This window comes from Tsukamurella sp. 1534, from assembly GCF_000312385.1.
Classification (GTDB): Bacteria; Actinomycetota; Actinomycetes; order Mycobacteriales; family Mycobacteriaceae; genus Tsukamurella.
The window spans coordinates 871,015-952,908 of sequence record NZ_HE997626.1 but is presented as its reverse complement, the minus strand read 5'-3'; the positions used below and the strand labels follow the sequence as shown (position 1 = coordinate 952,908).

Annotated in this window: 75 protein-coding genes and 1 tRNA gene; 41 read left to right on the top strand and 35 right to left on the bottom strand. The window is 71.8% G+C overall.

What is annotated here, in order from left to right; translation table 11 throughout:
- Positions 1-148: 148 nt before the first annotated feature.
- The 3 genes from BN39_RS04810 to BN39_RS04800 all read left to right on the top strand — a co-directional run bounded on the left by BN39_RS04810 (position 149) and on the right by BN39_RS04800 (position 2,680).
- Positions 149-361 carry a hypothetical protein gene (locus BN39_RS04810; RefSeq protein ID WP_019201227.1) on the top strand — a complete coding sequence of 71 codons (213 nt, stop codon included), beginning with the start codon at positions 149-151 and terminating at the stop codon, positions 359-361.
- Complete coding sequence (locus tag BN39_RS22055) at positions 351-680, top strand: DUF6802 family protein (RefSeq protein ID WP_019201226.1); 330 nt, start codon at positions 351-353, stop codon at positions 678-680. Before BN39_RS04810 ends, BN39_RS22055 begins: the two co-directional genes overlap by 11 nt.
- 155 nt (positions 681-835) lie before the next feature.
- A complete protein-coding gene (locus BN39_RS04800) occupies positions 836-2,680 on the top strand; it encodes a phosphoenolpyruvate carboxykinase (GTP) (protein ID WP_019201225.1) in 1,845 nt (614 codons plus the stop codon).
- A 69-nt stretch (positions 2,681-2,749) separates the two neighbouring features.
- Here the strand turns inward: BN39_RS04800 and BN39_RS04795 are convergent, their stop codons facing one another.
- Complete coding sequence (locus BN39_RS04795) at positions 2,750-3,571, bottom strand: alpha/beta fold hydrolase (protein WP_040765879.1); 822 nt, start codon at positions 3,569-3,571, stop codon at positions 2,750-2,752.
- A 367-nt stretch (positions 3,572-3,938) separates the two neighbouring features.
- Here BN39_RS04795 and BN39_RS04790 point away from each other — a divergent pair, with 367 nt between their 5' ends.
- Together BN39_RS04790 and BN39_RS04785 are read left to right on the top strand one after the other, a co-directional pair.
- The gene (locus BN39_RS04790) at positions 3,939-4,574 is read left to right on the top strand and encodes a transglycosylase family protein (protein ID WP_019201223.1); all 636 of its coding nucleotides are present in this window, start codon (positions 3,939-3,941) and stop codon (positions 4,572-4,574) included.
- 717 nt (positions 4,575-5,291) lie between these two features.
- The gene (locus BN39_RS04785; protein WP_051158826.1) at positions 5,292-6,254 is read left to right on the top strand and encodes a hypothetical protein; all 963 of its coding nucleotides are present in this window, start codon (positions 5,292-5,294) and stop codon (positions 6,252-6,254) included.
- Between the two features lie 22 nt (positions 6,255-6,276).
- Here BN39_RS04785 and BN39_RS04780 read toward each other — a convergent pair whose 3' ends face one another.
- Positions 6,277-7,428, bottom strand: coding sequence for an FAD-dependent monooxygenase (locus BN39_RS04780; RefSeq protein ID WP_019201222.1), 1,152 nt, complete (start codon positions 7,426-7,428; stop codon positions 6,277-6,279).
- Positions 7,429-7,584: 156 nt separating this feature from the next.
- On the opposite strand from BN39_RS04780, the gene BN39_RS04775 reads away from it, so the two are divergent.
- Positions 7,585-8,115, top strand: a complete 531-nt coding sequence (locus tag BN39_RS04775; RefSeq protein ID WP_019201221.1) for a MaoC family dehydratase N-terminal domain-containing protein — start codon at positions 7,585-7,587, stop codon at positions 8,113-8,115.
- Between the two features lie 5 nt (positions 8,116-8,120).
- Here BN39_RS04775 and eccA read toward each other — a convergent pair whose 3' ends face one another.
- Together eccA and BN39_RS04765 are read right to left on the bottom strand one after the other, a co-directional pair.
- Positions 8,121-9,812: a type VII secretion AAA-ATPase EccA gene (gene eccA / locus BN39_RS04770; protein ID WP_040765876.1), complete on the bottom strand. Its 1,692-nt coding sequence runs from the start codon at positions 9,810-9,812 to the stop codon at positions 8,121-8,123.
- A 58-nt stretch (positions 9,813-9,870) separates the two neighbouring features.
- Positions 9,871-10,362: a hypothetical protein gene (locus tag BN39_RS04765; RefSeq protein ID WP_148281414.1), complete on the bottom strand. Its 492-nt coding sequence runs from the start codon at positions 10,360-10,362 to the stop codon at positions 9,871-9,873.
- 125 nt (positions 10,363-10,487) lie between these two features.
- Here BN39_RS04765 and BN39_RS04760 point away from each other — a divergent pair, with 125 nt between their 5' ends.
- The 4 genes from BN39_RS04760 (at position 10,488) to BN39_RS04745 (ending at position 15,845) form a co-directional block, all read left to right on the top strand.
- A complete protein-coding gene (locus tag BN39_RS04760; RefSeq protein ID WP_019201218.1) occupies positions 10,488-11,240 on the top strand; it encodes an ABC transporter ATP-binding protein in 753 nt (250 codons plus the stop codon).
- A 3-nt stretch (positions 11,241-11,243) separates the two neighbouring features.
- Entirely contained in the window at positions 11,244-13,817 is a 2,574-nt protein-coding gene (locus BN39_RS04755; protein WP_237741622.1) for an ABC transporter permease, read from the top strand.
- A 97-nt stretch (positions 13,818-13,914) separates the two neighbouring features.
- Complete coding sequence (locus tag BN39_RS04750; RefSeq protein ID WP_019201216.1) at positions 13,915-14,961, top strand: NAD(P)/FAD-dependent oxidoreductase; 1,047 nt, start codon at positions 13,915-13,917, stop codon at positions 14,959-14,961.
- Positions 14,958-15,845 carry an RNA polymerase sigma-70 factor gene (locus BN39_RS04745; protein ID WP_371190615.1) on the top strand — a complete coding sequence of 296 codons (888 nt, stop codon included), beginning with the start codon at positions 14,958-14,960 and terminating at the stop codon, positions 15,843-15,845. Before BN39_RS04750 ends, BN39_RS04745 begins: the two co-directional genes overlap by 4 nt.
- Positions 15,846-16,215: 370 nt before the next feature.
- Here BN39_RS04745 and BN39_RS04740 read toward each other — a convergent pair whose 3' ends face one another.
- Positions 16,216-16,959 (bottom strand): bifunctional 2-polyprenyl-6-hydroxyphenol methylase/3-demethylubiquinol 3-O-methyltransferase UbiG, encoded by a 744-nt coding sequence (locus BN39_RS04740; RefSeq protein WP_040766587.1) that lies wholly within the window; start codon positions 16,957-16,959, stop codon positions 16,216-16,218.
- A gap of 34 nt (positions 16,960-16,993) precedes the next feature.
- On the opposite strand from BN39_RS04740, the gene BN39_RS04735 reads away from it, so the two are divergent.
- The 6 genes from BN39_RS04735 to BN39_RS04710 all read left to right on the top strand — a co-directional run bounded on the left by BN39_RS04735 (position 16,994) and on the right by BN39_RS04710 (position 23,319).
- Complete coding sequence (locus tag BN39_RS04735) at positions 16,994-18,148, top strand: glycosyltransferase family 4 protein (protein ID WP_019201213.1); 1,155 nt, start codon at positions 16,994-16,996, stop codon at positions 18,146-18,148.
- An 85-nt stretch (positions 18,149-18,233) separates the two neighbouring features.
- Entirely contained in the window at positions 18,234-18,437 is a 204-nt protein-coding gene (locus BN39_RS04730) for a hypothetical protein (RefSeq protein WP_019201212.1), read from the top strand.
- A 4-nt stretch (positions 18,438-18,441) separates the two neighbouring features.
- Entirely contained in the window at positions 18,442-20,112 is a 1,671-nt protein-coding gene (locus BN39_RS04725; protein WP_019201211.1) for an FAD-dependent oxidoreductase, read from the top strand.
- The gene (locus BN39_RS04720; RefSeq protein WP_019201210.1) at positions 20,109-21,575 is read left to right on the top strand and encodes an ATP-binding protein; all 1,467 of its coding nucleotides are present in this window, start codon (positions 20,109-20,111) and stop codon (positions 21,573-21,575) included. Before BN39_RS04725 ends, BN39_RS04720 begins: the two co-directional genes overlap by 4 nt.
- 35 nt (positions 21,576-21,610) lie before the next feature.
- Positions 21,611-22,696, top strand: coding sequence for an S-(hydroxymethyl)mycothiol dehydrogenase (locus BN39_RS04715; protein ID WP_019201209.1), 1,086 nt, complete (start codon positions 21,611-21,613; stop codon positions 22,694-22,696).
- A complete protein-coding gene (locus tag BN39_RS04710; RefSeq protein WP_019201208.1) occupies positions 22,693-23,319 on the top strand; it encodes an MBL fold metallo-hydrolase in 627 nt (208 codons plus the stop codon). Before BN39_RS04715 ends, BN39_RS04710 begins: the two co-directional genes overlap by 4 nt.
- Before the next feature lie 27 nt (positions 23,320-23,346).
- On the opposite strand, the gene BN39_RS04705 is transcribed toward BN39_RS04710, so the two are convergent.
- Entirely contained in the window at positions 23,347-24,762 is a 1,416-nt protein-coding gene (locus tag BN39_RS04705) for a condensation domain-containing protein (protein WP_019201207.1), read from the bottom strand.
- Between the two features lie 192 nt (positions 24,763-24,954).
- Here BN39_RS04705 and BN39_RS04700 point away from each other — a divergent pair, with 192 nt between their 5' ends.
- The 3 genes from BN39_RS04700 (at position 24,955) to BN39_RS04690 (ending at position 28,454) form a co-directional block, all read left to right on the top strand.
- Positions 24,955-25,659 carry a hypothetical protein gene (locus BN39_RS04700; RefSeq protein WP_148281413.1) on the top strand — a complete coding sequence of 235 codons (705 nt, stop codon included), beginning with the start codon at positions 24,955-24,957 and terminating at the stop codon, positions 25,657-25,659.
- 105 nt (positions 25,660-25,764) lie between these two features.
- Positions 25,765-27,738 (top strand): DUF222 domain-containing protein, encoded by a 1,974-nt coding sequence (locus BN39_RS04695; protein ID WP_019201205.1) that lies wholly within the window; start codon positions 25,765-25,767, stop codon positions 27,736-27,738.
- Between the two features lie 38 nt (positions 27,739-27,776).
- Positions 27,777-28,454 carry a hypothetical protein gene (locus tag BN39_RS04690; protein WP_148281412.1) on the top strand — a complete coding sequence of 226 codons (678 nt, stop codon included), beginning with the start codon at positions 27,777-27,779 and terminating at the stop codon, positions 28,452-28,454.
- A gap of 17 nt (positions 28,455-28,471) precedes the next feature.
- Here the strand turns inward: BN39_RS04690 and BN39_RS04685 are convergent, their stop codons facing one another.
- The gene (locus BN39_RS04685) at positions 28,472-30,160 is read right to left on the bottom strand and encodes a hypothetical protein (RefSeq protein ID WP_040765873.1); all 1,689 of its coding nucleotides are present in this window, start codon (positions 30,158-30,160) and stop codon (positions 28,472-28,474) included.
- 474 nt (positions 30,161-30,634) lie between these two features.
- Here BN39_RS04685 and BN39_RS23825 point away from each other — a divergent pair, with 474 nt between their 5' ends.
- Positions 30,635-31,399 carry a hypothetical protein gene (locus tag BN39_RS23825; RefSeq protein WP_019201201.1) on the top strand — a complete coding sequence of 255 codons (765 nt, stop codon included), beginning with the start codon at positions 30,635-30,637 and terminating at the stop codon, positions 31,397-31,399.
- Here BN39_RS23825 and BN39_RS04675 read toward each other — a convergent pair.
- Positions 31,320-32,663 (bottom strand): DUF3068 domain-containing protein, encoded by a 1,344-nt coding sequence (locus BN39_RS04675; RefSeq protein WP_019201200.1) that lies wholly within the window; start codon positions 32,661-32,663, stop codon positions 31,320-31,322. The genes BN39_RS23825 and BN39_RS04675 overlap by 80 nt on opposite strands.
- A gap of 154 nt (positions 32,664-32,817) precedes the next feature.
- On the opposite strand from BN39_RS04675, the gene BN39_RS04670 reads away from it, so the two are divergent.
- Positions 32,818-34,068 (top strand): acyltransferase, encoded by a 1,251-nt coding sequence (locus BN39_RS04670; RefSeq protein WP_051158824.1) that lies wholly within the window; start codon positions 32,818-32,820, stop codon positions 34,066-34,068.
- Positions 34,069-34,074: 6 nt separating this feature from the next.
- On the opposite strand, the gene BN39_RS04665 is transcribed toward BN39_RS04670, so the two are convergent.
- The 4 genes from BN39_RS04665 to BN39_RS04650 all read right to left on the bottom strand — a co-directional run bounded on the left by BN39_RS04665 (position 34,075) and on the right by BN39_RS04650 (position 40,021).
- A complete protein-coding gene (locus tag BN39_RS04665) occupies positions 34,075-38,343 on the bottom strand; it encodes an alpha-(1->3)-arabinofuranosyltransferase family protein (protein ID WP_019201198.1) in 4,269 nt (1,422 codons plus the stop codon).
- Positions 38,330-38,530, bottom strand: a complete 201-nt coding sequence (locus tag BN39_RS04660) for a DUF2613 family protein (protein WP_019201197.1) — start codon at positions 38,528-38,530, stop codon at positions 38,330-38,332. The genes BN39_RS04665 and BN39_RS04660 overlap by 14 nt, the downstream gene beginning before the upstream one ends.
- Positions 38,531-38,605: 75 nt before the next feature.
- On the bottom strand, positions 38,606-39,100 hold the full coding sequence (locus tag BN39_RS04655; RefSeq protein WP_040765871.1) for a universal stress protein: 495 nt from the start codon (positions 39,098-39,100) through the stop codon (positions 38,606-38,608).
- A gap of 177 nt (positions 39,101-39,277) precedes the next feature.
- Positions 39,278-40,021, bottom strand: coding sequence for an SDR family oxidoreductase (locus BN39_RS04650; RefSeq protein WP_019201195.1), 744 nt, complete (start codon positions 40,019-40,021; stop codon positions 39,278-39,280).
- A 138-nt stretch (positions 40,022-40,159) separates the two neighbouring features.
- Between BN39_RS04650 and BN39_RS04645 the strand changes: the two genes are divergently transcribed.
- Together BN39_RS04645 and BN39_RS04640 are read left to right on the top strand one after the other, a co-directional pair.
- Positions 40,160-41,332: a glycoside hydrolase family 3 N-terminal domain-containing protein gene (locus tag BN39_RS04645; RefSeq protein WP_019201194.1), complete on the top strand. Its 1,173-nt coding sequence runs from the start codon at positions 40,160-40,162 to the stop codon at positions 41,330-41,332.
- A gap of 79 nt (positions 41,333-41,411) precedes the next feature.
- Positions 41,412-42,008, top strand: a complete 597-nt coding sequence (locus tag BN39_RS04640; protein WP_040766583.1) for a TetR/AcrR family transcriptional regulator — start codon at positions 41,412-41,414, stop codon at positions 42,006-42,008.
- 138 nt (positions 42,009-42,146) lie between these two features.
- Here the strand turns inward: BN39_RS04640 and BN39_RS04635 are convergent, their stop codons facing one another.
- Both BN39_RS04635 and BN39_RS04630 read right to left on the bottom strand, forming a co-directional pair.
- Positions 42,147-43,031, bottom strand: a complete 885-nt coding sequence (locus tag BN39_RS04635) for a MaoC/PaaZ C-terminal domain-containing protein (protein WP_019201192.1) — start codon at positions 43,029-43,031, stop codon at positions 42,147-42,149.
- Between the two features lies 1 nt (position 43,032).
- Positions 43,033-44,391 carry a 3-oxoacyl-ACP reductase gene (locus BN39_RS04630; protein ID WP_019201191.1) on the bottom strand — a complete coding sequence of 453 codons (1,359 nt, stop codon included), beginning with the start codon at positions 44,389-44,391 and terminating at the stop codon, positions 43,033-43,035.
- Positions 44,392-44,495: 104 nt separating this feature from the next.
- On the opposite strand from BN39_RS04630, the gene BN39_RS04625 reads away from it, so the two are divergent.
- From BN39_RS04625 to BN39_RS04615, 3 genes are all read left to right on the top strand, one after another.
- Positions 44,496-45,779, top strand: coding sequence for an acetyl-CoA C-acetyltransferase (locus BN39_RS04625; protein ID WP_019201190.1), 1,284 nt, complete (start codon positions 44,496-44,498; stop codon positions 45,777-45,779).
- Positions 45,780-45,877: 98 nt separating this feature from the next.
- The gene (locus BN39_RS04620; RefSeq protein WP_019201189.1) at positions 45,878-46,306 is read left to right on the top strand and encodes a CoA-binding protein; all 429 of its coding nucleotides are present in this window, start codon (positions 45,878-45,880) and stop codon (positions 46,304-46,306) included.
- The gene (locus BN39_RS04615; RefSeq protein ID WP_019201188.1) at positions 46,303-46,803 is read left to right on the top strand and encodes a hypothetical protein; all 501 of its coding nucleotides are present in this window, start codon (positions 46,303-46,305) and stop codon (positions 46,801-46,803) included. The genes BN39_RS04620 and BN39_RS04615 overlap by 4 nt, the downstream gene beginning before the upstream one ends.
- Here the strand turns inward: BN39_RS04615 and BN39_RS04610 are convergent.
- The 8 genes from BN39_RS04610 to BN39_RS04575 all read right to left on the bottom strand — a co-directional run bounded on the left by BN39_RS04610 (position 46,772) and on the right by BN39_RS04575 (position 55,740).
- A complete protein-coding gene (locus tag BN39_RS04610) occupies positions 46,772-47,917 on the bottom strand; it encodes an acyltransferase (RefSeq protein ID WP_019201187.1) in 1,146 nt (381 codons plus the stop codon). The two genes, BN39_RS04615 and BN39_RS04610, sit on opposite strands and share 32 nt — an antisense overlap.
- Positions 47,878-49,836, bottom strand: coding sequence for a YhgE/Pip domain-containing protein (locus tag BN39_RS04605; protein WP_040766578.1), 1,959 nt, complete (start codon positions 49,834-49,836; stop codon positions 47,878-47,880). The genes BN39_RS04610 and BN39_RS04605 overlap by 40 nt, the downstream gene beginning before the upstream one ends.
- A 35-nt stretch (positions 49,837-49,871) precedes the next feature.
- The gene (locus BN39_RS04600) at positions 49,872-50,540 is read right to left on the bottom strand and encodes a hypothetical protein (protein WP_019201185.1); all 669 of its coding nucleotides are present in this window, start codon (positions 50,538-50,540) and stop codon (positions 49,872-49,874) included.
- A gap of 171 nt (positions 50,541-50,711) precedes the next feature.
- A complete protein-coding gene (locus BN39_RS04595; protein ID WP_019201184.1) occupies positions 50,712-52,544 on the bottom strand; it encodes an acyl-CoA dehydrogenase in 1,833 nt (610 codons plus the stop codon).
- 150 nt (positions 52,545-52,694) lie between these two features.
- Positions 52,695-53,381, bottom strand: coding sequence for a bifunctional 2-polyprenyl-6-hydroxyphenol methylase/3-demethylubiquinol 3-O-methyltransferase UbiG (locus BN39_RS04590; protein WP_019201183.1), 687 nt, complete (start codon positions 53,379-53,381; stop codon positions 52,695-52,697).
- Entirely contained in the window at positions 53,378-54,148 is a 771-nt protein-coding gene (locus tag BN39_RS04585; protein ID WP_019201182.1) for a deoxyribonuclease IV, read from the bottom strand. The genes BN39_RS04590 and BN39_RS04585 overlap by 4 nt, the downstream gene beginning before the upstream one ends.
- A 39-nt stretch (positions 54,149-54,187) precedes the next feature.
- On the bottom strand, positions 54,188-55,048 hold the full coding sequence (locus BN39_RS04580; protein ID WP_019201181.1) for a S1 family peptidase: 861 nt from the start codon (positions 55,046-55,048) through the stop codon (positions 54,188-54,190).
- 146 nt (positions 55,049-55,194) lie between these two features.
- Positions 55,195-55,740 carry a TetR family transcriptional regulator gene (locus tag BN39_RS04575; RefSeq protein ID WP_019201180.1) on the bottom strand — a complete coding sequence of 182 codons (546 nt, stop codon included), beginning with the start codon at positions 55,738-55,740 and terminating at the stop codon, positions 55,195-55,197.
- A 105-nt stretch (positions 55,741-55,845) separates the two neighbouring features.
- Between BN39_RS04575 and BN39_RS04570 the strand changes: the two genes are divergently transcribed.
- The 3 genes from BN39_RS04570 (at position 55,846) to BN39_RS22050 (ending at position 58,304) form a co-directional block, all read left to right on the top strand.
- A complete protein-coding gene (locus BN39_RS04570) occupies positions 55,846-56,622 on the top strand; it encodes an SDR family oxidoreductase (protein WP_019201179.1) in 777 nt (258 codons plus the stop codon).
- Positions 56,615-57,016: a heme-binding protein gene (locus BN39_RS04565; RefSeq protein ID WP_019201178.1), complete on the top strand. Its 402-nt coding sequence runs from the start codon at positions 56,615-56,617 to the stop codon at positions 57,014-57,016. Before BN39_RS04570 ends, BN39_RS04565 begins: the two co-directional genes overlap by 8 nt.
- A 118-nt stretch (positions 57,017-57,134) precedes the next feature.
- Positions 57,135-58,304, top strand: coding sequence for an alpha/beta hydrolase (locus BN39_RS22050; RefSeq protein ID WP_148281411.1), 1,170 nt, complete (start codon positions 57,135-57,137; stop codon positions 58,302-58,304).
- A 189-nt stretch (positions 58,305-58,493) separates the two neighbouring features.
- On the opposite strand, the gene BN39_RS04555 is transcribed toward BN39_RS22050, so the two are convergent.
- A complete protein-coding gene (locus BN39_RS04555) occupies positions 58,494-60,047 on the bottom strand; it encodes an MFS transporter (protein WP_019201175.1) in 1,554 nt (517 codons plus the stop codon).
- Between the two features lie 121 nt (positions 60,048-60,168).
- Between BN39_RS04555 and BN39_RS04550 the strand changes: the two genes are divergently transcribed.
- On the top strand, positions 60,169-60,708 hold the full coding sequence (locus tag BN39_RS04550) for a TetR/AcrR family transcriptional regulator (protein WP_019201174.1): 540 nt from the start codon (positions 60,169-60,171) through the stop codon (positions 60,706-60,708).
- Positions 60,709-60,721: 13 nt separating this feature from the next.
- On the opposite strand, the gene BN39_RS04545 is transcribed toward BN39_RS04550, so the two are convergent.
- Positions 60,722-62,164, bottom strand: coding sequence for a sodium:alanine symporter family protein (locus tag BN39_RS04545; RefSeq protein WP_019201173.1), 1,443 nt, complete (start codon positions 62,162-62,164; stop codon positions 60,722-60,724).
- Between the two features lie 175 nt (positions 62,165-62,339).
- Here BN39_RS04545 and BN39_RS04540 point away from each other — a divergent pair, with 175 nt between their 5' ends.
- Complete coding sequence (locus BN39_RS04540; protein WP_019201172.1) at positions 62,340-63,110, top strand: SDR family oxidoreductase; 771 nt, start codon at positions 62,340-62,342, stop codon at positions 63,108-63,110.
- Between the two features lie 42 nt (positions 63,111-63,152).
- Positions 63,153-64,793, top strand: a complete 1,641-nt coding sequence (locus BN39_RS04535) for a long-chain fatty acid--CoA ligase (protein ID WP_019201171.1) — start codon at positions 63,153-63,155, stop codon at positions 64,791-64,793.
- On the opposite strand, the gene BN39_RS04530 is transcribed toward BN39_RS04535, so the two are convergent.
- Positions 64,790-66,001, bottom strand: a complete 1,212-nt coding sequence (locus BN39_RS04530) for an MFS transporter (protein WP_159103222.1) — start codon at positions 65,999-66,001, stop codon at positions 64,790-64,792. The genes BN39_RS04535 and BN39_RS04530 overlap by 4 nt on opposite strands.
- A gap of 130 nt (positions 66,002-66,131) precedes the next feature.
- On the opposite strand from BN39_RS04530, the gene BN39_RS04525 reads away from it, so the two are divergent.
- Positions 66,132-66,683, top strand: coding sequence for a helix-turn-helix domain-containing protein (locus BN39_RS04525; protein ID WP_019201169.1), 552 nt, complete (start codon positions 66,132-66,134; stop codon positions 66,681-66,683).
- 117 nt (positions 66,684-66,800) lie between these two features.
- Positions 66,801-68,351 (top strand): molybdopterin-dependent oxidoreductase, encoded by a 1,551-nt coding sequence (locus BN39_RS04520; RefSeq protein WP_019201168.1) that lies wholly within the window; start codon positions 66,801-66,803, stop codon positions 68,349-68,351.
- On the opposite strand, the gene glsA is transcribed toward BN39_RS04520, so the two are convergent.
- A complete protein-coding gene (gene glsA, locus BN39_RS04515; RefSeq protein ID WP_081586039.1) occupies positions 68,344-69,621 on the bottom strand; it encodes a glutaminase A in 1,278 nt (425 codons plus the stop codon). The genes BN39_RS04520 and glsA overlap by 8 nt on opposite strands.
- Before the next feature lie 148 nt (positions 69,622-69,769).
- Between glsA and BN39_RS04510 the strand changes: the two genes are divergently transcribed.
- Complete coding sequence (locus BN39_RS04510) at positions 69,770-71,155, top strand: aspartate aminotransferase family protein (RefSeq protein ID WP_019201166.1); 1,386 nt, start codon at positions 69,770-69,772, stop codon at positions 71,153-71,155.
- A 23-nt stretch (positions 71,156-71,178) separates the two neighbouring features.
- Positions 71,179-71,670, top strand: coding sequence for an SRPBCC family protein (locus BN39_RS04505; protein ID WP_019201165.1), 492 nt, complete (start codon positions 71,179-71,181; stop codon positions 71,668-71,670).
- Between the two features lie 12 nt (positions 71,671-71,682).
- Here the strand turns inward: BN39_RS04505 and BN39_RS04500 are convergent, their stop codons facing one another.
- Both BN39_RS04500 and BN39_RS04495 read right to left on the bottom strand, forming a co-directional pair.
- Entirely contained in the window at positions 71,683-72,456 is a 774-nt protein-coding gene (locus tag BN39_RS04500; protein WP_019201164.1) for an S-methyl-5'-thioadenosine phosphorylase, read from the bottom strand.
- Positions 72,453-72,764 (bottom strand): hypothetical protein, encoded by a 312-nt coding sequence (locus BN39_RS04495; protein ID WP_019201163.1) that lies wholly within the window; start codon positions 72,762-72,764, stop codon positions 72,453-72,455. The genes BN39_RS04500 and BN39_RS04495 overlap by 4 nt, the downstream gene beginning before the upstream one ends.
- Before the next feature lie 59 nt (positions 72,765-72,823).
- Between BN39_RS04495 and BN39_RS04490 the strand changes: the two genes are divergently transcribed.
- From BN39_RS04490 to BN39_RS04480, 3 genes are all read left to right on the top strand, one after another.
- Positions 72,824-73,243 (top strand): PLD nuclease N-terminal domain-containing protein, encoded by a 420-nt coding sequence (locus BN39_RS04490; RefSeq protein WP_371190614.1) that lies wholly within the window; start codon positions 72,824-72,826, stop codon positions 73,241-73,243.
- A 25-nt stretch (positions 73,244-73,268) separates the two neighbouring features.
- Complete coding sequence (locus BN39_RS04485; RefSeq protein WP_019201161.1) at positions 73,269-74,264, top strand: hypothetical protein; 996 nt, start codon at positions 73,269-73,271, stop codon at positions 74,262-74,264.
- A gap of 72 nt (positions 74,265-74,336) precedes the next feature.
- Positions 74,337-74,594 carry a hypothetical protein gene (locus BN39_RS04480; RefSeq protein WP_019201160.1) on the top strand — a complete coding sequence of 86 codons (258 nt, stop codon included), beginning with the start codon at positions 74,337-74,339 and terminating at the stop codon, positions 74,592-74,594.
- A 64-nt stretch (positions 74,595-74,658) separates the two neighbouring features.
- On the opposite strand, the gene BN39_RS04475 is transcribed toward BN39_RS04480, so the two are convergent.
- Positions 74,659-74,732: transfer RNA gene (locus tag BN39_RS04475), tRNA-Gly, on the bottom strand.
- 137 nt (positions 74,733-74,869) lie between these two features.
- Positions 74,870-75,469 carry a hypothetical protein gene (locus BN39_RS22045; RefSeq protein ID WP_019201159.1) on the bottom strand — a complete coding sequence of 200 codons (600 nt, stop codon included), beginning with the start codon at positions 75,467-75,469 and terminating at the stop codon, positions 74,870-74,872.
- A gap of 80 nt (positions 75,470-75,549) precedes the next feature.
- Between BN39_RS22045 and dcd the strand changes: the two genes are divergently transcribed.
- Positions 75,550-76,119: a dCTP deaminase gene (gene dcd / locus BN39_RS04465; RefSeq protein ID WP_019201158.1), complete on the top strand. Its 570-nt coding sequence runs from the start codon at positions 75,550-75,552 to the stop codon at positions 76,117-76,119.
- Here dcd and BN39_RS04460 read toward each other — a convergent pair.
- The 3 genes from BN39_RS04460 to BN39_RS04450 are packed head-to-tail and all read right to left on the bottom strand — an operon-like array spanning position 76,100 to position 80,336.
- A complete protein-coding gene (locus BN39_RS04460; protein WP_019201157.1) occupies positions 76,100-78,004 on the bottom strand; it encodes a YibE/F family protein in 1,905 nt (634 codons plus the stop codon). The genes dcd and BN39_RS04460 overlap by 20 nt on opposite strands.
- 9 nt (positions 78,005-78,013) lie before the next feature.
- Positions 78,014-79,270 carry a pyridoxal phosphate-dependent aminotransferase gene (locus BN39_RS04455; protein ID WP_040765865.1) on the bottom strand — a complete coding sequence of 419 codons (1,257 nt, stop codon included), beginning with the start codon at positions 79,268-79,270 and terminating at the stop codon, positions 78,014-78,016.
- A 49-nt stretch (positions 79,271-79,319) separates the two neighbouring features.
- The gene (locus tag BN39_RS04450; RefSeq protein ID WP_019201155.1) at positions 79,320-80,336 is read right to left on the bottom strand and encodes a hypothetical protein; all 1,017 of its coding nucleotides are present in this window, start codon (positions 80,334-80,336) and stop codon (positions 79,320-79,322) included.
- A 108-nt stretch (positions 80,337-80,444) separates the two neighbouring features.
- Here BN39_RS04450 and BN39_RS04445 point away from each other — a divergent pair, with 108 nt between their 5' ends.
- The gene (locus BN39_RS04445) at positions 80,445-81,020 is read left to right on the top strand and encodes a TetR family transcriptional regulator (RefSeq protein ID WP_040765864.1); all 576 of its coding nucleotides are present in this window, start codon (positions 80,445-80,447) and stop codon (positions 81,018-81,020) included.
- Between the two features lie 5 nt (positions 81,021-81,025).
- Here the strand turns inward: BN39_RS04445 and BN39_RS04440 are convergent, their stop codons facing one another.
- The gene (locus BN39_RS04440) at positions 81,026-81,622 is read right to left on the bottom strand and encodes a hypothetical protein (protein ID WP_040765863.1); all 597 of its coding nucleotides are present in this window, start codon (positions 81,620-81,622) and stop codon (positions 81,026-81,028) included.
- Positions 81,623-81,667: 45 nt separating this feature from the next.
- Positions 81,668-81,894 (bottom strand): hypothetical protein (locus BN39_RS23385; protein ID WP_040765862.1); only part of this gene is annotated, 227 nt, incomplete at its 5' end.

The following is an 81,894-nucleotide window of genomic DNA, read 5'->3' as shown; positions in this document are numbered from 1 at the left end:
CGCCGCGGTGCTGGTTCTCGGCGCGTCCGCGGGGCTGGGCATCGGCCGGGCGGTCGCGGCGCCGCTGGAGGCGCTCGGCACGCTGCGCTGGCTGGCGCTGCCGATCAGCCTGGCGGTGGGGCTGGCCGCGGCGTTGTAGCTGCTCCGGGTGCGCCGGCGCAGTACCGAGCGGGCGCGGATCGGGGCGTGGGCGGATTCCGCGGCCGCGGCGCACCGGCAGCGGGTGGAGTTCGAGCTCGCGGCCGGGCTGGTCGCCGCGGAGTCCGATGCCGCGCTGCGGCTCGCCCGCGGCCCGGAACCCGGGGGAACCGATCGGGGCGCCGGTGCGTCCAATGAGTATGGAGCCGGGGATGGGACCTGATTTCGGCCTGTTCGGGGCCGACGCCTTCGGCCCCGACCTGTTCGACGGTGCCGTCCCCGCGGAGGCACCGTCGCCGGGCGGCCTGTGGGTGAGCGCGGAGGGCGGGTGGTTCGACGTGCACGCGCTCGACACCGACGGGGACGGCCTCGCCGACACCGGCACCCTCTCGGGGCCCGGCGGCACCGCCGTGTTCACGGACCTGGATGCGGACGGCGTCGCCGACGTGTACCACCGCATCAAGCCCGACGGGACGTTCGAGACCTGGCGGTTCGACGGGGGCGAGTGGCGGCCGCTCGACCGGGGGCCGCTGGGCGGGTGAACCGGCAGGTCGCGGAAATGGTTGCGCCCGCCGCGCGGGGGAGCGCTCCGCGGGCGAGTGTGATGTGAGATGTCGCACGTCACCCCCGGTTCTGTGGCCTCGCGTGATGTGTGACACTGGCATCAGTACTGAACGAGATCTCGGGAGACGAACACATGACCTCTGCAACCATTCCGGGCCTGGACGGGGATGCGATCCCCACGAAGCACGAGAAGCTGGTCGAATGGGTGCGCGAGGTCGCCGAGCTCACGCAGCCCGATCGCGTCGTGTGGGCGGACGGCTCGGATGAGGAGTGGGACCGGCTGACGGCGGAGATGGTCGCCGCGGGCACCTTCACCAAGCTCAACGACAAGAAGAAGCCGAACTCGTTCCTCGCGCTGTCGGATCCGGCGGACGTGGCGCGCGTGGAGTCGCGCACCTACATCTGTTCGGAGACCAAGGACGCCGCCGGCCCGACCAACAACTGGGTGCGCCCCGCCGAGATGCGGGCCACCATGACCGATCTGTACCGCGGCTCGATGCAGGGCCGCACCATGTACGTCGTCCCGTTCTGCATGGGCCCGCTGGGCGCCGACGATCCGAAGCTGGGCGTGGAGATCTCCGACAGCCCGTACGTGGTCGTCTCGATGAAGATCATGACCCGCATGGGCAGCGCCGTCCTGGAGAAGCTGGGCGACGACGGCTTCTTCGTCAAGGGCCTGCACTCCGTGGGCAAGCCCCTCGCACCGGGCGAGGCCGACGTGCCGTGGCCGTGCAGCGAGACCAAGTACATCACCCACTTCCCGGAGACCCGCGAGATCTGGTCCTACGGATCGGGGTACGGCGGCAACGCCCTGCTGGGCAAGAAGTGCTACGCGCTGCGCATCGCGTCGGCCATGGCGCACGACGAGGGCTGGCTCGCCGAGCACATGCTGATCCTCAAGTTGATCAGCCCGGAGGACAAGGTCTACTACATCGCCGCCGCGTTCCCGAGCGCCTGCGGCAAGACGAACCTCGCGATGATCCAGCCCACCCTGCCGGGCTGGCGCGCCGAGACCGTGGGCGACGACATCGCCTGGATGCGCTTCGGCGCCGACGGCCGGCTGTACGCCGTGAACCCGGAGTTCGGCTTCTTCGGCGTGGCCCCGGGCACGTCGATGGATTCCAACCCGAACGCGATGAAGACCATCGACCAGGGCAACACCATCTTCACCAACGTCGCCAGGACCGACGACGGTGACGTGTGGTGGGAGGGCATGTCGGCCGCGCCGCAGCACCTCACCGACTGGAAGGGCCAGGACTGGGAGAGCTCGGCCGCCGAGGGTGAGGACGGCGTCGTCACCGTTGCGGCGCACCCGAACTCGCGCTACACCACCCCGATGTCGCAGTGCCCGTCGATCGCCCCCGAGTGGGACGACCCGCAGGGCGTGCCGATCTCGGCGATCCTGTTCGGCGGCCGCCGCAAGACCACGGTGCCGCTGGTGACGCAGGCCCGCGACTGGAAGCACGGCGTGTTCATGGGCGCCACCGTCGGCTCCGAGCAGACCGCGGCCGCCGAGGGCAAGGTGGGCACCGTGCGCCGCGACCCGATGGCGATGCTGCCGTTCCTCGGTTACAACGTGGGCGACTACTTCGAGCACTGGCTCGACATCGGCAAGAACGCCGACTCGTCGAAGCTGCCGGACGTGTTCTACGTCAACTGGTTCCGCCGCGGCACCGATAAGCGGTTCCTGTGGCCCGGGTTCGGCGAGAACAGCCGCGTGCTGAAGTGGATCGTCGACCGCATCGAGGGCCGGGCGGCCGGCAAGGAGACGCCGGTCGGCATCGTCGCCACCCCGGAGGAGCTGGACCTCACCGGCCTGGACACCCCGGTCGAGGACGTGGCCGAGGCGCTCGCGGTGAACGTCGACGAGTGGCGCGACGAGATCCCGTCGATCGAGGAGTGGTTCGAGTTCGTCGGCGACCGCCTGCCCACGGGCGTCAAGGACGAGTTCGACGCGCTCAAGCAGCGCCTGGGATAGCCTCCCGCGTAGACGCTTCCGAGGGCCCCGCACCGATCGCCGGTGCGGGGCCCTCGCGCGTCGCGGGCGTCAGTCGCGGAAGAACTCCAGCAGGTCGGGATCGATGACCGCGCCCTTGATGATCGGCATGCCGTGCGGGAAGCCGGGATAGATCTTCAGGGTGGCGTCCGGCAGCAGAGCGGCTGCCCGCTCGGCGGTGATCCTGGCCGGCGCCACCTGGTCGGCGCCGCCGTGCAGCACCAGCGCGGGCACGTCGATCGCGGGCAGGTCCGCGGTGAAATCGGTCTTCGAGAACGCGACGATGCAGTCGTGGTGCGCCTTGACCGAGCCCATCATGGCCTGGCGCCAGTGGTTGTCGAGCACGGGATGGGAGGGCATGACGCCGGGGAGGTCGTAGCCGTAGAACGGGATCGCCGCATGGCGGTAGGCGGTCGCGCGGTTCTCGGCGACCTGCTGCTGGAACAGGTCGTACATCGCCACCGGCTGCCCGTGGGGGTTGTTCTCCGAGCGGGTGAGCCCCGGGGTGACGGCGCTGAGCAGCACTGCCTTCGAGGCGCGCGCGGTGCCGTGCCGGGACAGGTACCGGGCCACCTCGCCGCCGCCCGTGGAGTGCCCCACGTGGATCGCGTCCCGCAGGTCGAGGTGGCGGACCAGGGCGGCGAGATCGTCTGCGTAGTGGTCCATGTCGTGCCCGTCGGCGACCTGTTCGGAGCGGCCGTGGCCGCGCCGGTCGTGCGCGATCACGCGGTAGCCGTGGGCGAGGAAGTACATCATCTGGGGATCCCAGGCGTCGGCGGACAGCGGCCAGCCGTGGCTGAACACGATCGGCTGCCCGGTTCCCCAGTCCTTGTAGAAGATGTCGACGCCGTCGTCGGTGGTCACGTGGGGCACGGCGGTTCTCCGATCGGTCCGGGGTTCGCGGAGTTGCGAACTGCAAAAGCTTAGAGCGCCCGACGGTCCGCCGCCCGGGCTTCCGCGCCGGCCGGCTGCCCGACGGTGATCGCCGGATTTCGCGTTGCTGATGCACATCGGCGACGATGCGGGGCGCGAGCGGGACGTGACCTTCACCGAACCTTCACACGCGCCGGAAGGTGCGTTGACCTGCACGTATCTGCCGCGCGAGGAGGCCGGCCGCCGTGTCACGGTTGCAACACGATTCGGTCACGGCTAGTTTGCAGTGACAACCGTGAATCGCCGCCTGGAGCCGCTCGGGCGCGTCGTTGCCCGCCGGGAGGCGGGAGTCGAAGGGAGCCGCGCAATGCCGGGACGCCACCGCAAGCAGTCGAACACCCGCCTCTCCGCCGCCAAGGTCACCGCAGCGGGTGCGCTTCTCGGCGGTGCCGGGATGGCGCTCGCGGCGCCCTCGGCGAACGCCGCCACCGACGCGCAGTGGGAGCAGGTCGCCGCGTGTGAATCCAGCGGCGTCTGGTCCCTCAACACCGGTAACGGTTATCACGGCGGTCTCCAGTTCAGCCCGTCCACGTGGAACGCGTACGGCGGCCGGCAGTACGCCCCCGTCGCGCATCAGGCCACGAAGGCGCAGCAGATCGCGATCGCCGAGAAGGTGTTGGCGGGCCAGGGCAAGGGTGCCTGGTCCTCCTGCGGCAAGAACCTCGGAGCGCCCACCCCGCGCACCGCCCCGAAGACGCCCGCGCCCACGCCGAAGGTGAGCAAGCCGGCGCCGAAGCCCGCGCCGAAGCAGACGCCGAAGGTCACGAAGCCCGGGCCGAAGGTGACGAAGCCCGCGCCGAAGCCCGCGCCGAAGGTGACCGAGCCGGGCGGGGCCGCGTCGTCGTTCGCGCAGCAGATCATCGACCAGTCCCAGGCGGGCGGGCAGCAGCTCGATCCGGCGGTGCTGTCCGCGATGCAGCGCGCCGTCGACGCCGGTTACTGACCGGCTGCGGGCCGACGGTCCGACTCGCCCCTCCCGGATGTCCGTCGGCCGCACAGCCTTCCACAGGCATCCGGGCGTATCCGGCGCGCGATTCGCGGATGCGGGCCCCGACGGCCGCGCAACGCGCATAGGCCGCTTCTGCCGATGGCAAATGTCCGACCTGTGACGTTCGGCCCCGCGGGTCGGCGACGGATCACTTAGGCCATCCTCATTCTCTGACGTCGTTCGCATATCCGTTTCCTTGAATCACAGCACTCTCTCGCGCCACTGTTTCAACTTGATAACGACCGCGGTAACGGCGGAGCAAAAGGGTTTTCCCGTCGCATTCGCGCGGATAGTGTCGTTTGTGCGTACCGGAATCGACGGCAGGCGAAGGGGGCCCGCGAACCACCTCCAGTATTCTTTGCGGTTGTACATAGGATCATCCTGCTTTCAGGGTTAGCAGGGTTTTGACGTGCGATGATGGTCGCCCACAGGCGATATCACGTGCGTGATCGAGGGTGTCTGACGCCGCGGTGGGATCGCCGCGGGTCGAGAAATCTCTGCTGGCGAGCGTCGTGGGGCGTATTCGCCGACCCGATCATGAATGCATCTCTCGGAATTGTTCGCGCATTGGCGTGATGTTCCGAGTGGGATTCCGTGTGCCTTCTTCGCGCTTTTCCGAACGCGACAATGAATTCAATCTCGTACACGATAAATTAATCGAAGGGGATTCTCATGGCTTACACGGGGAAGCACCGCCGGGCCACCGCGGCCGCAGTCTCGCGCGTCAAGGTTTCGGTGGCCGCGACGGCGGCGCTCGCGGCGGGGTCGATGTGGTTCGCCGGTGCGGCGAATGCGGGCGGCGATCCGAGCGGGAACACCGCGGGGCCGGGCGTCGGCGCGGGCCAGGCGACGGGCGGCAAGACGACGGGCGGCGCGGGAGCACAGGGCGGCGCGGGAGCACAGGGCGGCGCGGGAACACAGGGCGCGGGCGGCGCTGGTGCGAACGGCGCTGGCGGTGCGGGAGCACAGGGCGCTGGCGGTGCGGGAGCGCAGGGCGCGGGCGGCGCTGGTGCGAACGGCGCCGGCGGTGCGGGCGGCAGTGGGTCCGGTGGCGCGGGTGCGCAGGGCGCGGGCGGCTCGGGAGCTCAGGCGGGCGGCGCCGCATCGCGATCCACGTCGGCCGCGGGCGTCGGCTCGCTGGACTCGGACGCGGTCGCGGACGCGGAGGCTGCCTCGGGCGCCTCCGCGAGCAACGGCGGGCAGGTGACATCGCGCAGCGCCGGGACGGGCGCAGGCGCGGCCGGGTCCGGTGCCCAGGGGGCCGCTGCCCAGGGTTCCGGTGCGCAGGGGTATGCGGCCCAGGGCTCGGGCGCCGGGGGCGGTGCCGCGCAATCCGCCTCGGGGGCGACGGAATCCGCGTCGGGCTCGGGCGGCGGGGCGTCGGTGAGCTCGCCGCGCTCGGCGGGCGCCCGGATCGACGGCGGCCAGTCCGTGGCGTCGGGCGGGGCATCGTCCTCAGGCGGGGCATCGTCCTCCGGCGGGGCGTCGTCGGGCGGAGCCGCATCCTCGGGTGGTTCGGTGACCTCGTCGGAGAGCGCGGGATCCGCCTCGGCGGGAGCGGGATCCGGCGCCGCGGAGAAGGGCGGCTCGCACGGGCTCGTCGGCGGCCTCCTCGACGTGCTGCCGATCCTCTGACGTATCGCGGGTCGCCGCCGGATCAGTTCGGCGGCGACCAGCGCAGCACGGAGCGGAACCCGCGGTCGACGATCGGGTCGGGGAGGAGGCGCATCGCCTTCTCCCGGGCCGCGGCTGCCAGCGGGTTGTCCCACTGCATCGCCGCGCCCAGGAGATGCGCCTGGCGGGCGATCCGTTGGGTGCGGTTGCGGCGGGCCTTGTCGTAGTTGCTCAGCTGCCCCGGCACCGTCCCCGGATCGGGGTCGCCGACCAGCGGACGCAGCAGGGCGACGAGGACCGCGGCATCCTCTAGCGCCAGGTTCGCGCCCTGCCCCAGAGTGGGCGGCATCGCGTGCGCGGCGTCGCCGACGAGCGTCGCGGTCCCGCGGGAGTACGTCCGCAGCGGGTGCGCGAGGCGTTCGATCGGCTGATAGCCGATGCGCCGCGGGTCGGTGCTCGCGATGAGCTCGGGGATCGGCGCGTGCCAGTCGCCGTAGCGTTCCGCGAGCTCGCCGGGCTCGGGCCCCTCGTCGCTCGCCGACGGGCGCACCGCGAACCAGTAGGCCCTGCCGTCGCGCAGCGGCATGTAGCCGAAACGTTCGCCCCGCCCGAAGGTCTCGCCACCGTCGGGCAGCACGACCGGCCCGTCGGTGATGCCCCGCCACGCGCCGTACCCGCAGTACGCGGGGCCCGGGTCGCCGGCGTGGCTGCCGCGGACCCGGCTGCGGATGCCGTCGGCGCCCACCACGACGTGCGCGTCCTCGAGCAGCCCGCTGGGGCCCAGGTCGAGGGTGCCGCGGGCGAGGCCCTCCACCCGGATGCCCGGCCGCACCGTGTCCGGTGCGAGCGTTTCGAGGAGGGCTCGGTGCAGTTCGGTGCGGTCGATCACCCTGAGCTCGGCGACGGTGGGCGGCGAGAACACCGCGAGGTGGGCGCCGTCCGGCCGCATGATCCCGACGGGGCCCGTCGGCGGACCGTCGGCCGCGACGGTCCGCACCCGCTCCTCCAGACCCAGCGAGCGCAGCGCCGCGAAACCGTTGCCGAACAGGGAGAGTCCGGAGCCGCGGGGCAGGAACCGGGCGGCCTGCTCGAGGACGATGACCTCGGCGCCGGCGCGCTGCAACCCGGACGCGACGGCGAGGCCGCCGATGCCCGCGCCCACCACCGCGACCCGGAGGGAGTTCGTGCGCCACATGGTTCCGACCGTAATCGCGGCGGCCCCGCCTGTCACCGGTCCGGGGGCGTCCTCGGTCGGCGGGTGGGCACGTTTTGATATCGCACCGCCGGGTCGGTTATTCTGGACCGTCGTCGCTCTTGAGTAGAACAGGGCGCATCATCGAGGAGAACGCCCGTGGCCCTGGCCGACGAGTGGGACATCTGGTTTCCCGACGCGTACGAAATCGGTTCGGAGTCGGTGCGATCCTTCGCCCGGGCCACGCGGTCCTGGCACGTGCCGTACGCCGCCAGCCGCGTGATCCCCGCCGACACCGCGGTCCCCGCGACCCTGCTCGGCGCGCCCCTGCTGCAGGCGGCCTCGGCGCTGGTGGGCAAGGCTCTCCCCGGGTGCAACCTGTCGGCGATCCTGCACGCCGGGCAGTCCTACACCTACCTGCGGCCGCTGCACATCGGAGAGGTGTTGTCGGTCGGCGCGCGCCTCTCGTCGCACATCGTCAAGGCCGATACCGACCTGATCACGGTGGCGAGCACGGTGTACGTCGGGAGCGAGCCCGTCCTCGGCGCGGAGACCCTCATCGTGCACAGCCAGCGGGAGACGGGGATCGACCTCGAGGCCGCGGACCGGCTGGCGGACGAGCTGATGATGACGGGCACGGGCCCGTCGAGCAGCGACGCCTACGCCGCGAACGTCGCGGGCTCGATCTAGCCGGTTCACCCCTCGCCGGTCAGTACGGCGAGGGCGCGAGCCATATCGGCGGCCTCGATCCGCATGAGCACGGCCTCGTCCACGCCGGCCAGGTCCACCCCGGATTCGGCGAGCCGCACCTCCCGCTCCTCCTCCGCCGCCTCGATCACGTTGCGCACGAACCGGCCGTTGCCCAGCCGGTCCAGCCGGTCGGCGATGCCCGCGCAGCACGCCTCGAGGACGGCGGCCGCCTCGCCGGTGAGCACCGCGTCGCGCGAGCGGGCCATGGCGGCGCCGATCTCCGCGAGCTCCCCGGGGGAGTACCCCGGGAACCGGATGCGGCGCCCGAATCGGGAGGCCAGGCCGTCGTTGGCGGCGAGGAAACGGTCGATCTCGCCGTCGTAGCCCGCGATGATCACCACCAGCCGGTGCCGGTCGTTCTCCATCCGCGCCAGCAGCGTGTCCACGGCCTCCCGGCCGAACGCGTCGCCGCCCGAGAGCCCCTCCTGCACAAGGGTGTACGCCTCGTCGATGAACAGCACCCCGTCGAGCGCGGAGTCGATCACCTCGCTCGTCTTCAGGGCGGTGGCGCCCAGGTACTGGCCCACCAGGTCGCGCCGCGAGCACTCGACCACCGTGTCGGTCCGCAGCAGCCCGAGGCCGCGGTACATCCGCGCGACGATCCGCGCCACCGTCGTCTTGCCGGTGCCGGGCGGACCCGTGAAGGCGAGGTGCAGCGACCGGTCGCCGCCGGCCAGGCCGCGTTCGGCGCGCACCTTGGCCAGTTGCATGGTGGTCCGCAGCCGGGCCACCTGGTCCTTGACCTCGCGCAGCCCCACCTGGCGCTCCAGCTCGGCCGCGGCGTCGGCGAGCAGCGCCTCGCCGTCCTCCGCCGCGGGTTCCGGCCCGGCGGGCGCGTCGGGAGGGGCGAGCACGAGGCGGTGGTTCGGGTCCCGCAGGGCCGCATCGGCCGGCGGGTACGACGGTGCCGCCCGCTCCAGCAGGTCCCGCGCGGCCGGTTCGTCGCCCTGTTCGCGCAGCACCAGCGCGTGGCAGTACCGGGCCGCGGCCGCGGCGCCGGGTACCGGCCCCTCGGCGGCGTCGGCCAGCAGTCGCGCCGCCTCCGCGAACCGGCCCAGTTGCGCGGCGGCGGATCCCGCGAGCGTGCGGCCCGCGGCGGCGAGCACCGCGTCCTCCCAGTCCGCGACGCCCCGCAGGGCGGTCAGGACGTCCGGCCACTGTCGGGCGACGGTGTGCAGCACCGCGCGCTGATACCGCTCCACCGGGCACTGCGGGGCCGCGTCGAGCGCGCGCTCGGCGTCCTCGAAGGCCGACGGTCCGCCGTCGGCGAGCAGTCGCGCCGCGTACGCGACGTGGGCGGTGGCGGCGTCGCGGAGCGGATGGTCCACGTACATGCCGGTCGCGAAGGACCCGGCCAGGGTGCCGGGCGGCAGGCCCGCGCCGCGCGCGGCGGCGCCGATGCCGTCCGCGGTGCGGTGCAGGGCGGCGAGCACCTCCGCGGAGGGTTCACCCGCGGCGGCGCGCCCCAGCCAGGCGTCGGCCATCGACGGATCGGCGGTGGTCGCGGCCTCGAACGCGCGGCGCGCCAGCGCGGGATCGCGCGGGCCCGCCTCGAACTCGCCCACCTGGATGCCGAGCGCGGCGATGCCCGCTCGGAACGCCCGCACCGCGGACGCGGAACTGACAGCAGAAGTCATGACTACCCCCGGAGCCGGTTCCCCCGAACCGGCGAATCCGCCTCACCGTAGCGGTTCGTCAGCGCGCGAGGAGGGCGATCTCGCCGATCTCCTTGAGGTCGGGGCCGTACTCGTCCGAGCTCCACATCCGGATCCGCCAGGTGTCCGCGCCGTCGCCCGCGTGCCGCGCCGCGGCCTCCACCTCGTACCAGCCGCGGGCCACGGGGAACTCCACCACGTCGCCGGGGCCGCCGGGCTCCTCGGTCGACGGGGAGAACCACTCGATGCTGCCGGAGGTGTCCACGCACAGCTGGGTCCGGAGCACGGTGTCCCAGTCCCCGTCCGCCGGCGGCTCGTCGTCCCAGTGCTCGATCTCGACCGGCATCGACGCCTGGCTGCGCGACGGGGAGGCGAACCCGGCGGTCGCCTTGTTGGTGGCGGCGCCGTGCACGGTGACGGCGGCCAGCAGGTCGTCCGGCACCCGGTGCCCGAAGCAGCTGGCGAAGAACTTGCCGTCGCGCAGGTGCAGGACGCCGGACAACTGCATCAGGATGCGGGGTTCGAGGCGCATCCCGCCATTGTCCACCACGCCCGCGCGGCGCGCCCGGCCCGCCGCGCCGGTGTCCGCCGACCGGGCCACGGCGGGTGGGGGATCACCCCGATGCCGTGCGCCGGGGATTCTGGCAAGCTCGTTGCATGTCCGAATACTTCGAGGCCGTGGCGGCCCGCGCCGTGGACCTGACCAAGGTCTACGGCGAGGGCGAGAACGTGGTGCACGCTCTCGCCGGCGTCACGATCGACTTCCGCGCGGGGGAGTTCACCGCGATCATGGGCCCGTCGGGCTCCGGCAAGTCCACCCTGATGCACTGCCTCGCCGGTCTCGACGCCGCGACGGGCGGATCGGTCCAGGTGGGCGGCACGGAGCTGACCTCGCTCAGCGACAAGCAGATGACGGAGCTGCGACGCGACCGCATCGGCTTCGTGTTCCAGGCGTTCAACCTGGTGCCCACGCTCACCGCGCTGGAGAACATCACGCTGCCGCTCGACATCGCGGGCCGCAAGCCCGACGAGCAGTGGATGAACGCCGTGATCGACCGGCTCGGCCTGCGGCAGCGCCTCGACCACCGGCCCACCGAGCTGTCGGGCGGCCAGCAGCAGCGCGTCGCGTGCGCCCGCGCGCTCGTGGGCAGGCCGGAGATCGTGTTCGGCGACGAGCCCACGGGGAACCTGGATTCCCGGTCCGGCGCGGAGGTGCTCTCCATCCTCCGGGCCGCGGTGGACGACTACCGGCAGACCGTGGTGATCGTGACCCACGATCCGCGGGCGGCCTCGTACGCGGACCGGGTGGTGTTCCTCGCCGACGGCCGGATCGTCGACGAGATGCGCGGCCCCACCGCGGAACTGGTGGCGGAGAAGCTGATCCACCTCGACGAGTTGGTGGCGAGGTAGCCGGTGGCGTCCCCGATGCGGCGCGTCGCGCTGCGGAACCTCATGGCCCACAAGGGCCGCCTGTTCCTCACCGTCCTCTCGGTGCTGCTGGGCACCTCGTTCATCGCCGGGTCGATGGTGTTCACCGGCACCCTGTCGAAGGCCTTCGACGGCATCTCGGACCGGATCGCGGTGGGCGTCGATGCGCGCGTCGCGCCGGAGAACGCCCAGGGGCAGGGCGGATTCGGCCCGTCGGGGCCGGGGGTGCCGCTGAGCGTCGTCGACCGGGTCGCGGCGGTCCCCGGGGTCCGCGTGGCCCAACCCGCGATCACCGGCACCATCGCGCTGCGCGACGGCGAGGGGAACGTGGTGTCGCCGTCCGGCGCGCCGCAGATCGGCGGCGCCTACCTGCCGCCGGGGGAGAACCTCGATCCGGCGGGGTTGACGATCACCTCGGGCCGCGCACCGTCGGGCCCGAAGGAGATGGTGCTCAACGAGACCGCGGCCGACAGGCTCGACCTGAGGACCGGCGCGAGGACCACCGTGGTGACCCCGCACTCGCCCGGCCCGATCGAGGTGACGGTGGTGGGCGTCTACACCACGTCCGTGGACTCGGGCGGGTACATCGGCGCGCTGTTCGCGAAGGACGAGGCGCAGTCGCTGTTCGGCGACGGCGCGACCACCCCGAACATCGACGTGGCCGCCGCCGACGGCACCACTCCGGCGCAGCTGCGCGAGGCCCTCGCCGCGGCCCTGCCCGACCTGGACGTCAAGACCGGCGACGAGGTGCGGCAGGAGTTCGAGGACACGATCAACCAGGGCCTGAGCTTCCTCAACTACTTCCTCGTGGCATTCGGCCTGATCGGCCTCCTCGTGGGCGTGTTCATCATCTACAACACCTTCTCGATGCTCGTCGCCCAACGGCTCAAGGAGCTCGCCCTGCTGCGCGCGATCGGCGCGGGCCGCGGGCAGGTGCGCAACTCGGTCGTGTTGGAGGCGCTCATCGTCGGGATCCTCGGCAGCGCGGCCGGACTCGCGGTGGGCGTGGCCCTGGCGGTCGGCCTGCAGGCGGCGGTCAAGGCCGCCGGCGCGGGATTCCCCGACACGGGCCTCGTGGTGTCGCCGTCGGTGATCGTCACCGTGATGCTGGTCGGCACCGTGGTCACGGTGGTCTCCGCGCTCATCCCCGCCGTGCGCGCCTCGAAGGTGCCGCCGGTGGCCGCGATGCGCGCGCAGGACGGTGGATCCGCCACGTCGGTGCTCGTCCGCGGCGCGATCGGCGCCGGCCTGTTCCTCGGTTCGCTGGCCCTGCTGTTCGTTTCCACCACCGAATCCGGTTCCGGCGCGGCGATCCTCGTGGGCGTCGCCGGGTTCGGGCTCGTGCTCGCGGTGGTGATCGGCGGGCCCGCGCTGGTGGCGCCGGTGCTCGGCGGCGTGGGCCGGGTGCTCGCGGTTCCGTTCGGGCCGGCGGGCCGGCTGGGGCGGACCAACGTGATGCGGAACCCCCAGCGCACCACCGCGACCGCGTTCGCGCTCGTGATCGGCGTGGCCCTGGTGGGCGTGATCGGCACGCTGGGCGCCTCCATGCAGAAGTCGATCGACGCGCAGGTGGACAGCGGTATCCGGTCCGAGCTGGTGCTGCAGGCTCCGCAGTTCGGGATGCCGCCGGCGGCGCTGGACGCGATCAAGGACGTGCAGGGCATCGGCAGCAGGACCACGTTGTACGTGGCGCCCGCGCGGATCGGCGGCGAGCGCGAGCAGTTGCTCGCGGTGGACGGTGACGTGACCTCCGTCTTCAACCTCACCCGCACCTCCGGGGACCTCGCGCTCGCGGGCCGGGGGATGCTGGTGGACGACAGGACCGCCCGCGAGCGCGGCTGGGAGGTCGGGACGCCGGTCCCGCTCGGGTCCGGGACCGGCGCGGAGACCGTGACGCCCACCGTCACCGGGATCTACAAGGCCCAGGAGGGCGCCCTCTCCGGTCCCGTGGTCACCGCGGCGGAGATGAACCAGCTGTACCCGCCGGCGCGGGGATCCTCGAGCCCGGTGGTCACCCCGCAGTCGGTGTTCATCGGTGCGGCGGACGGGACCGACGTGGACGACCTCAAGCAGCGCCTCCGGGACGCGGTCAAGCCGCTGCTGGTGGTCAACGTCGACGATCAGCAGGACCTCAAGGACCAGGCGGGCCAGGCGATCACGGCCCTCATGGGCGTGCTGTACGCGCTGCTCGGCCTGGCGGTGATCATCGCCATTCTCGGCATCGTCAACACGCTCGCGCTGTCGGTGGTGGAGCGGCGCAGGGAGATCGGCATGCTGCGCGCGATCGGCATGATCCGCTCGCAGGTGCGGCGGTCCATCTACCTCGAATCGATCCTGATCGCGGTGTTCGGCGCGGTCCTGGGGCTGTTCCTGGGCGTGCTGCTGGGCACGTCGCTGGTGAACGCGCTGCGTGACGAAGGGCTCGGTTCCGTGGTCGTGCCGTGGTCCACCGTGATCGTCATGCTCGTGGCGTCGGCGTTCGTCGGCGTCGGCGCGGCCATCCTGCCCGCGATCCGCGCCGCCCGGACGCCCCCGCTCGCCGCGATCGCCGAGGGATAGGCGGGGTAGCGGGGATCACATCCGGTGCTCTGTCACAGATCGGCGGCGGCCGGTGTCTCATGTGCGGAACACTGGAAACCGCCTTGAGGAGGCAGACATGTCGATCGTCGTCATCGGCGCGGGCTACGCGGGCACCGTCGCCGCGAACCGGCTCGCCAAGAAGGCGCCGGGAGCGCGGATCACCGTGGTCAACCCGCGCGCGGAGTTCGTCGAGCGGGTGCGGTTGCACGAGCACCTCGCGGGCAGCGGCGGCGCCGTGACGCCGCTGACGGAGATGCTGAATCCGCGGATCCGGCTCGTGGTGGGCACGGTGGACAAGATCGGCGACGGCTCCCTCCTGCTCGCCGACGGCACGACGCTGCCGTTCGAGCACCTGGTGTACGCCGCGGGCGGGGCGGTCACCGCCCCGTCGGGCACCTTCGCGGTGGGCGGGCTCGAATCCGCGGAACGGGCCCGCGCGGCGCTGGCGGACCTGCCCGACGGTGCCCGGGTCACCGTCGTCGGGGGCGGCCTGACCGGCATCGAGACCGCCGCCGAGGTCGCGGAATCGCATCCGGGGCTGCGGGTCCGGTTGCTCAGTGAGGGCGAGGTGGGTGCGTCGCTGGGGGAGGGCGCCCGCGGCCGGGTGCACCGGGAGCTGGCGCGGCTGGGTGTGGCCGTCGAGCGGGGCCGGTTCGACGGTGCCGTCGGCGACGCGGATCTCGTGCTGTGGGCGATCGCGACCCAGGTGAGCGACCTGGGTGCGCGCAGCGGCCTGGCGGTGGACGCCGACGGGCGCGTTCTCGTGGACGAGTACCTGCGCAGCGTCAGCGATCCCCGGGTGCTCGCGGTGGGAGACGGTGCCGCGGTCCCCGGCGCCAGGTTGTCCTGCCAGACGGCGCTGCCGCAGGGCGCGCACGGCGCGGACAACTTGGCCCGCATTCTGGAAGGCGCTGCGCCGAAACGGTACTCGATGGGGTACACGGGGCAGAACGTGTCCATAGGCCGTCGTTCCGCGGTGATCCAAGTGGCCCGCCGCGACGATTCGCCGACCCGGATCTGGTTCGCGGGCCGTCCGGCCGCCGCGCTCAAGGAACAGGTGTGCCGGCTGGCCCGCGGCGCCGCGCGCACCGCGACGTTCGCCTGGCTCCCCGCGCCCCGGTGACCGCCGTGCCCGAGCCGCCCACGCCCGCAGAGCTGTTCACCGACCATCGGCCGCTGCTGTTCTCGGTGGCGTACGAGATCCTGGGCAGCGTCGCGGACACCGAGGACGTGCTGCAGGAGAGCTACCTGCGGTGGTGCGAGGTGGACCTCGGCGGGGTGGACAGCCCGCGCGCCTACCTCGCCAGGATCGTGACCCGGCAGGCGCTCAACGCGTTGCGGAGCAGTTCGCGGCGTCGTGAGGAGTACGTGGGTCCGTGGCTGCCGGAGCCGCTCGAGGCACCGTCGGCCGACGCACCGGCCGAGCACGTGCTGACCGGAGAGGCGGTCACCACGGCGATGCTGCTCGTGCTGGAGTCCCTCTCGCCCACGGAGCGGGCGGTGTTCGTGCTCCGTGAGGTCTTCGACTTCGGCTACCCCGAGATCGCGGAGGCGGTGGGCAAGAGCGAGGCGACGGTGCGGCAGACGCTGCACCGCGCCCGCGGGCACGTGCGGGCGCGTCGGCCGCGGACCGTCGTCGATCCCGAGGACGCGCGGGGCGCGGCCGAACGGTTCCTGGTGGCGGCGGCGACGGGCGACGTGCAGACGCTCATGGACCTGCTGGCGCCCGATGTGGTGTACCTCGGCGACGGTGGCGGCGTGGTGTCGGCAGCGCGCCGGCCCGTGGTGGGCGCGGACCGGGTGGCGCGGATGATGGTCGGCCTGCTGCGCAAGTCGGCGGACCTGGGGGAGATGGGCGTCCGGTTCGGCGTGTTCAACGGCATGCCGTCGATGGTGGTGAGCTTCGACGGCACCGTCGACGACGTGATCAGCTTCGAGGTGGCCGGCGGCCGCGTGACGGCCGTGTACGCGGTGCGCAACCCGGAGAAGCTCCTGCATCTGGCGTAGTCCGCTCCCGCAGGTACGAGAACGTTCCCTGCACGTAGTGCAAAAGATCGGGTGTTTGACCTCCGGCGATGATTGCGGGCGTCCGCTGTGCGCCGAATGCTTGCGGTAAGCACTTGCGACTGTTCGGCGCGTAACGCGCGTTCTGCGCTGTGGTGGAAGAAGGGCGGCGTCGGCCGCGGCTCGATTAGAATGAGCTGATTCATCGGATGTGTCATCGGGAAGTCGTAGCCCGACTGGAAGAGTCGGCGGCCACGGACTCCGATCCCGCTACCGACTCGAGCCGCGGTGAGGGCGGATCGTCGGCGGCGTGATCGGGTGAAGCGGCAGGGGTCCTCCGCACCGCCCCCCATGAGGCGGAGGGCCCCTGTCGTCACGCCTTCCGGAACACCAGGACCAGGTTCGACACCAGCAGTTCGCGCACCGCGGGTACGCGCACCAACCACCACGCCCACGACGGGTGGTAGCGCGGGAACGCGGCGACGAGCTCGGCATCCTGGACGGTGCCCGCCCAGCGCAGGCCGTCCGCGGCGCCGACCTTGAACAGTGACGTGCCGTACAGGTTCTTGGGCGGGTGCCCGTGCCTTCTGGTGTACATCCGCGCGGCGCGCGCGCCGCCCAGGTAGTGGGTGAGGCCCATCTCGTGGCCCCCGAACGGGCCGTACCAGAGCGTGTAGCTGAGGATCACCATCCCGCCCGGCCGGGTGACCCGCAGCATCTCCTCGCCCATCGACCGCCAGTCCCGGACGTGTTCGGCGACGTTCGACGACAGGCAGACGTCGACGGCACCGTCGGCGATGGGGAGCGCGAGGCCCGAACCCCGGACGCCCCGCGTCGACGTGATGCCCGCGGCGTGCGCCTCGGAGGGGTCGGGCTCGACGGGCACGTACACCGCGCCGTGCTCGGCGAAGGCGTCCTCGAAGTAGCCGGGGCCGCCGCCCACGTCGAGGACGAGCGCGCCGTGGAGCGGCTCCCAGAACAGGTCGTCCGTCAGCTCGACGGTGTCCCGGGCGAGCGCGCCGTAGAACCGCTCCGGCGCGGACTGCTCGAACCGGAAATCGGACAGCAGCGAGACCGACCGGCGCAGGGTGGCGCGTCGGGCGAACTGCGAGGTCACGGGGTCCACGCCACCGGACGGTACCCTAGAGCGCGTGCGTGAAGTCCTCCTGCTCTGTTGGCGAGACACCCGCCACCCGCAGGGCGGCGGCAGTGAGCTGTACCTCGAGCGCGTCGGCCAGGAGCTGGCGCGCCGCGGCGTGCGGGTCACGCTGCGCACCGCGCACTACCCCGGGGCCGCCCGTGCCGAGGTGCGCGACGGGGTGCGGATCTCCCGCGGTGGCGGCCGGTTCACCGTGTACCCGCTGGCGCTGCTCGCGATCGTGCTCGCCCGGTTCGGCCGCGGCCCGCTGCGCGGTATCCGGCCCGACGCGGTGATCGACACGCAGAACGGCATCCCCTTCTTCGCGCGGCTCGTGAGCGGCGTGCCCGTGACCGTCCTGGTGCACCACTGCCACCGCGAGCAGTGGCCCGTGGCCGGCCGGCTCGTGGCGCGCGTGGGCTGGTTCATCGAATCGCGGCTGTCGCCGTGGCTGCACCGGGATTCGCAGTACCTCACCGTCTCGCTGCCGTCCGCTGAGGAGCTGGCGCTGCTCGGGGTGGAGCAGGAGCGGGTCGCCGTGGTGCGCAACGGAATCGACCCGGTGCTCGCCGTCGCCGAGCCCCGGTCCGCCGAGCCGCGCATGGTGGTGTTGTCGCGGTTGGTGCCGCACAAGCAGATCGAGGACGCGCTGGACGTGCTCGCCCGGCTGCGGCGCCGGGTGCCCGGCCTGCATCTCGACGTGGTCGGCAGCGGCTGGTGGGACGAGGAGCTGTACGCGCACGCCGCCCGCCTCGGCGTCCTCGACGCCGTGACCTTCCACGGCCACGTCACCGAAACCCGTAAGCATCAGGTTCTCTCGCGCGCCTGGGTGCACGTGATGCCGTCCCGCAAGGAGGGCTGGGGCATCACCGTGATCGAGGCCGCGCAGCACGGGGTGCCCACCGTGGGGTACGTATCGTCCCGCGGGCTCACGGACTCCGTGGTCGACGGTGCCACGGGCCTCCTGGTGCGCGACCTGGCCGGGATGACGGAGGCCGTCGCAGGGCTGCTGGGCGACGACCTGCTGCGGCGCGAGCTGGGGGAGAAGGCCCGCGAGCGCGCCGCCGATTTCTCCTGGGGCGCCACCGCCGACGGTGTCGGCCGGGTCCTGGAGGCCTCGGTCGCCGGCCGCCGCCTCGGCGGCCTGGTCTCGGCCGCCCGCTACTGATATCCCCGCTCGCCCCGCGAATCCCCGCCGCGGACGGAGATTCCTGCCGCGCGCGAGGCGGCGGAACGAGATCGATGCGCCGATCGTGACGCGGACGGTGCACAGCCCCGCGGGCGACCGGCTGATCCGGGTCGCGCTGCCGCGCGAGCACGAGCACGGGTGGGTCACGTGGTGGTCGGTGGAAGGCGGACCGTCGGGCACCGTCACCTACCCCGCCGCGGGGCCGGACTCCCTGGGCTCCCTGCAGCGCGCGCTCGCCGACGCGGAGCGCGCCGCCGCCGTAATCTGAGGGCGTGGCAGAAACCCCCGGGCGCCCCGCGATCCTCACCGTCGACGACGATCCCAGCGTGTCCCGTTCCGTGGCGCGCGACCTGCGGCGCCGGTACGGCTCCGAGTACCGCATCGTGCGCGCGGAGAGCGGGACCGCGGCGCTGGAGACGCTGCGCGAGCTGAAGCTCCGCGGCGAGCAGGTGGCGGTGCTGCTCGCCGACTACCGGATGCCCGAGATGAGCGGCCTCGAGTTCCTGGAGTCCGCGATGGACCTGTACCCGTCGGCGCGGCGGCTTCTGTTCACCGCGTACGCGGACACGGGCGCGGCGATCGAGGCGATCAACGTGGTGGACCTCGACTACTACCTGCTCAAGCCGTGGGATCCGCCGGAGGAGAAGCTCTACCCCGTGCTCGACGGGCAGCTGGAGGCGTGGGCGTGCACCGACCACCGGCCGATCACGGAGCTCAAGGTGGTGGGGCACCGCTGGTCGGCCCGCTCCTCGGAGGTGCGCGAGTTCCTCGCTCGTAATCAGGTCCCGTATCGCTGGTTCTCCTCGGAATCGCCGGAGGGACGACGACTCCTGTCCGCCGCCGGCGTCGACGGCCGGAACCTGCCGCTCGTCGTGGCCGGCGACGGCGACGCGTTGTGCGCACCGTCGGACGTGGAACTGGCGCAACGCGTCGGGATGTCCACGGCACCGTCGGAGGAGTTCTACGACCTGGTCGTGGTGGGCGGCGGGCCCGCCGGTCTCGGGGCCGCCGTGTACGGCGCCTCGGAGGGCCTGCGGACGGTGCTCGTGGAGCGGCACTCCACGGGCGGCCAGGCCGGGCAGAGCTCGCGGATCGAGAACTACCTGGGATTCCCCGACGGGGTCTCCGGCACCCAGCTCACCGACCGCGCGCGGCGGCAGGCGGGGAAGTTCGGGGCCGAGGTGATCACCACTTCCGACGTGGTGGAGCTCGATGTGGTCGGCTCCGGGCGCACCGTGCGGTTCGCCGACGGGACGTCCGTGGGCGCGCACACCGTGATCCTCGCGACCGGTGTGGCCTACCGGCAGCTGGACGCCCCGGGCCTGGATCGGCTGACCGGCGCCGGGGTCTACTACGGCTCCGCGCTCACCGAGGCGCCGAACTGCGCGGACCTCGACGTCTACATCGTGGGCGGCGCCAACTCCGCCGGGCAGGCGGCGGTGTACCTCGCCAGGGGCGCCCGCTCCGTGACGCTGCTCGTGCGTGGGGAATCGCTCGAGGCGTCCATGTCGTACTACCTGATCCAGCAGCTCGCGCAGATCGACAACGTGCACGTGCGCGCGCGGACCGAGGTGGTCGAGGCGCACGGCGGCGACCACCTGGAGAAGCTGACGCTCCGTGACCGCGGCACCGGCGAGGAGGAGACCGTTCCCGCCGATTACCTGTTCGTGTTCATCGGCGCGGCGCCCCGTACGGACTGGCTCGACGGGGTCGTCGTCCGGGACGCCCACGGGTTCGTCGTGACCGGGCCCGACCTCGACGGTGCGCCGCGCCGGGAATGGCCACTGGACCGTCCGCCGTTCCACCTGGAGTCGAGCGTCCCCGGTGTGTTCGTGGCCGGCGACGTGCGGTCCGAGTCCGCGAAACGCGTGGCCTCGGCCGTGGGAGAAGGAGCGATGGCCGTGATGTTCGTGCACCGGTACCTGGCGGGGCTGGACTCGTGACCGCCCCGCACGACTGCCTCAAGGACGAGCTGCGCACGCTCTTCCTGTTCGAGAAGCTGTCCGACGAGCAGTTGGAGTGGCTGTGCGAGCGCGGCCGGATCGAGGAGTACCCGGCCGGGGTCGTGTACCGGCAGGAGGACCCGGCCGAATCGCTGTTCGTACTGCTCGACGGGACCGTCGCGCTCTCGCAGCGGGTGGGCGACGCGGACGTCGAGACCAATCGCACGGATCACCGCGGCGTGTACGCCGGGGCGTGGCGGAGCTTCCTCGGCGAGGGCGTGGGCGCCACCTACAACTCGTCCATGCGCGCCGTCACCGACTGCCGGTTCTACGTGCTGCCGTCGGCGGACTTCGCGGAGCTCATGCAGACCTGGTTCCCCATGGCGGTGCACCTGCTGGAGGGCGTGTTCTACGGCGGGAAGCGCACGCAGCGGATGATCGGCGAGCGGGAGCGGCTGCTGGCCCTCGGCTCGCTCTCCGCCGGGCTTACGCACGAGCTCAACAACCCCGCCGGGGCGGCCGTCCGGGCCACCTCCGAGCTGCGCACCCGGGTGGGCGGCATGCGGCACAAGCTCGCGAAGATCGCTGCCGGCGCGTGGCACCACGACCTGCTGGTGCAGCTCATGGACCTGCAGGAGGACGCCGTCGACTCGGTGGCGAAGGCCCCGTCGCTGACCCCGCTGGAGGCCTCCGATCGCGAGGACGAGATCGCCGACTGGCTCGACGACAACGACGTGGACGGCGGCTACGAGCTGGCGCCCGCCTTCGTCGCGGCCGGGCTCGACGTGGACTGGTTCGAGGCGGTGCTGGCCCGCGTCGGCGCCGAGATGCTGCCCAAGGCGATGGCGTGGCTCTACTACACGGTGGAGACGGAGCTGCTGCTCAACGAGATCAGCGACTCCACCACGCGGATCTCCGCGCTCGTCTCCGCGGCCAAGCAGTACTCGCAGATGGATCGGGCCCCGTTCCAGACCCTCGACGTGCACGAGCTGCTCGGCAGCACGCTGGTGATGCTCAGCCAGAAGCTGGGCGACGTGACGGTCGTCAAGGAGTACGACGGGGCGCTGCCCCCGATCCGCGGGTTCGGGGCGGAGCTCAACCAGGTGTGGACCAACCTGCTCGACAACGCGCTCGGCGCCATGACCTCCGGCGGGGTCGCGTCCGGCACGCTCACGCTGCGCACCTCGCACGACGGGGAGTTCGTGCTCGTCGAGGTGGGTGACACCGGGCCCGGCATCCCCGACGGTGTCGTGGACCGGATCTTCGAGCCCTTCTTCACCACCAAGCCGGTCGGCGAGGGCACCGGCCTGGGGTTGGACATCTCCTGGCGCATCGTGGTCAACAAGCACCACGGCGACCTCTCGGTGAAGTCCGAACCGGGCGCCACGTGGTTCCGCGTGAAACTGCCCGTCGCGGGGCCCGCCCGTGAAGACGAGTCCGACGAACAGGCCGGCCCCGTGTGATAGACCGGTGGCACAACCGAGACGAGGAGTAGGTCATGCCGCAGGTCGTTCGAGGAGTCGTCGCGCGCGCGAAGGGTGAGCCGGTCGCGGTGGTGCCCATCGTGATTCCGGATCCGGGGCCGGGCGAGGTGGTCGTCGAGGTGCAGGCGTGCGGCGTGTGTCACACGGACCTGCACTACCGCGAGGGCGGCATCAACGACGAGTTCCCCTTCCTCCTCGGGCACGAGGCCGCGGGCGTCGTGGAGAGCGTCGGTGAGGGCGTGGACCACGTGCAGCCGGGCGATTTCGTGATCCTCAACTGGCGCGCGGTGTGCGGCTCGTGCCGTGCCTGCAAGCGGGGCAGGCCGCAGTACTGCTTCGACACCTTCAACGCGACGCAGAAGATGGCCCTGGAGGACGGCACCGAGCTGTCGCCGGCGCTCGGGATCGGCGCCTTCGCGGAGAAGACGCTGGTGCACCAGGGCCAGTGCACCAAGGTCGATCCCGATGCGGACCCCGCCGTCGTGGGTCTCCTGGGCTGCGGCGTCATGGCGGGCCTCGGCGCCGCGGTGAACACCGGCGGCGTCTCCCGCGGCGACACCGTGGCGGTGATCGGCTGCGGCGGCGTGGGCGATGCGGCGATCGCGGGCGCGCGGCTCGTGGGCGCGCGCACCATCATCGCCGTCGACCGTGACCCGAAGAAGCTGGAGTGGGCGCGCGATCTGGGCGCCACGCACACCGTGAACGCCGCGGAAACCGATGCGGTGGAAGCCATCCAGGAACTCACCGACGAGTTCGGTGCCGATGTGGTGATCGACGCCGTCGGCCGGCCCGAGACGTGGAAGCAGGCGTTCTACGCCCGGGACCTCGCGGGCACGGTGGTGCTCGTGGGTGTCCCGACGCCGGACATGACGCTGGACATGCCGCTCATCGACTTCTTCTCGCGCGGCGGCTCGCTGAAATCGTCGTGGTACGGGGACTGCCTGCCGGAGCGCGACTTCCCGCAGCTCGTCGACCTGTACCGGCAGGGACGGCTGCCGCTGGAGAAGTTCGTCACCGAGCGGATCGGACTCGACGAGGTGGAATCCGCGTTCGACACGATGCACCGCGGCGAGGTGCTGCGATCGGTGGTCGTCCTGTGAGCGTGCGGGTGGAGCGGGTCGTCACCTCCGGGCAGTTCACCCTGGACGGCGGCTCCTGGGACGTCGACAACAACGTCTGGATCGTGGGCGACGACACCGAGGTGATCGTCGTGGACGCCGCGCATTCCGCCGGCCCCATCGTGGATGCGGTCGACGGGCGGAAGGTCCGCGGGATCGTGTGCACGCACGGCCACAACGACCACGTGACCGTCGCGCCGGAGCTGTCGGCGCAGCTCGACGCGCCCATCCTGCTGCACCCCGGCGACGACGTGCTGTGGGAGATGACGCATCCGGGGGTGGCGCACGAGGACCTGTCCGACGGTGCGCGGATCCCGGTGGCGGGAACGGAGATCCAGGTCATCCACGCGCCGGGGCACTCACCGGGGTCGGTGTGCCTGTACCTCCCCGAGGCGGGGGAACTGTTCAGCGGCGACACGCTGTTCGCGGGCGGACCGGGCGCGACCGGACGCTCCTACAGCGACTTCTCCGTGATCATCGAGTCGATCCGGGACCGGCTGTTCGCCCTGCCTCCGGAGACGCGGGTGAACACCGGGCACGGCGACGGCACCACGCTGGGGACGGAGTCCCCGCATCTGGAGGAGTGGATCCGCCGGGGGCACTGAGGATCCCGGCTGTGCCCGGTCGTTCCGTCAGACGGACGTGAGCGCGGTGGTCCGCTGGGCGACCTCGAGGATGTTCTCGCGCAGCGCACGGAACACGGTGTCGACCGCCTCCGCGGCCTCCGGGGTATCGGGGTGCATCGCGTTGAAGTCCAGGCCGGACTCGTCGCGGTTGATCCACATGAACACCTCGCGTGACGGCGTGGCGTTCGCGAACACCGAGAAGTCGTGCTGCTTGGCCAGTTCCGCCCCGGGCACGCGGGTGACGTCGATGTAGGACAGCATCGGCGAGGCGAAGCCGTGCTCCACGTCGAAGGCGGGATCGTCGGCGAGCAGGTCGATCACGGGGAACACGGGGGTGCGGTCCAGCTGCCGGGCCACCGAGACGGCCTCGTGCGCGTTGCGCGCCACATCGTCGAAATCGCCTCGCGCGCAGAACTGTACGGGTACCAGCGTGACGTACCAGCCCACCGCCATCGCGTCGCCCGCGGCGGAGCGGTCGGCGCGGGGAATGAGCATGGTGAACAGCTCGTCGCCGGTGAGCGCGTGGTGCACCTGGCCGAGTACCGCGAGCAGGGCGCTGCTCATGTTCGCGCCCGCGCGCTTGGCCGCGGTGCCGAACCAGGCGGTGAGCTCCGGGTCGACGAACGAGGAGTGGACGGCGATCCTGCCCGGGGCGGACTCCCCGTCGGCCAGGCCGAGCGGGAGCGGGAAGCGCGGCATGCCGCCGGCGCGGACGATGGTGTCGCGCCACTGCTGCACGTCGGGATGCGTGGGAGTGAGCGTCGCCGCGAGCGTGCGCTGCTCCGCCGCGAACTCGCGGTACGGGCGGACCGGCGCCGGCGTGTACTCGGTGCCGGCCCGCACCGCGGTGTAGCGGGAGAGCAACTCGAAGAAGCTCACGGCCTGCGAGACCCCGTCGGTGTAGAGGTGGTCGGAGACGACGACCACCTCGAACTGCGGGTCCTGCGCGCCGTGGTGCGCGTGCTCGACGCCGGTGACGGCGAACGCGAACGCCGCCCAGTCCTCGAGCGGCGGAACCGTCGCCATGAGGTGGTCCTTGACGGTGGTGCCCGGATGCCCGGCGGAGGTCGCGGTCACTTCCATGCGGATCTGGTCGGGGCGCAGGGTACGGCCCGCAGGGCAGAGGTCCGCGGAAACGGGGAACGCCGTGTGGAAGATGCCGTGGGCGCGCACGAATTCGGCGAATACCCTGCCCATGGCGTCGGCGTCGAATACATCGTGAACCGTGAATGTGGTGAACACCAGGCGCCGGACGGACGCTTCACCGTCGATGCCGCTGCGCAGGTGGTCGGCCTGGATGAAGGAGGTCTCGACGCCCTGGTCAGGGGCTTTCGTCATCGCCTCCCGCGTCGTGGCGTCGGGAGCCCAGACCATCCAGTCGCCGGCGGGGCACTGCCATTGCTCCGAGAATCCCGAAATCATGGCGACAATGCTCTCGAAGTTAATAGATTAGCAAAAGGTGTGGGCGGGGTGAGAAATTCGACAATTCTTCGGGTGGTGATTTCCGCTCGGATCTGTATCATGTCCGTCGCTAATTAGTCGTCAGCACAATAAGGGTTGATGAGACTGTGTGATTGCGAAGCCGATCGGGTCTGTGCTGCCTAGGATGTCGGCGTGCGCAGAGTCGTGATCGGCCGGAGGTCCAGTCGCTGGTGGTGGGTGTGGGCCGCCGCTCTCGTGTTCCTCGCCGTCGGCAACGTGGTCGACGAGCAGTGGTCGATGCTCCTGCTGTGGCCGGCGCTCGCGTGTGTCGGTGGCATGGAATACGGACGCTCGTTGCGCGAGCGTGACGCGCTCATGATGGCCGGGATCGTGATCGCGACGGTGGCCGTCGTGTTCGGTCTCGTCCGGCAGGATTGGCCGACGGTGAGCGTCGGCGCCCTTCTGGCCGTGGGGCTCGCGGTGTTCCAGCCCGTGATCCGGCACGCCGTTCCGACGTGTCGGGTCCGCACCGAGGAGCTCGTGGGGCGGACCGTCGCCGACGTGTGGCGCCTGCTCGGTTTCGCGGACCGTCGACAGCCCCGGGCGCTCGCCGAGCCTGTACTCATCGGGCTGCCCAAGGGGGAACAGGACCTCGGGGACGCGACGCTGATCGTGACCGCGGTCGCGGTGTCCGTGACTTCGCAGGTGGGCGACGAGGTGAAGGGGGCCGTGATCACGCTGGGCGTCGCGGATTCCGACGATCCGGCCATCCCGCAGGGCGACAGCAGGGTCACCGCCGATCTGACCAAGAGTGAGATGCAGGATCGCCTGGTCGCTGAGGTCGGCGGTGGACCCGCGGACATCCGGCCCGAGCGCTTTCCGGGGTCGGCCGCTTAGGCTCGGTCGCGGCGTTTCGTGGGGGACGGAACGCTCTGTGGGGGAGAAGGATCCCGTTCGTGTTTGAGGTAGCAATACCGTCGCGATCGGAGTAGGCTCGAATGTATGAGCCAGGCAGATGATGCATTCGAACACGGGAGGGCGGTCCGTCGGCCGCTGCCTCCCGAGTTCGGGGACGTCGCAGGCCTCGACGCCGGCGCCCTGCTGGCCGACCTGCGCTCGGTGCTCGTGGAGGCGAACCGATTGGAGGCCCGCAAGAACGCAGTGCTCTCCCAACTGTTCGCGGTCCGGGACGATGCGCGACGGTGCCGGGCGGAGTCCGATCGTCGGTTCGTCGGGGATTGGGATGAGTTGGTCGCCGAGGTGGGGGCGGTGTTGCAGGTCGGGCGGGGCGGCGCCTCGGCGGCGGTGCATCGTGGTCTGGATCTGCGGGAGCGGTTGCCCCGTGTGTTCGCGGTCTGCGCCACCGGGATCGTGACGAACCAGCAGCTGTACGCGGTGCTGCGGTATGCGTCGGCGATCATCGACGACCGCGTGCTCCACGAGTTCGACGTCCGCATGGCCGCCTGGCTCTCCGGCACTCTCGCCGACCCCGATGTCGCCGTCACCGCCTCGGCGGTGGAGGAGGCCGCGAAGCAGATTCTGGTGCGGATCGACATCGACGCCGTGCCGCAGGTTCCGGAGAAGAAGCCGCGGTTCGGGATCGACATGCACGCACGGGCGGACGGCACCGTCGACGTCGAAGCGATCATCCCGAAGGCCGACGGGATCCGGTTCGCCGCCCTGCTCGCCGACATGCTGAAGACCACGTGCCGGAAGGATCCGCGGACGCTCGCGGAGCGGCAGGTCGCCGCGCATGCGGCGTTGATCGAGGGCTACGAGACTCTCGGCTGCCAGTGTTCCGACGATGCCTGCCGGTTCAAGGAACGCCGACCCCGCGCGGCGGCCGTGGCATCGGAAGTGAAAGCCCTGGCGCTGATCCTCCTCAACGAATCCGACCTCCGCACAACGGAACCCGCCGCATCCGAACCCCAGCCCGCCACCACTGCTGCGGTCGACGACGCGATCACCCTGTTCGACGAACCACCCGCCGCCGAAGACACCACGAGCGATGCGGAAGTCACGAACGACGCGGACAACGCAGACGGCGAGGGCGACGTATCCGGAACAACCGGGGGCATCGTCTCCAGCGACTCGGATGCATCTCCCGCGGCATCTCCGCCGGACTCGCCCGCAACGTCCGCGACATCTCCTTCCGACTCTCCCGCGGCGCATGAATCTCGCGGATCGACCGGTCCCGGGCTGCCTCCTGAGCCGGCATCATCGGACTCGTCGGGTGGGGCGTATGTGGTGTGCGACGAACTCGGCATCTCCGGGCCGGTCACCGCGGAGCAGGCGAACGATCTGATCGCCGACTGCGACACCACCATCCGGGCCTTCGGCAAACGGAATCCGGAGACCGGTGAAGTTCATCTCGCCGGGGCGTCCGGGTACACGCCGACGCAGTATCAACTTTTGATCATGCGGCTGACGTACCCGACGTGTGTGTTCCCCGGCTGCAGCGTGCCCTCCACCCGTTGCCAGGCCGATCACGTCGCCGAATACGACCACCGCGCCCCCGCACGCGGCGGCAAAACAACAGTCGCCGGGAAACACGGCCCCGGAAACCTGGTACCACTCTGCGGATTCCACCACCGCATCAAAACCGAAACCGGATGGCTGTCGGATCTGCTCGAGGACGGCACCGTCGAATGGCACCACCCCGCCGGCGGCATCTGGCTCACCCCACCCGGCGCCGCCCACGACATCCTCCCCGGACTCGGAAAACTCATCTGGGACACCCCTGCCCGCACCGAGACGGAAGAGGAGCCCCAGCCGCAGACCTTCGACACCCACGCCGAACTCCGCGCCCAACAACGCCGTGACGAACGGACCAAGAATCGCCGCATCCGAATTGAGAAGGTCAAGAAGCGCGCCGAAGAACGACTCCGCAAAGAACTCGAACGCCAACGCAAGCAGGCCGAGGAGCAGGGCGTCGAGTTCGTCCCTAACACCGACCCCGAACCCCCGCCGTTCTGAGTCTGGCTCGCCCGAGGTTCACTCTTTACAATCGCAGAATGACCAGAGTGGTGATGGGGCCCGGCGTCAGCCGGTGGTGGTATTTCTACGTGGTCGTCTTCGGGGTCTACGGTGCCTCGGCGATCGCCGACGCGGACGCACCGAGGGCGGTGCTGATGTTCGGCGGGCTCGTCGGTGCCGCGACCCAGGCCGTCCGATCGCTGCGGTGGATGTGGATCTGCTGGTGCGTCGCCGTCGGCGCGATGGTGGTGGCGGCGGTGATCGGGTACGCCCGGCACGAGCTGTTCTGGGCGATTCTCTCCACGGCCTTCGCGGTGCTGTGCCTCGCTCTATGGCCGTGGATCTCCCGGGAGGTGCCGACCAATCGGTTCCGAACGGAGGAACTCGTCGGTAGGACGGTGGCCGACGCGCGCCGACTGGTCGGCTTCACGAAGGGGAGGCAGCCCGGTGGGCTGGTGGAGCCCGTGCGGATCGCCGTGCCCGACGGTCCCGTGGACACCGCCGACGACTCCGGCCTCATCGTCACCGCGGTCTCCGTCGACCCGGCATCCGACACGATCCACTTCGGCGTCGCGCCCAAGGATGCCGCGCCAGACCTTTCCAGGCAGGGGCGCGCCGAACTCCAGCGCGCCCTGATCGACCGAGTCGGCGGATTCCCAGCCGACCTGCGTCCCCTCCGTTTCCCCGCGCCGGCCGCGGTGCCGAGCACCGCATGACCGGAAACGCGTGCTGATCAGGACTGCCGCGGCGTTCGGCGCTGCGCCGCGCCCGCCACAGCGGCACCGCCGAGGAGCGTGGCGAGCCACACCACGTGCGCGGCCCAGGCGCCCCCGCGCTCCGTGGAGGACGGCCCCGGCGGTGAGGTCACCGGCCCCGGCACCTCGTAGAGTCGCAGGTCAGGGGTGTCGACGGTGAGCGAGAGCCCCGGGAGGGGCACCGACGGGAAGCCGGGCTCCCCGTCGATGACGACCGCCTCGACGAGCACCCAGCGCACCCCGAGGCCCGCCAAACGGCCCGCCAGCCGGTCGCCGCCCTCGGCGAGAGCCTCCTCGGCATCCGACGCCGCCCCCGGCACCCGGTCGATCGACGCGCCGCCCACCCTCAGCTCGCCCGTCTGCAGGACCGGGGCACGCAGCATCCGCGGCGCCGGATCCAGCACGGGCGCCGGCGGGCCGTACTCGAACGAGCGGAACATGCCGGGCGGCAACACCGCCACCGCGCCCCGGTCCGCCGGGACCGCGTCCGCCACCGCTCGCCACGACGCGGGATACGTGGCCGGGGCGAGGGAACCGCCCACGCCCCAGGCCATTCCGGGCAGTACCGCGACGGGCAGGGCCACCGCCACCACCGCGCCCGCGGTCCGCGCGGCAGCGGGCACCGCAGAGACGACGGCGGCCGCGCACACCGAGTACAGCGGCACAGCGAGCGCCACCCACTTCTGCCCGTCCCGCAGCAGGCCGCTGCCCGGCACCGACTGCACCACGACCTCCATGAGCGCGCGGCCCGGCACCGTCGCCGCGAGCGCGGGCAGGACCACGGCCGCGAGTGCCAGCAGGGCCACCCGCCCCAGCGGCGCCGTCGTCAGCACCCGCCGCAGCAGCCACAGTCCGCCGGCCACCACCGCGAGGAGGAAGACGGTCCAGGCCCAGGGCGCACCGTCGGGCACCGCATGCCGGTTCCAGATGCCCCCGAGACCCAGGAGCGATCCCAGCGTGCCGAGCCCGGGCTCCGCGCGGGCGGCGAACACCGCGACGCTCGCCGGATCGGCGCGCACACCGTCGCCGGACACCAGCGACGGGTACAGCCACGGCGCCGAGGCGCACACGAACAGGACGATCAGCCACGCCCACCGGCGCGGCGCCGCCACCAGGCCCGCGACCAGCGCGAACACCGCGCCCGTCGGGGTGAGGCCGCCCGCGGCGAGGCACGCCGCGAACCCGCCGAGCTGCGCCCGACCCTGCAGCCGCAGGCCGGCGACCACGATCCAGCCGATCGCCGCATACCCCGCCAGCAGGCTCCAGTGCCCCTGCAGGAGTCGTTCCGCGACGAACGGGTTCCACAGTCCCACCGTCGCCGCCGCCAGCGCCGCGCCCGGACCCGCCGGACGGCCGACGGCCTCGAGCACCGCGAGCGCGCACCGGCCGAACCCCCAGCCCGCGGCCACCAGCGAGACGAACAGCAGCGCCGTCACCAGCACGCCGCCGTCCACCACCTGCGAACCGAGGGCCAGCAGCCAGTCCTGCGGCGTGGCGCGCGCGGCGTTCCCGCCGAGCCCCAGCGCGGCGTCGGTGACGAAGGAGCGGGGCGTCGAGACGGCGTCGCGCAACAGCAGGTACCGGCCGGACACCGCGAGCGGCCCGAGGATCACGAAGGCCAGCACAGCTGACCAGCCGGCCAGGGCCGGATCGAGCGCTCGCCTCATCGGGGCCAGCCTACTGACAGAATGGGCGGGTGAGCGGTTTGGCACTGGTGACGGTCGGCTCGATGCTGGCGAACCTGTGTTCCTACCTGGTGCACCTCCCCGCCAGCCGGTGGCTCGGGCCCGCCTCGTACGGCGAGTTCGCGGCGCTGCTGCAGCTCTCCCTCATCCTCGCGGTCCCGGCGCTGGCCCTGCAGACGGTGGTCGCCCGCCAGGTGGTCCGCGGCGCCGGCGCGGCCCAGATGCGCCGCCTGGGCCTGCGGATCGCGCTCGGCAGCGCGGTGCTCGCCGCGATCGCGGTGCCCGCCGCCGCGGCCGGCCTGCACAGCCACGTGAGCACCGCGGCCGCCGCCCTCGCCGCCGCCCCGGNGCTCGTGCTGCTCGCCGTCGAGCAGGGCCTCCTCCAGGGCGCCCGACGGTTCCGCCGTCTCGCGCTGCTGCTCGGCATCGCCGGCGTGGCCAAAACTGGCCTTCACCGTGCCCGGCCTGCTGCTGGGCCCGGGCCCCGCGCTCCTCGGCACCACCGTCGGCGCGCTGGTCGCCGCGGGCATCGGGCGTGCGCTCGCCGGCACGCCCGGCGGACACGACGCCGAGGCCGACGCCGGCGTGCGCGCGGTGCTGGGCGCCAGCTCGGTGCAGCTGGTGCTCGTCGTCTTCCAATCCCTCGACCTGCTGCTGTCGAGGCCCGTGCTGGGCGCCGCCGCGGCCGGCACCTACGCCCTCGGGGCCGTCGCCGCGAAGGTCGCGTTCTGGCTGCCGCAGGCCGTGGGCGTCGTCTTCTTCCCGCAGCTCGCGAGCCCCGACCACTCCCGGCGGGCGCTGCGCACCGTCGTTCTCCTGCTGACCGGTCTGGGCCTGGCGTGCGTGGCGGGCGCCGCCCTCTGCGCCCCGCTCGCGACGCTGCTGGCGGGCGAGGAGTACCGGCCCGTCCAGGCGTGGCTATGGCTGTTCGCGGCGCAGGGCGCCCTGCTGGCGCTGCTGCAGGGGCTGCTGCTCTACGCGATCGCCACCGAGCGCACCCGGATGGCCGTGTTCGCGTGGGGCGTCGTCGCGGTCGAGGCCGCGGTACTGCTGACCGTGCCGGACACGGCCGGAGAAATGATCACCGCCGCGGCGCTGTGTGCGGCCGCGGCGGTGATGGTGATCGGTGTGGTGACGTCCGTCAGCGCTGGTCGCGCTGGTCGCGATCCCGGAAGTCGATCGCCTCGGTCTGCGAATCGTCGGGCCGCGGCTGAGCGCTGAAGGCCTCGGTCGCGGGCTCGTCCTCACCGGACTCCGTCGGGACGGTCGGCGCATCGTCGAGCGAGCCCTCCGCCGCGTCCGACTTCCGCTTGCCCCGGCCGAAACCGGGCCCGGCCGGCACCGCGCCGCGGCTGACCAGCAGGGCGAAGACGCCCAGGCCCAGCGCGATGAGGCCCAGCAAGCCGCCCGCGATCGGGACCACGTACTTGGCGACGGCGATCTTGTTCTGCTGCGACTTCGCGTCCTCGGCCTGCGATCGGACCGTCGCGTCGTCCCACTTCTGCTGCGCGTCGAAGACGTTCAGGCGGAAGTCCCGGACCGCGCGCGGCGTGTTCGGCGCCACCTGGCCCGGCAGGCGGAACTCCTGGGAGAAGTGCTGCGACTGGTCGACGATGATGCCGCTCTTCGGGTCGACGTACAGGTCCACGTCGGTCTTGGCCCAGCGGTTCAGCGTGATGTCGTCCTTGGGGTCGACGTCGTCGATGCCCCACCAGCCGGCGGTCTTGGTCAGCACGGTGCCCAGCGTGGGGTCGTTGCCGTCGCGGATGGTCGACAGGTCGACCCAGTCGCGCTTACCGCGGAAGTGCAGCGTGTTGGTCCCGCTGACCTCCTTCTCCTCCACGAACTCCAGCGGCATGTTGCTGCGGGTGATCAGGTCGAAGAACTCGTACTTCCCCTCCTTCTCGGTGCCGGCGGGGAACCGGTACTGCAGGCCCTTGCGGTCGCCCAGCTTCACGGCCGGGGCGCTCTCGCCGGGCGAGAAGGTCGCCTCGGAGGTCTTGCCGTTGGGGGCGCCGCTCTCGCGGTCCAGCGAGACGCGGTCCACCCACGCCTGCACCAGGCCGTCGTCGCAGGGGCGCTCGTTCTTGTTGGCGCCGGTCAGCTCCGGATGCCGCGGGTCGCCCTTGGTCTTGATGGACGGGACCACCATCGACGTGCCGGACTGCACCGTCATCGAGGACTTGTCCGACGGCGCGGTGACCAGGGTGCGGGACTGCGTGGTCACCGCGACCTCGTTCACCTGCGCGCGGGGCTTGTTGAACGAGCACAGGTCCAGCTGCTTCGCCGGGAACTCTGCGTCGGCGTCCGAATCCGCGGGCTTGGCGGACTTGGCGATCGTCGTGACGTCCAGGTCGAGCGGGATCGTCTTGAGCTTGTCCGCCACGTAGATCGGACTCGCGATCGCAGAGGTGATCAGCAGGGCGCCCAGGAAGATCAGGATCGGACCGATAACGCGTGCCAGCCGGCTACGGCCTACCGCCATCGAAGTGTCTCCTCACGGTCTTGCGGAACGCATGCGGGGTCGCAAGCGCCGACGGGGCACATGGTCGCGTGCTCCCTTACAAGTACCCGAGCCTAACAGGGGCGGACGACGTGACCGGGCTCGCGCGCGGGCGCACCGGTAGATTGCGAGCAGCATGAGCACAGCCGAGACCAGCCGTTTTGACACTGCAACACCCGCGGGTGCTGCCGGCTTCGTGCCTGCTCTGGAGGGTATGCGGGCGTGCGCCGCGGTCGCGGTGATGCTCACCCACACCGCCTTTCAGACCGGTCAGGTGGGTGATTCGGTCCTCGGACGCGTGTGGGGCCGTTTCGATATGGCGGTTGCGGTTTTCTTCGGCCTGTCCGGCTTCCTGCTCTGGCGGGCGCACGCCCGGGCGGCCTGGACGGGCACACCGCGGCCCGACTCCGGCCGCTACTACCGCTCCCGGATCGTGCGGATCATGCCCGCGTACCTCGTGGTGGTGATCGTGGCGCTGGCGCTCATGCCGCGGTCCGAACCGCCCTCCGGCTCCACCTGGCTCGCGAACCTCACGCTGACGCAGGTGTTCGTGCCGCACTCACTCACCGTCGGTCTCACGCAGATGTGGAGCCTGTCGGTGGAGATGCTGTTCTACCTCGTCATGCCGATCGCCGCCCTCGCGCTGGTGCGGCTGCGCGGCGCCCGCGCCCGGTGGCGGGTGCCCACGGTGCTGCTGGTGGCCGCCGCGTCGCTGAGCTGGGCGTGGGCCGGGTCCACGATCGCGCTGCCCGAGGGCGTGAACTACCAGAACTGGCTGCCGTCCTACGTGCCGTGGTTCGTGGCCGGGATCGTGCTCGCCGAGATCGTTTTCGCCCCGGCCTCCCGGTATTCGACGGTGCGCCGCCTCGCGCGGCGGCGGATCTGCTGGCCCGCCGCGATCGTCGTGTTCGCGATGATCGCCACCCCGCTGGGCGGCCCCGTCACCCTGGACTCGCCCGCGCACTGGCAGTTCGCGGTGCGGATGGGGCTGGGCGGCGTCCTCGGCTTCCTCCTGCTGGCCCCGTTGGTCCTGGCCCCGGCCGGCGGGCCCGGCTCCCGGTTCCTGGGGTCCGGCCCGATGCAGGCCCTGGGCCGCTGGTCCTACGGCATCTTCATCTGGCACCTCGTGGTGCTCGCCGCGGTCTTCCCGCTGTTCGCGATCGTGCCGTTCCACGGGCGGATGGCCACCGTCACCGTGTTGACGTTCGTGTTCTCCGCGGCCGTGTCCGCGCTCAGCTACGCCTGGGTGGAGGAACCGGCCAGGCGGTGGCTCGCGCGCCGGGAGGCCCGACGGTCCGCCGTGGCCGCGCAGACCGACCCCGCGCGCGCAGCGTCCGCGGAGCAGGACGCCGAGGACATCGCCGAGGAGGCCGCGGCGGCGCCGTAGCGGGACTCAGCTCTCGTCGCGGCGGCGCAGGCGGGACAGCGCCCGCTGCACGAGCGGATACGCCGAGGACCACGCCATCAGGAGGACGCCGGTCAGGGCCAGGCCCTGCGGCCACGGCCCGTCGCCCACGTAGCCGGCGTCGGCGTGCCACGGCCCCGTCGCGAGCACCAGCATCGCCGCGAGCACGAAACCGGAGGCGCCGAACACCCGGATGGCGGACCGGCGTTCCGCGCCCACGTGCAGCCCGCCGATCACCGCGGTCGCGATCCCCGCGACGCCCCACAGCGCCAGCCCGGCCCAGCCGCTGAGCGCGAACGCCGCCGCGCCCAGGCCGATTCCGGCCGGCGCGCCCGGCTGCCACGCGGCCACCGGATCGGAACGGCGCGAGGGCTTCCCGGCGAACAGCGCGAGCGCCGCCAGGATCACCAGCAGCGTGAGCCCGCCGAACAGCCCGATCCGGTACGGCGCGTTGAGCGCGTACCGCAGTGTCACGGCACCCTCGGTGCCGGCGGGCAGCACCCAGCCCTGCTGCCACCCGTTCACCGTCACCGCGCGCAGCGGCTCACCGTCGGGACCCGTTGCGGCCCAGCCCTCGTTGCGGCTCTCGGGGACCACGAGGACCCGGTCCCGGTCCGTCTTCTCCACGCCGACCACGCGCCGGTCCGGCGTCCAGCTCTGCACCCGGACTGGTTCGTCCTCGGCGCGGGGCGCCGCCTCCGGGGAGTCGAGCGACACGGTCTCCACGCTGAACGCCGGGCTCGGCGTGGCGACGATCTCCTGGCGCCCCGCGGGCAGGGGCAGCGGGCCGTCGGCGCACGGCACGGCGCGCACCGGCTCGCCCTCCCGCAACTGTTGCGCGGTGGCGTCCACCCGGAACCGCACGGTCTTCCCGCCGATCGACACGGTGGGCCCCTGCTCGCAGGGCTGGGTGACGGGGCGGTCCACCGGCGCGGGCTCGGAGCCGGGCACGGGCGCACCGTCGGGCCCGAGGGCCCGCACGCCCGCGAGCCCGGGCGCCATCTTCTCGGGGAAGCCCAGGGCGTTCACGTTGAGACGGTCGTCCCAGTCGAGGAGGGAGACCGCGATGGAATCGGTGACGGCGGGCTGCAACTCGACGGTCGCCGAGTCCCCGTCGTCCTCGTCCACATCGCGCACCTGGCGGCCGGTGCCCAGGTCGACGCCGATCTTCGTCGGCCGGGCCGGCGCCTCGCCGCGGGGGAGGTTCAGCTGCAGCGATGAGACCAGTTGGGGCTTGGGCAGTCTCACCCGCAGGATGGGCTTGGGGGCGGTGGGCTCGGCGGCGGACTGCGGCGCCGTCCACACCGTGTTCGGGTCGCCGTCCACGGCCGCGTCGCTGTTGCCGCGGCCGTCCCCGACGGACGCGTCGGCGAACGCCGACGGGGCGTTCGGATCGCCGAGCAGGGTGGTGAGCGCCTGGCCCGGCCGGGCGCGCACGGTGAGGGAGGGCGTCACCGCGGGCGCTCCGGGACCGTCGACGGTGCGCCGCAGCGCCCCGGGCTCCTCCGGGCCGATCGCGATGTCGGCGCACTGCACCGGGCCGTCACGGCCGTCCCTCCCGGGCGTCACCACGCACCCCGAGCGGCCCATGCCGTCCTGGCCGAGGACCCAGCGGCCCGCCGGTCCGGTCGCGGGCAGGTCGACGCCGTGCCGCGCCGGGATCGGGGTGTTGGTGCGGGCGTCGGTGAGCCGCGCCTCGGAGATCGCGAACTGGCTGCCCCAGGACTTGTTCGCCGTCTCGACGGCCGTGATCCGCAGCCACTTCGTCTTCGCCGACGGGGCGACCAGGGTGATCGGGGTGCCCGCGCTCACCGGGTCCGAGTACACGGTGCCGGCCTCGGTGCTGATGAGCAGCCGGGTCACGGCCGGACCGAGGGCGCGCCCGACGGTGACCGTCACCGACAGGTCCTCCCGGGCCTCCGGGAGGGTGAACTGCATCCACTGCCCGATCGCCTTGTCGAGGCCCGAGGACACCCACGACGTGTTCTTGTCCCCGTCGACCGCGGCGGCCGGGCCGGCGCCGGGCAGGACCGTGCCCAGCTGCGTGGCGTCGGCGGCCGAGCTGGACGTGCTCACGGTGGCGCCGTCCCAGCGCCCGTCGACGGTGCCCGCCCCCTCGACCGGGTAGTCGGGCAGCCGATTGAGGGTGCGCCGGGGATCGCCCTCCGTGCGGATCGCCGAGCTGTGGTCGTCCACCCGGCCGTAGTCGGTCTCCCGGTTCTTCGGGGTGTCGGTGACGGTGAGCGGGCCGGGGGCCAGGCCCGCGGCGGCCGCGTCGCCCGAGAGCAGCGCCGAGCCGATCTCCCGCCGCCCCGCCGCGGCGGCGTCGGCCTGCAGGGTGAGCAGCGACTCCGGTCCGCCCGCCACCCGCGGCATCGACGCGAGGTCCGCGGTGTACGGGCCGGTGGGCACGTCGCCGGGATCCACGCGGTAGACGGTGATCGCGGGCAGCGGCGGCCGCAGGCCGGAGTCGATGGTGACGTTCTCCACGGTCGGCGGCGCCACGTCGTCGCCGAACCGCGCGACCTCGGTGATCCCGGGCGAGCCCAGCACCGCGGCGCGGGCCAGCGCGGGGCGCGCCGACCGGGAGGTGTCGGGGTCCAGATCGGCGCGGAGCACCAGGTAGCCGATGCCCTGCCGGCGCAGCGTGGGCGCCAGGCCCGCCGACGGTGTGCCGGCGCTCAGCAGACGCTGCACCGAGTCGAGGGCGCGGATCGCGCCCGGCGGGTTGAGCGGGATGGCGTCGCGCACGGCCCACGGGGTCTGCGCGAGGGGCTGGATCGGCTCGTCGCGGGTCAGGCCCCACAGCTGCGCGCCGAACGGGGCGCCGGGCACCACCAGGGCGCGATCCGCGCGAGCCTGCCCGGGGGCGGTCCCCGAGGCGTGCTCGGACAGCCACGACGCCGCCTGCCCCCAGTAGTCCGGGATCCGGTCGTACGGGCCGCGCGGCGCCAGCTTGCCGGACCACGCCATGCCCCCGGCCAGCGCCAGCACCACGACCACGGCCAGCGCGCCGGCGGCGAGCCGGTCCCGCTCGGGGTGCGCCAGCGCCCGACGCACGTCCCGCAGCCCGACGGTGCCGGGCAGCGGCGCCCGGGCCAGCAGGTGCGCGATGCCCAGCACCAGCGGCAACCGCAGGAACGGCTCGAGCTTGTACACGTTGCGCAGCGGCGCACCGTCGCCGTCCAGGAACACCCGGACCGGCTCGGCGAACGGGGAACCGAGGCCGCTCGCGTAGCCGACGCCGATGGCCACGAGCCCCACCAGCAGCACCGTCGCCCACACGCCCCGCTTGGGCATGCGGCGCATCGTCAGGCCCGCGATCCCGGCGGCCGCCACCATGCCCGTGACCACCACGGCCGCCGGCGTGGTGGTGAGCATCGCGCCCGCGGTGCGCTCCTCGGAGATGAACGGGCTCCACGACGTGGTGCCGCGCAGCACCTCGGGCAGCGAGGACCACTGGGTGGTGGCTCGCGAGGACTCGATGAACTCGAGGAACGGGGGACTGACCTGCCCCATGATGAACAGCGGGACGATCCACCAGGTGGTCGCCAGGAGGACGCACAGCGCCCACCACGCGCTGAACGTCCAGAACCTGCGGGTCCCGGCGCCGACCCGGAGGTGCAGCAGCCACCACAGGGCGGCGACGGCGCAGGCCAGGCCGGTGGCGACGGCGTTGACGGCGCCCATGAGGGCGACCGCGACGGCGGACTTCGCGGCCAGGTTGCGCAGCGGCGCCTCGCTGCCCTGCAGCATCTGGACCAGGGGGAGCAGCACCCAGGGTGCGAGCATCACGGGCGCGGTCTCCGAGCTGATCGCGCCGAGCGTGGTGAGCACCTGCGGGGCCAGCACGAACGCGACGGCCGCCAGGATCCGGGAACCGCGGGAGCCGGTCCTCAGCGCCTCGGCGAGGCGGATCACGCCCCAGAAGCCCGCGAACAGGAGGAGCGCCCACCACAGGCGCTGCGTGATCCACGCCGGGACGTGCAGCACGTCGCCCAGCGCGAAGAACGCGCCGTGCGGGAAGAAGTAGCCGTAGGCCTGGTTCTGCACCTGGCCCAGTGGGGACTGGCTGGACCACACGTTCGCGGCGCGGGCCAGGAAACCGAGCGGGTTCGCCGTGAGATCGAGCTTGGTATCGGCGACGATCTTCCCCGGCGAGCTGAGGAAGCTCAGCGCCAGGAGGGCGACGAACGCCCACGCGCCTACGCGGCGGGAGAGCGGTTCTTCTCTGAGCTGGGCGCTACTTGTTGGCACCCGAGTCGTCGCGCTCGCCGTAGTTCGACGAGCCCTGCAGGAAGCCCTTGTCCGGCTTCACGCTGTTCACGTCGGTCGACGGGGTGGTCTGGCCGACGGCGGCGCCGCTCGCCAGTGCCAGGGCGACGGCGACGACGATGCCGGCGAGCGCGGCGCCGGCGCTGGCGATGATCGAGGTGCGGTCCATGCGGCAGAGTCTACAGGTCTCCGGCGCCGGCTCCGTTCACACAGCTCGGGAGTGCCCGAGTCGCCACGATCGCCCCTACAGTTCCGGTGCGCCCGACGGGACGATCATCACCGGTCGCTTGCAGCCGCGCAGCACGTGCTCGGACACCGAGGAGTGCCACAGCGCCCGCAGCCCCGTCTGGCCGCGGCTGCCGGTGACGATCACGTCCACGTTCTCGGCATCGGACGCGCCGATGATCGCGGTCCAGACCGTGGTGGCGACCTCGACCAACTCGCCGCGGGCGGTGAACCCGGCGGCCTCGGCGAGTTCGACGCCCTCCGCGTTGGTCTTCTGCGCCTCCGCGTGCACCACGTCGCTCTCGCGGGTGAGCGCGGTCTCGGCGGCGCCGGCCCCGGCGACGCCCGACATCGCGGACAGGCGGGCGGCCTGGTGGATGGTGGACTCCCACGCCGTGACGACGACGGCCTCGGCGTCGCGTCCCTGGGCGAGGACCTTGCTGGCGTACTTCACGGCGCGCTGTGCGGACTCCGTGCCGTCGTACGCGATCAGAACCTTGACGCAGTCACTCATGCGGATCACCTCGATGCTCGTGACGTGGCGGACATCGGCGTCGGTGGCCCGGCATCGGATGCCCTACCTCCTACGGTAGTCACGCGGACGCGCGATCGCCATGCCGGACACGCGCGTTCGCCGTGCCGGACACGGGGTGTGGCGGCACGGCGATCGCGCGCCGGGTGCGCGCGGCGGCTACACCAGGGCGCCGCCGTCGATCTTGATGGTGGAGCCGGTGAGGAACTGGGTCTTCCCGTCGATGAGGAAGCGGACCACGTTGGCCACCTCGCGGTAGGTGTCCAGGCGGCCCATGGGCACGATGGCCGCGAGCTCCTTCTTCTTCTCCGGCTGGTCCCAGACGGCCGGCGGGTAGTACTCCGCGCTCTCCATGTAGTTCGGGGTGATGCAGTTGACCTGCACGCCGTACCGGCCCAGATCGCGTGCGGCGCCCAGCGCCATCGACGGGGCGGTGGCCCGCATCGCCGAGTAGTACACGGTGCCCGACTGCGGCTTCATCCACGACTCGGAGCCGAAAAGCACGATCGCGCCGCTCTTCTGGTCCCGCATCACCCTGGCGACGTAGTTGAGCAGCCTGCTCGGCTCCACGATCATCTCGGTGGCCGCGTCGGCCAGCCACGCGTGCAGCTCGTCCGGGTCCTCGCAGTCCGTGATGTGCCGCTCGCCCTTGCCGACGGAGTTCTCGACGAGCACGTCGATGCGGCCGGTCTCCTGGAACGCGCGGGCGGCCACCGTGAGGCGGTCGCCCGCGACGGCGGTCGCGGTGGGGTGATCCTTCTCGTACGCGGCGCGTGCCGAGGCGTCGCCGAACGACTTGTCGTGCGCGTAGACCTTCGCTCCGATGTCTTCGAGGGCCAGGATTCCGGGCGGGCCGGCGTACTCGGTGACATTGGTGAGGATGGCGGTGGGGGATGCGCTCATGATCGAACCAGCTTTCGTGAGAGTTCTTGAACGGCAACGCGAATTGAAAGCTAGCAGAGGGTGATGCGGTTGCAAACCGAAAGACCTGATTGTCATGTGTTTGCTACACAACCGGTGCTCTCTGACAGACTGGCCCCGATGCGACTGATCCGGAACCTCACGATCCTGGTGGTGGCGGCCGCCGCGACGGCGTGCGGCACGTCGACGCCGGGCGCACCGTCGGACACGGCGGCGCCGTCGTCGGCGGGCGCCGCCACCAGCGCGACGAGCGCTGCGGCCTCCTCCTCGGCCGCGCCGGGCCGGCCCGCCGGGTGTGCCGCGGACTTCCTGTCGAAGCTGTCGGTGCGCGAGAAGGCGGCGCAGCTGCTCATGGTGGGCGTCACGGACGCCGCCGACGCCCGGAACGCGGTGCAGAAGTACGGCGTGGGCGGGGTTTTCATCGGGAGCTGGACGGACAGGTCGGTGTTCACCGGCGGCGCGCTCAACCGGGTCGCGAGCGCGGGTAAGGTGCCGGCGTGGGTGTCGGTCGACGAGGAGGGCGGCCGCGTCTCGCGGGTGCCCGGCGCCGATCTGGTGTCCGCGCGGGAGCTGGCGCGGACCACGTCCGTCGAGGGCGCCCGGGCCGAGGGCAAGCGGATCGGCGCGCTGCTGAAGTCCAAGGGGATCTCGATCGACTTCGCGCCCGATGCCGACGTCTCGTCGCAGCCCGCGGATTCCGTGATCGGCGACCGCGCGTACTCGGACGATCCGGCGGTGGTGACGAAGTACTCCCAGGCCTTCGCGGCGGGGCTGCGGGACGGCGGCGTGTACCCCGTCTACAAGCACTTCCCCGGCCACGGCAGCTCGTCGGGCGATTCGCACCAGGGCGGCGTCAGCGTGCCGCCGCTGAACCGGCTCAAGCAGAAGGACCTCATCCCGTTCCGGTCCGCGGTGGCCGACGACGCGGGCGTGATGGTGGGGCACCTGACGGTGCCGGGGCTGACCGAGCCCGGGCTGCCGACCAGCCTGAGTCCCGCGACGATGCGGCTGCTGCGCGACGGGACGGGCTACGGCGCGAAGCCGTTCCAGGGGCCGATCTTCACCGACGACCTGTCCGGGATGAAGGCGATCACCGACGAGTACAGCGTCCCGCGGGCGGTGACCGCGTCGCTGGAGGCGGGCGCCGACGTGGCGCTGTGGATCTCGACGGACCAGCTCGGCGCCGCGCTCGACGCGGTGGTGGCCTCGGTGCGGGCCAAGCGGCTGCCGCTGGAGCGGCTGGATGCCTCGGTGCTCCGGGTGGCGCGCGCGAAGAACGTCGTGACCTGCTGATTCGGAACGGTTCTCGCTGTAACTTACTAACCGGTAACCAGGTGCCGTAGGATCTGACTCGAGAGTAAGGAGTGTGCCGGTGGCCGGTGGTACGAAGCGTTTGCCGCGCGCGGTGCGCGAGCAGCAGATGCTCGACGCCGCCATCAAGGTGTTCTCCCGCAACGGGTTCTACGAGACGTCGATGGACGCCGTGGCCCGCGAGGCGGAGATCAGCAAGCCGATGCTGTATCTCTACTACGGCTCCAAGGACGAGCTGTTCGCCGCCTGCGTCACCCGCGAGGCCGGCAAGTTCATGCGCAGCATCGAGTTCGACGCCAGCCCCACGCTGCCGCCGCTGCAGCGCCTGCGCTCGGTGATCGCGGGCTTCCTCAAGTACGTCGACCAGAACCGCGACGCGTGGCGGGTGATGTACCGCGAGGCCACCGGCCAGGCCGCCTTCGCGGCCCTCTCCGAGGCCAACCGCGAGCGCGTGGTCGAGATGACGGCGGTGCTGCTGCGCGAGGCCGCGAAGTACGCCCCGGACGACACCGACTTCGACCTCTACGCCGTCGCCCTCGTGGGCTCCGGCGAGGCGATCGCGGACCGTCTGGCCACCGGGAAGGTGGAGCTGGACCGCGCCGTCGAGATCATGACCTCGTTCCTCTGGGGCGGCATCCGCGGCGAACGCCCGGAGTAGCCGCCGTCGCGAAAATGCGCTGCAGCGGCCCGTCGCGGCCATAGTGGCCGCGTGCCTCCTCTCCAGTGCATTTTCACGGAGACGGCGAACGCCCGGTTTCCGGGATGAAGCGGAGAACCGGGCGCTCGCGGGGTGGGGTTACAGCGGGGTGACGGTGGCCGTCACGTGGGGGAAGCCCCTCTTCAGGTCCTTCGCCACGATCTCGGTGCTCTCCGGGGTCCGGGTCACGTACAGGCCGACCTTGGCCGGCAGGATCACCGGGCGGCCGAAGCGGACGTGGTAGATCACCTCGTCGGGCACCTGCCCCTCCACGACGCGGAGGATGGCCGCGGCCGTCCACGCGCCGTGCGCGATCGACGACGGGAAGCCGAAAGCCTTGCCGCCCAACGGCGACATGTGGATCGGGTTCCGGTCACCGCTGACGCCGGCGTACCGGCGGATCAGCGCACCGTCGGCCGTGAGCAGCGCGGCGGGCGCGCCGGGGCGCGCCTCCTTCGGCGCCGGGCCCGACGGTTCGCCGGACAGCGACGTCTTCTGCTGGATCATCATGGTCGAGACCTCGGTGGCCACCGACGTGCCGTCGGCGTCGGTGAACTCGGTGACGAAGTCCAGCAGCATGCCCTTGCGGTGCTCGCGCAGGTTCTCGGCGTTGGTGCGCAGCGTGAGCCGCTCGCCGGGCACCACCCGCCGGCGACGCGTGATGGTGTTCTCCACGTGCACCGAACCCACTGCGGCGGCGGGGAAGTCGTCCGCGAGGAACAGGTCCATGATGAGCGGGAAGGACAGCACGTAGAGGTACATCACCGGCACCTCGCCGGTGTTCTGCAGCCCCACCACGTCGCAGTACTCGGCGACGGCCGACGGGTCGACGTCCACGGTGAGCTCCACGGCCCGGGTGGGCAGCCGGGTCTCGGGCGTCAGCCGGCCCTGCTTGCCCACGACGGGCAGGATGCCCTTGAGGCCGCGGGTGAGAACCGAGAAGCTCGACGGGGGAGCCTGCAGCACGGTCACGTTCTTCGCCATATCAGGCCCCCAGCAGGCTCTGACCGCACACGCGCACCACGTTGCCGGTCACCGCGGCGGAGGACGGCGCGGAGAAGTAGGACACGGTCTCGGCGACGTCCACCGTCTGACCGCCCTGCTGCAGCGAGTTCATCAGGCGGCCGGCCTGGCGCGTGGCCAGCGGGATGGCCGCGGTCATCGCGGTCTCGATGAAGCCCGGCGCGACGGCGTTGATGGTGATGTTCTTCTTCGCCAGCACCGGGGCGTAGGCGTCGACGATGCCGATGACGCCGGCCTTGGTGGCGCCGTAATTGGTCTGGCCGCGGTTACCGGCGATGCCGGCGATGGAGGACACGTCCACCACGGCGCCGCCCTCGTTGAGGGCGTCCTCGGCGAGCAGCGCGTCGACGAGCTGCTTGGGCGCCTTGAGGTTCACCGCCATCACCGCGTTCCACTTGCCCTCGTCCATGTTGGCGAGCAGCTTGTCCCGGGTGATGCCGGCGTTGTTGACGATGATGTCCAGGCCGTTGTGGCGGGCCTTGACGTGCTCGGCGATCTTCTTGCCGGCGTCCTCGGCGGTCACGTCGAGGGGCAGCGCGGTGCCACCCACCTTGTTGGCGACGTCGGACAGGGCCTCACCGGCGGCGGGGATGTCGGCGGCGATGACGTGGGCGCCGTCGCGCGCGAGGACCTCGGCGATGGTGGCGCCGATGCCGCGGGCGGCGCCGGTCACGAGCGCGACCTTGCCGGCGAGCGGCTTGTCCCAGTCGGCCGGGGCGGTGGCGTCGCGGTCGGTCACGCGGATCACCTGGGCGTCGACGTAGGCCGACTTGCCCGACAGCAGGAAGCGCAGCGTCGAGGCCAGGCCCGAGGCGCCGGTGGCGGCGTCCGGGTGCACGTAGACGAGCTGCGCGGTGGCGCCGTTGCGGAGCTCCTTGGCGACCGACCGGGTGAAGCCCTCGAGGGCGCGCTGCGCGATGTGCTCGTCCAGGTCCTCGACGAGCTCCGGCGTGGTGCCGAGCACCACGAGGCGCGCGCTGTTGGCCAGCGAGCGCATCTGCGGGCCGAAGAACTCGAACAGGCCCTTGAGCTCGTCGATGTCGGTGATGCCGGTGGCGTCGAAGACCGCGCCGCCCAGCTTCTCGGCGCCGCGGGCGCCGGCGTTGTTGACCACGAGGTCGTAGTCCGCGAGCAGCTCGCGCACCGGCTCGACCAGGCGGCCCTTGCCGCCGAGCAGGACGGGCCCGGCCAGGGCGGGCTTGCCGGCCTGGTACCGGCGGAGCGTCGGAGGCTGCGGGAGGCCGAGGCGGCCGGCCAGGAAGGAGCCGGGGCCCGACTTCACGAAGGTCGCGTAGAAGTCCGTGCTGGGTGCTTCAGGCATGTGGGGTACCTCATCCTGTGGGGTTCCGATAGGCTATCGACAAACAACTTACTCCAGAGTAAGAATACTCGGTAGTAGCAATCCTCGATGACTGGGAGAAACCCGTGGTCAACAACGAAATCCGCCCCGTCGCCATCCTCGGCGGCAACCGGATCCCGTTCGCCCGATCCGACCGGGCGTACGCGAAGGCCAGCAACCAGGACATGTTCACCGCCGCCCTGAACGGCCTGGTCAGCCGCTTCAACCTGCAGGGCGAGCAGCTGGGCGCCGTGGTCGGCGGCGCGGTGCTCAAGCACAGCCGCGACTTCAACCTGATCCGCGAGTCGGTGCTCGGCAGCCCGCTCAGCCCGTACACCCCCGCGTTCGACGTGCAGCAGGCCTGCGCCACCGGCCTCCAGGCCATCAACTGCGTCGCCGAGGGCATCGCCCTGGGCCGGTTCGAGGCCGGTATCGGCGGCGGCACCGACACCACCTCGGACGCCCCGATCGGCGTCTCCGAGGGCATGCGCAAGGTGATGCTGGAACTCAACCGGGCCAAGAGCACCGTCGACCAGCTCAAGCTCGTGGGCAAGCTGCCAGGCAACCTGGGCATCGAGATCCCCAAGAACGGCGAGCCCCGCACCGGCATGTCGATGGGCGAGCACGCGGCCATCACGGCCAAGGAGTTCGGCGTCGCCCGCGCCGACCAGGACGAACTGGCCGCGCTGAGCCACCAGAACATGGCCGCCGCCTACGACCGGGGCTTCTTCGAGGACCTCATCACGCCGTACCTCGGGCTCACCCGCGACGACAACCTGCGCGCCGACTCCTCGGTGGAGAAGCTCGCCACCCTCAAGCCCGTGTTCGGCGTCTCGCTGGGCGACGCGACCATGACGGCCGGCAACTCGACCCCGCTCACCGACGGGGCGTCGACGGTGCTGCTGTCGAGCGACGAGTGGGCGAAGGAGAAGGGCCTGCCCGTTCTCGCGTACCTCAAGGACGTCGAGTTCTCCGCCGTGGACTACGTGGGCGGCAAGGACGGCCTGCTCATGGCGCCCACCTACGCGGTGCCGAAGCTGCTGGCGCGCAACGGCCTCACGCTGCAGGACTTCGACTTCTACGAGATCCACGAGGCCTTCGCCTCCGTGGTGCTGTGCACCCTGCAGGCGTGGGAGTCGGCGGAGTACTGCAAGGACCGCCTGGGCCTGGACGCGCCGCTCGGCGCGATCGACCGCAGCAAGCTCAACGTGAACGGCTCCTCGCTCGCGGCGGGCCACCCGTTCGCCGCGACCGGCGGCCGCATCGTTGCCTCGGCCGCGAAGCAGATCAAGGAGAACGGCGGCGGCCGCGCGCTGGTGTCGATCTGCGCCGCCGGCGGCCAGGGCATCACCGCCATCATCGAGGGCTGATCCGCCCGAGAACGCCTGCTGGAGCGACCCCCTCGACACCGAGGGGGTCGCTCCCGTTTGCGGCGGATTTCGGCGGGCGGCGGACCTACACTGGGGTCATGACCGCCACGGACGACCTCATCGAGAAGATCCTGCGCGAGTACGACACCATCACCGTGGTCGGCGCCAGCGCGGACCCGGCGAAGGCGGCGCACGACGTGCCGGCCTACATGCAGCACCGGGGGTGGCGGATCATCCCCGTCAACCCGCACACGGACCGGATCTTCGGCGAGCCGGTGTACCGGACCCTCGCCGACGTGCCCGAGCAGGTGGGCCTCGTCGACGTCTTCCGCCCGTCCGAGCAGACCCCCGAAATCGCCCGCCAGGCCGTCGCCGCCGGCGCCACCGCCCTGTGGCTGCAGCTGGGCATCCGCTCCGAGGAGGCCAGGGAGATCGCGGAATCCGCCGGCCTGGCGTACATCGAGGACCGGTGCCTCATCATCGAACAGAAACGGCTGCGCATCGTGCGGCGGAGGGCGGAAGCATGAGCCTCGGGATCGCCGTCTTCATCGCCATCGGCGTGCTCGCGCTCGCCACGCTCGGCGGGGTGCTGTGGTTCGTGCGCGACTCCAACAAGCGGATCCAGGGATTCGCGAAGTCCACCGACCTCGTGCCCGGCAAACCGGGCCGCGCGCCCGCGGAGTGGGCCACCTCCACCGAACCGGAGGCGCTGCTGCACCAGCGCCTGCGCTACGCGATAGCCGATGTGCACTCCGCGAATCAGGCGGTGGCCGTGCCGGTTCCGCCGGATTCCGCCGCCGCGGCCGATCCCACGGACCTGGACGACCTCGACGACGCGGTGTTCGCGCTCGACGACCGCCTGATCGCCGCCGCGCAGCTCACCGGCGAGGACCGCACCAAGGCCACTGCCGAGCTCGCCCCCAAGGTGGCGTCGCTGGAGTCGCTCACCGGAAAGCTCTGGGAGGCACCGGCCTCCCGCCGGGGCGAGCTGCTCAACGCCACCGTCTCGGCACTGCGGCGCTAGCGCGCAGGCGGTCCACGGAGCGGTTCAGCGCCCACGACAGCGGCACCGTGATCGCCGTGGTCACCGCGACGATCGCCCACGTCGACCCCTGGAACAGCGTCCAGCCGAAGAGATTCAGCACCACCACGTCCATCACCATGACGTGGATCAGGAAGTACTCGTAGCTGATCGAGCCCAGCCACACCATGGGGCGCGACCCCAGCACCCGCGACGGTCCGCCCGCCGCGGCGGCCACCAGCAGCCCGCCGACGAGCGCCTCCAGCAGGTACTTGGCCACGCCCTGCCCGGGCGAGGGCAGCCGCAGGTCGATCGGGCCCGCGAGCGGCGTCACCAGCAGCCCGTACGCCGCCAGCGCGCCCGCCAGCAGCCCCAGCCGCAGGCCGCGGGTCCACGGCACCCGGCCCACCGTCAGCGCCGCGACGATGCCCGCCGCGAACGCGGCCGCGTACCCCGGCGGCCAGGACCGGGCCGTCTTGCCGAACACCTCGGTGGCGGTGACCAGCGCGATCCACCCGGCGGCGAGCAGCACCATCGCGGCCGGCACCGGCCACATCCGCGGCGCACACCGCACCAGGGCGAGCCCCAGCAGCGGCAGCGCCAGGTAGAACGCCACCTCCACGCACATGCTCCACATCTGAGCGAGGCCCGTGTGCACGTGCCCCACGCCGTAGATCTGCACGAACAGCAGGTGCCGCAGGTAGCCGCCCCAGCCGTGCCCGTGCGGCGAGGCATCGGGCCGCCACAGGTAGATCACGTAGACGACGGTGACCACCGTCCAGTACGCGGGCAGGATCCGCCACGCCCGGTGCCGTGCGTACCGGCGCAGGTCCGGCGACGGTCCGCCGCGGGCCCACGCGATCCACGGGCGCGCCAGCAGGTACCCCGACAGCGCGAAGAACACCGGCACCGCGGTCTCGAGGCGCGCGTACGCCGCGCCCCACGCGTCCGGCGTGAAATCGCCCGCCCAGAACGCGGCGTGCGTCACGCACACCCCGAACGCGGCGACCGCCCGGAGCCCCGTCAGCGCGGGGATCCGGTCGACGGGGTGCTCGGGGGCGGCGGCGGAGGAGATGGTCAGATCTTGATCGCGGGGATGAGCCGGTCCAGGTTCCACAGCCGGTTACGCCGCGCCGAGAGGCACGAGACGGTGACGGAGACGACCCAGAGGAAGATCATCACCCCGATCGCCTGCCACAGCCGGTGGTCGATGCCGCCGGAGACCAATTGGCGTAAACCGTTGACTCCGTATGTCATCGGATCGTACGTGTGCAGGAACTGGAACGGTTTCGCGGTGGTCTCCACGGGATACATGCCGCCCGAACTGACCAACTGCAGCATGAGCAGCGCCATGATGAGCACGCGCCCCACGGCGGGCCCCACGAGGGCGTTCACCGCCTGCGTGAAGGCCACGAAGGCCAGCGACACCCCCATCATGAAGAACAGCACGGCCACGGGGTGGGCCACTTCCAAGCCGAGCCCGAACCGCACGACGCAGTACAGGATCACGGCCTGGCACAGGGCGATCGCGGCGGCGGGCAGGTAGCTCGCCATGACCACGCGGATGGCCAGCACCTCGGCGGCGATGGCGCGGTTCTGCAACGGGCGGAACACCATCCACAGCACCAGTGCGCCGAAGAACAGCGCCAGGGTGAGGAAGAACGGAGCCATGCCGGTGCCGAAGTTCGGGGCGCGGTTCTCGTGCTGCGCGTCCAGCGACACCGGCCCGCCGATGGTCGAGGCGACCTGGCTGGTCTGCTCGGGAGACCACTTGGGCACCGCGCCCGCGCCCTCGTGCAGCTTGGTCGCCAGCTCCCGGCTGCCGTCCTTGAGCTGCCCCGTGCCGTCCTTGAGCTTGCCGGCACCGTCGGACAGCTGCGTGATCCCGCCGTCGAGCTGGGCGTTCCCCGCGGCCACCTGCGCGGCCCCGTCCCGGAGCTGGTTCAGCTTGCCGGTGAGTTCGTCCCCGGTGCCGCCCACCTTCGAGAGCACCGTCTGCAGCGGGCTGCCGGGCGTGCGCAGCTGCTCGGTGAGCGCGATCGCGCCGTTCTGCGCGGTGAGGAGCTGCTGCTTGGCCGCCGCGGTCATGGACGCCTGCGCGAGCTGCGCGCGCACCGCGCGGAGGCCGTCGGCGGCGTGCCGCGCGCCGGGGTCGGGGCTGGCGTTCAGCTGCGCGATCGCCGCGTCGATCCCGGCGAGGGCGGTGTCCTGCGTCTTGGCGAACGCCCCCGCCTTGTCCGCGGCCTCGGTGAGGGCGGCCGCGCTCTGTTGCAGCTGCTGGGTGTTCCCGCCCAGCCCGGAGAGCGCGCGGGTCACCGCGAGGATCGGGTCGGTGGCCTGGTTGATGCCGTCGGAGAGCTGCTGCGAACCGGTCTTGAGCTGCGCGGAGCCCGTCTTCGCGGTCGCCAGGCCGGACGCGAGCTGCCCGGCACCGTCGTCGGCCGTGACGAGACCGTCGGCCAGTTTGCCGGCCCCGTCGGCGGCCTGTTCGATCCCCGAGCCGGCCGTGATCATCATGGACAGCACCTGGTTGACGGCCTGCCCCGAGATGCGCGTGGACACCGCGTTGAGCACCTGCGACATGGCGGTCTGGCCGATGGTGGAGGAGATGTAGTTGTTGGCGTCGTTGTAGACGGCGCGCAGCTGCGCCTTCTCGGGCTTGCCGCTCATGGGGGAGGAGATCGCGGAGGAGAAGTTCTCCGGCAGCTCCAGCATGAAGTAGTAGGTGCCGTCCTTGACGCCCTGCGCGGCCTCCTCGGGCGAGACGACGTTCCAGTCCAGGCTCTCGTCGTCCTTGAGGGACTTCTCCACCTCGGAGCCCGCGTTGATCTTCTGGCCCTTGACCTCGGCGCCCTTGTCCGCGTTGACCAGCGCGACCGGCATCTTGTTCACGTTGCCGAACGGGTCCCAGAACGCCCACAGGTAGAGCGCGCCGTACACGAGCGGCAGCAGCATCAGCACCACGATGGCGGCGCGGGTCAGCCGGCTGCGGCCGAACCGCTTGATCTCGGAGCCGAAGGCGAGGCCCGCGGCGATGGGGACGAACCGGTTCCTGTCGGTCTTGGGCATCGTCAGTCCTTCCGGGTGAGCGCGCGGCGATCGTGCAGGGTGTGTTCGGGCGCGGTCCCGCCGAGGGGGTTGGTGACCCCCACGACGACGGTGTACCGGGTCGCGACGGCGCCCAGGCGCTGGGCCGCCTCGAACCGGCCGGGGTTGTCGCGGACCTGCTCCAGGTCGCCCACGACCAGGATCGGGCGGTCGCCGAGCAGGGCCAGGGTGATCCGCAACAGGAACAGCTGCAGGTCCGTGAGCTCGACGATCCGGGTCTTGGGGGAGGGCCGCTCGACGTCGCCGAACACCTGGTCCAGCTCGAGCCGGCCGGCGCTGAGCGGCACCATCGAGTACCACGGCGCGAGCCAGCGCCGCTGTTCGGCGAGCACCGTCTCGACGGTGACCGTCTCGTCCAGGTCGTCGATGTCCTCGAACGCGGCGATGGCGCACTTGCGGCGGATCGCCGAAGGGCTGGTGGCGCCGAGCGCGTCGACGGTGCCGTGGCTCGGCCTGAGCCGGCCCGCGAGGGTCAGCAGCAGCGCGTCCTGGTCCCGGCCCGCGGGCATCTGGATCGCGTGGAAACCGGAGCCGATGTCCAGGTCGATGCCCTGGAAGAGGGGACCGTGTTCGCCGTCGACGCCCAGGTCGCGGGCCCTGATGACGACGTCCTCGGGGGTGTCTTGCTCCATGCGATGGCTCTCCGCTGATCGTCGGGCGCAGGTCAATTCCGCATCCTACGGGCCGGTGCCCGACGGTCCGCGGGCACGCGGAGGCCGGGAGGGGGGGAAACGACGCGGGCGCCCCGACCGCGTGGTCGGGGCGCCCGTCGTCGGTGCTGTGTCAGCGCGTGGTGGCGCGGATCAGAACGCGGCCTCGTCGAGCTCCATCGCCTCGTTGTCGAGGGCCGCGATGACGTCCTTGGTGGAGGTCAGCAGCGGCAGCATGTTGGCGGCGAAGAACTTCGCGACGCCGACCTTGCCCTGGTAGAACGGCGTGTCCTTGTCCGAGGCGCCCGCGTCGATCGCGGCCTGCGCGACGACGGCCTGGTGCAGCAGGCGCCAGCCGATCATCAGGTCGCCGACCGCCATGAGGAAGCGCACCGAGCCGAGGCCCACCTTGTACAGCTCCTCCGGCTTCTCCTGCGAGGCCAGCGCGAAACCGGTGAGGGTGGCGGCCATGGCCTGCACGTCCTCGGCGGCGGTCTTGAGGTGCGCCACCGACGCGGCGAACGGGCCGCCGGCGTTGGCCTCGATGAACTTCGTGATCTCGCCGGACACGTGGCCCAGGGCCGCGCCGCGGTCCCGGAGGATCTTGCGGAAGAAGAAGTCCTGCGCCTGGATGGCGGTGGTGCCCTCGTACAGCGAGTCGATCTTCGAATCGCGGACGTACTGCTCGATCGGGTAGTCCTGCAGGAAGCCCGAGCCGCCGAAGGTCTGCAGCGACTCCTGGCCGAGCAGGGTGAAGGCGCGCTCGGAGCCGACGCCCTTGACGATCGGGAGCAGCAGGTCGTTGACCTTGTGCGCCATCTCGGCGTCGGCACCCGAGACCGGGGTCGCGGTGCGGACGTCCTGATGCGCGGCGGTGTACAGGTACACGGCGCGCAGGCCCTCGGCGTACGCCTTCTGGGTCAGCAGCGACCGGCGCACGTCCGGGTGGTGCGTGATGGTCACGCGCGGCGCGGTCTTGTCGGCCATCTGCGTCAGATCGGCGCCCTGGACGCGCTCCTTGGCGTAGTCCAGCGCGTTGAGGTATCCGGTCGAGAGGGTGCCGATGGCCTTGGTGCCCACCATCATGCGGGCGTGCTCGATGACCTTGAACATCTGCGCGATGCCCTTGATCTCCTCGCCCACCAGCCAGCCCTTGGCGGGCTTGCCGTGGCCGCCGAAGGTGACCTCACAGGTGGTGGAGGTCTTGATGCCCATCTTGTGCTCGACGCCGGTGACGTAGACGCCGTTCTCCTCGCCGAGGTTGCCCTGCTCGTCGAAGTGGTGCTTCGGCACGAAGTACAGGCCCAGGCCCTTGGTGCCGGGGGCGCCGCCCTCGGGGCGGGCCAGCACGAGGTGGAAGGTCGACTCGAACATGCCGTCCATCACCGCGGAGGTGATGAAGCGCTTCACGCCCTCGATGTGCCAGGAGCCGTCCTCCTGCTTGACGGCCTTGGTGCGGCCCGCGCCCACGTCGGAGCCGGCGTCCGGCTCGGTGAGCACCATGGTGGCGTTCCAGTTGCGCTCGGCGGCGATCTTGGCCCACTTCTTCTGCTCGTCCGTGCCCTCGTCGTGCAGGATCTGCGCGAAGCCGGGGCCGGCGGCGAACATGAAGACGGGCGGGTTGGCGCCCAGGAAGAGCTCGCCGATCGCCCAGTAGAGCGAGCGGGGCACATCGGTGCCGCCCAGCTCGTCGTCGAGGCCGAGGTAGGACCAGCCGCCGTCGGAGAAGATGGCCTGCGACTTCTTGAAGGCCTCGTTGATCGTCACCTCGTGCGTCTCCGGGTCGAAGACGGGCGGGTTGCGGTCGGCTTCGGCGAAGGACTCGGCGATGGGGCCCTCGGCCTGACGGGCCGCCTCACGCAGCATCTCCTTGGCGGTGTCGGCGTCGAGGTCGCCGTAGGCGCCGGACTCCAGCACCTCACCGACGCCGAGGTCCTCGAAGAGGTTGAACTCGATGTCGCGGACGTTGCTCTTGTAATGGCCCATGGGGCTGATCCACCTTCGTGATTCGAGCTTCGGACGAGCTTCTTGTTTCGGCTGGCTGTTACCAGCCGGTAAGTTACCAGTCGGTAATAAGGTGAATATTAGCGCGCCGAGCGCGTGCGAACAAGTGCAAGCACCCCGCAGTCGCGCGTGTCAGTCACGCCGGCGCCGCGCGCGAACCGCCAGGTCAACGCCCGTTCCGTGGTGCGGGTCACTTTCTCGCCATTCGACGTGCTCCACCACCATGTCCTCGGGCAGCGCCGCCGACAGCTCGGCCGCCCCGAACGTGGGCAGGTCGGGGTGCGCATCGGCCCGCTCGTGCGCGACCAACAGGAACAGCCCGCCGGGCGCCAACGCGCGCGCCACCTTCGCGATCGCCGCGGCCCGGTCCTCCGGATCGGGGTGCACGTACGCCCACAGCGCCAGGTCGTACGGCTCGTTCGGGATCGGGTCGACGGTGACGTCGAGGGCCGTCCAGTGCAGGCGGGCGCGGACGGTGCGCGGCTGGCGCGCGGCCACCGTCGCGGCCTTGTCCAGGCCCACTCGGGAGTAGTCGACCGCCGTCACGTCCCACGCGCGGGTCGCGAGCCACAGGGCGTGCCTGCCCTCGCCGGAGCCCACATCGAGCGCGCGGCCGGGCGGCAGCACGGTGACCTGCTCGACGATCCAGGGGTCGGGCGGGGCGCCCCAGACCAGGTCCGTCGAGCGGTAGCGGTCGTCCCACTGCTCGGCGCCGCGGATCTGCTTCTCCTCGTGCGCGAGCGCGGCGGCGGAGACGGGGCCGATCTCGCCCTCCTCGTGCTCCTGATCGGTCCGGTCGATCCCGTCGGGGGTGCTCACAGCAGGGCCTCCTTGAGGTAGGCCACGTCGTCCTCGAGACCGTCGGACGGGGTCTCCAGGATGACGGGCGCGCCGGCGGCGCGTGCCACGTCGGCCAGCAGGTCCGGGTCGATGGTGCCGTCCTGCAGGTTGGCGTGCCGGTCGCGCGCCGAGTCGAATTCGTCGCGGGAGTTGTTGAGGTGCACCAGGTCGATCCGGCCGGTGATGGCCAGGACGCGCTCCACGATGCCGAGCAGTTCCTCGCCGCCCGCCCACGCGTGGCAGGTGTCGAGGCAGAAGCCGGCGCCCTGATCGCCCACCGCGTCCCACAGCCGGTCGATGGTCTCGAGCTGGCGCGCGATCGCGCCGTCGCCGCCCGCGGTGTTCTCGATGAGGATCGGCACGCCGAAGCCGCCCTTCTCCTCCTGGCGCGTGAACAGCTTGCGCCAGTTGTCGATCCCCGCCTGCAGGTCCTCCCCGTCGCGCAGGTGTCCGCCGTGCACCACGAGCCCGAACGCGCCCAGGTCGGCCGCCGCGGCGGCCTGCTTCTCCACCGCCTTGCGGGACGGCATGCGCAGCCGGTTGTTCAGGCTCGCCACGTTGATCACGTAGGCGGAGTGCACCACGATCTCCAGCGGCGACGCGCGCAGCGCCTCCGTCTGCGGGTGGGGCTCGGGCTTCTTCCAGCCCTGCGGGTCGGAGACGAACATCTGGATGACGTCGACCCCGAGCCGCTCCGCGGTCTCGACGGGGTGGGTGTCACTGCGGACGTGGGCACCGATGCGCATGCGCCCAGCCTAGCCACCGCGGCCCGTCGGCGAGCGGGGTCAGATACCGGCGCCCACGGGAAGCGCCACCGTCTCCGACGCGGCCAGGAAGGTGCGCTCCTCGTCGCCCGCCGCTGCGCGGTTCGGGGCGGGCACGCCGCCCCGGTTCGTGGTGGCCAGGCGCAGCCCGCCGCCGCGCGCGAACACGTCGCGCACGCTCCAGTAGATGGTGGCCTGTTCGCCGGGCTTGACGTCGTCGTCCGTGCCGGCGGTCGTGATGCCGAGGGCGGCACCGTCGGACAGCCGGACCAGGGGGCCGCCGCTGTCCCCGGGGCGCGAGGTGATGTCGGCGAGGATCTGCGTGGGGGTCACGGCGAGCACCGTGCCGCAGCGCCACCCCAGGGTGACGCCCTGCTGGCACACCCGCTCGCCCACGCGGGCCACGCCCACCCGGGTCTGGCGCACCGGGCCGCGGCTCGACGTGGTCGGGATCCGCGGGTGCAGGTCGATCACGGCCCAGTCCGCCTCCTGCGGGTTCACCAGCACCTGCTCGCCCGTCTCGGGGTCCTTCATGGTGCGCGGGCTCGAGGACTGCGTCACCGTGCCCACCTTCTGCAGCGCACCGCGCTCGCCGGGGATCGGCGCCCCGACCTGCTGTCCGCGGCTGCCGCAGTGCCCGGCGGTCACCGCGACGCGCCGCCCGTCCGGGCGCTCCGCGACGAAACCGACGGTGCACGTCTTGGTCCGTACCCGGCCGTTCGCGCGGCGCTCCTGCACGACGCCGATCTCCGAGCCCGGGCCCACGACCGGCAGCGCCGTCCGTGCGCCGGCGGGGGCGGGCGCCGCGGTCGCCGCCGGCAGCACGCCGGCACCTCCCAGCACCACGATTGCCGCACTCGCTCCCGCGATCACGCGCTTCATGCCCATCGTTCCGCCCCGTCCTTCGTCAGCCTCGTCGACCGGTGGCCCGGCCACCGCCCCCCGCGCGACGCGCGGTCTGAAGAGGAGATAACCACCTCTCTGCGAAATATGCAAGATGGCAAAGAGTGCGTTCGCGGAGTGACGGCTCAGTCGGTGACCGTGGCGCGGACCGCGGCGACGAGTGCGGCCCGGTGGCGGGCGAGCCGGTCGGGGGTGTCGTCGCCGGCGAGGGAGCGGAGCGCCGGCGATGCCGCCGGCCACGCGGTCGCCATGCCGATCACGAGCGCCAGGACGTCGGCCGCGCCGGCGCCGTGCTGCGCGCGGAGCGCGGCGACCTTGGGCGCGTAGGCGTCCGCCTCGGGCGCCGCCGCGTCGGGGCGCTCGAGGCGGGACCAGGTCGTGAGCCGCAGGATGTCGGGGTTCGCGGCCACGTAGTCGAAGAGGGCGCCGGCGTACCCGGGCAGATCCTCCGGCGTGAGCGGAACCGCCGCGGACATCGCGTGCAGCGCCCGCCCCACGACCAGGTCGAACAGCTCCTCCTTGGGGCCGAAGTGCACGTAGATCGACCGCTTGTTGGCGGACGCCGATTCCGCGATCCGGTCCATGCGGGCGCCGGCGAGCCCCCGGGCGGCGAACTCGTCGTGAGCCGCGGCCAGGATGCGTCGCTTGGTGTCTGTGGCGTCCGGTGGCACGAGGTCACGGTACCGCCGGGTGCGGACCGCCCGGCTGTTGACAGGTTTTGCAATCGAGGGCACCCTGGAATCGTAGGTATCCAACTGGTTAGTTAAGGAGAGATCGTGGCACAACGCATTCTCATCACCGGCGCCAGCTCGGGCTTCGGCCGCGGCACTGCGCTCGAACTCGCGCGGCAGGGGCACGAGGTGATCGCCGCCGCCGAGACCTGGCCGCAGGTGCGCAGCCTGCGCGCCGACGCCGCCGAGGCGGGCGTCGCCCTCGAGGTGATCAAGCTCAACCTGCTGGACGAGATCGATCTGGCGCACGCGGGCCGCTACGACGTGGACGTGCTCGTGCTCAACGCCGGCGTGATGGAGGGCGGCGCGATCGTCGACATCCCGGTGGAACGCGCGCGGGAATCGTTCGAGATCAACGTGTTCGGACACATGAAGCTGGTGCAGTCGATCGTTCCGAAGATGGTCCGGCGCGGCGCGGGCAAGGTGGTGTGGACGTCGTCGATGGGCGGCATCCTGGTGGTGCCCTTCCTCGGGGTCTACTGCGCCACCAAGCACGCGATCGAGGCGATCGCGGGTTCCATGAAGGCGGAGCTGGAGCCGCTCGGGGTGAAGGTGGCCACCGTCAATCCCGGGGTCTTCGGCACCGGCTTCAACGACACCGGCGCCGAGAGCTACGTCCAGTGGTACGACCCGGAGAAGGCCGTGGTGCCGATGCCGGACTTCGGCGACAGCCTGGCCGATCAGGCGGATCCGCAGGAGATGATCGACGCCATGGTGGAGATCATCCCCGCCGATGATCACCTCTATCGCACGATGCGACCCGCCGAGACGGTGGAGGCGGCCAAGCAGTGGCAGCAGACCGAGTGGACGCAGCATGCCTGACGTCACGCTGGAGCAGGCCACGGCCATCATCGAGCGCGGCCGCGCGCACGCCGCCGAGATGGGCCTCAACGCGGTGTTCTCCATCCTCGACCGGGGCGCGAACCCGGTGGCCTTCGCCCGGATGGACGACGCCTGGCTCGCGTCGAACGATCTCGCGGTGGCGAAGGCGCGCACCGCCGTGATGTTCCGCATGCCCAGCGAGGACCTCGCGGCGCCGGTCGCCGTCGGCGAGCCGTACCCGCACTTCGATCACGTGCCCGGCGGAGGCTTGATCCTCATGGGAGGCGGCCTGCCGCTGGTCGACGGTGAGGGACGGCTGCTCGGCGGGCTCGGGGTCTCGGGCGGAACGCCGGACCAGGACGCCGCGCTGGCGCGGGTCGCGCGAGGCGACTGAGGGCGGGCCGCGGGGCGACCGAGCGACCGCCTGTGGAGGACCGCGGTCCTGTGGAGGAACGCGGTCCGGGCGGGGCGCTGCGGGCCGTCCGCGGGGACGGCGGGCCTAGCGTGACCTCATGACGGTTGTGGGGGAGGCGCCGGGGGCGTGGCGCGGGCGGGCGGCCGACGCGTACGCCGGGTGGGCGGCCGCCGAGGCGCGGCTGGTTCGCGAGGTCGAATCCGCACTGCGTCGGGCCGAGGCTGAGATCGCCTCCGGCGGAGCCGATCTCGCTGACCGGCTCGCTGTGATCGACCTGCCTCTCGCGGTGCCGCTCGGCGCACCGCCGACCCCGGTGACCGGCGCCCGGCCGCGCTCCGCGGCCACCCGCGACGCCGAGAACCGGGCCCGCCTCGCGGGCGATCTGCGGCGGCTCCGCGGGCGGCCGCTCACCGCCGGCGAGCGGCGCGAGCTGGCGCGGGCCGAGGCGATCGATGCGCGGCTGCGCGCGCTCGACGGCGCGGTCGACCCGGTCACCGGGGCCCGGGTTCCCGTGCTGCTGCACGAGTACGAGCCGCGTGCCTTCCGCGGCGACGGGATCGTGGTGGTCGCGATCGGCGACCTGGACGCCGCGGAGAACGTGGGCGTCCTCGTGCCCGGCATGGGCACCACGGCCGGATCCGTCGGCGCGGTCACGGGTGATGCGCTGCGGCTGTACGAGGCGGCGCGCCGGGCCGATCCGGGGCGGAGCACCGCGACGCTCGCCTGGATCGGGTACGACGCCCCGTCGGGCGGGGCCGCCGTGGCCCGGGTGATCACCCGCGACGCGGCCGATCGTGGCGCCGCCCAGCTGCGCGAGGATCTCGCGGACATCGCGGCGCTGCGGGCGGGGAGTGATCCGCGGATCGTGTTGTTCGGGCACAGCTACGGCGCCGTCACCGCCGCGACCGCGGGTGCGGGAGGCGCCCTCGTGGGCACGGTGGACGCGATGGTGCTGCTGGGCTCGCCGGGCGCCGGGCCGGTGCGCAGCGCGGCGGAGCTGGGCCTGCCCGTGTACGTGGCGCGGGATTCGGACGACCCGGTGCCGGCAGCCGCGGGCACGGACCCGGCGGCCCGCGGCCTGCGCCGCTTCGGGATCGAGGTGGGGCTCGGAACCGACCCCGCCGCACCGTCGTTCGGTGCGACACCGATCGACGCCGAGGGCCCGACGGGGCCGGGTGCCGGTGCGCATTCGGGCTACTACCGCCCGGGATCACCCGCGCTCGACGCCTTCGCCCGGATCCTCACGGGAGGCGGCGGTGGACGGTGACGAGGCCGATCTGGCCGAAATCGACGAGCTCGCCCGCCGGTGGGAGCGGGCGGGTCGGGCCTTCGCCGCCGAGGCCCGACGGTGGCGCGATCGTGCGGCGCCGGACACGGCCCGGTTCGCCGAGCGCGCGGCGGCGGCGCTGGCCGACCACGCGCGGGCCGCGGCCGCGGCGGCGGAGCGCCTGCGGGACTACCGCGCCGCGGTGGCGTCGGTCGACGAGGAGGGCGCCCGCAGCGTGCGGTGCGCGATCCAGGCCGCGGCCAGCATGAGTCCCACGCCGATCGCCGACGTCACGACCACGCCGGTCTCGAACGCCTGACCCGCCGCCGCGATCAGGGCCGCGCCGGTGTCGGCGGGCAGGCCCGCCGCCACGTGGTGGGCTCCTGCCAGCGTCTCCGCGGCGGCCGCGGCGTCGGCGCCCTCGACGCCCGCGGGGAGCGTGAGGTTCGCGGCGTACGCGCCGGCCAGGATCGAGCCGAGCACCGCGGTGCCCAGTACCGATCCCATCTCGTACGCGGTCTCCGAGACCGCGGACGCGGCGCCCGCCTTCTCGGCGGGCACGGACGAGACGATCATGTCGTTCGACAGCGTCTCGGCGGCGCCGATGCCCACGCCGAGCATCGCGAAGGCGAGCAGGATCGCGGTCACCGAATCGGGAGAGGCGAACACCGTCACCGTCGCGTACCCGGCGGCGGAGGCGAGCATGCCCGCCACCACGATCGTCGACGGGGCGATGTACCGGACCACGCGCACCACGAGCAGGCCCGCGGTCATCATCACGATGAGGCCGGGCACCAGCGCCCAGCCCGCGTCCATCGGGCTCATGCCGATCACCAGCTGCAGGTGCTGGCTGACGAAGAACATGAAGCCGACCAGCGAGAACACGCTGAGCAGGTTCACCGCCACCGCGCCCGAGAACCGGCTGTCGGTGAACAGCCGCACGTCGAGCATGGGGTCCGGGCGGCGCAGCTGGCGCCGCACGAACGCGGCCGTGGCGACCGCGCCCACCGCGAGCGGCACGAGCACCTGCAGCGGCTCGCCACCCTTGGCGAGGCTCTTCACCGCGTACACCAGGGGCGTGAGGGCCAGCAGCGAGAGCGCGATGCTCGCCGCGTCGATCCGGCCCGGGTGCGGGTCCCGGGACTCCGGCACGAACACGGGGGCGAGCACCAGCAGGGGGACCAGTACCGGCACGGCCATGAGGAACACCGAGCCCCACCAGAAGTGCTCCAGCAGGAATCCGCCCACGATGGGGCCGAGCGCGGCTCCGGCGGCGAAGAACGACGCCCAGACCGCGATCGCCAGCCGGCGCTGTCCCGCGTCGGCGAAGATGTTGCGCAGCAAGGAGAGCGTGGACGGCATGAGCATCGCGCCGAAGAAGCCGAGGCCCGCCCGGGCCGCGATGAGCGCGCCGGCGGTGGGGGAGTACGCGGCCACGACGGACATCGCCGCGAATCCGGTGGAGCCGAACAGCAGGAGGCGCCGCCGGCCGAACCGGTCGCCCAGGCTGCCCATCGAGACCAGCAGGCCCGCGAGCACCAGCGGGTAGACGTCGACGATCCACAGCTGCTGTGCGGCCGTGGGGCCCAGGGTCGCGGCGATGGACGGCAGCGCGAATCCGAGCACCGTGCCGTCGACCGAGACCAGCAGCACGGGGAGCATGAGGACGGCGAGCGCGAACCAGTCGCGGGCCGTCGCGCGTGCGGGTGCGCCGGGGGTCGTGGGGGCGAAAGCGGTGGTCATGGTTCACGTCCGGGATCGAGGTTCTGATGGGTTCGGATCGTTACTGTACCAGCCAGACGGTATAGAGACGAGAGACGCCGGTCACCCCGGGCGGCGCCGCCCGCGGCTACGATGGCGAACCGTGCCACCCCCACCCGTCGCCCGCGCCAAACTCCTCGACGCGTTCGTCCGGATCCTCGTGGACCAGGGCGAACGCGCCGCCACGCTGGAGGCCGTCGCGGCCGAGGCCGGTGTCAGCAAGGGCGGCCTGCTCTACCACTTCGCGTCGAAGGACGCCCTCGTCGAGGGGCTCATCGGGTGGCTGGAGGCCCTGGTCGACGAGGACGTCGCCCTCATGCGGGAGGCTCCCGAGGGTGCGGCCGAGTACTACGTGCGCACCTCGTGCTTCGAGGACACGCCGCTGGACCGGGTGATCATCGCTGTGCTGCGCCTGAGCCAGGGGGCGGATCCGCGCGCGCAGGCCGCGATCCGCGGCCTGCAGCAGCGCTGGCTCGACGTACTGCTCGAGCAGGTGCCCGACGAGGCGACGGCCCGTGCCGTGATCCTGCTGGGTGACGGCCTGTACTACAACGCCGCTCTGAGCGGCGGACAGGGATTCGCCACCGGCGAGCAGATCGGCGAGATCCTGGCGCTGGTGCGCAGGATGGTCGCCGCGGGCTGAACGCCGGGGGCGGTCAGGCGCGGGTCTTCTCGTCGACGGGGTCCCACACGTCGCCCGGGAGGTCGCCGGGCAGGTGCGGGTTGCCCCGCCCCACGAACCGGTCGTCCGCGCCCCGCGCGCGCATGGCGTCGTAGTCGCGGAGCGCGCCGAAGGCCCACCTGCCGAGCATCGCGATCGCCACCAGGTTGACCGTCGCCATGAGCGCCATCGCGACGTCGGCGAGCATCCACACGGTGTCCAGCTCGGCGAGCGTGCCGAAGCCGACGGCCGCGAGCACCAGCGTCTGCAGCACCCGCAGCCGCGAGCCCTCCAGGCCGAGGAAGTTCAGGTTGATCTCGGCGTACGAGTAGTTGCCGATGATCGAGGAGAACGCGAAGACGAAGATCAGCAGCGTCATCGGCACCGTCGTCCAGGCGCCGAGGACCGCGGACACCGAATCCTGGGTGAGCACCGCGCCGCCGCTCTCGGGCTCGGTACCGGGCTGGTAGATGCCCGAGACCAGAACGATGAAAGCCGTTGCGGTGCACACGATGATGGTGTCCACGAACACGCCGAAGGACTGGATCAGGCCCTGCTTGACCGGGTGTGAGACGGTCGCGGTGGCCGCGGTGTTGGGCGCGCTGCCCATGCCCGCCTCGTTGGAGAACAGGCCGCGCTTGACGCCGTTGAGCAGCGCGGCCAGGATGCCGCCGGCGGTGCCGGCCAGGGCCTCGTCGAGCCCGAACGCACCGGCGACGATCTGCCGGATGACCTCGGGGAAGGCGGTGATGTTGAGCGCCACGATCACCAGGGCGAGCGCCACGTAGACCAGCGCCATCACGGGCAGGATCACCTCGGCGACCTTCGCGATGCGGCGCACGCCGCCGTACAGGATGGGCGCCGTGATCACCATGAGGCCCACCGCGATCCAGCCGGTCTCCAGGTCGAACGTGGACGCCAGGGATCCGCCGATCGTGTTGGCCTGCACCATGTTGAACGCGAAGCCGAAGGCGAAGATCAGCAGCACGGCGAACACGACTCCCCAGCCGCGCGAGCCCAGGCCGCGCTGGATGTAGTACGCCGGACCGCCGCGGAAACTCCCGTCGGCGTTGCGCACCTTGAACATCTGCGCGAGCGTCGCCTCCACGAACGCGGTGGCCATGCCCACCAGGGCGACCACCCACATCCAGAACACCGCTCCGGGGCCGCCCAGCACCAGCGCCACGCTGACGCCGGCGATGTTGCCCGTGCCCACGCGGGACGCGAGACCCACGCAGAACGCCTGGAACGAGGAGATCCCGCCCTCGGCGTCCGAGCGGGACGAGCCGATGGCCTTGAGCATCTGCGGCAGGAGCCGCACCTGGACCACCCGGGTGCGGACGGTCATGTACACGCCGACCCCGAGGAGCAGGTAGATCAGGAACCACTCGTACAGGTGGGTGCTGAGCCAGGAGATCGCGGTATCGATCTGGGTCATGAGGTCCTCTCGGGGCCCGGGTCGCGGGCCGAACGCGGTCGGGAGCGGTGCGCCGATGATTTCATGTCGCCGCACGCGGCGGTGAACGCAGTGGATTCCGCGCTGCCCCAGCGCTAATTGAGTAATGTTCAACAGGGGCTTTACCCCGCCGTGACCAGCGGGTACCTTGGTGCCCATGCCATCGATCTTCATCTCCGGTGGCGCTGCCGGTATCGGCCGCGCCACCGCGCTCCGCTTCCTGTCCGAGGGGTGGACGGTGGGCGTCTACGACGTCGACCGGGCCGCCCTCGACGCGCTGAAGGAGGAGCATCCGGAGGTCGTGACCGGCGCCCTCGACGTGACCGACTACGGCCAGTGGGAGGCCGCTCTCGCGGACTTCACCGAGCACACCGGCGGCACGCTCACGGTGCTCGACAACAACGCCGGCGTGTTGTTCGCGGGCGATCTCGACGCGATCGCGCCGGAGCAGATCAAGCTGCAGATCGACATCGACGCCCTCGGCGTCACCTACGGCGCCCGCGCCGCGCTGCCCTATCTGAAGGACCAGCCGGGTGCGCATCTCGTGAACATCAGCTCGGCCTCCGCGATCTACGGCCAGCCCGGCATCGCCACCTACAGCGCCGCCAAGTTCTACGTGGCGGGCTTCACCGAGGCGCTGGAGCTGGAGTGGGAGAAGTACGGCATCCGGGTCGTCGCCATCTGGCCCCTGTGGGCGAAGACGGCGCTCGCCGAGAACGACGCCAAGAGCACGCAGACCCTGGGGGTGAAGATCACGCCCGAGGAGGTGGCGGACCAGGTGTGGAACTCGGTCAATCCGCGGGTGAAGGTGCCGTTCCTGCCGCGCGTGCACTATTCCGTCGGAACCATGACCACCGTGCTGTCCAATTCGAGTAAGTTCGCACCGAGGTCGGTTGTGCGACTGATCAACCAGTTCCTCAGCCAGTAGCCACTGGCTGCCTCCGGTTCCCGAGAAGGAGTCTCCACCACCGTGATTCAGACCACGATGCAGGACGGCGAGCTGTCCATCGCCGCTCTTGTCGAGTACAGCCGCCGCGTCTTCCCGGAAGCGCGGATCACCACGTGGACCGGCGAGGGCCTGCGTGACGCGTCGTTCGCCGAGATCGGCGACAAGGCGGCGCAGCTCGCGCACGCGTTGACCAAGCTGGGCGTGGAGCGCGGCGACCGCGTCGCCACGTTCATGTGGAACAACAACGAGCACCAGGTCGCCTACGCGGGCGTCCCGGCCATGGGTGCGGTGCTGCACACGCTGAACCTGCGCCTCTCGCCGGAGCAGGCCGTGTTCATCATCAACCACGCCGACGACAAGGTGATCCTGGTGGACGCCTCCGTCGCGCCGCTGCTGGGCAAGTACCTCGCCGGTACGCCCAAGGTGCAGCACGTCATCGTCACCAATGGCCCGAAGGAGGCGCTCGAGGCGCCCGAGGGCATCACCGTGCACGCCTTCGACGAGCTGATCGCGGGGGAGCCCACGGTATTCGAGTGGCCCGAGATCGACGAGCGCGATCCGGCCGTCATGTGCTACACCTCCGGCACCACCGGCGATCCCAAGGGTGTCGTCTACAGCCATCGCAGCATCTGGCTGCACTCGATGCAGGTGAACTCGTCGTCGGGCATGGCGCTGGGTAACGCCGATTCCGTGCTCGCCATCGTGCCGATGTTCCACGTCATGTCGTGGGGCCTGCCCTACGCCGCGATGATGGGCGGCATCACCCTGGTGATGCCGGACCGTTTCCTGCAGCCCGAGCCGCTGCTGCAGATCATGGCCGAGGCCAAGCCCAGCTTCGCCGCCGCCGTGCCCACCATCTGGCAGGGCGTCGCCGCCCGGCTCGCCGCTGCGCCGCAGGACATCTCGCACCTGCGTGAGGTCGTCGTCGGTGGCGCCGCGGTCCCGCCGTCGATGATCCGTGCGTTCGACGAGCTCGGCACCCGCATCGTGCACGCCTGGGGCATGACGGAGACGTCGCCCCTCGGTTCGGTGGCCCGTCCTCCGTTCGGGGTGTCCGACGATGCCGAGTTCGCCTACCGCGTGACCCAGGGCCGGTTCCCGTCGTCGGTGCAGGCGCGCCTCATCGACGACGAGGGCAAGGAGCAGCCGTGGGACGGTGAGTCCGCCGGCGAGCTCGAGGTGCGGGGGCCGTGGATCACGGGTGCGTACTACTCGCCCGAGGGCAACGTCTCCGACGAGTCCAAGTTCCACGACGGCTGGCTGCGCACGGGCGACGTCGCGACCATCAGCCCCGACGGGTTCATGACCATCGTCGACCGGACGAAGGACATGATCAAGACCGGCGGCGAGTGGATCAGCTCCGTGGAGCTGGAGAACACCGTGATGAGCAACCCGGCCATCGCGGAGGCCGCGGTCGTGGGCGTGCCCGACGAGAAGTGGGACGAGCGTCCCTTCGTGCTCGCGGTGGTCAAGGACGCCGCCGATGCGGACGTCGAGAAGCAGCGCGCCTTCCTCGCGGACCTGTTGCCCAAGTGGCAGATCCCCGAGCGCTGGGCGTTCGTGGATGAGGTCCCCAAGACCTCGGTGGGCAAGTTCGACAAGAAGGTCGTCCGCGCCGAGTACGGCGAGGGCAAGTACCAGGTGGTCGACTCCCGCAGCTAGGGACCGACCGCAGAGGCCGCCGCGACCGTCGAGGACGCGGCGGCCTCCGCGTCTCCGGGGCGCGTGCCCGCCCGGCCGGCGATCAGCCCGCACGCGGTGAGCGGGGCCATGAGGGCGAGCAGCACCAGCACGGGCGCAGTCCATCCCCCGGTCGCGGCGTGGACGGCCCCGGTGAGCAGGGGGCCGGTCGCCGCGACGAGGTATCCGATCGACTGCACCATCGTCGAGAGGCCCGCGGCCGCGTCCGTCGTCGGGGCACGGAGATTGACGAGGGTGAGTGCCAGCGAGAGCTGCCCTCCCTGCCCGAGCCCGAGCAGGACGGCCCACGCCGCGGCCGTGTGCGGGCCCGCCGTGAGTACGCCGGCCAACCCCACTGTGGACAGGGCGACCACGGCGGCCGCGAGGAGTCGCTGGCCGGAGCACCGTGCGGCGATCACGGGGACGGTCAGGGCGGTGACGATGCTGGCGACGCTCAACACGGTGAGCACCGCACCGGCCTCCGCGGCGGCCAGACCGCGGTCGCGGTAGAGCGTCGGCAGCCACGCGATCAGCGAATACGCCAGGAGGGACTGGATTCCCATGAAGCCGGTGAGCGCCCAGGCGGTCGGGGAGCGCAGCATGCCGGTGCCGGCGGGGGATCGCTCCGGCGACGAGCGCTGCGCGCCGCGCCGGCGGGTGGTCACGTTCGCGAACACCGCGACTGCAAGTACCGTGGGGGCCGCCCAGGCGGCGAGCGTCGCGCGCCATCCGGGGAGTACGGACTCCGCGATCGGTGCGGTCGCCCCCGAGGCGACCCCGGCGCTCGCGCTCACCAGGGCGGTGAACAGCCCGGTCATCATCCCGATCCGGTCCGGGAAGAACTCGCGCACGAACACCGGACCCAGGACGTTCGCGACGGCGATCCAGGCGCCCGCCAGCAGCGTCCCGCCGAGTAGCACCGGCCACGAGTCGATTCCGCGGACCGCCGTTCCTGCGGCGATCACGAGAAGGCACGCGGTGAGCACCGATGCGGTGGGCCGGCGCCGCGCGGCCCGCAGCGCGAGCGGGCCGAACAGGCCGAGGCAGACGACCGGTCCCGTCGTCAGGAGGGCGGCGTCCACCGCACCGAGCCGGTACGCCTCGCGGATCTCGGTGGCCACGGCTGAGGAACTCCCGAACACCAACCGCAGGTTCACCGCGAGCAGTGCCACGGCGGCCACAGCCGTCACGGAGCGTGTTCCGCGGCGTCCAGCGCTGAAGACCTGCACGGCCCGACGATCGCACGGCGTCCGCACCTCCCGCAACCCTTGAGGTCAATCGGTTGCCTGTAGGGCAATGGTGTGCGCTAGCCTGGCGGGTGTGACAGCCGATCATCGCGACGCCAGCTGGATCGGGCGGCGGACCGCCGACCTGCGGAGGGCCAGGGGGCGGACCCTGGCCGATCTCGCAGCCGAGGTGGGCCTGTCCGTGACCCAGCTGTCCCGGATCGAGACGGGTGCTCGCCAGCCCTCCGTCGGCACACTCCTCGAGATCGCACACGCCTTCGGGATCCCGCTCAGCGAGCTCGTCGCCGAGCCGCGACACGAGCCGTACCACCTCGTCCGTGCCGGTGAGCGGCGGACGTCGGTCACTGCCAGCGGGACCGTGGCATCCCTGAGCGGCGGATACCCCGGCGTGCAGGCCGTGCACCTGACCTTGGACGCCGCCGCCGAGGCGCCGGAGGCGCGGCACGACGGCGAGGAGTGGGTGTACGTGCTCTCGGGCTCCGTCTCCGCCCGGATCGGCGCGGACGAGCTCGTGCTGTCCGTCGGGGACGCCATTCATTTTCCCTCGCACACAACGCATTCCCTGCGGAACTTCGCGACTGATGCGGCGGATCTGCTCATCGTGGTCTCGCAGACTCTGCGGTGACGGGTGACGGGTGACCGCGCGGTCGGCGTCGTTGAGGTACCGCGCCGGAATCTTACGAATCCGTGAGCTGTCCCGGCGATCCGCCCGCGGGCGGCCACGTCGTGCCAGTCTGAAGGCATGAGCGATAAGACCCGCGGCCCCGGAGCGGTGTCGTGGGCCGCGGCCCTGGTGGGTGGGCTGGCGGGTGCGGCGGGCCTCGCGGTGGCGGAGCTCGTGGCCGCGCTGATCGCGCCCGGCGCGAGCACCCTGTTCGCGGGCGGGGCGGCGGTCATCGACGCCGCACCCCCGTGGCTCAAGGACTTCGCCGTGGAATGGTTCGGCACCGCCGACAAGGCGGTGCTGCTGGGCACGATGGGCGTGGTGGCCGCCGTCGGTGCGGCGTGCGCCGGCGTCCTCGAACTGCGCCGCCCGCCGTGGGGCGCGGCGCTGATCGCCGTGGTCGGGATCGTCGGCGCCGTGCTCGCGGTGCGGCGCCCGGAGGCGACGGCGCTGTGGGCGGTGCCGAGCGTGGCGGGGATCGCGGTGGCGGTCCTGGTGCTACGCACCGCGATCCGGCGCCTCGCGCATCGGCCGGGCGCGGCGGAGGACGACTCCGCCGACGCGATCGATCGGCGCGGATTCCTCATCGTGGCGGGGTCGGCAGCGGGCGGCACCGTCGTCGCCCTGGTGGCGGCGCGCCTGCTGTCGGCGGGCTCCTCGGCGGTACGGGCGGCACGCGAGACGCTGCGCCTGCCGGCACCGCGCACCGTCGCACCACCGATCCCTGCGGGGGCCGACCCGGCGATCGACGGGCTCACGCGTTACCTCACGCCCACAACGGATTTCTACCGGATCGACACCGCGCTGCGGGTGCCGCAGATCGATCCCGCCGCGTGGTCGCTGGACGTGCACGGGATGGTGGAACGCCCCTTCAGCATCACTTTCGACGAGCTGCTGGCGCTGCCGATGGAGGAGCACCACGTCACCCTCGCCTGCGTCAGCAACGAGGTGGGCGGCGATCTCATCGGCAACGCCCGGTGGCTCGGCCACCGGATCGGTGCGCTGCTGGAGCGGGCCGGGCCGCACCCCGGCGCCGATATGGTGCTCTCGCGCAGCCACGACGGGTTCACCGCGGGCACACCGCTGTCCGTGCTGCGCGACCCCGCCCGCGCCTCGCTGCTCGCGATCGGAATGAACGGCGAACCGCTGCCCGCGATCCACGGATTCCCCGCCCGCCTCGTCGTACCCGGCCTGTACGGCTACGTCTCGGCGACCAAATGGGTGACCTCGCTCAAGGTCACGACCTTCGCCGCCGATCAGGGCTATTGGACTCCGCGGGGCTGGTCGGCGCTGGGGCCGATCAAGGTGCAGTCGCGCATCGACGTGCCGCGGGGGCCCGTCGGCGCCGGCGACGTGACGGTGGCCGGCGTCGCCTGGGCGCAGCACACCGGGATCGGCCGGGTCGAGGTCCGCGCCGACTCCGGCGCGTGGGTGCGCGCCGAGCTCGCCGACACCGTCGGCCCCGACACGTGGCGGCAGTGGCGTGCGTCCCTACCCCTGACGGCCGGCGATCACACGCTCGAGGTGCGCGCCGCCGACGCCGACGGGAAGGTGCAGGAAGAAGCTCCGGCGCCGCCCGCCCCCGACGGTGCCACCGGGTGGCACCGCGTGGTCGTGTCCGTCACCTGACGGGATCGGCGAGCAGGCCGGACGGGTCGGTGATGGACAGCCGCACACCGTAACCGATGTCCGCCGCCAGCTGATTGATCAAGTATGCGGAGACGGTGCTGACGCGGGTGGCATCGGTGAGGTCGAGCACCATCGTCGTGCAGGACTGCGCCTGTCCCGCGCTGAGCGCCTCGTGCACCACCTGCTCGACCGCGACGAAGTCCAGCTCGCCGCGTACCCGCAGCGTGACCCGTCCCGACGCCGGATCGGCGGACACGCTCTCCACGGCGCTCACCGGCGTCATCGGCCGGTTCAGCAGGTGCAGCCCGAACTCAGAACTGAGCCGCTGCAGCACCGCCACGCCCCGCGCCGAGTTGCCCGCCTCGTCGAGCGGCGGGCTGAACACGCCGATCCCGTACTCGCCGGGCGCGGCGGCCACGATGCCGCCGCCCACACCGGATTTCGCCGGGATGCCCACCGAGCACATCCACGCGCCAGACCGGTCGTACATGCCGCACCCCGTCATCACCGACAGCGTGTGCCGGGCGACGGCCGCATCCACCACGCGCACACCGGTGATCGGGTTCAGGCCGCCGTAGGCCAGAGTCGCCCCCATCACCGCGACATCGTGCGCGTCCACCAGCAACGAGCACTGCCGGATGTACGGATCCAGCGCGTCCTCGATCGGAACCCGCAGGGCATCCGTCGATTTCGCGAGCGCGGCGAGCGCCAGATTGCGGAACGCGGTCCCGGACTCGGACCGGTACACCGCATCGTCGACCTCCAGGTCCCGGCCGGCGAACGCGGAGAGCCCCGCCTGGATGTGCGCGAACCGCTCGGCACCGTCGTCGCCCGGCGTGAGCGACGTCGAGACGATCGCGCCCGCGTTGATGAGCGGGTTCTCGGGCCGGCCCGATTGGTCGAAACTGATCGCGTTGAACGCCTCGCCGCTCGGCTCCACGCCGATCCGCTCGCCCACGGCGTCGGCGCCCAGGTGCTGCAGCGCCAGCGCGTACACGAACGGCTTCGACATCGACTGGATCGAGAACGGGGTGCGGTAGTCGCCGGCGCCGTAACTGCGCCCCGTCACCGACACCGAGGCGATCCCGAACTGCTCGGGATCCGCCTTCGCCAGCTCCGGGATGTAGTCCGCCACGGCGCCGGGGTGGTCCTCGCGCCGCACGTCGTCGAGGACCCGCGCCATCGCGGCGTTCACGGGGTTGTCGACGTATTCGGCGTGGCGGGGGCGTCCGGCGGTGAAGGTCGATTCGTCCGTCGTTTGCTCTGGCATACCCCCGACGGTAATGGAGATCGCGGCCCGACGCTGGCCGGTCATGAGCGTTCCGAACGGGGTGAGTATCGTTCTGCAGTACCGACACATGACCCAGGTGAGCAGCGCAGACCAGCCGATATCGCCTTTGAACTACTTGGAGGATGACATGACTGAACTGCTGCCCGACGGCAGAACCTTGAGCGACGCGACCGCGGCCGGAGCGCGCGCCTACGAGCTGGACCGCGCGCACGTCTTCCACTCCTGGTCCGCCCAGGCGCAGATCACCCCGATGACGATCGTCGCCACCGAGGGCTCCTACGTGTGGGACGGCCAGGGCAACAAGCTGCTCGACTTCAGCTCGCAGATGGTCAACACCAACATCGGCCACCAGCACCCGAAGGTCGTGGCCGCGATCGCCGAGCAGGCCGCGAAGATCTGCACCATCGCGCCGCAGCACGTGAACGAGGCGCGCAGCGAGGCGGCCCGGCTCATCACCGAGCGCACCCCGGGCGACCTGAACAAGGTGTTCTTCACCAACGGCGGCGCCGACGCCGTCGAGCACGCCATCCGCATGGCCCGCGTGCACACCGGCCGCCGCAAGGTCCTCAGCCGCTACCGCAGCTACCACGGCGGCACCGAACTGGCGATCAACGTCACCGGCGACACCCGCCGGTTCGGCAGCGACGTGGGCGGCGAGGCGGTCGCGCACTTCGACGGGCCGTTCCTGTACCGCAGCTCGTTCTACGCCGAGACCGAGGAGCAGGAGTCGCAGCGCGCCCTCGAGCACCTGGAGCGCACCATCGTGCTCGAGGGACCGAACACCGTGGCCGCGGTCATCCTCGAAGCCATCCCCGGCACGCCCGGCATCATGGTGCCCCCGCCCGGCTACATGGCCGGCGTCCGGGAACTGTGCAGCAAGTACGGCATCGTCATGATCGCCGACGAGGTGATGTCCGGCTTCGGCCGCACCGGCAAGTGGTTCGCGATCGAGCACGGCACCACCTCGGCCGGCCCGGTCGTGCCCGATCTGATGACCTTCGCCAAGGGCGTGAACAGCGGCTACGTCCCGCTGGGCGGCGTCGCGATCGGCGACGAGATCGCCGCGACCTTCGCCGACAAGCCCTACCCCGGCGGCCTCACCTACTCCGGTCACCCGCTGGCCGCGGCCTCGGCCGTCGCGACCATCAACGCCATGACCGACGAGCGGATGGTGGAGAACGCGGCGACCATCGGCGACGAGGTGATCGCCCCCGCGCTGGAGGAGCTCAAGGCCAAGCATCCGTCCGTCGGCGACGTCCGCGGCAAGGGCGTGTTCTGGGCCATCGAGCTGGTGCGGGATAAGGAGACCCGGGAGCCGCTCGCGCCGTACGGTGGTAGCAGCCCCGCGATGAACGAGACGATCGCGGCCTGCAAGAAGGGCGGCATGCTGCCCTTCGCGAACTACAACCGAATCCACGTCGTGCCGCCGTGCAACGTCTCCGCCGAGGAGGCGCGCGCGGGCCTCGCCATCATCGACGAGGCGCTCAACGTCGCGGACGCGCACACCGTCTGACCCACCGGAGCCAGGAGGCATCCATGCCCGCTCTCAAGCCCGTCCTTCCCGCCGAGCTGACCCCGGGCAGTCCCGGCGTCCACGAGTTCTCCGTGCGTTCCGCGCGGCCCGTCGACTGGGTGTGGGGCGAGCTCACCTCCGATCGGCCGCTGCACTGGTGCAACGGGATCCGCAAGATCGAGTGGACCAGCCCGCGGCCGTTCGCCGCGGGCTCCACCCGGCGGGTCACGCTGGGCCCCGGCATCAGCGCCGACGAGATCTTCTACTCCTGGGAGGAGTCGGAGAAGCTGTGCGAGAAGGCCTTCTACGTCCAGTCGGCCACCGCGCCCGGGCTGGCGCGGATGGCCGAGAAGTACCGCGTCGAGGCGCATCCCGACGGCGGATCGGTGTTCACGTGGACCCTGCTCATCGAGCCGGTCGGCGGTGAGCGGGTACTCGGGCTCACCGCGATGCCCCTCGGCCTCGTCGTGAAGTGGCTCCAGCGCGACACCGAGCGGTACCTCGGCTCCGCCTGACCCGCCCGCCGGTCAGGGGAGGGCGTGGTCGCCCGCGGCGCAGTCGCAGGGGGCGTCGGGATCGACCGCGCCGATCGTCGCGGTGAGCACCTCGGTGAGGCGGGGCAGGTTCGCGCGGAACTGGGCGAGCACTTCCTCCGTGTGCACGCCGTCGCCGGCCTCGATCCCCGCGTCCAGGTCGGTGACCAGCGCGACCGCCGCGTAGCAGAGCTTCAGCTCGCGGGCGAGCGCCGCCTCCGGCAGCCCCGTCATGTTCACCAGGTCCCAGCCCTGCGCGGCGTACCAGCGGCTCTCCGCGCGCGTCGAGAACCGCGGCCCCTCGATGACCACCATCGTGCCCGCGTCCCGATCGGCGTGCGGCGCCGCGGCGGCCCGCAGTCGCGGGCAGTACGGGTCCGCGAAGCTCACGTGCGCGCCGTGCGCGTCGAAGAACGTCGACGTCCTGCCCGACGTGCGGTCCACCAGCTGGTCCGGCAGCACGATCGTGCCGGGCCCCGCGTCGGGCCGCAGGCTCCCGACGGCGCACGGTGCCACCACCTTCCGCGCGCCCAGGTGGTGCAGCGCCCACAGGTTCGCGCGGTACGGCACGGTGTGCGGCGAGAACTCGTGCGCACGCCCGTGCCGCGGCAGGAACGCCACGGTGCGCCCGGCCACCTCGCCGACGGTGATCGGTGCGCTCGTGGGGCCGTACGGGGTGTCGACGGTGCGCGTCTGCGCCCCGTCGCCCAGGAACCGGTACAGGCCGGTGCCGCCGATCAGGCCGATCGGGGCCGACGCTGCGCTCATCCCCGCCCGGCCTGCCGCTCGCGGATCGATTCGGCCACCTGATCGGGGCGGGAGACGTCGAAGAGCTGCTCCGAGCCGTCGCCCAGCGTGATGCAGAGCCGGTCCCGGCGTCGCCGCAGGAGGCCCGGCGCACCGTCGGACACCCCGGCCCCCACGACGTGCTTGAGCTGCACGGAGAACGGAGTCCCCTGCACCTTGGCGGCCACCCCGGCGGGGCGGAACCGCACATGGGTGTCGGTCAATTCGAGGTGGCCGCGCACCGCGCCCCGTCCGAGGTACCGGGCGGCCGGCCAGCTGAGGTCGCTCACGGTGCCACAATAGGTGGATCGATCCGGGGGGTTCGCGGTAGCATCAGCTATCCGTTTGCGTGATCCTGGGGGTTAAGATGCCGTATCTCGGTGGAATCGTGTTGTTGCTGTGGGTGGCGGCGCTGATCGACGTGATCACGTCGGACGAGTACCGGGTGCGGCACCTGCCCAAGGGCGGCTGGCTGATCATCGTCATCCTCATCCCACTCGCCGGTTCGCTGATCTGGTTCCTCCTGGGGCGGCCCGTCGGCGCCACGTCCGCGGCGCCCGCCCGCACCAGCGGCTACCCCGAGTACGAGCGTCCCGGGCGGCACATCGCCCAGTACCCCGACGATGACGACGAGTTCCTCCGGCAGTGCCGCGCCCGCGCCGACGAGCAGCGCCGCAAGGCGAAGGGGCTGGACGCCAGGAACCCGTCGCAGACGTCGCCTGACGAGCGCGCCGACAAGCCCACCGACACCCCCGAGGAGCAGTCCTGAGCGCCGTTCCCGGCCGGAACGCGGCATGAGCGCGCCCCCTCTCGACGATCGCGGGGTCACCCCGTTCGAGCCGATGAGTGTGCGGGAGCTCTGCCGGCGGACCTACTCGGTGGTCCGGGGCAGCCCCCTCGCCACCGCCGGCTCCATCGCGGCCGTCACCCTGGTGATCGGGATCTTCAGCGTGTTCGCGCGGATCCCGGTGGCCGACCCCGCGGGGCCGGGCTACCGGCCCGACAGCGAGAGCCGCCAGGTGCTCATCACCCTGGGCCTGTGGCCGGGCGGCGCCGTGCTGGGGACGGCGATGTGGTTCTCGGGCGCCCTGTGCTCGTTCGGCATGGTGGCGGTGGTCGTGGCGCGCGCGCTGTTCGGGCACCGCACGTCCGCGCGGCAGGCCTGGCGTGCGACGCGGCCGCGGCTCGCCGCGCTCGTGGGGCTCGCTCTCATCGACATCGCGGTATTCCTCGTGCCGCTCGTGGTCTGTTCCTCGCTGGCGATCCTGTTCGCGGAGGCCACGGGGCCGGGCCCGGCGAACGTCGTCGCCCTCGCGCTGGGCGGGGTGGCGTTCCTGGCGATGCTCCTCCTCATGCCGACCGTGGTGCTCTCGCCGCAGGCGGTGGTGCTGGAGAGGTCCGGGCCGATCACCGGCTTCCGCCGAGCGGTCACGCTGCAGCGCAGGGGATTTCCGCGGCTCTTCGCCCTCGTGACGGCGGTCAACCTGAGCGCCTTCGCGGTGAGCGTCGCGTTCGTGGTCCCGTTCATGGCCGCTGCGGTCGCGATCGCGGGCGGTCCGGCGAGCGCGGCCGACCAGCCGGTGGAGCGGCTCGTCTTCGCCAGCATCGGCTGGGTGGCCAGCCAGATCCTGACGCTGCCCTTCTCGATGTCCTTCTACTCCCTGCTCTACACCGACCAGCGGATCCGGTACGAAGGCTTCGCCGCGGTCCTACGGGCGGAGGCGGACGGCGGACCGTCCGACCGGCGGATCGACCAGGTCTGGCGGGCTCCGGTCCCCGGCTCGTCGTAGCCGGCCCGAACCTGGAACGCGGGTCGGGGCGAATCGCTGCGCCGTGTACACGGCCCGTGTGATGCTCCGGGTATGCACGCACACGATGAGATCGAGTGGGGCGTGACGGCCGTGGACGGCATCGATCACCCCCTGCCCGTGTACAAGGACGATTCGGAACACACTCACCACATCGGGTTCGTCATCGAACACGGTGTGTTGTTCCTCTACCACGGAACCGCTTCTGCGGCAGCGCCGCCAGCGGCCGGGGATCCGGGTCCCGCCGCGGAAGGCCTGAGCCTGATCCGCATCTACGCGCCCGGCCACTGGGCGTCGCTCGCGACGCACTGATCGGTCAGGGGTGGGCTTCGCCGCGGGAGATCCCGCGGCGCGGGACCCGCTCGTGCGGGGGTTCTGGAGCCGATGACGGGAATCGAACCCGCGCTACCTGCTTGGGAAGCAGGAGTTCTACCATTGAACTACATCGGCAACGGCGGACCGTCGAGGACGAGCCGTTCGTACGGGTCAGACTAGCACGCGCACCGTCGGGCGTGCCGGGCCCCCGCCTCCCGGCCCGGCGATGCGGCGAAGCGTTGGGCGCCATCCTGATCCGGTGTGGCCGGCGGTCACCAGCGGTCGAAACTCTGCGCCGAGACGAAGAAGCCGTGCGAACCCCGCGTGCAGGTGACGCCCTTCTCCTCGGAGCGGCAGGTCATGCCCCCGGCGGTCACGCTGCGGCCGTACGGCAGGGTCCTCTGATCGGACACCTGGAAGAACACGCCCTGGTTGAAGCAGGAGGCGGTGAACGGGCCGCCCTTCTCGGACACGTAGCCCTTGGACAGCTCGTCCCGCGGCATCGTGCCGTGGTCGCAGTCCGCGCCGGGCGGGATCACCGCGGTCTTGAACACCTGGCAGCCCGTGACCGTCGAATCGAGGCCGCAGGCGATGTTCCGGGTAGGCGTCATGAAGTAGACCCCGCCGTGCCCGGACCGGTAGTCGGCGGGGTCCTCCGCCGCGGCACCGCCCGACGGGGCCGCGGTCACCGTCCGCGTGACGGTGCCCTGCGCCCCTCCCGGCGTCCCCTGCTGCGCGCCGGTGGGCGCGGTGGTGGCCTCCATGGTCGAGGGGGCGGGCGCCGCGTCGTCGCCGGACCCGCCGCAGCCGGTGAGCGCAAGCGCGACAGCGAGGAGCAGACCGATGGGGACGGCGGATCGCGAGTGCTTCATACACTGTGTTCTCGATCCCGCCGGGGATCGTTACCGATGGCAACGCTCGCGGTGGCGACGTGCTGCTTTAGGCTGAACCCGTGCTGCTCTCCGACCGCGACATCCGCGCCCAGCTGGAATCCGGGCGCCTCGGCATCGAACCGTTCGACCAGCAGCTGGTGCAGCCGTCCAGCGTGGACGTGCGGCTCGACGGGCTGTTCCGCGTGTTCAACAACACCCGGTACACCCACATCGACCCCAAGGAGCGGCAGGACGAGCTGACCAGCCTCGTCGAGCCGCGTGAGGGTGAGCCGTTCGTGCTGCACCCCGGCGAGTTCGTCCTGGGCTCCACACTCGAGGTGTGCTCCCTGCCCGACGACTTGGCCGGCCGCCTCGAGGGCAAGTCGTCGCTGGGCCGCCTCGGGCTGCTCACGCACTCCACCGCGGGCTTCATCGATCCGGGCTTCTCCGGGCACATCACGCTGGAGCTCTCCAACGTCGCGAATCTGCCGATCACGCTGTGGCCGGGGATGAAGATCGGCCAGCTCTGCCTGTTCCGGCTGTCCAGCCCGGCGGAGAATCCGTACGGCAGCGCTTCGACCGGGTCCAAGTACCAGGGGCAGCGGGGCCCCACGCCGTCGAAGGCGTACCTCAACTTCCAGCAGGGCTGAGCCCGTCAGATCTTCGGTCACGAACCCCATGGAATCCGGGGGTTCGTGACCGTAGTTCTGCCGTCAGTCCGGTGCGGCGTGGCGCCCGCCGCGACGCGGGGGCGGCTGCGGCGGGTCCGCGGGCCGCTGAGCGGGATCGGCGGGGGCCTGCGGCCTCGGGGGCTGCGCGGGGCGGGGGGCCGGCAGGGCCGGTCGGGAATCGGCCCGTCTCGGGCTCGGCCTGCGGCTGCGGCCGCGGGCGTTCGGGGCCGAGCGCGGCGGACTGCTGCGTGGGCTGCTGCGCGGCCCGTTCCGGCTGCGGCTTCTGCGCGGGCCGCGCGCCGGCCTGTGCGGCCGTGTTCTTCGCGGCGGTGGTCTTCGTCCCCGAGGTCTTCGCCCCCGTGGCCTTCGCGGCCGTGGCCGTGGTGCGTGCCGTGGTGGTCGCGGGCTGTGCCCGCTTCGCGGCGGCCCGCGGCGTGCGGACCCGGATCTCCGACGGATCGCTGTCGGGGTGGCTGTCCGAGTACCGCTTGGCCGCGGCCTCGCTGACCGCCGCCCGCGTCGGCTTGGCCAGCAGCGTCGCGATCGCCGTGGTCAGCGGCACGGACAGGGCCAGTCCGATGCCGCCGACGAAGGCGCGCACCAGCTCGATCGCGACTGAGTCCGACGTGAGCACCTGCCCCAGCGGCCGGCTCGCGATGGTGAACAGCAGCAGCAGCGGCAGGGCCGTGCCCACGTACGCGAACACCAGGGTGTACACGGTCGACGCGATGTGGTCGCGGCCCACCCGCATCGCGGAGAGGAACGTGCGGCGGCGGGAGCTCTTGGGCGACAGCTTGGCCAGCTCGAACGTCGTGGACGCCTGCGTGATCGTCACGTCGTTGAGCACGCCCAGCGCGCCGATCACGAACCCGGCCAGCAGCACGCCCGACGTGGACACCGTGGACGCGTACGCCTGCAGATTCGTGGCGTCGTCGCTACTGAGGCCCGTGACCTTGGTGGTGTCCACCGCCAGCCAGGCCAGCAGTGCGCACACCGCGAGGGCCGACAACGTGCCCAACAACGCGGCCGAGGTTCTCAGGGAGACCCCGTGCGCCAGGTACAGCACGACGTACAGGATCACCGAGGACGCGACCATCGCGACCCACACCGCCGAGTGCCCGTCGAGGATGGAGGGGAGCGCGAAGAACACGATGACCAGGCCCGACAGCGCGAGGCCCAGCAGCGCGCGCAGGCCGCGCCAGTGCGCCACCGCCACGATGACCACGGCGAAGACCAGGCCCCACACCCACAGGGAGACCCCGCGCGCGTAGTCGTAGAACGCGTAGTTGGTGGGCGATCCGGCCACGCCGCCGCCGTTCTCGCTGATCATGATCTTCGTGCCCGGCTTCAGATCCGGCTGCCCCGTGCCCGGCGTGGCCGGCCGGGCCGTGTCGACCCCGGACCCGCCGCCCGACGGCGACTGCCCCGGCATGGCGCTGATGTTCACGCGCTGCGTGCCGATGGAGAACTGCGTCCACTTGCCGGCGTCCGGACCGTCGGTGATCTGAACGGAACTGTTCAGGCAGCCACCGTCGGGCTTGAGGACCGGATGCACCTCGGTCTCGCTGACCATGCCGTTCCCGGTCGGCGTGAAATCGCAGTCGCCCACCATCTGCTCGGCGACGGTGCCCTTGTGCAGCGTGGGCGATTGCGGCCCGCCCTGGATGTTCACGCGCAACTGCGACGGCCACAGCACGATCAGGCCGATCACGACCCCGACGCCGATGACGACGAGCAGGCCCACCACCACGCGGGCGGCCCACTTGCCCAGCGAGATGTGCGCGAGGGAGTGGTTGTGCACGTGCCCCGCGTGGTCGTGGTGCTCGGTCCCGGTGAGTTCGGCGTGGTCGTCGTTGTCGCGCACGCCGCAACCCTACTTCTGCTTGTAGGAACTCAGAAAGTTGCCGAAGCGATCGAGTGCCTCGGAAAGATCCCGGGCCCAGGGCAGGGTGACCACGCGCAGGTGGTCGGGCGTCGGCCAGTTGAAGCCGGTGCCCTGCACCATGAGGATCTTCTCCTGGTTGAGCAGATCGAGGGCCAACTGCTCGTCGTCGCGGATCTCGTGCACGTTCGGGTCCAGCCGCGGGAACGCGTACAGCGCGCCCTCGGGCTTGACGCAGCTGACCCCGTCGATCGCGTTGAGCTTCTCGTACGCCACGTCGCGCTGCTCCAGCAGGCGCCCGCCGGGCAGGATCAGGTCGTTGATCGACTGGTAGCCGCCCAGCGCCACCTGGATCGCGTGCTGCGCGGGCACGTTGGGGCACAGGCGCGTCGAGGACAGCAGTGTGAGGCCCTCGATGAAGCCGGCGGCGTGCTCCTTGGGGCCCGTGAGCACGGCCCACCCGGCGCGGTAGCCGCACACGCGGTACGCCTTCGACAGGCCGTTGAAGGTCATCACCAGGAGGTCGGGGGCCAGCTCGGCGATGGAGACGTGCTGCGCGTCGTCGTAGAGGATCCGGTCGTAGATCTCGTCGGCCAGGACCAGCAGCGAGTGCTTGCGCGCCACCTCGACGATCTGCTGCAGCGTCTCCCGCGAGTACACGGCGCCGGTGGGGTTGTTGGGGTTGATCACCACGATCGCCTTGGTACGCGGTGTGATCTTCGCCTCGATGTCCTCGACCGAGGGGTTCCAGCCGTTGTCCTCGTCGCACAGGTAGTGCACGGCGGTGCCGCCGGAGAGGCTGGTCATCGCGGTCCACAGCGGGTAGTCCGGCGCGGGGATGAGCACCTCGTCGCCGTTGTCCAGCAGGGCCTGCATCGTCATGGTGATGAGCTCGGAGACGCCGTTTCCGAGGTACACGTCGCCGATGTCGAAGTACGGGAAGTCCTTGACCTCCTCGTACCGGGTCACCACGGCCCGTCGGGCGGGGGCGATTCCCTGGGACTCGCTGTAGCCCTGGGACACGGGCAGCGCGTGGATCATGTCGCGGACGATGGAGTCCGGCGCCTCGAAGCCGAAGTTCGCCGGGTTGCCGATGTTCAGCTTGAGGATCCGATGCCCCTGCGCCTCGAGCCGAGCCGCCTGCGCCACCACGGGTCCACGGATCTCGTACAGCACGTTCTGCAGCTTCGCGGACTGCTCGAGCGGCTTGAGTTCGGTGCGGATGTGGGGCACATGCGGTCGGCTCATGGGCTCTATCGTCGCAGGTTGCGGCAAACCCTTTTCCCGCGGACCGTCGTCAGGCGGAGGCCGCCGCCGGCTCGGGAGCGTCCGCCCGGGTGCGCCCGCCCGACGGTGCGCCGCCGGCCGGCGCCCGGTGCCGGGCCGCGCCGATCACGAGCAGGCCGTAGCCCACCGCGATCCAGGCGCCGAGGACGGCGAAGGCCGCGCCCGCCCCGGCGCCCACGATCGCGTCGGGCGCGAAGAAGGCGGCGCTGCGCAGCGCGGTGCCGGTGGCGCCGATGGGCAGGCACTGGCCGAGCACGCCCCACACGTGCGGCAGGAATTCGGGCGGCGCGGCGATCCCGGCGAGCGGCATGCCGACGAGCATGAAAAGCAGTGCGGCGGGGCCGATCCCCTTCGTCCCGGCCAGCTGGACCAGGCCCGCCACAGTGGCGCCGATGGCCAGCATGCCCGCGCTCATGGCCAGCCACTGGGCCCAGAAGCCGCCGGGCAGCACGCCGATCCACATCGCGGCGCCCACCGCGGCGGCGCCCACGACGCCCGCCCCGATCGGCAGCGCGACCGCGACGATCTTCGGGTGACCGCCGATCATCACGGTGGCCAGCGCCAGCACCATGCCGCTGAGGAACACGGGCATCACCATGGAGCCGAAGCCGGCGCCGCGCGGATCGTCGGCGGACGGGGGTGCGACGTCGGTGACCTGGACCTGCTTTCCCTGGGCTCCCGCGGTCGCGAGCTGGGTGATGATCGGCGCGACCACAGGGGAGGCGCCGGTCGCGGTGACGGCCCGCGGCTCGGCGCCGAGGACGACGCCGCCGTAGACGGCGCGGTCCCGGGTGGCGGCGATCAACTCGTCCGCCGACGCGTACGCCGTGACCTCGAACCCGCCGGGGCGTTCCTGCGCGAGGCGGTCGGTGACCTGGGCGACGGCCGGCGCGGGGCCGACGACGCCGATGGGCAGGTCGTGCGGGGTGCCTCGGGAGGCGGGGGCGGTGAACAGCAGGACGATCAGCGGGATCGCGATGGCGAGCCCGGCGAACGCCGCGGCGAGCGTGAGGTGCGACTTCTTCATGGGGTGCCTCCAGGTAATTCAACGGCTGTTGAAAGCGAGCGTACGGCCGCGCCGGCCAATAAGTCAACAGGTGTTGAAATACTCCGGCGCGGCGGTAAGGTCGCTGCCATGACGACGGGTAGGCGCGCGGGCGTGAGCACCGCGAAGACGGACATCCTGGAGGCGGCGCGAGAGCTGTTCGCCGAGGTGGGGTTCGACAAGGCGACGGTCCGCGCCATCGCCACCCGCGCCGGCGTCGACGTGGCCCTGGTCTCGTACTACTTCGAGAACAAGAAGGGCCTGTTCCGCGCCGTCATGAGCATGCCGGTGGATCCCGAGCGGATCTTCACGGACGCGCTGGCGGGCCCGCGGGAGGGCGTCGGCGAGCGCCTGGTGCGGGCGGCGTTGGGGGTGTGGGAGGCCGCCGACACGGGCCCCAGCTTCCGCGCCGTGCTGCGCGCCGCGATCGACACCGAGGACAAGGCGGCGAGCACCTTCGGCGAGTTCGTCGCGTCGGTGATGATCCCGACGCTGACGAAGAGCGCCGGGATCAGCATCGAGACGGGGAGGATCGTCGCGAGCACCATGTTCGGCCTCGCGTTCATGCGCTACCTGATCCGCTCGCCGATCTTCACCGAGCCGACCGTGGAGGAGATGGTGGCGACGTACGCGCCCGCGATCCAGGGGATCGTCGACGCGGACTGAGCCGGTTACGCGTTCTGCGGCTCCACGGCCGGATCCTCGTCGTCCCCGAGGTTGTGGAACGCGCGGCCCAGCTCCTCCGAGACGTTGATGATCCGCGCCTTCTTGACCTCGGGCTTGTCGATCTCCTCGGCCACGTACTGCGCGATGAACCGGCGGATCTCCGCGTCCACGCTGGCCACCACCCGCACGATCGACCCGCGAATGGTGTGCGACTCCACGTCGACCCACACGTCCTTGGGTTTGGGGGCGTCCACCTCGATGCGCAGTTCCAGCGGGGCGGCGGCGCGCACGGTGAGGGGGAGCGTGATCAGCCCCGCCACGTCGTAGCGGATGCGGTCCACCTTGAGGTCGATGAGCAGGCCGATCCGTAGCGGGATCTTCACCGTGAAGGTGATCAGCTCGCCCACGTGGCGGGTGAGCTGCGGCTCGTCGATCTCGACCTTGGCCCACACCTTGGCCACCCCACCGGGGCCCGAGGGGATCGGGCCCACGGTGAAGTCGCCGCCGGCGATGTCCGCGAACGCGGAGCCGACGCGCTCCTCGTTCACGGCGATCTCGAAGAACCGCCGCCCGAACTCCTCATAGCTCACGTATTCAGGCACGCGTACATCCTGCCGTACGGGCGATAGCAAACCCGCGGTAATCGATCACTTCCGCCCGCCGGGGCGCTTCGCGCCCGCGGCGATGCCGAAGCCCTTGGCCTTCGACTCACCCTCCGACTCCAGGCTCCGGCTGTCGCCCGACGGTGCCTTCGCCGGCGCCTCGGAGGTCTCCTGAGCAGGAGATTCCTCGGCTGTGGCCGGAGTGGTGTCCGCGGGCTCGGCCGCTGCTTCCGCGGGGGCCTCGGCCGACTTCTCGGCCGGGGCGGCGGGCG

What these genes read in the sequence shown, in the direction of transcription:
- BN39_RS22055 (WP_019201226.1), top strand. Translation starts at nt 351, where the DNA reads ATGGGACCTGATTTCGGCCTGTTCGGGGCCGACGCCTTCGGCCCCGAC.
- BN39_RS04800 (WP_019201225.1), top strand. Translation starts at nt 836, where the DNA reads ATGACCTCTGCAACCATTCCGGGCCTGGACGGGGATGCGATCCCCACG.
- BN39_RS04790 (WP_019201223.1), top strand. Translation starts at nt 3,939, where the DNA reads ATGCCGGGACGCCACCGCAAGCAGTCGAACACCCGCCTCTCCGCCGCC.
- BN39_RS04785 (WP_051158826.1), top strand. Translation starts at nt 5,292, where the DNA reads ATGGCTTACACGGGGAAGCACCGCCGGGCCACCGCGGCCGCAGTCTCG.
- BN39_RS04780 (WP_019201222.1), bottom strand. Translation starts at nt 7,428, where the DNA reads ATGTGGCGCACGAACTCCCTCCGGGTCGCGGTGGTGGGCGCGGGCATC.
- eccA (WP_040765876.1), bottom strand. Translation starts at nt 9,812, where the DNA reads ATGACTTCTGCTGTCAGTTCCGCGTCCGCGGTGCGGGCGTTCCGAGCG.
- BN39_RS04765 (WP_148281414.1), bottom strand. Translation starts at nt 10,362, where the DNA reads ATGCGCCTCGAACCCCGCATCCTGATGCAGTTGTCCGGCGTCCTGCAC.
- BN39_RS04760 (WP_019201218.1), top strand. Translation starts at nt 10,488, where the DNA reads ATGTCCGAATACTTCGAGGCCGTGGCGGCCCGCGCCGTGGACCTGACC.
- BN39_RS04750 (WP_019201216.1), top strand. Translation starts at nt 13,915, where the DNA reads ATGTCGATCGTCGTCATCGGCGCGGGCTACGCGGGCACCGTCGCCGCG.
- BN39_RS04715 (WP_019201209.1), top strand. Translation starts at nt 21,611, where the DNA reads ATGCCGCAGGTCGTTCGAGGAGTCGTCGCGCGCGCGAAGGGTGAGCCG.
- BN39_RS04705 (WP_019201207.1), bottom strand. Translation starts at nt 24,762, where the DNA reads ATGATTTCGGGATTCTCGGAGCAATGGCAGTGCCCCGCCGGCGACTGG.
- BN39_RS04695 (WP_019201205.1), top strand. Translation starts at nt 25,765, where the DNA reads ATGAGCCAGGCAGATGATGCATTCGAACACGGGAGGGCGGTCCGTCGG.
- BN39_RS04690 (WP_148281412.1), top strand. Translation starts at nt 27,777, where the DNA reads ATGACCAGAGTGGTGATGGGGCCCGGCGTCAGCCGGTGGTGGTATTTC.
- BN39_RS04685 (WP_040765873.1), bottom strand. Translation starts at nt 30,160, where the DNA reads ATGAGGCGAGCGCTCGATCCGGCCCTGGCCGGCTGGTCAGCTGTGCTG.
- BN39_RS04675 (WP_019201200.1), bottom strand. Translation starts at nt 32,663, where the DNA reads ATGGCGGTAGGCCGTAGCCGGCTGGCACGCGTTATCGGTCCGATCCTG.
- BN39_RS04670 (WP_051158824.1), top strand. Translation starts at nt 32,818, where the DNA reads ATGAGCACAGCCGAGACCAGCCGTTTTGACACTGCAACACCCGCGGGT.
- BN39_RS04660 (WP_019201197.1), bottom strand. Translation starts at nt 38,530, where the DNA reads ATGGACCGCACCTCGATCATCGCCAGCGCCGGCGCCGCGCTCGCCGGC.
- BN39_RS04655 (WP_040765871.1), bottom strand. Translation starts at nt 39,100, where the DNA reads ATGAGTGACTGCGTCAAGGTTCTGATCGCGTACGACGGCACGGAGTCC.
- BN39_RS04650 (WP_019201195.1), bottom strand. Translation starts at nt 40,021, where the DNA reads ATGAGCGCATCCCCCACCGCCATCCTCACCAATGTCACCGAGTACGCC.
- BN39_RS04645 (WP_019201194.1), top strand. Translation starts at nt 40,160, where the DNA reads ATGCGACTGATCCGGAACCTCACGATCCTGGTGGTGGCGGCCGCCGCG.
- BN39_RS04635 (WP_019201192.1), bottom strand. Translation starts at nt 43,031, where the DNA reads ATGGCGAAGAACGTGACCGTGCTGCAGGCTCCCCCGTCGAGCTTCTCG.
- BN39_RS04630 (WP_019201191.1), bottom strand. Translation starts at nt 44,391, where the DNA reads ATGCCTGAAGCACCCAGCACGGACTTCTACGCGACCTTCGTGAAGTCG.
- BN39_RS04620 (WP_019201189.1), top strand. Translation starts at nt 45,878, where the DNA reads ATGACCGCCACGGACGACCTCATCGAGAAGATCCTGCGCGAGTACGAC.
- BN39_RS04615 (WP_019201188.1), top strand. Translation starts at nt 46,303, where the DNA reads ATGAGCCTCGGGATCGCCGTCTTCATCGCCATCGGCGTGCTCGCGCTC.
- BN39_RS04600 (WP_019201185.1), bottom strand. Translation starts at nt 50,540, where the DNA reads ATGGAGCAAGACACCCCCGAGGACGTCGTCATCAGGGCCCGCGACCTG.
- BN39_RS04595 (WP_019201184.1), bottom strand. Translation starts at nt 52,544, where the DNA reads ATGGGCCATTACAAGAGCAACGTCCGCGACATCGAGTTCAACCTCTTC.
- BN39_RS04585 (WP_019201182.1), bottom strand. Translation starts at nt 54,148, where the DNA reads ATGCGCATCGGTGCCCACGTCCGCAGTGACACCCACCCCGTCGAGACC.
- BN39_RS04580 (WP_019201181.1), bottom strand. Translation starts at nt 55,048, where the DNA reads ATGAAGCGCGTGATCGCGGGAGCGAGTGCGGCAATCGTGGTGCTGGGA.
- BN39_RS04565 (WP_019201178.1), top strand. Translation starts at nt 56,615, where the DNA reads ATGCCTGACGTCACGCTGGAGCAGGCCACGGCCATCATCGAGCGCGGC.
- BN39_RS22050 (WP_148281411.1), top strand. Translation starts at nt 57,135, where the DNA reads ATGACGGTTGTGGGGGAGGCGCCGGGGGCGTGGCGCGGGCGGGCGGCC.
- BN39_RS04555 (WP_019201175.1), bottom strand. Translation starts at nt 60,047, where the DNA reads ATGACCACCGCTTTCGCCCCCACGACCCCCGGCGCACCCGCACGCGCG.
- BN39_RS04545 (WP_019201173.1), bottom strand. Translation starts at nt 62,164, where the DNA reads ATGACCCAGATCGATACCGCGATCTCCTGGCTCAGCACCCACCTGTAC.
- BN39_RS04540 (WP_019201172.1), top strand. Translation starts at nt 62,340, where the DNA reads ATGCCATCGATCTTCATCTCCGGTGGCGCTGCCGGTATCGGCCGCGCC.
- BN39_RS04520 (WP_019201168.1), top strand. Translation starts at nt 66,801, where the DNA reads ATGAGCGATAAGACCCGCGGCCCCGGAGCGGTGTCGTGGGCCGCGGCC.
- glsA (WP_081586039.1), bottom strand. Translation starts at nt 69,621, where the DNA reads ATGCCAGAGCAAACGACGGACGAATCGACCTTCACCGCCGGACGCCCC.
- BN39_RS04510 (WP_019201166.1), top strand. Translation starts at nt 69,770, where the DNA reads ATGACTGAACTGCTGCCCGACGGCAGAACCTTGAGCGACGCGACCGCG.
- BN39_RS04505 (WP_019201165.1), top strand. Translation starts at nt 71,179, where the DNA reads ATGCCCGCTCTCAAGCCCGTCCTTCCCGCCGAGCTGACCCCGGGCAGT.
- BN39_RS04500 (WP_019201164.1), bottom strand. Translation starts at nt 72,456, where the DNA reads ATGAGCGCAGCGTCGGCCCCGATCGGCCTGATCGGCGGCACCGGCCTG.
- BN39_RS04485 (WP_019201161.1), top strand. Translation starts at nt 73,269, where the DNA reads ATGAGCGCGCCCCCTCTCGACGATCGCGGGGTCACCCCGTTCGAGCCG.
- BN39_RS04480 (WP_019201160.1), top strand. Translation starts at nt 74,337, where the DNA reads ATGCACGCACACGATGAGATCGAGTGGGGCGTGACGGCCGTGGACGGC.
- BN39_RS22045 (WP_019201159.1), bottom strand. Translation starts at nt 75,469, where the DNA reads ATGAAGCACTCGCGATCCGCCGTCCCCATCGGTCTGCTCCTCGCTGTC.
- BN39_RS04455 (WP_040765865.1), bottom strand. Translation starts at nt 79,270, where the DNA reads ATGAGCCGACCGCATGTGCCCCACATCCGCACCGAACTCAAGCCGCTC.
- BN39_RS04450 (WP_019201155.1), bottom strand. Translation starts at nt 80,336, where the DNA reads ATGAAGAAGTCGCACCTCACGCTCGCCGCGGCGTTCGCCGGGCTCGCC.
- BN39_RS04445 (WP_040765864.1), top strand. Translation starts at nt 80,445, where the DNA reads ATGACGACGGGTAGGCGCGCGGGCGTGAGCACCGCGAAGACGGACATC.